Origin of the sequence: Kitasatospora viridis, from assembly GCF_007829815.1 — a bacterium.
In the GTDB taxonomy this organism is placed as follows: domain Bacteria; phylum Actinomycetota; class Actinomycetes; order Streptomycetales; family Streptomycetaceae; genus Kitasatospora; species Kitasatospora viridis.
Window position 1 is genome coordinate 115,344 of the sequence record NZ_VIWT01000004.1, and the last position, 115,343, is coordinate 230,686.

Sequence of the window (115,343 nt, forward strand, 5' to 3'; positions counted from 1 at the left end):
GGCTACGCGCCGGTCAAGGCGCTGCTCTTCGACGCGGCCCACCGCGCGGACGCCCTGGCCGCGCTGGACGCGGCGGGGACAGACTGCCTCGCGGTCGAGTTAGAGGGCGAGTACCCCGCCCTGCTCGCCGAAGGGGGCGACGCCGGCCCCGTGCTGGTGGAGGTCGCCGAGGACGATCCGTGCGTCCTCAACTTCACCTCCGGCTCGACCGGCGCGCTCAAGGCCGCGGTGCAGACCTTCGGCAACCGGCTGGCCAACCTGCGCAAGCAGCTGATGACCGAGCCGCGCCCACGGGCCGGCTCCCGCTACCTGGCCTGCGGCCCGATCACCCATGCCACCGGGATGCCGCTGCTGGCCTGCGCCTTCGCCGGCACCACCGTGCACGTGCTGCCCGCCTGGGACCCGGAGGCGTTCCTGGCCGCCGTCGAGCGCGAGCGGATCGACGCCACCTTCCTGGTCCCGGCCATGCTCACCGCGCTGCTCGCCCACCCGCACCTGGCGGAGCGCGACCTGTCGAGCCTGACCGACCTGCGGGTGGGCGGCGCCCCCGTCTCCCCGCAGCGGCTGCGCGAGGCGGTCGCCGCCTTCGGACCGGTGGTGGGCCAGGGCTACGGGCTGGCCGAGACCACCTCGGTGGTCGCCGGCCTGAGCGCGGCCGAGATCGCCCACGCCGTCGAGGCGGACCCGGAGCTGCTGCAGTCCTGCGGCCGGGCCGGGTACGACACCGAGGTCCGGGTGGTCGACGAGCAGGGGCGGGAGGTCGCGCCGCGCGGGATCGGCGAGATCGTGGTGCGCGGCCAGGACTGCGTGCGGGCCTACTGGCGCGAACCGGAGCTCAGTGCCGAGACCTTCGTGGACGGCTGGGTGCGCACCGGCGACCTGGCCTGGATGCGCGAGGACGGCTACCTGTTCATCGTCGACCGCCGGAAGGACATGATCATCTCGGGCGGCTTCAACATCTACTCGACCGAGGTCGAGGCCGCCCTCGACGAGCACCCCGCCGTCCGCGAGGCGTGCGTGGTCGGCGTGCCGGACGAGCGCTGGGGCGAGGCCGTCAAGGCCGTGGTGGTGCTCCGCGAGGGTGCGCGGGTCGGCGAGCAGGAGCTCATCGACTTCTGCGCGGAGCGCCTGGACCGCCTCAAGAAGCCCCGCTCCGTCGACTTCACCGCCGCCCTCCCGCACAACCGCAACGGCAAGCTCGACCGCAAGGCCGTGCGCGAGACCTACTGGGCCGGCTCCGACCGGCGCGTCAACTGAAGGACCGTCATGCTCTTCTCCCTCCGCCCCGACTACGCCGCCGACCCGCTCCTGGACGAGCTGGTGCGCGCGCTGCGCGACTACCTGGACGGTGAACTCGCCGCCTACGAGGCCGAACACGCCGTCACCCCCGCGACCCCGATCACCCGTGCCCTGCTGGAGCCGGTCTGGCGGCGCAGCCGCGAACTCGGCTTCTACGGCGTCCACCTGCCGCCCGAGCTCGGCGGCCGGGGCCTGACGTACACCCGACTCGCCGCCCTGAAGGAGGAGGTCGCCGCCAGCGGCCGGGTCCTCGGGCACAGCGTGCTCGGCGAGATGGGCGGCCCGCTGCGGGTCGGCGACATCCTGGCCGCCGCCACGCCGCACCAGCTGGAGCGCTACTTCCTGCCCGTGGTGCGCGGCGAACGGGCCTGCTGCTTCTCGCTGACCGAGACCGACGCCGGCTCGGACGTGCGGGCCATGCGCACCACCGCCGTCCGGGACGAATCCTCGGGCGACTACCTGCTGACCGGCCACAAGGTCTTCTCAAGTGCCGGTCCGGTGGCCGACTTCGCCATCGTGATCGCCCGGATGGACGGCACCGCGAAGACCTACTCGGCCTTCCTGGTCGACCTCGACAGCCCCGGCTGCCAGGTGCTGGACGGGGCGACGCCGATGTCCGGCGAGCACATCGAGAGCGACATCGTGCTCTCCGGCTGCCGGGTGCCGGCGGCGAACCTGCTCGGCGGCGAGGGCGACGGGCTGCTGCTCGGGCTCGGCCGGGTCAACGTCAACCGGCTGCTGCACTGCCCCAGCGTGCTCGGGATGGCCCGCCGGGCACTGGAGCTGACCCTGGAGCGGGTCGCCACCCGCACCGTCGGCGGCGCACCGCTGGCCGAACTGCAGTCGATCCAGCACAAGGTGGCCGACATGGCGACCTCCTACTACGCTGCCCGCGCCATGACCTACGCGGCGCTGGCCGCGCTGGACACCGGCACGGTGCCGCGGTTGGAGGCGTTCATGTGCAAGCTGAACGTCGCCGAGAGCGCGTTCCGGATCCTCGACGACGCCGTGCAGATCCACGGCAAGGAGGGGCTCAGCCAGGGGAACGAGGTCGAGTTCCTGTTCCGCAAGGTGCGGATGTTCCGGGTGCTGACCGGCACTTCGGAGATCCAGAAGAACGGCATCGCCAAGTTGCTGCTGCGGCCCGCGCCGTGAGCGCCCCTGACTGGTCGTCACTCGTCGGCACCCGCGTCCTGGACCTGTCCCGGCTGCTGCCGGGCCCGTTCGCCACCTCGCTGCTCGCCGACCTCGGCGCGGACGTGGTGAAGGTGGAGGATCCCGGACGCCCCGACCCCGTCCGGCACGACCGCGAGGCGTTCGCCCGGCTGCACCGCAACAAACGCTCCGTCAGCCTGGACCTGCACGGTGCCGCGGGCCGCCGCGAGCTGCTGCGGCTGGTCGCGGCGGCCGACGCGGTGGTGGAGAACCACCGCCCGGGCGTGCTGGACGCCCTGGGGCTCGGCTACCGGGAGTTGAGCCGCGCCAACCCGCGGATCGTGCTCTGCTCGCTCACCGGCTACGGGCAGACCGGCCCCTACGCCGACAAGCCCGGACACGACCTCAACTTCCTCGGCCTGTCCGGCTTCTTCGCCACACCGGGTGGCCGCGACGGCCGAACGGCCAGGCCCGGTACCCGGGTCGGCGACCTGATCGGCGCGATGTACGCGGCGCTGGCCCTGGCCGTCGCCGTCCCGGGCGCCCGGCGCACCGGGCGGGGCCAGCACCTCGACCTGTCGCTCACCGAGGCCGCCACCGCCTGGTGCGCGCCCTTCGCCCTGGCCGCACGGGACTTGGCCGACCCCACGGACAGCTCCCTGGTGCAGGGCGACAACGACCTGTTCGAGACCGCCGACGGGCGGCTGCTCTCGCTGGCCACCTTCGAGGACAAGTTCTGGCACGCGTTCCGCACCGCGCTCGCCCCCGAGTTCCCCGCCCTGGCCGACGACGCCTGGGACGCGCGGGCGCACCGCACGGCCGCCAGGCACCAGGTCGGGCGGCTCCTCGGCGAGGTGTTCCGGGCCCGCGAACTGGCCTGGTGGCAGCCGCGCCTGGACGCGCTGAACGCCCCGTGGGCCCCGGTCCACACGCACGCCCGGCAGCTGCTGGACGATCCGCACGCGCGCGCCCGCGATCTGTTCGCCGACCCGCCGGACGCCGGGCCGCCGCAGGTCCGCTTCCCGGTGCGGTTCGGGCAGGGCCTGGAGAGTTTCCGCCGACCCGCCCCCGCGCCGGGCGAGCACACCGCCGAAGTCCTGGCACAGTGGCTCGCCGACTGACTCCCGTGCACCACCACCCCCACCCCTCCCCCAGGAGTACCGCATGTCCGTACGCGACGAGGCCCAGGCGATCGCCGCCGAGCTGGCCGCCCTGCGACACGAGCTGCACGCCGACCCCGAACTCGGCCGCCACCTGCCGCGCACCCAGCGGCGCGTGCTGGACGCCCTGGCGCCGCTGCCGCTGGAGATCGGCACCGGGACGTCCCTCTCCTCGGTGACCGCCGTGCTGCGCGGCGAACGGCCGGGCCCCACCGTGCTGTTGCGCGCGGACATGGACGCGCTCCCGGTCACCGAGGCCACCGGCCTGCCGTACGCCTCCCGGGTCCCCGGCGCGATGCACGCGTGCGGCCACGACCTGCACACCGCCATGCTGGTCGGTGCCGCCCGGCTGCTCTGCGCGCGCCGGGCGGAACTGGCCGGGTCGGTGGTGTTCATGTTCCAGCCCGACGAGGAGGGCACCGACGGCGGCGGCGCCCGACCGATGCTGGCGGAAGGCCTGTTGGAGGCCTCCGGGGAGCAGCCCGTGGCCGCCTTCGCCCTGCACGTCGCCTCGAACCGGCTGCCGCTCGGCCTCTTCGCCACCCGCGCCGGCACGGCGGCCGCGGCCTCCGACACGCTGCGGGTGACGGTCCGCGGGAAGGGCGGCCACGGCTCCGCCCCGCACAAGGCAGCCGACCCGATCCCCGTCCTGTGCGAAATGGTGACCGCGCTGCAGACCTTCGTCACCCGCCGCTTCGACGTCCACGACCCGGTGGTGCTGACGGTCGGTCTGATCCGCGGCGGCAGCAAGGCGAACGTGATCCCGGACCACGCCGCCTTCGAGGCGACCGTGCGCACCTACTCCGCCGAGGCGCGCGAGCGGATGCGCGAGGGCACCCGCACGCTGCTGACCGGCATCGCCGGCGCACACGGGCTGACCGCCGAGGTGGACTACCGGGACGGCTACCCCGCACTCGTCAACGACCCCGCAGAGACGGCGCTCGCCGCGCGCACCGTCACCGAACTATTCGGCCCGCACCGCTACCTCGACGCCGCCGCACCCACCCCGGGCGCGGAGGACATGGCGTTCGTGCTGGAGCGGGTGCCGGGCGCCTACCTGATGCTCGGCGCCTGCCCGCCGCACCTCGACCACACCACCGCGGCCTACAACCACTCGCCGCAGGCCGTCTTCGACGACTCGGTGCTGCCCGACGGCGCCGCGCTGCTGGCCGAACTGACGCTGCGCCGGCTGGCCCGCGACGCCCAGGCCCCGACCGGATGACCGCGGTGCTCCGCGCCGACACCGGCAGCGGCCACAGCGCCGCCGAGGGGCGGGCCCTGCGGCGCACGCTCGCCGTGCTGCTCCTGATCGTCCTGTTCAGCGGCTTCCAACAGAGCTACTTCACACCGCTCTTCCAGGCCCTGGGCGACCGGTACCACGCGGGCGTCACCGCCCTGTCCTGGACGGTGACGGGCCCCGCCCTGACGGCGGCGGTGGCCACCCCGCTGCTCGCCGCGCTCGGCGACCGCCACGGACACCTGCGGGTGCTGCGCCTGACCACGGCGGCGGTGGTGGCCGGCGCCGCACTGATCGCGCTCGCCCCCGGCTACCCGCTGCTGGTGGCGGGACGCGTGCTGCAGGGCTGCCTGGCCGGCTTCCTGCCGCTGATGGCCGGCCTGGTCCGGCAGCGGCACGGGATGCGGGACACCCGCCGGGCCATCGCCTACCTCTCGGCGGCCCTGATGCTCGGCGTGCTGCTGGGCAGCGCCTGCTCCTCACTGCTGCTGCGCACGGCGGGCGTCGGCGCGGTGCTGTGGGTCCCGGCCGCCGGCACCGCGGTGGGCCTCGGCCTGCTGTGCGCGGGACACGGTGAGCCGACCGGGCGCCCAGCGGCCGGTGGGCGGGTGGACTGGCCCGGCGCCGGGCTGCTCGCCACGGCCCTGGTGCTCGTGCTGCTCGCGCTGCACGACGGCGCGGCCTGGGGCTGGCGCTCGCCCGGCACGCTCGGCTGCCTCGCCGCCGGCGCGCTGCTGCTCGCCGCCTGGGTGGTGGTCCAACTCCGCACCCCGGCACCGCTGATCGACGTGCGCCGACTGCTCCGGCCGCGCCTGCTGCCGGTCTTCGCGGTCGGCGCCTGCGTCCACGCCATCGTCCTCGGCGGGCAGGTCTCCTACTCCACCTACCTGACCTCGCCCGCCGGGCTCGGCCTGCCGCCGTCCTCGGTCGGCCTGGTCCTGCTGCCCGCCTTCTGCGGCATGACCCTGCTCAGCGCCTGCGCCAACCGGCTCGGGCGGGCCATGGGCTTGCGCCGGGTCATGGTGCTGGGCGCGGCACTCGTCCTGCTCGGCGCGGTGGGGCTGCTGCTGCGGCACTCGACGGCGGCCGACCTCGCGGTCACCCTCGCCTGCTGCGGCGCCGGGACGGGGCTGATCTCGGCGGCGGCCCGCATCCTGGTGGTCGACGGCCTGCGGGCCGAGGAGACGGCGGCCGGCGCGGGCCTGTTCGAACTGCTCGTCAGCCTCGGCACCGCGGTCGGCTCCGCCGTCACCGCCGCGGTGCTGACCACCCACGGCGGCGGCCACCAGGCCTACCTGACGGCGTGGACGGTCGGCACCGGTGTCGCCGTGGTCGGCCTCGCGGCCGCCCTGCTGGTGCGGGTCCCCGGAGGCTCGCGGCGCGGGGTCAGCCCCGGAGCAGGGGCAGCAGCAGCGCGGCGGACCAGCTGAAGTTCGGCGAGTTGCGGGCGGCGCCGGTCAGCGGCTGGTAGTTCTCGTGGATCGGCTCGGACCCGGTGAGCCCGGCCGCGACGGCGAGCAGCCGGGCGGTGAGCTCGCGGGCGTCGGCGGCGAAGCCGTGGCGGCGCAGGCCCTCCAGCGCGAAGTAGGCCTGGTCGAGCCAGACCAGGCCGCGCCAGTAGCCCTCCGGATCGAAGTACGGGGAGCTCTTCGCCACGCTCGGGAAGGGCAGCCGGGTGCCGAACTCGGCGGGGTCGAGCAGCCGGGCGCGGACGGCCCCGGCCTGGGCGGGCGTCGCGGTGCCGGACCAGAGCGGGACGACGCCCTCGATGCCCCGGCCCCGGGCGGTCAGGCGGGCGCCGGTGGCCAGGTCGGTGTCGTGGAACCAGCCGGTGGCCGGGTCGTACATGGTCGCCCGGACGGCCTGGTCCAGCTGGTCGGCCGCGGCGCGCAGCCGGGTCGCGGCGGCGTGGTCGCCGAGGGTCTGCGCGATGGCGGCGAGGTGGCGCCGGTCGGCGGCCAGGTAGGCGTTGAGGTCGACGGAGTGCTGGGTCAGGGAGTAGCCGAGCAGGGTGCCGTCCGCGGCCCGGTTGGGGACCACGGCGGCCCCGAGCGCGGCGTCGAAGCGCGGCGCGTCGTCCATCCCGCTCTCCCAGGCGGCGGCCTGCCGGCAGTCCTCGGGGGTGGCGTTGCCCGGGTCGACGGTGGCGCCGTACTCGGCCAGGCCGTCCCGGGCGTGGTCCCGGTCGCGGTGCCACCAGTCCTGGTAGGCCGTCAGTTTGGGGTAGAGCTCGCGCAGGAAGGCGGTGTCGCCGCCCTGCCGGAAGACCTCCAGGACCGCCCAGGCGGCCAGCGGCGGCTTGGAGTTGCGCTCGTTCCAGTTGCCGCCGCCGGTGCTCGGGTCGTTGTAGAAGATGCAGTCGGGGATCATCCCGGCGTCCTGCGGGCGGGTCGGCGAGTCGGGCCGGACCTGGTGGTCGAACATCGCGCGGATCTGCGCGGCGGCGAGGTCGGGCGCGAACCGGGCCGTGCCCACGGCCTGCTTCCAGGTGTCCCAGGCCCAGACGCCGTTGAACCACTTGTTGGAGAGCGAGGGGGTGATCGCGTCGTGCTGGATCCGGCCGGCCGGGCTGCGCCAGTTGCCGACCAGGGTCTGCACGCACTTGACGGCGAGTCGGCGGCGCTCGGCGGGGACGCCCTCGGTCGCGCGCTCCAGGTAGCCCGCCCAGCGGGCGGCGCCGGCCGCACGGACGGCGTCGGGGTCGGCCAGGGCGCGGGCGACGGTGGCGGCCTCACGGGTGCGCTCGGCGTCGGTGAACGTGTAGCTCTCGACCCAGTGCAGGCTCCGGGCGCCGCCCGGGGCGAGGGTGAGCGGCGCGCCGAGCGCCGAGCGGTAGGAGTCGCCGTCCACCGTGGTCCGGACCTGGCTCGCGTGGACGGTCTCGAAGCGTTCGGTGCCGTCGGTCAGGAAGTCCCAGGTCTCCCGGACCCGGGCGAAGTCCACCCGCACGCCGGTGCCGGTCGCGCCGAGCGCGGGCGCGGCGTGCTGGGGCTGCTGCTCGGGGCGCAGCAGGGTGCCGTGCCAGGAGACGTCGAGGGTGCGCGGCGCGGTGCCGGAGTTGGCCAGCCGGGCGCCGACCAGGGCGCTGCGGTTGCCGGCGAAGCAGAGCTCCAGCCGCAGGCTCAGTCCGGCGCCGAGGTCGTAGGACTGGCGCAGCCGGCCGGGCAGGGCGGTCAGCTCGGGCGGTCCGCCGGCACAGAGGTCGAGCGGCCGGCCGTGCTCGCCGACCTCGATCCGGCTGAACCCGGCGCTCAGCCACCACGGGTACTCCTGGGCGAGGTAGAGCGGGCCGGTGAAGCCGCCGTGCGCGGTGGCGTCCTCGACGGTGGGCAGCGCGTAGGCGTGCCAGGCGCCCAGGTCGGCGAAGACGGTGATGGGGTTGTCGTCGTTCGCGTCCCCGGGGTAGGCGGCGCCGGGGACGCCGTGCAGGTCCAGGACGTCGCGGTACTCCTCGGCCTCGGCCGTGCCCGCCGCAGCGTCGTTCGCGGGTACCGCGGGTGCCGCCTGCGCGGTTCCGGTCGGCGCCGCGGTCGCCGCGAGGGCGGTGGCGGTGGTGGCGGCCAGGAAGTGACGGCGGTTCAGCGGGCTCATGCGCGGTCCTCGGCAGGGTGAGTGCGGACAACGACCCGCCCAACGGTAGGCCACTCGCGCCTGATTGACTGCGCATCATCAAAAACAGCGCGTTCAGGAACCCGGCGCACCCTCCGGTGCGGCCAGCGCCAGCAGTTGGGCGATCCCGCGCCCCGCCTGCCGGAAGGGCTCCTCGGAGCGGGCGAGCCGGGCGAGCGCGTAGGCGCCCTGCCGGATCGCCAGGATGGACACGGCCAGGCTCTCGGTGTCCACGTCGGCGCGCAGTTCGCCGCGGGCCACGCCCTCGTCCAGCACCTGCCGGATCCGCTCCTGGATCCAGGCGTAGGTCTCCACGATCGGCTCGCGCAGTTCCTCGCTGCCGGCGACCTCCTCGTCCTGGATGAGCCGGCCGAGGCGGCAGCCGCGGGTCACGTGCGCGTCCGGGGCGAGGTACGCCTCGATCCGCTGGTGCGTGGTGGCGGCTGCGGCGAAGCGCTGCTCGACCTCCTCGCGCAGGTCCTCGCCCATCCGGCGCTCGGCGGCCAGCGCCAGACCGGCCTTGTTGCGGAAGTGGTGGTACATGCTGCCCTGCCCGGCCCCGGCGCGCTGCTGCACGGCGGCCGGGCTGGTGGCCGTGTAGCCGCGCTCCCAGAGCAGTTCGCGCATGCTGTCGATCAGCCGCTCCCCCGTGTCGCCGCCCTTGCCCGTGTTCGACCTCGCCATGGGTGGCAGCCTAACCGGGGGCCCGGGCGGCCCTGCACGGACGCGTGCCGGTGCGGTACTCGAACACGGTGGCGGGATCATCTGTCGGTGATCCCGCCACCGTCCGTCACGCCGAGGCGTACGGTCCAGCAGGAGCGGCTCGACGAGAACCGCGTCGGCTCCTCAGTGGTTGTCGTACGGGGAGACGATGATCTCGGAGTTGACCGACAGCAGCGTGTTTCCCGCACTGTCGAAGCCGACCAGGCGGGCATACGCCCTGCCGTTCACGTGCAGCTCGGCGAGGTACCGAGCGGTGCCGACCGATCCGGTGGCGCAGGGGATGTTGTCCACGGAATGCACCGCCGTGCCATCGGGGTCAACGACATCGACCCGGAACTTGGCGCAGTTGCCGGGGAATGCCTGGATGTCGCCCAGGCCGAGGAATTCCTGTGGACCCCAGCCGATCCGGTTCACGCAGACGTCGCCCTTGAATCCGTTCTGATCGAACGGCGTGCATTTCTGGAACGGCGGCACCCAGACAGCCGGGGTCTGGGCCTGGGCCGTGCCACCGGACGCGGTGATCATGCCGGCGGCAGCGCTCGCCACGACGACCGCTGCGGAAATGGCGTTGCGGATTCTCATCGGTGTCCCCTCCTACGACAGGTGAACGTTCAAAGTGCCGTCCGCCGATGGAGAGCCAGCTTTTCCCGACGGATCGACAATTCGCCACGGTAGCCGACCTGTTGCGGGGCGTCGACGGCCGCAGTTGAACACCTTCTCCGGGGAATCACCTTCTCCGGGGAATCACCGAAATCCGCCCCGGCGCTCTGCGCGCTCCGGCCTGCGCACGGTCTCGATGCCGTTGCTCCCGAACGGGGTGTACACGTTCCTGCGCAGGTGGCTGATGCAGAGCTCGGCGCGGTTCGGGCGCCCCCGCCGGTCCGCCATCCGGTGTGGGGAGGGAACGCTGCCCGCCGAGTCACGAGACAGCCTTCAGCGAATCGCGGGTACGTTCTGTACTTCGAAGTACAGTGTACTTCGAAGTACAGAACAGCTGGGCGCGCCCGGCACGGGCGGGGCCCCTTGGGGAGGGACGGAAGCATGGGTGTGCTCGTGCGGGAATCCGGGGTCGTCGAGGCGCGGCAGCCGCGCCGAGCGAGGTGGGCGCTACTGTCGGTGTGCCTGGGGTACTTCATGGTGCTGCTCGACGGCAGCGCCCTGAACATCGCGTTACCGGCCGTCCAGGCCGACGTGCACGGGAGCTTCGCCACCCTCCAGTGGCTGGTCACCCTCTACACCGTCCCGCTGGCCGGCCTGCTGCTCTCCGCCGGCGCCCTGGCCGACCGGGCCGGCTCCCGCAGGGTGTTCATGGGCGCGCTGGGCGGCTTCGCCCTCACCTCGCTGATGTGCGCGCTCAGCCCGGACCTCGGGACGCTGATCGTCTGCCGGGCACTCCAGGGCGTGGCCGCCGCCGGGGTGCTGCCCACCACGCTGGCGATCATCGCCCGCAACCACCCGGTGCCGGCCGACCGCGCGAGGGCCATCACCGCCTGGGGCGCGACCGGCGGGATCGCGCTGGTCGTCGGGCCGATCGGCGGCGGGCTGCTGACCCACTACCTGGGCTGGCGGTCCATCTTCCTGGTCAACGTCCCGGTCGGCGCCCTCGCCCTGTGGCTGTCCTGGCGGTTCGCCCGCGAGACCGAGCGCCGGGTGGCCCGCTCGTACGACCTGCCCGGCCAACTCGCCACCACGGCCGGGCTGGCGCTGACCGTCGCCGCGCTCATCGAGGGCGGCGCCCGGGGCTGGACGGACCGGTACACGCTCTCGCTCGGCGCCGCGGGCCTGCTCGCGCTGGCCGTCCTGGTGCTCGTGGAGCGGCGGGCCGCCGCGCCGATGCTGCCCTTCGCGATGTTCCGCCGACCCGCCTTCGTCGCCGCGGTCACCGCGGGGTTCGCCTTCCAGTTCGGCGCCTTCGGGCTGCAGTTCGTCATCGCGGTCTTCGTCGAGACGCAGTGGCACTACTCCCCCGCGCGGGCCGGCGCCTTCCTGCTGCCGTACGCGCTGCTGCTCACCCTCGGCACCTCGCTGCTGAACCGCCGCTGGCAGTCCCGCGGGATGCGCTGGCTGCTGCTGGTCGGCTCGACCGTCGCCGCCCTCGGCACCCTGGTCTGCCTGGCCGCCGGGGCCGAACGCGACTGGCTCCTGCTCACCGCCGGGTTCGCCGTCACCGGGCTGGGCGGCGGCATCCTCGCCCCGAGCATCAACGGCGCCGCGCTCGCCGAGGCCGACAGCCGGTACGCGGGGATCGCCTCCGGCGTGCTCAACACCTTCCGCCAGATGGGCCTCGCCGTCGGCGTGGCCGTGCTCGGCGCCGTGCTGAGCGGGTCCGACGGGGTCACGGGCCTGCGCACCGACCTCGCGATCGGAGTCGGTTGCTTCCTGCTGATCGCGCTGCTCGGCCGCCGGTACATCGGGCGCTGAGCGGTCGGCGCCGTCGCGCCGGGGGCCATGCTCGGGCCCACCACGACCCTTCTCTGTCGATTCTCATCGAACGATGGCCATTGACCCCCGCCGACAGTCTTTCGATATCACTCGAAACATGCCAGCATGCTCGGCAGCGCGGCAGCCGGACGACGCCCGAGGCCCCGCGCGGCCCCTCCGGTGCGGGTCCGCGCGGAGGTCCGGCCCGCAACCCCTTCGATGTCGAGGAGTCAGATGGCCACGTTCAACAAGACGGTGACGTCCTTCGGTGCGGCGGCGCTCCTGGTGCCCGCCCTGCTGGCGTGCGGCCGGGGGAACCCGCCGGCCCACCCGGCCCACCCCGGCCACGGCCGCACCCACCTCACCGCCACGCAGATCCTCCAGGTGGACTACGAGAGCGGCACCCCGGACTCGGGCCTGCCCGGCCTGTCGAGCACCGACGCCACCGCGCCGGACGCCGCCGCCGTGGTGCGGCCCGGGGAGCAGAGCGCGTACGCCATCCAGCACAAGGTGACGCTCGGCGACCCCGGCTACTTCTCCGACGGCGCACCCCGCAGCGAGAGCGCGACCGACCGACTCCCCAACGGGGTCTTCCACATCGGCGACACCCAGCGCTACGAGTTCAGCGTGCTGTTGAAGGACTGGCAGCCCTACCAGCCGGGGGACAGCGACACCGGCGACATCATCTTCCAGGGCAAGTACTCGGGCGGCCAACCACCCGCCTTCTACTTCATGACCAAGCGCAACGCGATCGCGTTCCGCTCTCCGCAGATGAGCCGGCAGACCACCGTGGTCTCCGACTTCCGGCCGTACGTCAACCAGTGGCTGGACTTCCGGGTGGACGCCAAGTGGGCCACCGACCAGACCGGCTACTTCCAGGTCTCGGTGCGGCTGCCCGGGCAGTCCGACTACCAGCAGATGGCCTCGTACACCGACGTGGCCACCTGGCAGCCGAGTTCGGCGGCCGACTACGGCTACCTCAAGTGGGGCCTCTACCGTCCCGCCGAGTCGCTCGCCAACGACGACGTCGCCACCCGGATCGTCCAGCACGACAACATCCGGGTCTTCGACCTGTCCTGACCCGGCGTCGCCCCCACCCCCGGCGCCGCCCCACCCCACCCCGGCGCCGCAACGCACCCCCCGAGGAGTACAGATGACCGACAGTTCCTTCCTGAGCAGACGCCACCTGCTGCGGGCCGGCGGCGCGATCGGGCTGGCGCTGGCCGCCGCGCCCGCGCTGGCCGGCCCGGCACAGGCCGCGGACGGGGCGGCGCCCCGCACGACGGTGACCGACCTGGGGCCGGGGCTGGTGCAGTTCTCGCTGATGAGCGGGGTGCTGGTCGGCGACACCGTCTACATCGGCTCGCGCAACCTCAACCCCGCGCGGGTGGTCGGCTTCCACCTGCCGACCCGCACGGTCGTCTCGCACACCGAGCTCGACGCCGGGCCCGAGCCCTCGATCCAGGCGCTCGCCGCCGACCCCACCGGCCGGTACCTCTACATCGGCGTGCTGCTCAAGGCCGACCAGGGCAAGCCGAACCTCTTCCGGTGGGACCTGACGACGCCGAACGAGCCCGCAGTGGACATCGGCCGGACCGAGGACCGCGACATCCGTGCCCTCGCGGTCGCCCCCGACGGCACGGTGTATGCGGTGGGCGGCCTGCCCGGCAAGGCGCCCGCGCTCTGGGAGTACGACCCCGCCACCGGCGCCGTGACGAACCTCGGCGTGCCCGACCCGAACGCCACCCTGGCCAGGGCGGTCGCGGCCACCGCGGACACCGTGTTCTTCGGGGCCGGCAGCATCCTGGCCGGCGGGGGCGGCGCCAGCAAGGCCTCGCTCTACGCCTACGACCGGGCCCGGCGCACCTTCACCTCCGTGGTGCCCAAGGAGATGGAGCAGGACCCCAGCCTGCGGGACCTCGCGGTGATCGGGGACCGACTGGTCGTCAGCACCTCGGGCGGGGTCCAGCCCGCGAAGTTCGCCGTGCTGGAGCTGGCGGACCTCTCCTCCTACACCCTGCTGAGCACCCAGGGCACGACGGTCAAGTCCTTCACCGCCGACGCGGATTCCATCTACTTCGCCACCGACACCGGGCTCCAGACCTACTCGAAGGCGGCCCGGACGATCTCGCCCGTGCGGTTCACCGGGCCGGACCTCGGCGAGATCTGGGGGCTCGACTACACCGGCGGGAAGCTGGAGGTGGTCTCGGGCTACGGCTTCGTCGCCGAGATCGACCTGGCCGCCGGCACCTCGGTGGTCACCGACCTGGGCACCGCGGGCGCGCAGGCCGACGCGCAGGCCGGCATGGGGATCGCGGCCGGCGACGGCTACGTCTACCTCGGCGGGAACGGCGCGATCGCCCGGCACCGCCTGCGCGACCGGACGGTGCTCAACCTGCGGGCGCCGGGCGAGGCGAAGGACGCCGAGGTGATCCACGGCCGCCTGTTCACCGGCCAGTACGACGCGCAGGGCATCTGGACCTACGACCCCGCCGCGGGCGGGCAGCCGCACCAGGCCGCGCACTTCCCCAGCGCGCAGAACCGCCCGCTGAACACGTCCTGGGACCGGGCCAACGGGCTGCTGCTGGTCGCCGTGCAGTCCGACACCGAGGGCGGCGGCGCCCTGTGGACCTACGACCCCAGGACCGGGAGGTCGGCCTCCTACCTCAACCCGATCGACTCCGTGCAGCTGGTCCGCGCGGTGGCGAACCGGGACGGCGTCGCCTACCTGGGCGGCGACAACGCGACCGGCACGGGCCCGCGCGGCACGGTCGTCGCCGTCGATCCGCGGACCGGCCGGGAGTGCTGGCGCCTGGAGACCCGTCAGCGGGAGGGGGTGGCGGCGCTCGCGGTGCGGGACCGCCACCTCTACGGGCTGAGCCGCGACGGCAAGGCGTTCGTCATCGACCTGCGCACCCGGCAGCTGGTGCACACCGCCGACGTGAGCGCCGTCTGCACGGGCTTCGCCGCCATGGTCACCAACCGCGGCACGGTGTACGGCGTCTCGGACACCACGCTCTTCCGGTTCCACCCGCAGACCTTCGCCGTCAGCACCGTGGTGCCCGCCATCAACGGCATCTGGTACAGCGGCCCGCACGTGAACGCCCACGACGGCAAGCTCTACACGCTGCGCGCCCACAACCTGGTCGAGGTGGACGACCGGCCGGCGCACTGAGCGGCGGTCTGCCTGCCCCGGGTGCGGGATGTCCGCGATCCCAGCCACTGTTGACCTTTGATTGATACCTTTCGGTTGTCGAGTGAAGGAGGACGATTCACTCGCTACCGAGAGGGGACCGAAGGTGTTGGCTGACGAGCGGCGGCAGGCGATCCTGCGCGCGGTGGAGCGCGAAGGCTCGATCACGGTGAAGGAACTGGCGGCGGAGATGGGCGTCTCCGCCGTCACCTTGCGCCAGGACGTCCGGGAGTTGGCCGACCGCGGGCTCTTGAACCGGGTGCACGGCGGCGCCCGGGTGCTGGCCGGGGCCGACACCGCTGCGGCCGAGGCGCCGGGCGCGCGGACGGGCGCCCGGCCCGCCGCGCGTCCGGCCGTCGGCGAGCAGCCCACCGTCGGGCTGGTGGTGCCGCCGGGCGGCTACTACTACGCGCAGGTGATCAGCGGCGTGCAGGACGCGGCCCGCGCCCGTGGCGTGCGGGTCGTGCTGGCGGTCGCCGGGGAGTCGCTGGCCGAGCACGAGGAGCAGGTCCGCCGGCTGGCGGCCGGCGGCGCCGACGGGCTGCTGCTGATGCTGCACCCGGGCCTGCGCCCGCCGGCCCGGACCGAGCAGTGGCTCGGCGGCCTCGACCTGCCGGCCGTCCTGGTCGAGCGGCGGGCCGGGCTGGGAGCCGGTCGGGTGGAGCAGGTGACCTCCGACCACGCCTACGGCGCGGCCCTGGCGGTCCGTCACCTGGCCGGGCTCGGGCACGACCGGGTGGCCCTGGTCGCCCGGGTCGAGAGCCCCAACACGCCGCTGATCAGCGCCGGTTGGACCGAGGCCTCGGCCGCCCTCGGGCTGGCGCCGGGGCCGGAGTACCGCATCACCACCAGCGGGGAGGCGGCCGCCTCCGACGCGCGGTTCGAGGAGGTGGTCCGGGCGGTGCAGGCCGGCGAGGTCCGCGCGGCGCTGGTGCACAACGACATCGACGCCATCGCCCTGCTCGGCGCGCTGCGGGCCAAGGGGCTGCGGGTGCCGGAGGACCTGGCCCTGGTCAGCTACGACGACGAGGTCGCCGAGTTGAGCGAGATCCCGCTCACGGCCGTGGCCCCGCCCAAGCAGGCCGTCGGCGCCTGGGCCCTGGACCTGGTGCTGCGCCGGCTCGCCGACCCCGGCACGCCGCTGGCCGAGATCCTGCTCCGCCCGGAGCTGCGGGTGCGGGCGTCCTGCGGGGCCGAGTGACCGATCAGGTGACGGCGCATCGCTTTCGTTTATAACGAACGAAAGCGAATGTGTTGACTAGCTGTCGTATCTACCGAATGATTGCGGTGACACCCAAGCAAACGATCGGTGGCACGGCATGTTTTCCAGACGCCTGACAGCGCTGGCCTGTTCCGCGGCGGCGTTCGGCCTGCTCGTCGCGGGATGCGCGAGCTCGAACGACCAGCAGCCCGCGGCCGGGCAGAAGACCGGGACGGTCACCTTCTGGTCCTTCGTCAAGGGCTCCGACCAGGTGGCGGCGGCCTTCAACCGGACCCATCCGGACATCAAGGTGAACTTCGAGACGGTGCCCTCGGGCCAGGAGTACTACTCCAAGCTCACCAACGCCGTGAAGGCCGGCACCGCCCCGGACGTCGCCGTGGTCGAGTACCCCCAGCTCCCGGAGTTCGCCACCCTGGGCGAACTGCAGAGCCTGGACGACACCCTCGGCCCCCTGGTGAAGAGTCAGTTCCCGCAGCAGACACAGCAGTTGGTCGAGCTCGGCGGGCACACCTGGGGCGTGCCCCGGGACGCCGCCCCGCTGCTGATGTACTACCGCAACGACTTCTTCACCGCGCACCGGATCGCCGTCCCCCGGACCTGGGACGACTACCGGACCATGACCGAGCAGGTGAAGCAGGCCGACCCGAACGCCCGCGGCGGCGTGCTGTTCACCGACAACCCGGGGCTGCTGACCGCCCTCGCCTGGCAGGCCGGCTCGCACTGGTTCGCCACCCAGGGCGACGCCTGGAAGGTCTCGCTCACCGACGCCCCCTCCCAGAAGGTCGCCGACTACTGGGGCGACCTGGCCCACCAGGACCTCGTCCAGTCGCTGAGCACCCTCGACCCGTTCTGGACCAGCGTCCAGCAGAACCGGACCGTCGCCTTCGTCTGCGCCAGCTGGTGCGCCGGCTCCCTCCAGGCCACCGTCGCCGACCAGGCCGGCAAGTGGTCGGTGGCCCCGGTCCCGAGCTGGGACGGCAAGCCGGCCTCCGCGATGTACGGCGGCTCCTCCTTCGTCATCCCCAAGGGCGCGAAGAACAGCGCCGCCGCAGCCGAGTTCATCAAGTGGATCACCACCGACCCCGACGGCATGAAGGCCTGGGTCTCCTCCGGCACCAGCAGCATGTTCCCCGCCGACCCCCAGCTCGTGCCGGTCGCCAAGGCCGCCTACCCCACGGCCTACTTCGGCGGCCAGGACGTCTACGCGCTGGGCAGCGCCTCCTACGACGCGATCCCGCCCGGCTGGATGTGGGGCCCGGACATGGGCACCACCAACACCGCCATCGTGGACCAGCTGCCCAAGGTCGCGGACGGCGGCGTGCGCCTGTCCGACGTCCTGAACGGCGCGCAGCAGACCACCGTCAAGGACATCCAGCACCGCGGCATGCAGGTCGCGCCGTAGTCCCCGGAACCGCCGTTGTCCTCGCAAGCGCCGCAGTCCCCCAAATCGCCGTAGTCCCCGCAACATTGAGGAAGCCGGTATGGCAAGCCCGTCAGCCCGTGCCCAGCGGCGAACCGCCGCACTGCTCCTGGCACCCTTCTCCGTGCTCTTCGCCGCCGTCACCCTGGCCCCGCTGGGCTACGCCGGCTGGATGAGCCTGTTCACCACCCGCACCTCCGGACTCGGCTTCGGCGGCACCAGGCAGGTCTTCACCGGCCTGGCCAACTACGCGAACGCGCTGTCCGACCCGGCGTTCCGCGACGGGTTCGTCACCATCGCGGTGTACGCCGCGGTCTACGTCCCGGTGATGATCGGCGGCGCGCTCGCGCTCGCCCTGCTGCTCGACTCGGCCCTGGTCAAGGCCCGCTCGTTCTTCCAACTCGCCCTGTTCCTGCCGCACGCGGTGCCCGGCCTGATCGCGGCACTGATCTGGGTATACCTCTACACGCCGGGGCTGAGCCCGGTCGTCGACCTGCTCAACTCCCTCGACCTGCACGTCAGTTTCCTCTCGGCGGACAACGCGGTGTTCTCCGCGGCGAACATCGCCCTGTGGGAGTGGATGGGCTACAACATGGTGATCTTCTACGCCGCGCTCCAGGCCGTGCCGGGCGAGACCTTGGACGCGGCCCGCATCGACGGCGCCGGGGGTCTGCGCACCGCCCTGTCGATCAAGCTGCCGATGATCCGGCCCGCGGTCGCCCTGGCCGTGCTGTTCACCGTCATCGGATCGGTGCAGCTGTTCACCGAGCCGAAGGTCATCTACAGCGCCTCCAGCGCCATCGGCAGCAGTTGGACGCCCAATCTGTACGTCCAGACCGCCGCCTTCACCCGCAACGACTTCGGCCTGGCGGCGGCCGCCTCGCTGCTGATCGCACTGTTCGCCGCGGTGCTCTCCTTCCTCGTCACCCGTATCTCGCGCAGCAGGAGCCAGTCGTGACCGAACCCGCGACGCTCGGTCGCCGCCCCCGCTCCCGGCAGCGGGCCTCCGCCCTGCTGTCCAGGACCGGCGTGACCGCGATGCTCGGCCTGGCCGCCCTCTACACGCTGCTGCCGCTGCTCTGGCTGGTGCTGTCCGCCACGAAGAGCCGTCAGGACCTGTTCGCCACCAACGGCTTCGCGCCGGGCCGGCACTTCGCGCTGCTCGACAACCTGGGCCACCTCTTCCAGGTCGACGACGGCATCTACCTGCGCTGGCTGCTCAACACCGTGCTCTACGCCGGCCTCGGCGCGCTGCTCGCCACCGCGTTCAGCGTGGCCGCCGGGTACGCCTTCGACAAGCTGGCGTTCCCCGGGAAGGAGCGGGTCTTCGGACTGGTGCTGCTGGGCGTGATGGTGCCGGGCACCGCGCTGGCGATCCCGCTGTACCTGATCGCGGCCCAGGTCGGACTGGTGAACACCTTCTGGGGCGTCTTCCTGCCCGGCCTGGTCTACCCGTTCGGCGTCTACCTGGCACGGGTGTTCAGCGCCTCCTACGTGCCCGACGAGGTGCTGGAGGCCGCCCGGATGGACGGGGCCGGCGAGATCCGGACCTTCTGCCGGATCGCCTTCCCGATGCTCACGCCCGCCTTCGTGACCATCTTCCTCTTCCAGTTCACCCAGATCTGGAACAGCTTCTTCCTCCCCCTGGTGATGCTCTCCGACCAGCGCCTCTTCCCCGTCAACCTCGGCCTGTACGAGTGGTACTCGTCCGCCCTCTCGCAGGGGCACCCGCAGGACTACCTGCTGGCGATCGTGGGATCGCTGGTGTCCGTCGCCCCGCTGGTCGTCCTCTTCCTGATGCTCCAACGGTTCTGGAAGTCCGGCCTGACCGCCGGCGCCGTCAAGTAGGCCACTGCCATGAGGATTTCCATGCCCACCACCCCGCTCCGCCCACGCGCCCTGTTCGCCATGGGCCGCTCGCACCGCGACGCGCTCTTCCCGCCCGAGGCGGTGCGGCGGCTGTCGCTCAGCTGCGAGATCGATCCGGAGCTCCTCGTCGAGGACTTCGCCCAGGTGCCGGGGCTAGCGGGCCTCGATGATGTCGAGTTGCTGATCACGTCCTGGGGATGTCCACCATTGGACGCCGCTGTACTGGCCCGGATGCCGCGACTCAAGGCCGTCGTGCATGCCGCCGGCAGCGTCAAGCACCATGTCACACAGGCCTGTTGGGACCGTGGCCTGCTGGTGTCCACGGCGGCGGCGGCCAACGCCGTGCCCGTCGCCGAGTACACCGTCGCCGCCGTCCTGTTCGCCAACAAGCGGGTGCTGGAGATCGCCGGGCACTACCGCGAGCACCACGCGGTCGAGGACTGGACGCTGCGGTTCCCCGGCTTCGGCAACCACCGCCGGACGGTCGGACTGGTGGGCGCCTCCCTGGTCGGGCGCAAGGTGCTGGAGCTGCTCCGGCCCTTCGACTTCGAGCTCCTGCTGGCCGATCCGCTCCTGGACCACGCCACCGCCCGCGCGCTCGGCGCCCGACTCGTCGAGCTCGACGAGCTGCTCGCCGGCTGCGACGTCGTCTCGCTGCACGCCCCCGCGCTGCCCGAGACCCACCACCTGCTGGACGCCCGCAGGCTCGCGCTGCTGCCGGACGGCGCCACCCTGGTGAACACCGCGCGCGGCTCCCTGGTCGACCAACACGCCCTCACCGCCGAGGTCTCGTCCGGACGCATCCACGCCGTCCTCGACGTGACCGAGCCCGAAGTGCTGCCCGCGACCTCGCCGTTGTACACACTGCCGAACGTGCTGCTCACCCCGCACATCGCCGGCTCGCTCGGCGGCGAACTCCGGCGGATCACCATCAGCGCCATCGAGGAGGTCGAACGGTACTGCGCGGGCTCGGAGTTCGCCCATCCCGTGACCCGCGCCGCACTGGCCGTCTCGGCCTGAGAGCGCCTCGCAGCCAGCTAAGGAGTGCCCGTGCCCCCGCCCGGCCGACTGTCGGACGTCCTCCTCTACACCCGCACCACCGCCTACCGCCACGACTCCATCCCCGCCGGGATCGCCGCGATCCGCGAACTCGGCCAGGCGCACGACTTCGCCGTGGAGGCCACGGAGGATCCCGCGGTCTTCACCGACGCCTCCCTCGCGGGCCGCAGCGCGGTGGTCTTCCTCTCCACCAGCGGGACCGTGCTCACCACGAACGGCCGTTCTGCACTGCGTAGTTGGGTCGCGGCGGGCGGCGGCTTCGTGGGCGTCCACTCCGCCGCGTGCACCGAGTACAGCTGGCCGTACTACGGCGAACTGCTCGGCGCGCGCTTCGCCGGCCACCCCGCCTTCCAGCGGGCCACCGTACGGGTGGCGGACGCCGACCACCCCGCCACCGCCCACCTGCCGCCGCACTGGGACTGGCACGACGAGTGGTACGACTTCCGCAGCAACCCGCGCCCCCGCGTCCGCGTGCTCGCCACCGTCGACGAGACCGGCTACCAGGGCGGTGGCATGGGCGCGGACCACCCCGTGGCCTGGTGCCGGGAAGCCGGCGCCGGCCGCTCCTTCTACACCGCGCTGGGCCACGCCGCCGAGGCGTACCAGGCCAACGCCTTCCGCGAGCACCTGCTGGGCGGCCTGCGCTGGGCAGCCCGCGCGTAGCGCAGCGCAGTTCGAGCTCAGTACCCGTGAAGACCCGACCCCGACTCCGAGGAGAGAAGCACCGTATGTCCCGCAAGGTGATCGGCATCGTGATGAACGGTGTCACCGGACGCATGGGCTACCGCCAGCACCTGGTCCGCTCCATCCTGGCCATCCGCGAACAAGGCGGACTGCCGCTCGCCGACGGCCGCACCCTGTGGCCCGAACCCATCCTCGTCGGCCGCAACGCCCACAAGCTCAAGGAGATCGCCGAGCAGCACGGCCTGGAGCACTGGACCACCTCGCTGGACGAGGCGCTGGCCCACCCCCTCGCCGAGATCTACTTCGACGCCCAGGTCACCACCGCCCGCGAGCACGCCATCCGCGCCGCCATCGCCGCCGGCAAGCACGTCTACACCGAGAAGCCCACCGCCGAAACCCTGGACTCCGCCCTGGAGTTGGCGCGGCTGGCGCGCGATGCCGGGGTGTGCAACGGCGCGGTGCAGGACAAGCTGTTCCTGCCCGGCCTGCTCAAGCTCAAGCGCCTGGTCGACAGCGGCTTCTTCGGCCGGATCCTGTCCGTGCGCGGCGAGTTCGGCTACTGGGTCTTCGAAGGCGACTGGCAGGCCGCCCAGCGCCCCTCCTGGAACTACCGCACCCAGGACGGCGGCGGCATGATCCTGGACATGTTCCCGCACTGGCGCTACGTGCTGGACAACCTCATCGCCCCCGTACAGTCGGTCTACGCCCACACCGCCACCCACATCCCCGAACGCGTCGACGAGCAGGGCCGCACCTACCCCGCCACCGCCGACGACGCCGCCTACGGCATCTTCGAGCTGGCGGGCGGTGTCACCGCGCAGATCAACTCCTCCTGGGCCGTACGCGTGGACCGCGACGAACTCGTCGAGTTCCAGATCGACGGCACCCACGGCAGCGCCGTCGCCGGCCTGCGCAACTGCCGCTTCCAGCACCGCGCCGCCACCCCCAAACCCGTCTGGAACCCCGACCTGCCGGCGACCGAGTCGTTCCGCTCGCAGTGGCAGCAGGTGCCGGACAACGGCGAGTTCGACAACGGCTTCAAGGTGCAGTGGGAACTCTTCCTGCACCACGTCGCCAGTGGCACCGCCTACCACTGGGACCTGCTCGAAGGCGCCAAGGGCGTCCAACTCGCCGAACTCGGCCTGCGCTCCGCCGCCGAAGGCCGCCGCCTCGACGTCCCGGAGCTGACCCTGTGACCACCCCAACCAGCCGTACGGTCTTCGCCGCAGCCCACGTCGTCGCCGACCCCCAGCGCGACAACACCCCCGGCACACCCGCCGCCCTCGACTGGGACACCACCCTCGCCTTCCGCCACCACCTGTGGTCCCTCGGCCTCGGCGTCGCCGACGCCATGGACACCGCCCAACGCGGCATGGGCCTGGACTGGCCCACCACCCGCGAACTCATCACCCGCACCGGCACCGAAGCCAAAGCCACAGGCGGACGCCTCGCCTGCGGCACCGGAACCGACCAACTCGACACACCAGAGCCATCGTTGAAGCAGATCCTCGCCGCCTACGAGGAGCAGCTGGAAGTCGTCGAATCGGCCGGTGCGCAGCCGATCCTGATGGCCAGCCGCGCGCTCGCCGCCACCGCCCAGAGCCCCGACGACTACCTGCACGTCTACGGCGAGCTGATCCGCCAGGCCCGACGGCCCGTCATCCTGCACTGGCTCGGCGAGATGTTCGACCCCGCGCTGGCCGGCTACTGGGGCTCCACGGACTTGGACAAGGCCACCGCCACTGTGCTCGCCCTGATCAACGCGCACCCCAAGCTCATCGACGGCATCAAGATCTCCCTGCTCGACGCCGACCGCGAGATCGCCCTGCGCCGCGCCCTACCCGAAGGCGTCAAGCTCTACACCGGCGACGACTTCCACTACCCGCAGCTCATCCGCGGCGACGAACACGGCCACAGCCACGCCCTGTTGGGCATCTTCGACCCCATCGCCGCAACCGCTGCCGCAGCCCTGCACGCACTCGACGCCGGCGACCCGGACCGCTACAACGCGCTCCTCGCCCCCACCGTCCCCCTGGCCCGCCACCTCTTCGCCGCGCCGACCTACCACTACAAGACCGGCATCGTCTTCCTCGCCTGGCTGGCAGGCCATCAGGACCACTTCACCATGGTGGCCGGCGCGCAGAACGGTCGCTCCGTGCCGCACCTGACCGAGCTGTTCCGCCTCGCCGAACAAGCCGGAGCACTGCCCGACCCCGACCTCGCCGCCCACCGCATGCGCCACTACCTGACCGTCGCAGCAGGGGTGACGACATGAACCGCCTGTCCCTCAACCAGATCACCACCAAGAACTGGACCCTCCCCCAGGCCGTCCAAGGCTGCGTGAACGCCGGGATCCCGGCCATCGGCCTGTGGCGCGACAAGGTCGCCGAAACCGGCCTGGCCGAATCGGCCCGCCTCGTCCGCGACGCCGGACTGACCGTCAGCAGCCTGTGCCGCGGCGGATTCCTCACCACCCCCGGCCCCGAAGGCCACCGCACCGCCCTCGCCGAAAACCTGCGCGCCCTCGAAGAAGCCGCCGAACTCGGCACCGACACCCTCGTCATGGTCGTCGGCGGCCTCCCCGACGGCAGCCGGGACCTCACCGCCGCCCGCACCCGAGTCGCCGACCTACTCGCCGAACTCGCACCCCACGCCCAGGACTTCGGCGTCCGCCTGGCGATCGAGCCGCTCCACCCGATGTTCTGCGCCGACCGGGCGGTGGTCTCCACCCTCGCCCAAGCCCTCGACCTCGCCGAACAGTTCCCCACCGAACAGGTCGGCGTGGTCGTGGACAGCTACCACACCTGGTGGGACCCCCAGTTGGCACAGCAGATCGCCCGCGCCGCCGACCGCATCGCCGCCTACCAGGTCTGCGACTGGACCCTCCCCCTCCCCGCCGACGCCCTCCTCGGCCGCGGCCACGTCGGCGACGGCCACATCGACTTCCGCACCCTCACCCACCACCTCACCACCGCCGGCTACACCGGCTGGATCGAAGTCGAGATCTTCAACGAGCAGATCTGGAACACCCCCGGCGAACAAACCCTCCGCACCATGATCGAACGCCACCACACCCACGTGGTCGGCAGCGACCGGTGAGCGAGATTCCGTACGGCTTCGACGTCGCCAAGCTCCGTGCGGCGAGGGCCGCTTGTGGTGCTCCGGTGTCCTGGATCGCCGATCGGTCCGGCCTGTCCCGGCGGGCGATCGGCCTCTACCTCGCCGGGCGCGCCCCTCGTCCCAGCGCCCTGCCATTCCTGGCGGCCGCGCTCGGCGTCGCACCGGCGGACCTGTGCACGGTCGGGTCCGTCCGCCTGGTGCACCTGCGGGTGTGGTCCGGGCGGAACCAGGTCGCGATGGCGCAGGCCCTGGGCCTGTCCGGGGAGACGTACCTGCGGGTGGAGACCACCGGACGGCTGCCCCGGTCCGCCGAGGCCCGCTTCGAGTCCGAGCCGGGCGGCCGGGTGCCGTGGGAGGCGTGGGCCGCCCCGGTGTACGGGGTCACGCCGCACCGGCTGCTCGCCGCCACCGAGGCGACCCGGGACCACTGGTCGATGCTGCGCACCGAGTGGTGGTCCCGGGTCCAGGAGCGCGAACCCGAGTGGGGCGAGCGGCTGGAGCGGATGTTCGGCGCCCCGTGCTGAGCGGGGCACTGCCGGCGCGCAGGGCGGGATCCCGGTGGCCGCTATGCTCCACGTGTGACGAGCAATGATCCCGAGCAGGGCGTGTCGGCCTCCCACCGGGCGCTGGTCCGCCGGGGGTTCGCCCTGGAGTACGCCACGTTGGGCTGGAACGTCGTGGGCATCGTGGTGCTGGCGGTGGCCGCGATCGCGGCCCGGTCGGTGGCGCTGGCCGGGTTCGGGCTGGACTCGCTGATCGAGATCGGTGCGTCGACCGTGGTGATCTGGGAGCTGTCAGGCACCGGCGAGGCCCGCCAGCGGCGGGCGCTGCGGCTGATCGGCGTCGGCTTCGGCCTGCTCGCGCTCTACCTGCTCGCGCAGTCCGCCGTGGTGCTGGCCACCGGGTTTCATCCGCACCACTCCCCGCTGGGCATCGGGTGGACGGCGGTGACCGCGGGGGTGATGTTCGCGCTCGCGGCGGGCAAGGCCAGGACGGGTGCCGCGCTGGACAACCCGGTGCTCAGGACCGAGGGCCGGGTGACGCTCGTCGACGGGCTGCTGGCGGTGGCCGTCCTGATCGGCCTGGTCCTCAACAGCGCGCTCGGCTGGTGGTGGGCGGACCCGGTGGCCTCCCTGGTGCTCGTCCTCTACGCGGTGCGCGAGGTCCGGGAGATCTTCTCCGGGGCGCACTGACTCCCCGTCAGCTCTCCAGCTGCCTGGCGTCGATCTCGGCGATCAGGCCCTCGATCAGCGTCCTGATCTCGTCGCGGATCGGACGGACGGCGGCGACGCCCTGGCCGGCCGGGTCGTCGAGCTGCCAATCCAGGTACGTCTTGCCGGGGAAGAACGGGCAGGCGTCGCCGCACCCCATGGTGATCACGTAGTCGGAGGCCTGGACGGCCTCGGTGGTGAGGACCTTCGGCGTCTGGTCCTTGATGTCGATGCCCAGCTCGGCCATGGCCTCGACGGCGGCCGGGTTGACCCGGTCACCCGGCAGCGAGCCGGCGGAGCGCACCTCGACGCGGTCGCCGGCCAGTCGGCGCAGGAAGCCGGCGGCCATCTGCGAGCGGCCGGCGTTGTGGATGCAGACGAAGAGCACGGAGGCGATCGGGGCGCTAGTCATGGGGGGCGGGGTCCCTTCGGGGCGCGAGTTGCCGGGGCGGAGGGGGCTCGCCAAGCGGGCCCGACACCGGTAACGTATCAGCGCATGGTGATGTCAGTCGATAGTGATGCGACGAAGGCCCTCGCCGACCCGCTGCGGATGCGGATCGTGCGACTGCTGGCCCGCGAGGCCCTGTGCACGACGCACCTGGTCGAGGAGACCGGCGCCAAGCAGACCAACCTGTCGAACCACATGAAGATCCTGCGGGACGCCGGGCTCGTGGACACCGAGCCCTGCGGACGGTTCACCTACTACAAGCTGCGCCCCGAGGCGCTGCGCGCCCTCGCCGAGGAGTTCGCGGCGCTGGCCGACACCGCCCAGGAGAGCGCCGAGGCGAACCGCAAGCGCGCCTGCTGACCCGCCCTCAGACCCCTCACCCCCACCCCGCACCGCCTCTTCGCACCAGGAGTACCCGTGAGCACCATGGCCGAGGCCGGCCCCGACCTCGACGGCGCCGTCACACCCCGGGCGAGCGAGCCGAACGCGATACCGCTGCTGAACCGGGCCGCCGCCGAACTGGTCGGCACGGCCGCACTGGTGGCCATCGTGGTCGGCTCCGGCATCCAGGCCACCGAGCTCTCGCACGACGTGGGCGTGCAACTGCTCGCGAACTCCCTCGCGACCGTCTTCGGCCTGGGCGTGCTGATCCTGCTGCTCGGCCCGGTCTCCGGCGCGCACTTCAACCCGGTCGTCACGCTCGCCCAGTGGTGGACCGGCCGTAAGGACCCGGCGGGGCTCGGCGCGCGCGAGGTCGCCGCCTACCTCCCCGCGCAGATCGCCGGAGCGATCGGCGGCGCGGTGCTGGCCGACGCGATGTTCGGGCAGGCGCTGGTGAAGTGGTCCACCCACGACCGTTCGGCCGGGCACCTGCTGCTCGGCGAGGTCGTCGCCACCGCCGGCCTGGTGCTGCTGATCTTCGGCCTGGCCAGGACCGACCAACTGCGCCTCGCCCCCGCCGCCGTCGCCTCCTACATCGGCGCGGCCTACTGGTTCACCTCCTCCACCTCCTTCGCCAACCCGGCCGTCACCATCGGGCGCGCCTTCACCGACACGTTCGCCGGGATCGCACCCGGCTCGCTGGCCGGGTTCATCGGCATGCAGCTGCTCGGCGGCGCGCTCGGACTGGCCCTGGTGGCGCTGATCTTCGACGGCCGCCGTCGGGCAGTGGCGAAGTGACGACCGCCCGGCGCACCCAGGACCTACTGGCCTGAGGGGAGGCGCGGCGCCGGGCTCACACCGCGCCGCCGCCCGCGAGCAGGCCCGCCATCGCCGCCAGCGCGGTCGGCTCGACGCGGTAGTAGACCCAGGTGCCGCGCCGCTCCGAGGAGAGCAGCCCGGCCTCGCGCAGCTTCTTCAGGTGGTGACTGACCGTCGGCTGCGACACCCCGACGTCCTGGATGTCGCACACGCAGGCCTCCCCGCCCTCGTGCGAGGCGACCCGCGAGAACAGGCGCAGCCGGACCGGGTCGGAGAGCGCCTTGAACATCGCGGCCATCCGCACCGAGTCGGCCTCCGAGAGCGCGGCCGAGGTCACCGGCGGGCAGCAGGGCGCGTCCTCCTGCAGGACGGGCAGCTCCACCACGCTCGAATTCGACATGCGTCTATGTTGACATCCATCGATGTGCGCAGCAAGCTCCTCTATATAGACATCTGTCGAATCAATGACCGTCCTCGACCCCGGAGAGCCCGTCATGAGCGAACACGCCGCCCAGCCGCCCGTCGTCGTGATCGGCGCCGGCCCGATCGGTCTGGCCGCCGCCGCCCACCTGCTGGAGCGCGGCCTCGAACCGCTCGTCCTGGAGGCCGGCCCCGCCGCCGGGGCGGCCGTGCGCCAGTGGAGCCACGTCCGGCTGTTCTCGCCCTGGGCCGAGGTCATCGACCCCGCCGCCGAGCGGCTCCTCGCCCGCACCGGCTGGACCCGACCCGACGGGGCGACCTACCCCTCCGGCGCGGACTGGGTCGAGCAGTACCTCCAGCCGCTCGCCGACGCCCTCGGCGCCCGCGTCCGCTACAGCCGCCAGGTCACCGGCGTCGCGCGCGCCGGGCGCGACCTCGTCGTCGACGCCGGCCGGGCCGAGCAGCCCTTCACCGTCCACGTCGAGCACGCCGACGGCTCCGCGGAGCGCATCCTGGCCCGCTCCGTCCTCGACGCCTCCGGCACCTGGGCCACCCCCAACCCGCTCGGCGCCAACGGCCTGCCCGCCCTCGGCGAGCGCGCCGCCGCAGACCGGATCTCCTACCGCGTCCCCGACCTCACCGACCCGGCCGTGCGCGCCCGCCACGCCGGCCGGCGCACCGCCGTGGTCGGCTCCGGCGCCTCCGCGTTCACCGCGCTCGCCCAGCTCGCCGACCTCGCGGCGGACACCCCCGGCACGCACACCGTGTGGGTGCTGCGCCGCGGCATCACCGGCTCCACCTACGGCGGCGGCCCGGCCGACGAGCTGCCCGCCCGCGGCGCGCTCGGCCTGCGCGCCAAGGCCGCCGTCGAGGACGGCCACGCCACCGCGCTGACCGGCTTCCGCACCGCCGCCGTCGAGCGCGCCGGCGAGCGGCTGGTGCTCGTCTCCGAGGAGGGCCACCGCAGCGACCCCGTCGACCAGGTCGTCGTGCTGACCGGCCTGCGCCCCGACCTGTCCTTCCTCTCCGAGGTCCGCCTCGGCCTCGACGAGCGCCTCCAGGCCCCCGCCGCGCTCGCCCCGCTGATCGACCCCAACCAGCACTCCTGCGGCACCGTCTACCCGCACGGTGCCGCCGAACTCTCCCAGCCCGAGCGGGACTTCTACCTGCTCGGCGCGAAGTCCTACGGCCGCGCGCCGACCTTCCTCGCCATGACCGGCTACGAGCAGGTGCGCTCGGTCGCCGCCGCACTGGCCGGAGACCGCGAGGCGGCCGCCCGGGTCGAGCTCGTCCTCCCGGAAACCGGGGTGTGCGGTGGCGCCGGTCTCTACGACCAGCCCGACGCCGCGCAGGGCGGCGGTGGCGGCTGCTGCTCGATCCCCGCCGCGCCCGAGGTGCTCTCCATCGGCCTCGGCGCACCCGCGACCACGCCCGTCACCGCCACGGGCAGCGGCTGCTGCTGACACCGCCTCAGCTCGGCCCGCCCGATCCGCCGAACGAAGGCATTCCGGCGGGCGAACGGGTGGGCCGAGCCCGTGCCCCGTGACCTTCTCCCCCGGCTCCTCCACACACTGTGGCCAAGTGTGTCCGGACGAGAGGAGCCACCGGTGGTACCCACGAGGCCACGATCGAACCCGCTCGGCCGATCACTCAGCGCGGCGCTGGCGCTCGCGCTCGCCCTGGCCGCCGGCCCGGTGGTGGCGTCCGGGCACACCTGGGCGGCTGACACTCCGTCACCGCGAGCGGTCCAGGGCGGCAGCGACCAGCCCCTCGACCGCTCGCCGCGGGTGCGCCCGAAGGCACCCCGGAAGGTGCACCCGTCGGTCCGGGCCCCGGGGGCTTACGTGGTGGACGTGGACGCGCAGGTCGGGGCGACGTCGGCCGGTGAGGCGTCCGTCGCGGTCAACCCGGCCAATCCGCAGCAGATCGCGATCACCCGGTTCACCTTCCCGTGGAACAACGACGCCGACCTGGTGTACTCGACCGACGGCGGGGTGACCTGGACGGACGAGGCGACGATCCCGCCGCCGCCGGGGGTGGCGAACACCGCCGGCGGGCCGAACGACCAGACCATCGACTTCGGCCGCGACGGCACGCTCTACGGCACGTTCCTGACGGGCGGGAACCAGATCGTCACCGGCTCGACCACCGACCCGACCAAGGCCGCGTCGTGGAAGTGGAACAACCCGACGCCCACCACCACCCAGCTCACCAGCGCCTCCGGCACCAACGCCGACCAGCCCTGGCTGGTCGTCAACCGCGACCCGGGCACGGCGAGCAAGGACGACGTCTACGTCGGCTACCAGGACTTCCGCACCAACGTCCCGCACGACCACGTGGCCGTCTCCCCCGGCAGCGCCAGCCCGGTGGACATCACCCGGGACCACCCGGCCGGCACCGGCGCGCTCAGCGGCGGGGTGATCAACGGCGGGCTGCGGGTGGCGGCCGACCGGCGCAACGGCACCGTGTACGCGCTCTACCAGCAGGGCGGCGGCGGCACCCAGCCGGAGAACGTCACCCTGATGCTCAACCGGTCGACCGACGCCGGGGCCAGCTGGACGCTGGGCGGCAGCACCGACGGGATCGCCGTCTCCACCGACGACACCCGCCAGGGCAACGGCGGCTACAGCTTCGGCAACGTGAACTTCCTCCAGGGCGGCATCGACCACCTCGCCGTCGACCCGACCAACGGCGACGTGTACGTGGCCTACGGCGCCGACGCCTCCGGCAACAACCGGATCCGGATCCGCCGGCTCACCGACAACGGCGCGGGCGGCATGAACGTGGGCGCCGCCGTCAATGTGTCGGCCTCGACCGACACGGCCCTGCCCTCGGTCGCCGTCCTCGACGACGGAACGATCGGCGTCCTCTACCTGAGCAACGACGGCACCAACGCGAGCGGCTTCCCCGAGTTCTCGGCCCACCTCGCCCGCAGCACCGACCACGGCGCGACCTTCACCGACACCGTGCTGCAGTCGTTCACCACCACCGCCGGCAACGCCCAGCACCCCTCGCTGCGGCTCTTCGGCGACTACGAGCAGCTCAAGGCGCTCGGCAACACCTTCTACGGCGCCTTCATCGGCAACCTCAACGGGCTGAACCAGACCGTGGCCCAGCCGACGGACGCGGTCTTCTTCGCCGTGCCGCAGACCACCAAGTCGACGCTCGGCTCCTCCGCCGACCCCTCGGTGTTCGGCCAGCCGGTCGCCTTCACCGCGAGCGTGGTGCCGCCGCCGGACGGCGGCACGGTCACCTTCAAGGTCGACGGCACCCAGCTCGGCGGCCCGGTCGCGGTCGACAGCGCGACCGGCACGGCGACCAGCGCCGCCATCGCCACCCTCGCCCCGGGCCCGCACACCGTGGCCGCCGTCTACGGCGGCGACCCGAACTACGTGGGCGACACGGCGATGACGCTCACTCAGGACGTCGGCAAGGCACCGGTGACCACGACCCTCGCCTCCGCGCCCGATCCCTCGGTCTTCGGCCAGCCGGTCACCGTCACCGACACCGTCTGTCCGACCGGCGCCAGCACCAACGCGACCGTGCCGCCCGCCGGGACGGTCACCCTCTCGGACGGCACCACCGTGCTCGGCACCCCGACGCTGAGCCCCGGCGGCGGGGCCGGCTGTGCCCGGGCCCAGCTGTCCACGGCGGCCCTGGCGGTGGGCCCGCACAGCATCACGGCCGACTACGCCGGCGACACCGACTACACCGGGGCCGCGACCGAGACCCTCGTCCCGGCCCAGCAGGTGAACCGCGCCCCGGTCAGCACCACCCTGGTCTCCTCCGCCAACCCGTCCTCCTTCGGTCACGCCGTGACCTTCACCGACACCGTCTGCCCGGCCTCGCCCAGCACCGGTCCGACCGCGCCGCCCACCGGGACGGTCAGCGTCTCGGACGGCAGCACGCTGCTCGGCACCGGCACCCTCTCCCCCGGCGGCGGCGCCAACTGCGCGCAGGCGCAGGTCGCTTTCGCCCACCTGCTGCCCGGCAGCCACACCGTCACGGCCCGGTACGGCGGTGACGGCGACTACCTGCCGGGCGCCCCGGAGTCGATCACCCAGACGGTGGCCTGCGCCAGGACGATCACCGGCACCACCGGCGGCCTGTTCACCGGTGGCGAGAGCACCTGCATCGTGGGCGCCACCGTCAACGGGAGCGTGCGGGACGCGGGCGACGGCGCCCTCTTCATCAGCGGCTCGACGATCCACGGCGCCGTCCTGTCCACCGACGGCACGCTGTTCGGCCTGTGCGGCAGCACCGTCACGAGCACCGTGAACGTCCACGGCGCCACCGGGTTCGTGGTCGTGGGCGACCCCGGCGACGACGGCTGCGCCGGGAACCGCATCGACGGCTCGCTCATGCTGAGCGGCAATCAGGCCGGCCTGGAGGCGGTCGGCAACCACGTGGGCGGCGAGGTCCAGGTCCAGGGCACCACCGGCGCCGGGCCGTTCCCCGAGGACACCCGCGCCGAGCTCGAAGGCAACACGATCGGCGGGTCGCTCTCCTGCACCGACAACACCCCGCCGCCCGGCGACGACGGCCACCCGAACACGGTGTCCGGCCAGCGGCTGGGACAGTGCTCGGCGCTGTAGCCGCGCGCCGAGCACTGCGAGTCGTCAGGACACGGTGAGCGCCGTGTCGTCGATCACGAAGCTGGTCTGCAGGGACGCGTTCTCGGTGCCGGTGAACTTGAGGGTCACCGTCTGCCCCGCGTAGCCCGACAGGTTGAAGGAGTCCAGCGTGTAGCCGTTGCCCGCGTTGAGGTTGGAGTAGGTGGCCAGCGTGGTGCTGCCGATCTGGACCTTGAGGGTGTCGTTCGCCTTGGTGGTCGTGGTCTCGGCGGTGTCGATGTGGAGGTAGAAGCTCAGGGTCGCGCTGCACCCGGCCGGGACGGTGACGGTCTGGGCGAGCGTGTCGGTGTGGGTGCTGCCGTAGCCGTCCAGCCAGGCGTCCCAACTGCCGGAGTGGGCCCGCTCGCTGACGGTGTCGTTGTTGATCACGCCGGCCGTGGCGGTCCACGGCGAGGCGGTGCCGGTCTCGAAGCCGGGGTTGCCGAGCAGTTGGCCGGGGGCGGTGCAGCCGCCGACGGGGTTGACGGTCCAGGTGAACGAGGCCTGGCCGGAGGCGCCCGTGCCGTCGGTCGCCTTGACGGTCACGTTCGAGGTGCCCGCGGTGGTCGGGGTTCCGGTGATCAGGCCGGCGGCGGAGACGGACAGGCCGGCCGGCAGGCCGGTCGCGGAGTAGCTCAGGCTCTGGCCGGAAGCCGAGTCCGTGCCGGAGAGCTGGAGGGAGACGGCCGTGCCGACGCTTGTGGTCTGATTGCCCGGGCTGGTGACGGTGACCGTGTTGCCGCCCGTGGCCTGACCCACCGGCAGGCCGCCGGTCGGCGAGTACATCGCCACGTCGAAGGTGCTCCCGTTGGGGGCGTGGGCGATCGGGATCACCGGGACGGCGTTGCCGCCGGCGAGCACCGAGGTGGAGATGTAGTCGCCGAACATCCGGCCCTGGCTGGTGTTCGGCAGCCAGGCCAGCGTCATCGGCCCGGCGAGCTGGACGGGGGTGCTCCAGGTGCTGCCGCCGTCGGCGGAGGAGACGAAGCCCGCGTCCAACTGGCAGGTGGTGTCGGTGCAGTTGGCGTTCGGGTAGTAGTAGTACGTCAGGCCGAGCCGGGCGGTGCCGCCGGAGCTGCTCGGGTCGACGCCGATGCCCGCGGTGAAGTGGTCGGCGGTGCTGGTGACCGGGTCGATCGGCACCCGCACCGGTGTGCTCCATGTGGTGCCGTCGGTGGAGGTCGACATGATGATGTCGTTGCTGGCGCAGTTGGCGCGGAAGCTGCAGTCGGACCAGACCGTGTAGACCTTGCCCGAGGCGTCGATCTCGGCGGAGGGCAGCGGACTCTCGCGCAGGGTGTCGTGCGGCAGCTTGGCGATGTCGTTCGCGGCCGCGTCGTTCTCCAGCCCGGCGACGGTGTGGTGCGAGACGGCGGCGATCTGCACGCTGGCGGTCCAGCTGGCGCCGCCGTCGGTGGAGGTGAAGGCGTCCTCGGCGTTCGAACTGCCGGAGGAGAACGGCACGATGACGGTGCCGGAGGGCTGGACGACCGGCTGGCCGCCGAGCCCGCTGGGGCTGTCGGCCGGGCTGCCCTCGGCGCCCCAGGTCAAACCGCCGTCGGCGGAGGTGCGCATGTGCTCGGCGTCGCCGGAGTTGGCGTCGTCGTACTCGGTGTAGCAGTGGCCGTAGTACGGGCTGGCCGCGTGGTCGTCGCAGACCGTCCAGTTCTTGTCGTCGAAGGTGCCGGTGGAGACGACGACCGGACCGCCCCAGGTGTGGCCGCCGTCGGTGGAGCGGCTGACCACCACGTCGACGTCGCTGCCGGAGGTGATGCCCAGCCAGGAGACCAGCCAGACGCCGTCCTTGGCGTCGTAGGCCACCGAGGCGTCGCTGGCGGCGACGTAGGAGCCGCCGGTGTTGGTGGTGGACGAGGGCATGAACCCGTGCGTCCAGGTCTGGCCGCCGTCGGTGGAGGTCGCCCACCCGATGTTGGACGCGCCGCCGCCGGAGACCCGGCCGACCTGGAACGCGGAGACGACGGTGCTGCCGTAGCCGAAGGTGTCCGGCTCGACCTCGGTGGCGTGCTGGGCCTGCGCGTCGGTGTACGGGTCGGTGCTGACCTGGGTGAGGGCGGGAGCGGCGGTGGGATGGGAGGCCGCCCGGGCGGTGGACGCGAGGGCGGGAGCGCTGAACGTGGTCGCGGCGGCCAGTGCGCCGGCGAGCAGGAGGGAGCCTTTTCTAGCCAGTCCGGACATGTCTTCTCCTGACACATCGAGCGGTACCGGGGGTCGTCGGCTGCTGCCGACACGGGGCAGACGGATGGTGACGCTCCCGACGTCCACTGGGAACCCAAGTTGACTGGCGAGAACATGACATGTCGCGTTCGCGCCACACCCACCGGCAACGGCCCACGGCCTGGGCAAGTCCTATGATCTGGGAATGCCCGGCGTCCGCGACTACCCACAAGGCCTCGACCGTCCGATCAGGGACGTCCAGGCGCAGCTGTCCGGCCGGGGCGGCCTGCGCCCCTTCGCCTTCGCCTCGGCCGACTTCGAGCCGCTGCCCGCCGACCGGGACCCGGCGCTGCCGACGTTCGAGTTCGTGAACGAGGTGCCCGAGGCCGAGCTGCCGGCGGAGTTCGGCGCCGCCTTCGGCGAGGGCGTGCACCGTCAACTGCGCTCCTGGTCCTACGGGGAGACCCTGCCCTACGCGGTGCTGGTCCGACTGCGGCACGCCCGCTGGCGGGCCGGGGAGTCGACGGCGGCCGGCTTCACGACGGCCGGGCAGCAGGCGGCCCACGAGTTCTCGGAGTGCTTCCACCACCGGGTGGGCCCGCGCCGGCTGCTCAGCGCGCAGGGGCCCACCACCGACGCACCGGCGGCCGTGCGGGACGTGCACGTGCGGCTGGTCAACCAGACGATGTGCGGGCACTTCGCGATCGCCACCGCCGACTTCGAACCGCTGCCCGCCGACGGGGAGTTGCTCTTCGAGTTCGTGAACGAGGTGCCCGAGGAACAGCTGCCGTTGGACTTCGCCGACGCGTTCGAGCGCGGCCTGCGCGAGGAGCTGTACGCGACGCCGGACGGCCGGCTGCCGCTCCGGGCGTTCCGGGTGCGGCTGCACGACGCCCGGTGGCACGAGGTGGACTCGAACGAGCGGGTCTTCAAGGCCGCCGGGCGCAAGGCGGCGGCCGAGGCGCTCGGGCGCTCGTGAGGCGAGCCGGCCCGGCGGCTACGACGGGGAGACCGGGGCGGGCTTCTTGAAGCCGGCGTCGGTGAGGACCTTCTGCCCCGCCGGCGATTCGACCAGGGCGACGAACGCCTGCGCCCCGGCCGGGTTCGGGCCGTGGGCGAGCGGCGCGATGGGGTAGTTGTTGATGGCCGAGGCGGCCTCGGGGAAGTTCACGCCGTCGACCTTGCTGCCGGCGCCCTTGACGTCCGTCTGGTAGACGATCCCCGCGTCGGCCTCCTTCAGCTCCACCTTGTTGAGCGTGGAGGTGACGTCCTGCTCGTAGCTGGCGGGCGTGAGGGTGACGTGGCCGGCGGTCAGGGCGGTCTGGGCCGCGGCGCCGCACGGCACGGTCTTCGCGCAGAGCACCACCTTCAGCGAGGAGTTGGCGAGGTCCTGGAGCGTGCCGATGTGCTTCGGGTTGCCCGGCTCGACGGCGATCTCCAGCTCGTTGCTGACGAAGGTGACCGGGGCGCCGGCCGCGTCGCCCTTGTCGGTGACGGTCTTCATGGTCGCGGGGCTGGCCGCGGCGAAGACGTCGGCGGGCGCTCCGTTGACGATGCTGGCGGCGAGCGTGTCGCTGCCGCCGAAGTTGAACTGCACCTTGCTGCCCGGGTGGTCGGCCTCGAACATCTTGCCGAGTTCGGTGAACGTGTTCTGCAGCGAGGCGGCGGCGAAGACCGTCACGGTGCCGGTGACGGACGGCGAGGCGGAGGCGGCCGGCTTCGAGCTGCCGGAGGAACAGGCACCGAGCACGAGCAGCGCACCGGCGACGGCGCCGGCGGTGATGGAGCGGCTCACCATGGGGGTCTCCCTGATCGGATCGGACATGATCGGGCGTCAGATCGAGCGGTCGGCACCGAGCATAGGGCGCGCCTGCCAGGAGACCCGGCACCCACGCCTCGCACTAGCCCGACGGAATGACCACTCGACCTGGCATCCGCCAGGGCGGGGCGCATGCCCCGGGCGGAATCGAAACCAGCGGAATCGGGCGGAGTTGCCGAGAACCTCCTGGATTGATCAATTCATTCGAACAGCGGCAGGATCTGACGGACCGCCGCGTCCGGCGCGTCAACCCACCAACCGCCAACTCCCCATCAGCGAGCTTATTTTACGCATCATCGGAGATACCGCGTGAGCACGGCCACCGACCAGTCCACCGAGCATCCCTCCGACCAACCCACCGACCTCGCCGACGAAGAACTCCAGTGGCACGGCGACCAGCGCCGGATCGAGGTCATCGAGGCGATCAGCGTCAGCGCGATGGCCCGCCGCCTCCCGCAACTGGTCGTCAGGGCCGTCAAGCTGGGCTGGCAGGTCGACCGCCTGGCGGTCGCCGCCCTGCTCGGCTGCCTGCTGCTGTCCGCCGCCCTCGGCGCGGCCGGCCTGTACGCGACCACGGGGACGATCGCGGCGGTCTTCGGCCCCGGCCGGGTGGCCGACCGGCTCGCCCACGCCGCCCCGTCGATCGCGGTGATCGCCACCGCGGCCGCGCTGCGGGCGGTGCTCGGCATCGCCATCCGCGCCAGCACCGTCTACCTGTCGCCGCGGATCTCCCGCGAGGCGTCGGCGGCGGTGCTGCGGGCCACCGTGGCCACCGAGCTGACGGCCTACGACCGCGCCGGGTACGCCGACGAGTTGGAGGCCGCCGACCGCGGCGCCGAGGCGGCCGTGGACGTCATCGGGGAGGCCCAGAACCTGGTCTCCTCGGTCGGCTCGCTGGTCGGCGCGGCCGGCGTGCTGACCGTCCTGCACCCGCTGCTGCTCCCGCTGCTGGTGCTCGCCGCGCTGCCGCAGGGCTTCGCCTCGGTGTACGCGGCCCGGGTGCAGTTCCTGGCCAACAAGGCGACCTCCGGCGACCGGCGGATCCTGCTCAACCTGCGCTGGTACATCCACCAGAAGAGCCACGCCGACCAGGTCCGCTCCGACACCATGGGGACGTTCCTGCTCGACAAGTACGAGCTGATCGGGCGCCGCCTCGACGTCACCACCCGCCGCGCCGCGCGCGAGGGCGCCCGGGTGTCGGTGCTCGGCGCGGCCGCCTCGGGCCTGGGCACCGCCGTGGTCTGGCTGGTCATGCTCTACCTGGTGAGCACCGGCCGGATGAGCCTGCCGCGCGGCGGCGCGGCGGTCGTCGCCCTCGGCGCGGTCGGCTCCGCGCTGCGGGGCATCGTCGGCTACGGCGCCGACCTGTTCCGGACCGGCATGTACCTGGACGACTGGAGCGCCTTCCTCGACAAGGCCGGCGGGCACGCGCTGCACCGCGGCCCGGCGCTGCCCGAGCGGCCCACCCGGATCGAGCTCAAGGACGTCAGCTACGGCTACCCGTCCTCCGAGCGCGCCGCGCTGGACGCGGTGAGCCTGCACGTCGAGACCGGCGAGATCCTGGCGCTGGTGGGCGAGAACGGCTCCGGGAAGACCACCATCGCCAAGGCGATCGCCGGCCTCTACCTGCCCGACGACGGCGCTGTGCTGTGGGACGGCCGGGACACCCGCGAGCTGGACCCGCACGCCCTGTGGCAGCACGTCGCCGTGGTGCCGCAGAACTACGCCCGCTGGCCGCTGACCGCCCGGGAGAACATCACCCTCGGCCGGGCCGCGCCGGACGGCGACGAGGCGGTGGTCCGGGCCGCCGCCGCGTCCGGCGCGGACGAGGTGGTCGCCAAGCTGCGCCGGGGCCTGGGCACCCTGCTCGCCGTCGAGTGGATGGGCGGCGAGGAGCTCAGCGGCGGGCAGTGGCAGCGCATCGCGATCGCCCGGGCGTTCTACCGGGACAGCGGCCTGCTCGTGCTCGACGAGCCGACCGCCGCCCTCGATCCGCGCGCCGAGCACAAGATCTTCGCCAACCTGCGCGAGGTGGCCCGCGACCGCGCGGTCGTGCTGGTCACCCACCGGCTCACCAACGTCGCCGTCGCCGACCGGATCGTCGTGCTGGAGGACGGCCGGGTGATCCAACAGGGCAGCTTCGACGAGCTGGTGGCGCAGCGCGGCGGCAAGTTCCGCGAGCTGTGGGACCTCCAGCACGACCGCTCCGGTGTCCCCGCCCAACGGGAGACCCGAGCGGGACAACTGAATTGACGGTCCGTCAGGACGCCGACGCGGCGCGGAGCACCTGCTCGACGAACCCGCTCTTCGCGGCCGAGTAGGCGTCCCGGTCGTCGCGGTGCGCCGCCGCCGCGTCCAGCTTGAGCCGGGCGTAGGCGGCGGCCACCTCCGGGTGGGCGCGCAGGTGGTCACGGAAGCGCAGGTGGCGCGCCAACTCGGGGCTGTCGCGCGGGCAGAGGTACAGGTGGTGGCGCTCACTGCCGGACGGCCAGCGGAACGCCTCGCGGCCGGGGATGCCGAGGTCGCCCTCGTGCTGGTAGCCGAGGCCGGCCAGCCGTTCGACGGCGGCCGGCACGTCCTCGGCGCTCGCGACGACCACGTCCAGGTCGATGACCGGCTTGGCCGGCAGGCCCGGCACGGCGGTGCTGCCCACGTGTTCGACGCCCACGGCGAGGTCGCCGAGGGCATCCAGGACGCGGGCCCGCAGCTGCTCGAACTGCCCCGGCCAGGACGGGTCGTACTCCTGCACGATCACGGGTTGACGCGCTGCGCCCATGCGTTGGCCTCGCTTCCGCCGGGCCACAGGGCCCGCTGACGGTTTCCGGGGGAGCTTGCGAGGATACGCTCGATCAGCGCGATCCCCGGCCTGCTGTCCGCCAAACGGGCGCCCCGGCCGGTCCCCAGTTCCCGGTAGAAGCAGTGGTGCAGGTGGGAGTAGTCGCCGGAGTAGTCGGCGACGGTGCGCCCGCCGATCTCGAAGACCCGGTGCGCGTACCCGCCGGCGGCGCGGACGGTCGCGGGCAGGTCGTCCTCCCGGGCGGAGATCAGCCAGCGCACCTCGCCCCGGGCGAACCGCAGCACGCCCGAGGCGCGGTCGGCGTACGGGCCGTCGACCTCGACGGCGTCCGGCTCCGCGGGCAGCTCGCCGAAGGTCCAGGCCAGGATGTCGAAGAGGTGGATGCCCAGGTTGAAGAGGATGCCGCCGCTGCGCAGCGGGTCGCTCTTCCAGGAGACGTGGTACCAGGGGCCCCGGCGGGTCACGTAGGAGGTGGCGACGCGCACGTACTCGCCCTGGCCGATGCGCTGTTGGATGTCCTCGCGCATCCGCAGCATCGCCTCGTGCAGGCGCACCTGGAGGATCGGGTGGATGGTGCGGCCGGTGCGCGCGGCCACCGCGGCCAGCCGGTCGACCCCGGCCGAGTCGATCACCAGGGGCTTCTCGCAGATCACGTCGACGCCCGCCTGCAGGGCGAGCGTGCAGTGCGCCTCGTGCAGGTGGTTGGGGGTCAGCACGCAGACGTAGTCGAGCTGGTCGCGGTGGGTGCGCAGGTAGGCGGCGAAGGTGGCGCCGTCGGCGAAGAAGCGGGCGTGCGGGAAGTGCTGGTCGAGGATGCCGACGGAGTCCTGCGGGTCGTAGGCGGCGACCACCTGGCCGCCGCTGCGGTGGATGGCTTCGAGGTGGCGACGTGCGACGAACCCCGCCACACCCATGATTGCGAATCGCTTCATCGCGTTCTCCTCCGGTCGGGGATGCTCGGGGCCTGACCCACCGTCAAGAGTCAGGCGACGGGTGCGGTGCGCAGCGCGTCGCGCAGCTCCTGCGCGACGTAGTCGATCCGGTCGTCGCCGAGCCCGGACCAGATCGGCAGGCAGAGCAGCTCGGCGCAGGCCCGTTCGGCGACCGGGCAGGGGCGCGGGTCGGCGAACGGCGCCATCCGGTGCAGCGGCACCGGGTACTGCACGGCGGCGTCGATGCCCCGGGCCCGCAGGCGGGCCAGCACGGTGTCCCGGCGCCCGCCGGCGATCCGCACGGTGTAGGCGTGCCAGGCGTGCCCGGGCGCGTCGGCGGGCAGCCGCAGGCCGGGCACCGAGTCGAGCCGGGCCGCGTACAGCGCGGCGATCTGGGCGCGCCGGCGCCGGCCCTGGTCGACCCGGGCGAGCTTGACCCGCAGCACGGCGGCCTGCAGCGCGTCCAGCCGGGAGTTGAAGCCGACCCGCTCGGTGCGGTACTGCTCCCGGCAACCGTGCCGGGCGATCAGCCGGTACTCGTCGGCGAGTTCGGCGTCGCCGGTGGTGATCAGGCCGCCGTCGCCGAGCGCGCCGAGCGGCTTGGACGGGAAGAAGCTGAACGCGGCGGCGTCCCCCAGCGTGCCGCAGGCGCGGCCCGCGGCGTCGCGGGCGCCGAAGGCCTGGCAGGCGTCCTCCACGATGGGCGTGCCCGGGCCGACGGCCGAGCGCAGCGCGGTGACGTCGACGGCCCGGCCGTAGAGGTGCACCGGCAGCACGGCGGCGGTGCGCGGGCCGGTGGCCTCGGCGGCGAGGTCGGGGCGCAGGGTCAGGGTGTCGGGGTCGACGTCGGCGAACCGCGGGCGCAGGCCCACCCGGACGATGGCCGAGGCGGTGGCGGCGAAGGTCAGCGGTGAGGTGACCACCTCGCCGCCGGGGTGGCGGTCGGCCGCCGGCTGGAGCGCGATGGTCAGCGCGTCGGTGCCGGAGCCGACCGAGACCGCGTGCCGGGCGCCGAGGAAGCCGGCCGCCTCGCGTTCGAAGGCGTCCACCTCCGCGCCGGCGATGAACCGGCCGGAGGCCAGCACGCGGGTGAGGGCGGCACCGATGAGCGGGCCGTCGTGGACCAGCTCGCCGGCGGCGTCGAACCGGGGGACACGCATGGCGACCTCACTTCGCGGGGCGGCGGTAGACGTGGACGAGTTGGCCGCGCACCGCACGTTCGTGCGGGCGGCCGGTGTTGTAGCCGAGGGTGTGGCGGTGCACGGGGCGGAAGCCGGCGCCGGTCATCAGCCGGGTCAGCGACCGGTGGGTGAAGCTGTGGTGGAACCCGGCGAGCCGGCGGCCGTGGTGCCGGGTCGCGTACAGCTTGTCGCCGGGCAGCAGGCGGGGGTCCAGCAGCGAGCGCGCGTAGTCCCAGCCGAGTGCGAGCGGGCCGCGGCGGTAGGCCAGGCCCTCGCCCAGGTGCCAGGTGTTGATCGCGTCGACGAACAGCAGCCCGCCGGGGGCGGTGACCCGGAACAGCTCGGCCGCGGCCCGGCGGCGCTGCCGGTGCGAGGTGGTGTAGCAGAGCACGAAGAACAGGCAGGTGACGACGGAACAGGAGCCGTCCGGGCAGGGCAGTTCGTCGAGGGTGGCGACCCGCACCTCGTCCAGGCCGGCGGCCGCGGCGAGGGCGGCCATCTCCGCGCTGGCGTCCACGCCCCGCACCACGACGCTCCCCAGGCGCTGCTTGAGCGCGCTCCAGCGGGCCCCGGTGCCGCAGCCGGCGTCCAGCACGGTCACGGCGCCGGGCAGGTTCCGCACGGCGGCGTGGACGATCTCGTCGACCGCGTCGTTGTAGGCGCTGCGCCGCTCCCCCACCGTGGCCTGGTAGTCGGCGGCGATGGTGGCGAAGCGGCGGCGGACGATCCGCTCGCGGTAGGCGGCGCCGGGCACGGGGTCACACCGACCGCTCGTAGGCGGCCAGCAGCCGGTCGTCGACGAAGTCCCGCACGTGGTAGTGGAACGGCAGGCCGATGGACTCGCCGCCGATGGTGAGCCGCAGGTCCTCGGAGAACCGGTAGTCGGTGTGGGCCCGCCAGTCGCGCTCGGTGTCGGACACGCCGGGCCAGCCCTGGAGGCAGGCCTTCATGTGCACGAAGGCCGGGTGGCCGCCGGCCGAGGCGCGCACGCAGCCGGCCTCCATCCCGGTGTCGCGCAGCGCCAGCAGCAGGGCGCAGTCGGAGGAGTAGTGGACGTCGGTGCGGCCGAAGTGGCGGCGGCAGGTCTCGGGCCAGCTGCGGGTGTGCGCGGCGATCGTCGCGAACAGCTCGCGCACCGGCTCGCTGCGGCGGAAGTACAGGAACCCGTTGTGCAGGTCGGGCAGGCCGATCTCGTACAGGTTGCGGCGCAGCGGGTTGTGGGCGATCGCCCGGCCGCGGTAGTCGACGGCGGTGGCCGCGACCACCTCCTGCCCGGCGAAGTCGTCCCACCAGCCGGAGACGTCGTCGAAGAAGAGCATGTCGGAGTCGAGGGTGACCGACTCGTCGTACGGCGAGATGCCGTACAGCTCGGCGAAGTTCTCCACCCGCCAGCCGTCCTTGCGGGAGCGGTCCGCCACCGGCAGCTCCACCACCGCGTCGAACACCTCCCGGTAGTGGGCGGGGACGTGCTGGCCGGGTTCGACCAGCACGGTCAGCCGGTCGACGGTGCTCTGGGTCAGGCGCAGGGACAGCGCGAGGCAGTAGGCCATCCGCAGGTAGTCCACGTCGCGCGAATTGAACGCGTGGGTGAGGTAGCCGCGGGTCATGGGCTCAAGGCTCCTTCGGAGGTTTCGGAGGTGAGGCGGTGCAGCCAGTCGGCGGCCTCGCGGGCGGTGGTGAGGTGGACCAGGCGCACCTCGGGAGGTGGATCCGCCGCGAGGCGGTCGGCGACCTGGCGCCGCCGGGCGGCGTGCTCCCGCCAGGCAAGCCGCAGCGGGTGGGCCCGGGAGAGCCAGGCGGCGGGCGTCTCCCGGTTGCCGTTCCAGAGCCGTTCGCGGCCCAGCGCCCGCCGCAGCGAGCGCCGCAGGACCCGCGCCATCACCTGACGGCGCGGCAGGTCCAGCCAGACGACGGTGTCGGCGCGGGACCACAGCAGGTCGGCGACCTGGGGGTAGGAGCTGCTGTCGGCGATCCAGCCGTCGCCGCGGGTGAGCGACTCGACGTCGGCCTCGAACTGCGGGCGGGGCTGCCAGTTCGGGCCGTGGTAGAGGGCGTCGATCTCGACGTGCCGCAGGCCGTGGTGCGCGGCGAGCCGGCGGGCGAGCGTGGTCTTGCCGGCTCCGCAGATGCCGGCCAGCACGATCCGTGCCGTGGCGCAGCTCACCGGGCGCCGTCGGGGTGGTGGAGGTGCACCAGCAGGGTCAGCCGGTCCTGGGGGCAGTCCGCGCTGACCGGCGGGACGCCGTGCCAGGAGCGGTCCGAGCGGATCATGATCAGCGAGGTGCCCAGCGCGGGCCGCACCCGGTCGGCGACGTCCTCGATGTCCGGGCCGTTCAGCACCCGGAAGTCGCCCTGCCAGGCGCTCTGCCAGCCGGTGTTGAAGTAGAAGAGGTGGGTGACCACCTTGTCGGGGCGGTCGGTGTGCGGCTCGATCCAGCAGCCGGGGCCGTAGCGGGTGAGCCGGACCTCCAGGGCGAGGTCGTCGGGCGCCTGCGGCACCAGGGAGGCGAGTGCGGCGCGGTAGCCGGGCGCGCGCAGCTCGGCCACCAACTGCTGCCACAGCGGCGAGAGCGCGGCCAGGTTCGCGGTGTGCGGCCGGTCGTGGCGGACGAGTTGGTGGTCGAAGGTGCGGTAGCGCTTCTGCCCCGGCTCGGCCCGCTCGCGGTCGCTGAGCGCGAAGCCCTCGCGGGGGAACTCCGCGCCGAGGCGCCGGGTGAGCGCCGGGTCGGTGAAGCTGTCGGCGAGGACGGCGTAGCGGTAGGGGGTCCGGCGCAGCGGGGCGGAGCGGATGGCGTGCTCGTCGATGATGCTGCTCACGGCGTCTCCGGGCGTTCGGCGGCGGCTCGGCCGCGCGGGTCAGGGGTAGAGGAAGGGGTCCTTGCGCAGGGCGTGGCGCACCCGCATCCCGGCCGCGCGCAGGGCGCCGGGGGTGCGCATGCCGGTGCGGTCGCCGTCCTTCACGTCGTGGCGCGCCACGGTGGCGTTGCCGCCGAGCTCGGGCAGGCCGGCGGCGGCCAGCGCGGCGGGCTCGGCCCGGGCGCCGTCGAGCGGGCCGAGCGCGTCGTGGATCCGCTGCGCCCAGCGGGCGTGCCCGGCCTCGGAGGGGTGCCGGCCGGACCAGTTGGCCGGGTCGCCGTCCAGCAGCTCGGCCATCGCGGCGCCGGGCCGGCCGAAGCCGAGGTAGTGGTCGGCGAGTTGCCCGCCGTGTTCGAGGCCGTCGGGGGGCGTGTTGGTGCACAGGGCGTCGAAGAACAGGTAGCGGATGCCGTGGTCGCGCAGGAAGGAGCGCAGGGTCAGCGCCTGGACGGCGAACCGCCAGCGGGACTCCTCCTCGTGCCAGGCGGTGGCGCGGTACTGGCGGACCAGCGCGTCCAGCCGCGGGATGTCGTAGCCGTGGTGCGGCACGACCTGGCGGAAGGCGCCGTCGACGAAGAACTCCCGGCGGGCGGGGTGGCTCCAGCCGATCACCACCAGCAGACCGTCGGCGGGCAGGCCCCGGCCCAGCCAGTGCTCCAGCACGAACTGCACGGTGGTGCGCACCACCCGGTCGTTGGAGCCGCTGGGCCAGGCGTCGTTGAAGGCGCCCTGAGCGTCCGTCAGCTGGGCCAGTGAGCCGGGCCAACTGTGCTTCCAGCGGTAGGAGTTGTCGGAGCAGGTCTTGGTGACCGGGTCGTCGCGCAGTTCGGAGCCGTAGGTCATCGAGCACCCGTTGGCGTAGAGGTACATCGGCGCTCACTTCTGAAGGGTCGTCAGGTGTGTGGTCGTCAGGGCGCTTTCGCGCGCGGCGTGCCAGGTGGGCCGGGACAGGCCGTGCTGGGCCAGGTAGCCGCGCACGCTGCCGTGGGTGTGCTCCAGCTCCGCCAGCAGGGTCCGGATCTGGCAGGGAGGGCTGGCGGTGCGCGCGGCGAACTGCGCGGGCGTGAAGCGGGCGGCCCAGTGCGGCTGCGCCGGGACGCCCGGCAGGGTGCGGTAGGCCCGGCCGGTCAGCGCGAAGTCCCCCACCACGTCGGCCAGTCGCACGCCGAGGCCGCGCAGCGCCAGTGCGCACACCACGCCGGTGCGGTCCTTGCCGGCCGTGCAGCACAGGTAGACGGGCAGCGGGCCGCCGCCGGCGATCAGGGCGAGCAGGTCCGCAGCGACGGCCGCCGCCGCGGGCAGCAGCGAGCGGTAGTAGGCGAGGTAGGCGTCGGGGCCGGGCCAGGGGGCGGTGCGCAGCAGCGTGATGTCCCCGTCCAGCGGCCGGCGCAGCACGGGCAGGCCGGGCAGCTCCCGGGCCGGATCGCCGCCGGGCCGCAGCTCGCCGGGCGTGCGCAGGTCCACGACGCCGCGCACGCCCAGGGCGGCGAGGGCGCGCAGCGCGTCGGCGTCCGCCGGTGCGGGGCCGCGCAGCAGCACGCCCGGCCGCACCCGGCGGCCGTCCGGGCCGCGCAGCCCGCCGGTGTCGCGGATGTTCACCATGCCCGGCACGTGCTTCGTGCGTGTCGGCACGCCTCTCCCTCCCGTACTCAGAAGACCGGTCCTCAGAAGACCGGAACGCGGTAGCGCTCGGCGAAGTCCAGCGCGTCCTGCCAGGTGTTGACCAGCGGCATGCCGCGGATGTTCAGGCTGGTGTTCAGCAGCATCGGGCAGCCGGTGAGCCGTTCGAACTCGGTGATCACGGCGTGGATCACCGGGTTCTGGTCCTTGCGGACCGTCTGGACCCGGCTGGTGCCGTCCACGTGGCAGATGGCCGGATAGCTCGCGGGGTCACGGCAGTCGACCACGAACTGCATGTACGGGGTCGCGTCGCAGGGCATCGCGAAGAAGTCGCGGGCCCGCTCCTCCAGCACGATCGGGGCGAACGGCCGGAACCGCTGGCGCCGTTTGATCGCGTTGACGCGCTCCTTGACGGCGGCGCCGCGCGGGTCGGCGAGCAGGCTGCGGTTTCCCAGCGCCCGCGGGCCGTACTCGGCCCGGCCGTTGGCCACGCCGACGACGGTGTGGTCGACGAGGGCGCGGGCCACGGCCGCCGGGTCGAGCGGGCGCCGGATGTCGTGGCCCAGGTAGGGGCCGGTCCAGTCGACGAACTCCCGGCGGCGGGCCAGGGCCGCGCCCAGCGCGGATCCGGCGTCGCCCGGGTTCGGCATGATCCAGATGTCGTCGAACCGGCCGGTCCGCGCCAGCCGGCCGTTGAACAGGCAGTTCAGCGCGACGCCGCCGGAGTAGACCAGGTTGGCGCAGGGCACGGTGCGCCGGACCCAGGCGAACAGCCCGTCCAGGTAGTCCTCGGTGATGGCCTGGACGCTCGCGGCCAGGTCCGGGCCGTCGCGCAACTCGGGTCGCCAGTCGCCGAGTCCGCGGTGCAGGTTGCGGCGCAGCCGGAACCGCGGGGCCCGCTGGTCGGCCAGCACCTCCTGCTCGATCACCCGCCGGTGCCGGGGCTCGCCGTAGGCGGCCATGCCCATGAAGATGTACTCCTCCTCATTGGGCTTGAGGCCGGCCCGCTGGGTGAACGCCGAGTAGAACAGGCCCAGGCTGTGCGGGTAGCGGGTGGTGTGGATCCGGCGCAGCTCGCGGCCGCGGGCGTGCCAGACGGTCAGCGTGTCCCATTCGCCGATGGCGTCGGCGACCACGACGGCGGCCTCGCGGAACGGGGAGGTGAAGTAGCCGCCGGCCGCGTGCGCCAGGTGGTGGCCCACGTAGCGCACCGGCAGCCCGCGCAGCCCCGGCAGGCCGTGCAGCCGGTCGCGGGTGCGCTCCGGGGTGAGGGCCAACCGCAGCTGGCCGGCCCGCAGTTGGCGGGCCCGCTTGAGCACGGGGCGTTCGTAGAAGACCAGTTCGCCGGGGCTGCCCCAGTAGGCGGCGGCGTCGGCGAGCAGCGCGGGGTGCAGCGCGGGGTCGTTCTTGCGGCGGCTGTAGCGCTCGGCGTGCGCGGCGAACGCGACGGTGTCGCCGGTGACCGCGGCGAGCGCGGCGTCGTGGGACAGGCAGCTCACCCCGATCGTCGACGGCTTCACCGGGCGCCCGCCGTCTCCGCGAGGGCGGCCGCCACCCGGGCGATCACCGGTTCGTCGGCGACCGCGATGCGCGCCGCCGCCGGGGTGCCGGGCAGTCCGGACAGGTTGCGGGTGCGGATGTGACGGTCCATCAGACCGCTGTAGGCGGCGTCCGCGGCGGCCCGGTCGACCGCGTCGAAGGCGACGAAGTTGGCGCCGCTGGGCCGGGCCCGCCACCCGGGCAGCGCCTTCACCACCTGCTCGGCCAGCAGCTCCCGCAGCCGCCGGACCTCCGCCCAGGTCGCGGCGAAGAACGCGGGGTCGGCGAGGGCGGCCCGCAGCAGCGCCAGCGCGGTGCCGCTGAGCGGCGACTCGGGGTTGAAGCGGGCCAGGTAGTCGGCGGTCTCGGGGTGGGCGACCAGGGCGGCGACGCGGGCACCGGCCAGGCCGTGGGACTTGGAGAAGCCGTTGACCCGCACCACGTGCGGCTGCCCCAGCAGCGGGCGCACCAGCTCCTCGCCGCCCTCGGTGAACGCCAGGTAGCAGGTGTCCAGGACCAGCAGGCTGCCGTGCTCGGCGACCCCGCGGGCGAGCGCGGTCAGTTCGGCCGCGTCGTGCACCTGCCCGGTGTGCCCGTGCGGGGTGGTCAGCACGACCAGGGCGGGCGCGCCCCGGTGCAGCGCGGCCAGCAGGTCGCCGGTGTCGAAACGGCCGTCCGGGCGGGGCGGGACGGCGTCGGTGGCCAGGCCGTACAGCCGGGCGTAGCGCTCCCAGCCTTCGAAGTTCGGGGTGTGCAGGACCAGTCGGCCCGGCGCGTGGGCGCGGGCCAGCAGGGCGATGGCGGGGTCGCTGCCCGGGGTGAGCAGCAGGGTCTCGGGCGGCACCCGGAAGTGCGCGGCGACCTGCTCGTAGGCGGGTTCGAAGCCGGGGTAGGCCAGCACGTCGGCGGCGTCGAGGGTGCGCAGGGCGGCGGTGTGGAACCGCGCGACACTGGGCAGCAGCAGCTCGCAGGTCTTGAGGTTGACCTCCCCGGGGCGCCGCACCCGGACGTAGCGGGGGACGTCGGCGGCGGCCGCGACGCGCGGCGGGCCGCCGGTCATCGCGGCGGCTCCGCGCCCGCGGCGGTCAGTGGCTCGGCGGCCGCCCCGTCCGCGCCGTCCACCCTGTCCGACGGCGGCCGGCGCTGCGGGATCCGGGTGAACACGGTGGTCTGGTCGGTGGCCGCGCCGAACACCAGGGCGTAGGCCTCACAGAGCTCCTCCGGTGTCAGCGCGTGCGACCCGCCGACGAACAACTGGCGGTTGAACTCGGCGAGTTCGCGGTCGTCCAGACCGGGGTGCAGGCGTTCGACGGGGCAGTACACGGTCGGGCGGGCCCGGCCGCCCAGCTCGTGGACCTTGGCGATGGTGCGGCGGGCGCCGTCGATGCCGGTGCCCGGCAGGCCGACGATGACGAAGCAGTTGAGCTCCACGCCCGCCGCGGCGCACCACCGGGCGAGCTCCTCGACATCCTGCTCGGCCTTGTGCTTGGCGCGCGGCAGCGCGGGGTGCCCGCCGCTGTCCAGCGTCTCCAGGCCGACGCTGATCCGCACGCACCCCGCCTCGCCCATCCGGCGCACCAGCGCCTCGTCGAGGTGGTGCATGGTGGTGGCGCACTTCCAGGGGATCCGGGGGCCCTGCGCGAGCTGCTCGCAGAACCGGAGCACCCAGGGGCGGTCGAGGGTGAACGTGGGCGCGTAGAAGGCGACGTACTCGAACGGCGCGGCCCGGAAGGACTCCCGGATGTAGGCCACGGTGCGCTCGACGGACAGCCGCCGCTCGCGCTTGCCGAACAGCTCGGGCACCTCGCAGTAGGCGCAGCCGACCGGGCAGCCGCGGGCCGCCGGGACGACGAGTTCGCGGCGGTGCGGCACGCCGCAGAACTTGTTGGCGTCGTTGCGGTACATCTCGTCGTAGCGCTCGTACGGGATCTCCTGCGGGGCGGGCAGCACCCAGTCCTGCGGCGGCAGCAGCCGGCCGGGTGCGGCGGGCGGGCGCCACTGCTCCCCGTCCCGGACGCTCACGCCCGCCGGGGCGCCGGCGGCGCCGAGGAAGTGCTGCACCGCCTCCGCCACGCCCGCCTCGAAGTCCCCGGACTCCACGACGGCGTCGAGCCCGAAGTTCCGGAACGCGCCGGGGACCAGGCCGCTGAGCCGGCCGAACGCCACCGTCCGTGCGGCCGGGCTGAGTTGGCCGGCGTAGCGGAGGAAGCGGTGCAGTCCGTCGACGCCGTCGAAGTCGTTCATCACGGCGATCGCGTCGTACTGCCGCTGGTACAGCTCGTCCGCCAGGTCCTTCCAGGTCAGCCGCTCCACCGGGGCGTCGATGACCCGGACTTCGGCGTCCGGCAGTTGGCGGCGCAGGTGCCCGGCGACCTGGTAGAGCGCGAGGTGGTGGCCGGCGTTGAAGTAACTGAGCACCTGGGGCGGCCAGATGACCAGCACACGGGCGGTTGGCGGCATCGGGGGCGTCCTTCCGGGAGCTTCTAGTCTGTGGAGTGGATGCGCGCGCCCGAGCGGCGCAGCTCGCCGGTCAGGTCCTCGTAGCCGCGGGCCAGGTGCTCGACGCCGCGCAGCCGCACCGGCCCCGGGACGGCGAGCGAGGCCAGCAGCAGGGCCGCCGCGGCCCGCAGGTCGCCGGCGACCAGGTCCTGGCCGGGGATGCGCGGCGGCCGCCCTCCGGTGATCCGGGCCTGCGACCCGGTGACCCGGATCTCGGTGCCCAGCCGGTTGAGCTGCGGCGCGAAGGCGAAGCGCCGCTGCCAGACCGTCTCGCGGATGAAGGAGGTGCCCGGGGCGAGGGTCGCGGCCAGCGTGAGGAAGGGGCCGCTGTCGCTGAAGATGCCGTGCGAGACGACCGCCACGTCGACGCTGCGGCGCGGCGGGTCGGGCAGCAGGAGCAGGGCGTCCGGCCCGTCCACGGCCCAGCGCAGCCCCATCGCCCGCCCCACGGCGGTCTCCGGCGCGAGCCCGGCGGGCAGCCGGTCCAGGGTCAGGCCGGTCAGCCGGACGGTGCCCCCGGTCAGCGCCGCCGCCGTGGCCCAAGTGACCACCGTGATCAGGTCGCTGACGAGCGCGTGGCGCACGGGGCGGCCGTGGCCGCCGTCGGGCCGGCCCTCGATCAGCAGGTCGCCGTGCGGGTCGTAGGCCGCGTCGTAGCCCAACTCCTGGAGCACCCGCACCAGTTCGGTGACGTCGGCCTTGGGGTAGGGGCAGCGCAGCCGTGAGGTGCCGTGCGCGGCGGCCGCGGCCAGCACCGCCGTCTTGGTCGCGCCCGAGTAGAGCGGTCCGCTGCGCAGGGTGCGGTCCGCCGTGAAGTCGCGCAGGTCCAGGTCGCAGGCGGTCAGCCGGTCGGCCCGCAGTGTGAGGGAGCCGTCCGGCCCCGCCGTCGCGGTGGCGCCGAACCGCTCCAGCACGCCCACGTACTGGCCCACCGGGCGGCCGCCGCCCGGTTCGTCGCCGATCGGGCAGCCGCCGGCCGCGGGCATGTGCACCTGGCCGAAGCGGGCCAGCAGACCGGGGATCAGGTACAGCGCGCCGTGGATCCGGCCCACCAGGGCGGGGTCGAGCGGCTTGTCGGCGAGGTCGGCGAGGTCGAGGGTCATGCTGCGGTCGCGGCGCTCCACCCGGCCGCCCAGCACGCCGAGCAGCGCGGCGAGCACCCGCGCCTCCTCGATGTCCGGGCAGTTGTCGATGGTGACCGGCGCCCGGGCGAGGACGGCGGCGGCGACCACGGTCACCAGGGCGTGCTTGAACCCGGGCACCCGGACCTCGCCGGACAGCGGGACACCCCCCTCCACCGTCACCTCGTGCACACCGGGGCCGGCCGCGATCCCCTGGGAAAGGCCCGTCATAACGCTCCTCCGCCTAGCCGATGGCGCACGTCGGATTCCGCGAGTCCACGAAAGTCCTCCCATCATGGGGACTTCGGATTGGCCGGGCAAGGGCGCCCCGACCACCCGGTGCCACTGTGCGAAAAGAACACGCCAGTGACGCGGTGTTCGGGATTCGCGTCGCTGTCCGGGCGATGCGCCCTTGCCTGCGGATCCGGGCGGGCGCATAGTTCGTACGGCGCGGACGGGACAGGACTCGGGCGGTTCCCCCAGGAAGGCGTCGCTCCATGTTCATCATCAGCAACACGCCACTCCAAAATTCCACGGCGGAGGGCGAATTCTGGCTGCTCAGCGACGATTCGGCCCGGACGATCCGGCAACCGGACGGCTCCCTGCTGCTGTTCGAGGGAAACCTCTACCCGGACAGCCCGGTGACCACTGCCGATCTCGCACAGCAGTTCGCCGCCGGGCGGCCGGCACAACGGCTCGCCGAGGCGAAGGGCCAGTATTCCGGCGCCCACCTCGACCCCGCCGGCGGCACGGTCCACGCGTTCAACGATCACCTCGGCGTGCACGATGTGTTCATCCGTCAGTCCGGGGATTCCTTCGCCCTCGGGAACGATCTCGGGGCCCTGCTGCGGGCGCTGCCGACCACCGCCGACGAACTGGACGAGACCGCCGTCGAGGACTACTTCGCACTCGAATTCGCGCTGGGCGGACGAACATTCGCGCGATCCGTGCGCCGCGCCTCCCCCGCCGCGTTGATCACCGCCGAGGCCCGCGGCGGCGCGCCCCGCGCCGAGCGCTACTGGCAGTGGCAGCACGAGCCCGCCGTCGAGGGGTTCGACGACGCGGTGGACGCCATGTACGAGCTGCTGCTCGGGGCGACCCGCCGGATCGCCGCCCTCGGCAGCGCCCCGGAGCGCTGGTGCCTGGGGCTGAGCGGCGGGCTGGACTCCCGGGTGGTCGGCGCCCTCGCCCGCACCGCCGGACTGCGCCCGCACGGCTACTTCTTCGGCGAGCGGGAGTCCGACGCGGGCTCGGTCACCGGCCAACTGGCCACCGCACTCGGCATCGAGGTGCGCTTCCCCGGCCGCAACCGGGAATTCCCGGCGCACTTCGCCACCTCGCTCGACCGGTTCCCGATGGCGAACCTGGAATGGTGCAAGTACGTCACCGGCCGGGACCGCCTGCCCGATTACGACGCGCTGCTCTCCGGGCGCCGCGCCGAACTCTTCCTGCGCGGAACGGCGCAGTACTTCCGCAGCGGATTCCCGGAACGGGCCACCCCCGAGGACTTCTACGACGCGTTCGCCGGCACCTCCGCCGACGAGGGCCACCGCAAGCCGGTCTGCGCCCGCCTCGAAGCCGAACTGCGGGACGTGCCCGGATCATCGCTGCGCAAACGGCGCCACCTCGGCCAGCTGCGGATGCACAGCTCCTGGAAGGACTGCGCGCTGTTCCGCGACTTCGCCGGCCGCCCGCACTACTCCCCCTTCGACGACCTCGACGTGATCTCCTACGGGCTGCGCCTGCCGCCCGAGTGGCAGCGCGGCGCCCGGTTCCACCGCGCCTTGCTGGAACGGCACTTCCCGCACGTCGCGGAATCCCGCATTCGCCGCGACGAGGTCGGGAACAACGACAACAAGCCGCTGGAGCGCTGGTTGTCCGGCAACGAGGATTTCCTGCGGGCGGTCCGCGAATGCGTTCCCGACCCGGCCGAACCGGTGCCCGGGGAAAGGTCGCTGGGCAGTTACGAGGAGACCGCGCGCCGGATTTCCGAGGGCCGGCACTCCCGCAACGAGATCCACTACTTCTTCCGCCGGCTGACGGTGGCCGGCTTCCGGAAGGCCTACCTCTGATTGCTGCCACCCTGGCACGCGGCGGACCGCCGCAGGCCGCGACACGCGCGAGGGCCTGCGCCGCTCAGCCGATCGGCGGTCCCGCCCCCGGGCGCACCGCACCCGCGGGGTTCGCCCGTTCGGGGAGTTACCGGGAGGCGGACCCGGCCGCTCGTTGACTTCGGGTGACGCCCGGATGATTCTGCCGCTACAGCGGCCGTGCTCCGCGCCGGCCTTCCGCCCTCCACATCGGAAGCCCCGCCCGACTCCGGCCTCCCGTCGTCTCCGGAAGGTCCGTCATGCGCGGATTTCTCAGACCACCACCCCGCTCCCCTCACCGGTCGGACCGCCCTGTCAGGCGCGCCGGGCGCGCGCTGCTCGTCGCGGCCCTGACGGCGGCCGGGCTGCTCCCGCTCGCCACCCCGGCCTCGTCCCAGGCGCCGGACCTCGAACCGGCGACGCCGGTCGTGGCCACGGCCGGGGACGGCACCACGACGGTCTTCGTCCGCGGCAGCGCCAACGGCCTGTTCCGCCGCGACCGCGACCCGGACACCGGCCAGTGGGGCCAGTGGGCCGACACCGGGGGCCGGACCGACGGCATCCCCAGCGTCGGCCGCCGCCTGGACGGCCGGCTGGAGGTCTTCGCCCGCCGCGCCTCCGGCCACCTGTGGCACCAGGCGCAGGGCGACTGGGGCTGGGGCGCCTGGGACGACATGGGCACCCCGCCCGGCACCACCGTGGCGGGCACGGCGGCCGTGGTGACCGACGACAACACCGCCACCTCCGCCGACTCCGGCGGCCTGGTGCAGGCGAACGCCGACGGCCGGCTGGAGCTCTTCGTCCGCGGCGCGGACAACGCGATCTGGCACCGCGCCCAGGTCGCTCCCAACGGCAAGGCCTGGAGCCCGTGGGAGCAGTTGGGTGGCGGCCCGTGGGCGGGTGCACCCGCCGCCGTCGTCACCGGGTCCGGCCGCATCGCGCTGGTCGCCCGTACCCCGGACGGGCACCTGGAGGCGACCGGCCAGAAGCAGCCGGGCACCCAGCACAACGCGCTGCCTCCCGACAACTGGACCGCCTGGACCGACCTCGGCGGCGGCTACGTCAGCAACCCCGCGCTGGCGACCAGCACCTACGTCGAGGACGCCGCGCATCCCGGCAAGCACCCCACCGGCTCGCTGCTCCAGGCGGTCGCCAACCGCAGCGACCACCACCCGTGGATCGTGGCCCAGTCCAAGCCCGGCAACACCGCCCACCCCGGTGGCACCTGGGACGTCGACCACCCGTTCGACCTCGGGCTGAACCTCACCGGGCCGCCGGTGGTCGCCGCCACCAGCGACGGGCGCCTGTCGGTGTTCGGCCCCGACGCCAACCACGACGTCGTCTCCCGCTCCCAGACCCTCTCACCGGTCCCGGACACCGACCCCACCGGGATCTGGGCCGGCGACTGGGCCCACCTCACCGGTGCGAACGCCAACACGCTCACCGTCACCCGCACCACGAGCGGCGCCTTCACCCTGCTCGCCGTCGACACGGCCTCGAACAAGCTGTTCGCTCGCGACCAGCTCGCCGCCGGCACCTCCACCTCCCCGTCGGGGACCTGGCTCGACTGGAGCGACCTCGCCACGATCGGCTCCGGCCCCTGCGACGGTCCCGGTTCGCTCTCCTGCCTCGACATCACCAGCTACGACCTGGGCCTCGCCCTCGACCTCCCGACCGACGGGACCAATCAACTCGTCCGCACCACAGCTGACGCATCGTCACCGAGCCAGCGCTGGTCCCTCGTTCCGCTGCCCGGCGACACCGGCGGCACGTTCCGGATCGTCAACGGCAACGGCCAGTGCATCGCCGAGCAGACCGAGACCATCGGCCCGTGGCACCTGCGCCTCGGCGACTGCGGCACCGACGGCTACCTCACCTCGTGGTACCTCGAACCGATCGTCACCGGGAACACCGAGAAGCCGCTCGGCTACTACATCCACCAGGCCGGCAAGCCCGCCGGCGACGAGTACTGCCTCACCGCGCTGCAGAACGGCGTGTACGCCCACCCCGCCAGCGAGGTCGAGCGGGTCGACTGCGGTGTCGGCGACCCGAACGAGAAGCAGGCCTGGATGCTGGGCCGCAACGGCGTGGTCGGCGCCCCCGGCATCCTCGAACTCGCCCTCCAGCACGCCGCCGCGGTGTGCGCCTCCGGCGACTCGTCCAGCAGCTGCTCCTTCCAGGACACCAACACTCCGCCCGCCTACAACGGACCCGGCTGCGTGGTCGGCGACATCCTCTACAACGCGAGCCCCGGCAGCGACGCCGACTACACCGCCAAGTGGGAGCACACGACCGGCTCCGAGTGGTCGGTCGGCGGTGAACTGTCCATCCAGCCCTTCGAGAAGCTCGGGGTCACCTTCACCACCGACCACACCTGGGTCGACGAGAGCAGCACCGCCGAGGACGCGACCATCACCGTGCCGCCCGGACAGTTCGGCTGGGTCGAACAGTCCTCCGTGGTCCGCGAGAGCGTCGGCTACTGGAGGATCAGCTTCCGCGGGTACACGTACACCTTCCCCGGCCGCAACCTCACCGGTGCCACGGACACCACCGGGGGCAAGACCCTGGTCGTCGTCACCAAGACCGCGGCCGAGCCGCCCACCGACGCCGTCTGCAACCAGTAGCACCGGCAGCGGTCCACAGCCCCGGCAGCAATCCGCACGACCCCCTAACTCCGGTGTGACACACTCGTTCTGACGGTGTGTCTAGAATTCGGCGATGACCGGATCGGCCGGAGTCAGGGGGACTCATGTCGGACTTCAGCGTGGACACGGACGCGCTGGCCCAGCTCGCGAAGGACCTCCAGGGCTGCGCCGACGACCTGGACCACGGGCTGAAGGCCCTGCACGACGCCGGCGCCACCGGGCTCGGCTTCGACTTCCTGGACAGCTCGTGCCGGCACTTCCAGAGCAAGTGGGAGTACGGGCTGAAACAGGTCCGGGAGTGCGTGAAGACCCTGCACGAGGGCCTCGGCACGGTGCAGCAGAACTACGCCCAGAACGAGCAGGGCCTCGCGGACTCCCTGAAGGCGGGCACCACGTGACGCAGCAGCGGGCCTGGACGGGGCTGGGTTTCAACCCGGCGCCGGGTGACGAGGCCGTGGTCTCGGGTCTCGGCACCGGCCTGCGTTCGGTGGCCGGGCGCCTGATCGACGTGCACTCCACGCTGACGAAGATCGCGGCGGGGCAGGGCGAGTGGACGGGCGAGGCGGCCAAGGCCTTCGCCGACCACCTGGGCAAGCTGCCCGGCTACCTGCAGGACGCCTCCGACTCGATCACCCTGGCCTACCAGGAACTCGACAAGTGGCACGCCTCCCTGACGGCCAACCAACCCCGGGCGGTCGCCCTGGACGACCAGGCGACCGCCGCCCGGCAGGCCCTGGCCGACGCCCAGGCCGGCCACCGCACCGCCGCCGCGGCGCCCGACCTGGGCCTGGCCGGGCAGCAGTTCCCCGACCAGGCCTCCCGGGACGCCGCGCAGGCCCGCTACGACACGGCCAAGGCGCAGCTCGACACCGCGGCCGCCAAGGTCCAGAGCGCCTCCGACACGCTCGACCACTACGTCGGACAGGGCCACGACCTGGCCGGCGCCCACGAGAAGGACGCCCGGTACACGGCGGGCAAGCTCAAGGCCGCGGCCGACAGCAAGGCGCCGCCGGAGCCGGGCCTGTGGCACCGGATCGGCCACTGGCTCAACCAGCACGGCGGCGACCTGCTCACCGTGGCGGCCGCGGTGGCCGGCGTCGCGGCGATCTTCTTCCCCGGCATGGCCATCGTCGCGATCGGGCTCAGCATGGCGGCGGCCGCCGCGCACGCCCGCCAGTACGGCCTGAGCGGGCTCTGGCCGCCGAACGCGGCGAACATCGGCAACGACCTCACCCTGGCCGGCGACCTGCTCGGCGCGATCCCCGGGGTGGGCGTCGCCGCGAAGGGCCTGCAGGTCGGCACGAAGGCCGCGGACGGCGTCCGCGCGGCCGAGGGCGGCATGGCCGCCGTCAAGGTCGGGGTCAAGACGACGGCCAGCGAGATCCGGCTCGGCGCCCGGGGCATCGACCCGGCCACCCCGCTGATCAGCAAGCCGACCGAGTGGGCGGCCATGAAGCTCGGCGCCTCCAAGCTCACTGCGATGGACATCTCCGACGGGGTGCAGGCGACCACCACCCTGGCCCTCACCGCGCCGACGGCCTACTCGCTCACCGTGAACAACCCGGGCCCGGGCCTGACCAGCGGCGTCAACTACACCACCGGGGCGGGCAACCTGTTCGGCGGCACCGGGCTGGCCGGCGGCATCAAGAAGCAGCACGTCCAGGGCACCGCGGGGACGCTGCTGACGCTGGGCAACATGATCGGCGTCGGCGTCTGGGCCTTCGGGTGAACCGGCCGGCCGACGGCCCCGGCCCGTCGCTGTGGTTCGACGCGCCGATCGGCTTCACCGAACTGCCGCTCGACGCGGACCCCGAGGACCGCACGGTCCGGGTCCTGGACGGCCTGGACGCGTTCTACCCGCAGGCCACCGCGGAGCAGAAGCTCAGCGCCGCGCTCAGCGCCGAGGCCGGGCTGCGCGCCCAACTGGCGCAGGGGCTCTGCTACGCGGCCGACTGCCGCTACCTGGCCGAGGACGGCCAGGTGATCCTGGGCACCTTCCAGCTCTTCGCCCGCCCGGAGCCGGTCGGCGAGCCGCTCACCTTCGCCCAGCGCAACGCGCGACAGCTCGCGGCGCAGCGCCCGGACGCCGAGGTGGGCGTCCTCGGGCTGCCCTGCGGCCGGGCCCTGGTCGCCACCGAGGACCGGGTGGTGCCGGTCCCCGCCGGCACCTACGGCACCGAGCGGCACGGCACGGCGACGATCCGTCAACTGGAGGTGCTGCTCGCCCACCCGGACGCCTCCCACCTGCTCGTGCTGGTCTTCGGCACCGAGCACGTGGCGTACTGGGAGGAGTGGCTGCCCGTGCTGGCGCAGGCGCTGGGCGGGCTCTCCTTCTACCCGCCGGCCGCCGGCGGGCCCGGCGCCACTCCTGCCGGTGACCGGATCCGGGCGGCGTTCGGATGAGCGGGCAGCCCCGCAGCGTCCGGCGCCTGGTCATGGGCACCGCGGCCGTGCTGCTGCTCACGCTCGGCGGCGTCCTCGGCCTGATCCTGGCTCAGGTGTACCTCGCCTCCTGGGCGGTGACGCTGCTCTGGATCGGCTACGCGCTGCTGGTGACCGTCGGGATGCTCCGGCTGGCCGGGGTGGAGAGCGGGTGCCAATCGGCGTTCGCGGTGGTCCTGCTGGCCTTCGTCGCCTGGCTGCCCGGGGCCTCCGCCGCCACCCAGCTCCGCCTCGACCTGCACGGCCGGACCACCGAGGCGCTCGTGGTCGACGTCCAGCACAGCGTGGTGGACCGCGACCAGCGCTGGCAGGCGACCCTGCACCTGCCCGACGGCACCCCCGTCCCCGGGCCGCCGCTGCTCGACAGGTCGCAGCTCCTGCACCCGGGCGACACCGTCCGGGTCGTCTTCGACCCGGACGGCACGGTCGCCCCCCGCCGCCCGGCGGACGTCCACCCGTGGCAGGACACCGGCTGGTCCCTCGCCTTCGCCGTGCCGCTGGCCGCGGCCGTCGTCTGGGCCGGCCTGCGGGGGCGCCGGGGGCGCAAGGGCCGCTGACCCGACCGCCGCTGTCGGTGGGTCAGCCCGGCAGCAGACGGGCCACCGCGTCGCGCAGCCCGGTGCGCTCGGTGGAGACGAAGCGGTGCAGGGTCCGCGAGCCGAAGGCGACCCGCTGGGCGCCGCGCCGGCGTTCGCGGTCGTAGGCACGCAGGGCGGCCGGCAGGTCGGCGGGTCCGCGTTCGGCCACGGCGCGGGTGAGGGCCTCCGCGTCCAGGATCGCCGTGCAGGCGCCCTGCCCGAGGTTGGGGGTCATGGCGTGCGCCGCGTCGCCGACCAGTGCGACGTGGCCGGCCTGTCCGCCTCTTCTCCCCTGTCCGCCGTGCACGAAGGTCGGCAGCGCGGGGTACAGGTGCCGCATCTCGTAGCGGAGCCAGCCGGCCGGATCGGTCTCGGTGAGGATCCGCGGGATCGGCTCGTGCCAGCCCTCGAAGAGGCCGCGCAGCTGCTCGGCGGTGGTGGCCCCGGGCACGGCGGCGTACCAGTTGGTGCGGCCCGGCTCGACGGGGGTCAGCCCGAAGAACCGGCCCCTCCCCCAGGTCTCGCCGTACACCTCGGTCTCGAAGTCCGCGATGCCGATCCAGGCGACGGTCCCGACCTGCCGCGGGCCGCTGCGCCCGCCGAAGCAGGCGGTCCGCACGGCGCTGCCGATGCCGTCGGCGCCGACCACCAGGTCGTGTCCTCCCACCAGCGCCGCCACGTCGGTGACGCTCTCGCCGAGCGTGAGCTCCACGTCCCCGTGCGCCACCAGCTCGCCGAGCAGGGCGTCGATCAGGTGCGGCCGGGAGACCAGCAGTTCGGGCCGGCCGAACTTCCGCTCGATCCGCTCCAGCGGCAGGCTCGCCAGCACCCGCCCCTGCGGCGTGCGCACCCGCGCGCCCCGGTAGGGCACGGCCCGCCGGCCGACCGCCGCACCCACCCCGAGCTGGTCGAGCGCGCGCTGCGCGGTGGGGTGCAGGGCGAAGGCGGTGCCGTACCGCTCCGGCTGCGCCCTGCGCTCCAGGACCTTCACCCGCCACCCCGCGCGGCGCAGCCCCAGCGCCGTCGCCAGCCCGCCGACCCCCGCCCCGACGACAACCGCCGTACCGGTCAACCCGGTCATCACGCCTCCCCGGTCTGTGGACCACCACAACTGTGGTACCACGGCTGGGGTAGGGTGGGCAAGGCACCGAGGAACGAGGAGCACTGAGGGTGAATCAGGACCGCCGGGACCTGCTGCGCGACGCGGCCGTCGACGTCCTGGCCGCAGCGGGCGCACGCGGCCTGACGCACCGTGCGGTCGACGCCGCCGCCGACGTGCCGCCGGGCACCGCCAAGAACTACTTCCCGACCCGCGACGGCCTGCTGCGGGCGATCGCCGAACGGTGCGTGGAGCAGTACCACCGGATCACCGCGGAGCTGGCGGCCGCAGGCCCGCCCACCGACCGCGCGGGCCTGGCCACCCTGCTCCGGGCCCTGCTCGCGAACGTCGCCGGCCCGGGCCGCCCCCGCATGCTCGCCTACCTGGAACTACAGTCCGAGGCCGCCCGCAAGCCCTGGCTCTCCGAGATCCTCGACGCGATCGCCGCCGCCGACTTCGCCGGCCTGGAACTGGCCCAGCGCGCCGCCGGACTACCCGTCACCCCCCAGCGCGCCGCCACCGTCACCCTCGCCCTGCACGCCGCCATCCCCCACCTGCTCGCCAACGGCCCGAGCACCCTCCCCGCCGCCGGCCTGGACGACCTCGACCGCTTCGTCGCCGACCTGCTGGACACGGTGTACCCGACCGACGAACGGCAGGCGCCCGGCCTCGGCTGAGCCCGGCACGGTGGTCACGCGCCGGCACGCACTCGCACGCACGAAGGCCGTGCTTTCGGGTCCGGGGATGTGCTTCAGGCTGGAGCGTCCATGGGTTCGGGTGAACTCCGAGGCCGTCGAGCCAGGCGGTGGGCCTCGGACGTGATGTCGGCGTCGAGCTGGGCGGGTGTTCTGCCGCTGTATTCGAGGGTGTCGTACTCGTCGTCGAGTTCGGCGAGCCGTTCAGCCAGCGGAAGCCGATGGCCGAAGCGCTGATGGGCCCGGAGGGCGAGTTCCCTCGGCGTCAGTTCGCCCGACAGCAGTTGGTTGGCGAGAGCTCGCACGGCAGCCTCCTCGCCGGCCCGGCTCCCCGGCGCGTAGTAGGTGAGGCCGAGTTCTTCGAGGGCCGCCGGGAGGATCCCGGGAACCTCGTAGTCGGCTTCGCCTCGTGTGCGTGATGCCAGGGCCAGCAGCGCGGGGCTGTCGAGTCCGGCGACGAGGGCATCGCATGCGGCGGTGACGACCTCGTGCGCGGGGGCCGCGCCGATGCTCCAGAGCACGGCGCGGTCCTGCAGGGCATCGGCTGCTGCTTCGTTCGAGGTCACACCGCCATGATCGCCCGATGCCGCGGTCCGGTCGAACAGTTAAGCCCCTTCACTGGGCCGCTCGGTTCGCAGTCGCTCCGTGTCGGCGCCGAACGGGAGGAAGACGGTGCGGCCGGCGAGCAGCCAGGCGCCGTCGACCTTGCGGAAGGTGTCCTCGTAATGCCCGACATTAGCGGGAAGCCTGGGCTCGATCATTCCGCCCGCGTAGCCGTCGACCCGATACGTCGTCAGGTACGACACGGCCCGCGCCGTCGTCTCGGACTCCACCGTGACCAGGATGTTCGTCATCAGACGACGCGACAGCCGGTCCGCCGGCCGGGAGCCGAAGTACCGCCGCAAGGCCTCGCGCCCCTCGATGCGCCGGTTCCCGTGGGGCCAGTACCAGAAGCCGTCCGCAGTGAACAGCTCCGCCACCGAGCTCGGGTCACCGAGGTCGAGCCGGTGGATGAAGTCCACGATGACGCGCTCGCAGGCGCGTTCCGCGAGCATGCGCTCGACCAGGGGAATGATCTTGTCGTCCATGCCCCGTTCTACCAGCACCAACGGTCGTGAGGGCAACGGGTTTTCCGCATCACCCCTGGCCCACGGGCACCCAGACGGCCAGTTCGTTCCCACCCGGCTCGCGAAAGTGGAAGCGCCGCCCGCCGGGAAAGTCGAACGCCTCGACCGTGACCGTGCCGCCCGCCTCGACCACGGCCTCCCGCGTCGCATCGAGGTCGTCCACCTGGATCACGGCCAACGGCGCGGCCGGCGCCTCCGAACTGTCCTGCTGGAAACCGAGGCTGACGCCACCTCCGCAGTCCACGTCCAGGTACTCGGGGCCGTACGGAGTCGCGGCCCAACCGAAGACCGCGCCGAGGAACCGGGCCGACCGCCCGGCCGAGGACGTCGGGAACTCGACCATCGTGAACTTGTTCATGCGGGACACCGTAGCCCCGCCGACGGGTCAGTGATCCGGGCCGAGCAGCTCCGGCGAAGTGTGCCGGGGGCGCAGCCGCCAAGAGCCGCCGCGCCCCCTACCCCACCACTGGCCGCCGATGCCGGCCCGGTGTGGACCACCGGGCCCGAGAACGGGCCATCGGCCGGACCCCGCCTCCGCCCACCGGATGCGGGCGAGGCAGCGTCCTGTCTCGCAGCTGACGCTATGCGGGGACAGCCGGTGGTCAGCGCCGTCCTGACGCTCTCCTGGCGTGCGCGGTGCGGTCCCTGACGGGTTCCTAGCGGTCGGCCCGGCCCGCCCGCCAGCGATGCGTCAAGATCACCCCCGGGAGCGCGAAGAACGCGTCAGGGACGCGAGGGACCGGATTCCGCCCGCATAGCGTCGACTCCCGAAGGGCCCGGATCGATCCGTGGGGGAATCCGATCGGTGCCGTTCACCGGTGGCGACTTCTGCGAACGACCACCGGCGGCCAGGTGCGGGACTGCGCGGCGGATGAAGGAACGGGGACCGGCCGGCCCGGTCGGACCGGGGAAGACGAACCCGTCTGGGGAGACGGGCTCCGGTTCGGTCGAGCCACCGGCCGTACCCGTGCCGCGCGCCCACCGCACCTCGGTGCGAGGGGGTGGTGTGCGGAGCCCGGCGTGGGGGCCGGGCTCCGCACACTGGTCGACGCCGGCCGGCCTCAGGCGACGACGGCCACCAGCACGACGGCGGCCAGCACCGCGAGGGCGCCCGCGATGACGAACGCGCGCTCGACGGAGCGCCGCTCGCGACCTTCGAGCAGCACCTCGCGCGGGTCCGCGGGGTCGTAGCGCAGCCAGACCTGCCCGCCGTGCACCAGCGGCAGCGCCCGACTGGACAGCACCGGGGAGAACACCTCCACCACCTGCTCGGCCGGGGTGCTGAACTGCAGCAGCGGACGTGCCGACGGCGGGTGGTCGTCAGGACCGAGCACGCGGTAGCGCACCAAGGCCAGGGCGGGCACGCCGACCCGGCGCAGGCGGCGGATCTCGTTGAGCCCGGTGACGCCGGCCAGGTAGGCGACCAGTCCGCCGAGGGCGAGGAAGAGCGCTACGCCGACCATTGGGCCCATCTCCGATCCCGTTGACCTGCTTCCAGTCTCCCCCCGTTCCCGGGGTGGCCACCAGGGCGCGGCACTGAGCTCGACCGCCGGGCGGGGCTCAGGACTCGGGAACCCAGCGGGCTTCGAGCTGACTGGTGCCGTCCGTCGCCGTGACGGTCTGCCAGCTCGCGCGCATCCGGACGGTCCGGCGGACCGGATCGGCGCCACGGGAGGCGGTCGGGCTGCCCAGCGCCTGGAGCACGGCACTGTCGAGCGGGCTGTCGGCCAGCCTCCGCAGGACGGCCGACAGGGCCGCGCAGGCCGGTCCGCGGGCCGGCAGCGCGGGGAGGAGCGGGCGGCGGTGGAAGGCGCCGAGAACGGTCACGGGGACCTCACCTTCGTGAAGCATCGTCATCGTCCGATGCGTTGGAATCGTCGGGCGCGTACGTCCGACGCGACCTCGGGCCGATCGCCCGGGAACGTGATTCCACCGAGCCTAGGCCGGAGCGCCCGCGCGGGAAGCGCTCCTGACGCGTCATTGACTGTGCAGGTGCCATCACTGACGGTGTTTTGACGCCCGCCGGGCTCACCGGCGCTCAGGGGGTGTGCGCGGTCGCCCAGGTGCGGAACAGCGTGAGGGCCTCGGTGAGGTTGCCGGGGCCGCACGCGGCGTGGAAGTCCGGGTGGGACGATGGCGTCCTCAGCGATCCCCGGGAGCCGATCCGCGTGCCCACGCCTGCCGACTACCTTGATCTGGCGCGTGCCTCGACCGACGGTTCCGTCCTGCACCAACTCGCGCGGTGCTGCTACCCCTTCGTCTGGCAGGAGTTGGCCGCCAATCCCCGCACGCCGCCCGTTGCCCTGCTGGAGCTGACGGCGGCCCGCCACAGCACCTGGAACGACAACCGGCTCCTGCACCTCCTGGCCGAGCACCCCGGGGCGGACCGGGTCGTCCTGCGGGCCGTCCTGGACGCCACGGCGTCGAAGCTCGCGGAGGGCGAACGGCCGTATGCCGCCGTGCTGGCGCTGGCGGAGCGGGTCGAACTCGAAGCGGACGAGGTGCGCGAGCTCGGGGCCCTCGCGGGCGCGTCCGCCCGGCTGCGCGGGCTGCTGCACCGACGGCTCGCTGCCCGTGGCTGAGCCGGGTGTGCCACGCTGTCCGTCATGGAGCATCTGACGGGGCAACTGACGGTCCGTGGACTGGCCCTTCCCGCACAGTTGGCGTCCCTGCTTGCCGAGGGGCGGTGGCGGCATCCGGGCGCGGCCACGCTGGCGAAGGTCATTCCGTGGTTCAAGGACCCGCTCGACTTCCTGACCAGTACGAGGGAGATGGAGTTCGAGTGCGGCTCGATGGACATGTTCGCCGATGGCCCGTCCTTCGCCTTCTTCCGGCAGGCGCGGGGCAGTTCCACCGGCGGTGCGCCGGTGGAACTGCCCTGGCTGGACGTCGAGCAGGCGGTGTACATCGCGGTGAACAGCAGGCCTGGGGACGACGTCGCCCTCGCACTGGACTACCGGACCGATCCGTTGGACCCCCGCGTCATCGGCAGTGACTTCTGGACGGACCCGCGTCTGTGCGAGTGGCGCACGGTGGCGCCCGCCTTCTCCGTCTTCGTGGCCGACCTGGGTCTCTAGCCGCCAACTCGGCTCGCCCATTGGGATGTTGCCGGAGCCAGTGCTTCGCACCCCAGCCACCGCCGCAGCACCGCCGGCACCGTCACGGTGCCGTCCGGCTGCTGGTGCTGTTCGAGCAGGGCCGGCACCAGGCGGCTGGTGGCCAGCCCCGACCCGTTGAGCGTGTGCACGTGGGCGGGCTTGCCGTCGGCCGGGCGGTAGCGGATGTTGCCGCGGCGGGCCTGGTAGTCGCGGGCGTTCGACACCGAGCTGACCTCGACGTAGGCGTCGATGCTGGGCAGCCAGACCTCGACGTCGAAGGTCTTGGCCATCGAGGCGCTGGTGTCCTCCGCGGCCAGCCGGGTGATCCGGTGGTGCAGGCCGAGGGCTTCGACCAAAGCGGCTGCCCTGTCCAGTAGTTCCTGGTGGGCGGCGTCGGAGGCGTCTGGGCGGGTGAACTGGAACATCTCGACCTTGTTGAACTGGTGCCCGCGGAGCGTGCCCCGGTCGGCGGCCCGGTGGCTGCCGGCCTCGCGCCGGTAGCAGGGCGAGTAGGCGACGTACTTCCGGGGCAACTCCCGCTCCGCCAGGACCTCGTCACGGTGCAGGTTGACCAGCGCGGTCTCCGAGGTCGGCAGCAGGAACCGCTGCGGCCCGTCCGGCCCCTGTTCGACCGCGAAGACGTCCTCGGCGAACTTCGGGAACTGCCCTGCGGTGTAGCCCGCCTGATACGTCAACAGGTGCGGTGGCAGCACGAGCTCGAAGCCGTCACGCACGTGGGTCTCGACGAAGTAGTTGAGCAGCGCCCATTCGAGGAGCGCGCCGTTGCCGCGGTACACCCAGTTGCCGGTGCCGCCGAGTTTGGCGCCCCGCTCGTAGTCGATCAACGCGAGGCTGCGGGCGAGGTCGGTGTGGCTCTGCGCCTCGAAGTCGAAGGCCGGCCGGGTGCCGTACTCGCGGATGACCTGGTTCTGTTCCTTGCCGCCCGTCGGCACGTCCGCATCCGGCAGGTTGGGCAACTGGTCGAGGAACACCTGGCGTTCGGCGGCCAGCAGGGCGAGCCGCGCTTCGAGCGCGGCCAGCCGGACGCCGAGCTCGGTGGCCTCGGCGCGCCTGGCGGTGGCGTCCGGGTCCGCCCGGTCCTGCCTCGCGATCTCGCGCGAGATCCGCCTCCGCTCGGCCCGCAGCCTCTCGACCTCGGTCGTGCCGCGCCGGTACTTCTCGTCCAGGGCGAGGAAGGGGGCGAGGTCGATGTGCAACGCCCGCTTCGCCAGGGCGCGTTGGACGTGCTGCGGGTGTTCGCGGAGCAGGGTGATGTCCAGCATTCCGGGTCCCATCGATCAGTCGGAGTTCCGACGTGACCCCTTGGGGGCGTGGGCGAGAAGGGAACTCGCGGTGCCACCACGCCTTCGCCGCCACCCGGAGGTGGCGACCTCGACAGCTCGGTAACGGGAGCGAACCGGCGGGGCATTGGGCCGCGAGCGGCCGTTCCTCCCCGCGCTCGGGAGGGGATTCACCACAGGACGCGAGGCCGCCTTCCCAGCAACCGGCAGCTCTCTCTGCTCGCGTGCCCTGCGGATACTTGGCTCCGTCAGCGCGTTGCGGTGAGGATAGACCGGCGGTGCCGGCGCGGGCAACGAGGAATCGCCGCACGGATGTCAGCCGGGCTCGGCGAGGGCTCCGGCTGGACCAGCGGATTGTCATGCATGCAACAGAATGGCCGGTTGGCTGAAACTGATCACCCCGGCGTCCGAGATGCCCGGATGTCAGTGTGCCAACCGCTTGCGCAGTGTGAAATGTCACAGTACAATTTCACCGGGAGGGGGGAGGTGTATCCATTTCCACAAGAAGCACTGGTGCTTTTGCTGGCAGTGCGTAGTCGATCCTCATCGAATCCGGCCATAGTTCACTCCCGGATATATTTCCCGTGCACATCGGCAGGAGCCCCGGCTAGCCTTTCCCAGGCGATCTTGCCAAAAAGGCTGGACGCAACACCTGAGGAGGTTCGAGTGGACACGAATAACCGCATCGCAGCGCAGTCTGCCGGCTGGGTGGCCCGGGCTGCCGCGATCGCCGGCATCGCCGCGATCGCCACCATGGCGCCGGTGGCCGCGGCCAGCGCGGCGACCGTCGGCACCCACGGTGCGGCGCACGCCACCGCATCGACGGCACACCGCCTGGTGGCCGACACCGCACGGCCGAGCGGCATGTACTTCGCCTGATCAACAGCGGTAGCGGTACGGCCCGGAGCACACCGAGAACCCGGCCGTGCCACTGCGGCACGCCCCACCCTGCCCGCTCCGCGGCAGGGTGGGTGCGCAGGGGAAATGTCATCCAGCGCCCGCGCGGATATTTTCGACGAACAGATTTCCAGCCAGAGCCATCCGCTCTCGTTGATGCCACAGAAATGACCGAGGAACAATGGGCCGCTCGGATCTGAGAATTATCGCGTTGGACTCCGGGGTGGCAGCCGCAGAAGTTTTCGGGGGCCTTGAGGGGTTATCGGCGACCGCTGTCCCGACCCTCCGGGAGGTCGGCGAGGCAATACGGGAGTCGACCGGCCCGGTGCTGCTCTCACTCACTTCGGAGATCACCTTCGCGGAGGTCTCGGAACTGCTGCGGGTCGCCCAGGAGAGTGGGACCCAGTGCGGCTTCATCGACTCCTGGCGCGGCTCGGCGGCGGCGCAGCGGCACGCCGGAGCCATCCACTCCTGGACGTCGGAGCGCCCTGCGGGCATCACGTTCTGGAACGGCGAGGCCACCGCCTCCGGCCTGCCCGGACAGTTCGGCGGCCTGGAGATCGTGGCGCACGACGCCGAACGGCCCGGCCCGGCCCTGGCAGCGGCCCGCCGGACCATGGCCTTGCTCACCCACGGCAACGGCGCTGACGCCCCGTTCGGCGACGGTCTGCTCTGCGGCCGGCTCACCATGGCGCCATCCGACGTCCTCGCCGACTACCTGCCCTGCGGACAGGGCGGTCCCTGCGTCCGGAGCCGCCCCGTCGACGGCGAACTCCGCGAACCCGAACTGACCGCCACCCGTGACCTCGGCGGTGACATCGTCTTCTGGGGCACCTGCTACGGCGCGCTCATGGCGGATTCCGTCTTCGATCCGCGGGGCGGCCTGCTGGCCGGCCTGCTGGAGCGCCCCACGGGCGCCCCACAGGTCATCACGACCATCCGAGCTGCCGAGATCGACGACCTGGAGGTGCTCGCGGCCTGCGCCCGGGTCGAGGCCGGCCAGCCGCTCGGCGCGGTCGTGGCAGCCCTGAACGAGGCTTACCTGAGCGGGGCTCCGGCCGGCACCCTGCCGCCGTGGATCCTCTTCGGGGACCCCCGGAAGTCGCTGCCGATGCCCGGCTCGGTGTCGGAGGTCGGCAGTGGCTCGACGGTCTCGGCCGGGCTCCACCTGTACCGGCGCCCGGCGGAGCACGAGAGTGCCCCCGTGGTCGTGGTGGAGCAACGACCCGCCGAGGCGAGCGCACCAGGGGCCGTCGCCGACCTGTGGCTGCGGCCGCTGGCCGGTGGCACGCAGGCGCTCCTGCTGAGGCGCGACGCCGGTGCGGCCGTCCGGGTCGACGACGTGCGCCCCACCGGCAGCGAACTCGCCGTGCTGCTGCGCGAGATCGGCGCGGTCGACCGGCTGACCTTCACCGACATGTTCTTCCAGCTCGCCCAGATGCATCCCGCCAACGCCGCCTTCCGGTACCCGGAGAGCACGACCGAGCGGGTCCGCGCCACCCTGGGGTACCTGAGCACCCTGCAGCTCTCGCTGCGCCCGCTCATCGCCCTCTCGGGTGACCTGGACTCGTACCGGGCGCAGCTGGCGCAGGAGACCGAGAACTGGCGGGTCCTCAATGACGAGCTGTTCGGCTGCCTGAGCGGGGTGCTCCGCCACGTCGGTGGCGTGATCCACCACCACTACGCCTACATGCCGTTGGCGCCCGAGAGGTCGTCGGTGCGGGCCTGCCCGTTGTGCGGCTCTCCGGCGGAGTACGACGTCTACCAGCTGCCGAGCCGGGCGACGGCCCGCGCCGTGGTGCGCTGCGGCCGCTGCACCGTCGTCAGCGACGCGGATGCCGCGTTCGAGTCCGTTCTGCTGTACGGGCCGGACGAGGTGACGGCCGGTCAGTCCGCGGACTTCACCATCCGCTGCGGGGCGCTCCCCGCGGGAGGTGTCCAGCACGCGCGGGCCGGGCTCTTCGTCCAACCGACCCCGTGGCCGTTCGGCGATCAGGGCACGGAAGCGGTCGCGACGGACGTCGACGACGACCTGGCGCTGGCGCTCAGCTGGCGCCCCCCGGCCGACGCCCGCCCGGGCCGCTACTTCCTGCTCGCGCCGATGGTGGCCGACGGAGCGGTGCTGGTCGCCCGGAAGTCGGTGCGGGTCGTGCGGGCAACCGGCTGACCACCGGCGCCTCCCGAACCCGGCACGGCCCGAACCCGGCACGGCCCGAACCACGCCGACCGGTCGTCCGCACGTCGCGACCACCACAGTGAACACCTTGGAGGGAAGTGCGTTGCCCCAGAACCCGTCTCGACTGAGGATCGTCGAAACTCCCGAAGAGCTGCGCCGGGCCCCCGTCGACGCCGCCGAGTTGCGCGAAGGCGCGGTGCTGGTCCGGGCAGCCGCCCTCGAAGCCCCGGACACCCTGCCGGCGGTGCGCCAGGCGGTGCCGTGGATGCGCCTGTGGCGGGACCACCCGTCCTGGGCCGGCGGCTACTGGCGCTGCGTGGTGGATGCCGAGGACGACACCCCGGTGTACACCGCCTACCGTCCGCGCACCCTGCGCTTCCACACCGACATGTCGCGCTACCTGGTCCCACCCGAGTTCACCGTCATCCGGTGCGTCACCCCGGACAGCGCGGGCGGGGAGAACCTCCTGCTGCACATCGACGACGTCTTCGCCCGGCTCCGGGAGCTGGGACGCGACGACATCATCCGGTTCCTGACGGCCCGTCGGACGCTCTCGATGGAGGCCAGGCACCTCGGCCCCTGGGTCGAGGGCAGCGGTCTGGAGGTCGACGCGACCGCGTCGACCCAGCTGGCCGTCGCCGCCGACCCGGCGGCGCCGTGCCGGATCTTCGACCGGCACGGCGCCACGAAGGGCAGCCACCTCGACCTCTCCCCGGCTGACGAGCGGCTGTTCGACGACTTCCTCGACCTCTGCTCCGACGCGACCGATCTGGCACCGCAGGTCCGCCTGGAGTCGGGAGACGTCCTGCTCTTCTCCAACTGGCGCCTGCTGCACGCCCGGCTGGCGTGTGCCGGCTCGGGCCGGGTGACCGAGATCTGCATGGGCGACAGCGCCCCGACCACGGAGGAGCCCGCCGCATGACCGCGACCCCGACCACACCGGCCGCCGACGACTCCGGCTCGCCCCGCGAAGACCGGCAGCCCGCCGGAGCCGACTTCGCCCTGCCCAGCATGGACCTGGCCGCCCTGCGCTGGTTCGACCCGGCGGGCCGCGCCGTCCAGCGGCTGCACGCCTCCGAGCAGTGCGACGTCATCGTCGTCGGCTGGGAGGCCGGCCAGCAGAGCTCGTACCACGACCACGGTGTCTCCGAGTCGGTGGTGATCGTGGTCGAGGGGCGGATCACCGCCGAGAGCGAGGGCGCCACCCGGGTCCTCGGCCCTGCCGAGGTCCTGGTCACGCCGCGCGGAGCGCACCACCGGATGCGCAACGACGGTCCGGAGCGGGCGGTCACCTTCCACGTCTACGCGCCACCCATGTCGGGCGGGGTCTCCGCGCCCTACCGCGACCACACCACGCCGAGCGACTGAACCACGCCCGGCCTCCGATCCAGCCACCACCCGATGTTGTGAAAGGAACGACCTGTGAGCAGCGGCACCGCCCTCGCTGACCTCCGAGAGTTCTCCTACCAGGGCGAGAGCTACGCGTTCGAGCCCAAGTCCCTGAAGTTCCGGCCGACCGGCCGGGACAACCCCCGCCTCGCCCAGCACTTCGAGGAGGTCAGCACGCGCGAGCCGGTGCTGCGCCCGATGCCGGCCGGCGGGATCAGCTTCATCACCCTGAACGTCGCGCACGACTGCAACATGGCCTGCCCGTACTGCTTCGCCAAGCAGGGACTGTACGGCGGCCGTGACCGCAAGCTGATGGACAGCGAGTCCGCCCGGCGCTCCGTCGACTGGCTGTTCGAGCAGGCCGGCCAGAAGCCCGAGGTCTACCTGCGCTTCCTCGGCGGCGAGCCGCTGATGAACGTCCCGGTGATCCGGGAGGCCGCGCTGTACGCCGAGGAGAAGGCCCGGCAGAGCGGCAAGCGGATCTACATGAGCATCAACACCAACGGCACGCTGTTCAACGCCGACATCGCCAAGATGCTGACGGACCACCGGATGACGGTGTCGATCAGCATGGACGGGACGCGTGCGGCCCACAACACCTTCCGGGTGTTCCGCAACGGCACCGGCACCTACGACGCGGTGGTGCGCAACGTCGGACGGTTCCTGGCCGTGGACCCGGACACCATGATCAACGCCACCCTGACGGCGGAGAACCTGGACGTGGACGAGTACGCGGAGCTCTTCCGCAGCCTCGGCGTCAAGATGGTGCGTTTCGCCGTGGTCGGAACGGCCGTTCCGGAGATCGCGGTGGCCAAGGAGGAGAAGCTCGCCCGGCTGCTGGCCGCCTACGACCGGCTGGCCGTCACCTACCGGGACCAGCTGTTGAGCGGCGACGTCTGGTACCTGGCCGACTTCTACAAGTACTTCGGCAACTTCCGCACCCTGGAGAAGCGGCACAACCGGTGCGGCGCCGGCACGGCCTACGTGAACGTCGACGTGGACGGCAACGTCAACCTCTGCCACCGCTTCACGACCGACGGCACGCAGCGGATCGGCAAGGTGACCAGCAAGACCGTCGACGTGCCGCTCGGGATCCGCACCCGGGACCAGCTGCAGGCCACCTCCGCCTCGGTGCCCTCCGGCCCGGAGGTCTCCCAGCTGACCGGTCAGCCCGGGATCCGGGCCCTCAAGCTGGCCGGCGAGGAGCCCAAGATGCGCGGCGCCTCGGTGCCCGCGCACCTGCACCGGCAGCTCGACGGCACCGCGTTCTTCGAGCAGATCGACTCCACCGCCGGTGTCACCAGTGCGAACGTGTGCGCCGGCTGCGACATCCGGCACGTCTGCGGCGGCTCCTGCTTCCACGACGGGGAGATCCTCTACGGCGACCTGTTCGGCGGGCCCGACGGCTTCAAGTGCGAGGTGGACCGCCACCTGGCCAAGATCTCGATGTGGCTGCTCGACTCCATCTTCCAGCACGACCCGACGCTGCTCGACCGCCTGGACGACCTCCACCTCCGTTCGCAGCAGCACCACGCGGAATGACGGACCGGCAGCTCTCCCAGCACCGCCGCCCGCGCCGCGGCAACCGCACCCCCCGGTACTCGACAGGAATCTCATGGACGATCTGACAGGAGTGGAAGTAGCCGTCTGGGGCCTCGGCCTGATCGGCTACTCGTTGGGCGGGGAACTCGCCCGGGTCGGTCAGCGCTGCCTGATCGCGGACATCGACACCGAGCGGGTGGCCCGGCTGAACGCGGGAGAGCTGCCGTTCCAGCACCTGCCCGAACTGCCCCACAGCTACCGCGAGGAGGTCCGGGCGGGCCTCCTGCGGGCGACCTCCGAGCCGGCCGAGCTGCTCGGCGCGGACCACCCGGTGCACGTCCTGTGCATCCCCACCGAGCGCGCCGGACAGATCGACGACAGCGTGCTCCGCGCGGTGGTCGGACGGATCGCCACCGAGAGTGCGGCCCGCCCGCTGCACCTCGTGATCGAGTCGACGATCGCACCCGGCTGGATCGACTCGATCGTCCACCGGACCATGGCCGGGGCCGGCCTGCGGCACGGCACCGACTACCACGTCGGTGCCTCGCCGCGGCGCGACTGGCTCACCGCCCCCGGCCACACGATGGCCTCGCTACCGAAGATCATCGGTGCCGACAGTCCGGCCGGCCTCCAGCTGCTGCGGGCGCTCTACTCCCCGATCTGCACCGAGGTGCTGGAGGCGCCGGACGCCCGGCACGCGTCGCTGGTCAAGGTGGTGGAGAACTACTACCGCTACCGGGGCATCCTGCTCGCCAACGAGCTGGGTTCGGCGCTCCCGGACTACGACGTCGCCTCCGTGCTGCGCCTGGCCGGCACCAAGTGGAACATGCCGGAGTACCACCCCTCGCTCGGCATCGGCGGCTACTGCGTGCCGCTGGCCAAGGACTACCTGGCGGCCGAGAACGGCCTGGAGCCGCTGGCCGCCGAGCTGCACGCGGCGGAGGAGAAGCTGTTCACCGACACCCGGAACGCCCTGCGGGCGCACGGCAGCTTCCGGACCGTCGGGGTGCTGGGGCTGGCCTACGCACCGGGCATGAAGGTCCACACCCGCTCGCCTACCGTCCGGCTGGCCCACGAACTCGCCGGTCAGGGCGCGCGGGTCCTGGTGCACGACCCGCTCTACTCGGACGAGGAGATCGAGTCGATCACCGGCGCGCAGCCGCTGCGCTTCCCCGACGGACTGTCCGACTGCGACGGCGTCGTCCTGATGACCGGCCACCAGGAGTACCTGGACATCACACCGGCCGAGCTGTCGGTCCACCTGGGCACGGCGGAATGCGTGGTCGACAACCTGGGGCTCTGGCGCGGCCGGGTCCCGGCCTCCGGTCCGCAGTACCTGGAGGTCGGCGGTCCGGGCTTCTACGCCGGCGGCCGACCGGGCAGGGCGCCGGGCCAGGGGATCGACCGTGACCGCGAGTTCCTCGCAGCGCTGCCCGTCGAGCAGGTGGCGGCGGCGGTGCGGCGGGTCACCTCGCTGGACCGCCGGCACCTGACGCTGGAGCTGGCGGGGGCGGCCCGAACCATTCCCCAAGTCGCCGATCACGTCGCAGAGTTGCTTGGCCGGCGGGTCGAGTCGTGGTCCACCGCCGACCTCCGACTGGTCTGTGCGCTCTACGCCGTCGGCCGGGCCGGGGTCCGCCTGGAGCAGGTCGGCGTCTCGGCCGAGTTGGAGGTCGTCACGGCCCGGCTCGGGGAGCTCCACGCCGACTACCTGGCCGCCCTCGCCCGGGTGGGCGACTCCGCCGGGCAGACGGGGCCGGGAGCGGCCGACCATCCGTGGTGGGAGGTGGCCGACGCGCTGCCCGCGCTGCGCGACCGGATCGACCGGCACTACTCCCGGATCCTGGAGATCGACGGACAGAGCTACCACCGCAGGGAGTTGCTGCTGCCCGCCGAGGAGTTCGCGGCGGGCGCGCTGCCCGAGGGCCTGGCGAAGGAGCTGACGGACCGCCACCCCGGCACGGTGCTGCCCCCGGCCACGGAGGTGAGCGCGCTGCTGCGTGCGGCCACCCTGGCCGAGCTCGACCGTCACGGGCACCCGATGGGCCTGCTGGAGACGATCATGGCGGCGGCGGTGGCGGACCCGCGGCACCCGTCCGACCACGCGACCCTGATGTGCCCTCGCGGCACCCGGATCGACCGGCCCGGGACCTTCGAGAAGGACGACTTCGGGATCTACGTCGTCTTCAACCCCGCCTTCCGCCCCAGCCAGTACCCGGGCGTCGGCGACCTGCGGTCGATCCGCAAGGCCATGTACGCGCACCACGCGGCGAAGAAGGCCCGGGTCGCCAAGAAGGCCGGCGGTGCGGGCGAGCACGGCGCGCCGCCCGCGGCCCCGGAGGACCTGGGGGCCCGCGGCCTGTACGTCAACGAGCACGCGCACCACCGCGGGCACGTGGTCGCCGGGGTGACCACCGCCCTGCGCTCCCTGATGGACATCGACGTCGCGACGCCCGACGCGGTCACCGAAGTCCGCGGGCTCACCGACTGGCGGCTGTCCCGGGCCGGCACCCGCACCGAGGACCGCTACCGGCTCCACGAGTACCCCTCCTTCCACGCGTACGGCCGATGGATCAAGGTCGTGGTCGAGACGGCGCTCGGCGCGGGGTGCGTGCTTCCCGCCATGCTCGGGGAGTGGTGATGAGCCGCACGGCGCTGGCCTTCACTGCTCATCCGGACGACGCCGAGATCTGCCTGGGCGGCACGCTCGCCGCCCTGGCCGATCACGGGTGGGACGTCCACATCGTGGTGGCCTCCGTGCCCGACCACCGGGACCGGCGGTTGGCGGAGGTCCAGCGGGGCGCCGACGTGCTGGGCGCCCGGGCGCACGTCCTGGAACACGACGGCCACTGGCAGGTGGAGGACTTGACGGCGTACCAGCTCGTCAGGGAGTTCGACCGGCACGTTCGACGGCTGGCACCGCAGCGGGTCTTCACCCACTGGCTCGGTGACACCCACCAGGACCACGTGCTGGTGGCGCGCGCGGCGATCTCCGCGATGCGGGGCAGCCACGCCGACCTGTTCATGTGCGAGCAGCCGAACCAGTACGCGCCGTCGGCCTCCCCGTTCCCGGTCGACACCTACGTCGACGTCTCGGCGCAGTTCGAGCGCCGGCTCCGGGCCGTGGCCTGCCACCTGTCACAGGCAGCCGCGGAGAAGTACACCGAGCAGCTCACGGCCCGCGCGCGCTACCACGGCGACCGGATCGGCTGCCGGTACGCGGAGGCCTTCAGCTGCGTGGTCCAGCGGATGGAGCTCTCGTGACCGGCACGCGCCGGGACGCCGCTGCCCGGCCGGCGGTGGTGGAGGGCCTGGCGGGCGCCTGGCGGCACCGGCTGGGCGGTGCGCGGATCGCGGCCGGCGTCCGCATCGGCCGGGGCAGCCGGATCCGCGCGGCCGAGCTCACCATCGGCGCCGGGGTGGTCCTCGGCCGGGGCGTGCGGATCGAGGCCGACCGGGTGGTGCTGGAGGCGGGGACGGAGATCGGCGACCGGTGCCGCATCTCGGCGCGCGAGGTCGAGTTCGACCGGAACTGCGTCCTCTTCCCGGACGTCGTCGTCCGCGCCCTCACCACGGTGCGGCTGGGTGCGCACACCAAGATCAGCCGGGACGCGGTGCTGAAGGCCGGCAGCATCGAGGTCGGCACCGAGTTCTGGATGAACCGCGGCGCCGAGATCGGCGGCGGCGGTTGGCGCACGGGTGACGGGCGGTTCCAGGCGGGCGACCGCTGCCACGTCGGGCGCGGCTCGCACATCAACACCGCACGGCCCGTCGTGCTGGGCGACGACACGGCCATCGGCATGGACTGCACGATCGCGACGCACGCCCACTGGCAACCGGCCACCGAGGGGTTCCCGTTCAGCTCCGGGCCGGTCACCGTGGGGTCCGGCGTGGCCGTCTTCACCCGCAGCGTCGTCTCGCCCGGTGTGACGGTGGCGGACGGCGCCACCGTCGCGGCCGGCTCGGTGGTGGTGCGTGACGTTGCGCCCCGCGCGTTGGTGGGCGGAGTGCCGGCCCGGACGCTGCGGATCCATCCGCAGCCCGAATCGCCGCTACCGGTCCTGCTCGAAGCGTTGGGCTCCTTCACCGCCCGGCAGTGGCCCACCGCGGCCTGGCGCACCGGTCCCCGTGGTGAGCGGGCCGTCGACGGGCCGGACGGGGCGCACCTGCGGCTGACCCCGGACCACCTGCTGCACCTGGCCGCGCCGGCCTCCCGGGGCGGCGCCGAGTGCGTCTTCGACCTCGGCCGCAGAGTACTGACCGGGACCGGCAGCGAGCTGTCCGAGGCGCTGCGGAACCACCTGTTCTCCATCGGCCTGCGGTTCCGCTACGAGGGGTACCAACGAGCACCGCTGAGTCTGCGGCGCCTGCGCGAATCAGGGATTGAGGAGTGAGCCGGCCATGACGGTGCGAGTGATGATCGGCCCGAGCCTGAAGCGTCCGTTGTCCGTGGGGGCGCTGCGGATGGCGCTGTTCAACTACGCCTTCGCGGTCGGCCGGCGCGGTTCGTTCGGCGTCCGGATCGAGGACACCGACCAGGCCCGGATGAACGCCCAACTGCTCGACGACCTTTACGCGATGCTGGAGTGGACCGGGATCGACTACCACGAGGGCGGGGTCAAGGGCGGTGGCTGCGGCCCGTACGTCCAGTCCGAGCGGCTCGGCCACTACCGGGAGCACGCCGGGGCCCTGCTCCGGTCCGGTGCCGCCTACCGGTGCTTCTGCTCGACCGAGCGGCTGGCCGGCGACCGTGAGCGGCAGCGCGCCCTGGGCGAACGGTCGCGCTACGACGGCAGGTGCGGCGCGCTGAGTCCGGACGAGGCGGCCGAGCGGGCCGCCGGGGGCCAGGCGAACGTCGTGCGGATGCGGGTCCCGCAGGACGGTGCGGGCGAGATCCTGGTGCCGGACGAGATCGCCGGCGACGCGAGGGTCCCGCTCAGCGCACTGGACGACCAGGTCCTGCTGAAGTCCGACGGATTCCCGACCTACCACTTCTCCTCCGTGGTGGACGACCACCTGATGGGCATCTCCCATGTCGTGCGCTCCGACTCGTGGCTGTCGAGCACGCCGAAGCACGTGCTGCTCTACCGGGCGTTCGGGTGGGAGCCACCGGTCTTCGCGCACGTCCCGGCCATCTCCCGCGGCGGCTGGAGCACTCCCGTGCGGGAACTGCGGGACCAAGGCGTCCCGGTCGACGCCGTGGTGAACTACGCCGCCGGCATCGGCTGGCAGCCGTCCGGCGGTGCGGAGCTCTTCACCCTGGCCGATCTCACCGCGGAGTTCGACCTGAAGGCGATCCGACGGTCCGTCAGGACGGCGGACCCCAACCGGCTCCGGTGGTTGAGCGGCCGGCACCTGCGCAGGCAGCCGGCGCAGGACGCGGCCGAGGCCCTGACGCCCCACCTGCGCGCACTCGGGCTCCCGGTGCCCCCCGCCGAGCGGCGCCGGGAGATCGTGGAGCTGTGCCAGCCCTACAGCCGCACGTACCGCGAACTCGCCGAGCAGCACGCCTACTTCTTCCGGGCACCGCAGCACGGTCCGCAGCTGCGTGCGGAACTGCTGGGCCTGGCGGGGCTGCTCGGCACGCTGTCGACGGCCCTGGCGCAGGTCCGGCCCTTCACGGCCGCCGCGCTCCGGCAGCAGGTCCAGGCCGTCACGCAGGACGACGCGGGCGGCACTGCGGCGCTGCGGGCCCTGCGGCTGGCCGTCTGCGGAGACGTCCGCAGCCCCAACATCTTCGCCGTCCTGGCCGTGCTCGGCCGGGCCGAGTGCGGGCGCCGGCTGGCCGCGGCCATCGGCGGGAGCGGCGCGGAACCGGCGGCGGAACCGGCCCTGTCGGGGATCGGGGTGCACGGATGACGGGCGACCCGCTCTTCGACTATCCGCTGCGCCGCGGCGAACGGCTCGACCCGCCACCGGTGTTGGGCGAGCTGCGCGCGGACCGGCCGGTCTGTCCGGTGCGCCTGTGGGACGGCAGCGAGGCCTGGCTGGTGACCCGGCACGCGGACGTGCGCGCGGTGCTGGCCGACCCGCGGGTCAGCGCCGACCCGCGCAGCCCGGGATACCCCTTCCTGAGCGCCGGACGGGCCGCCGCGCCGGACGGGCACGGCTCCTTCAACCACCTGGACCCGCCGGAGCACGGCCGGTTCAGGCGCATGCTCAGCGGTGAGTTCACGGTGGAGCGGATCGCCCGGCTGCGGCCGGTCGTCCAGCGGACCGTGGACCGGGCGATCGACGCGATGGTCTCGGCGGGCAACCGGGCCGAGCTCGTCCGGGCGCTCGCGCTGCCGGTGCCCTCCTTCGTCATCTGCGAGCTGCTCGGCGTCCCGTACGCGGACCACGAGTTCTTCGAAACCCGCACGGCGGCCCGGATGGACCTCACCCGGGCACCGGAACTGGTGCGCGCCGCCAACGCGGAGATCATGGGCTACCTGGAGCAGCTGGTCGCCGAGAAGCGCCGACGGCCCGGGGACGACCTGATCAGCCGACTGATCACGCAGCACGGAGACTCCGGTGAGGCGAGCCCCGGCGAAATCGTCGACATGGTGCGCCTGTTGCTGGTGAACGGGTACGAGACCACGGCCAACATGATCGCCCTGGGTGTCCTCGTCCTGCTCCGCAACCCGGACGAGGCGGCAGTCCTGCGGGACGATCCGGATCCCGAGGCGGTCGAGCGGCTGGTCGAGGAGTTGCTCCGGCACCAGACGATCGTGCACATCGCACCGACCCGGGCGGTCCTCGCCGAACTGACGGTCGGTGGCACCGTCCTGCGACCGGGCGACGGGGTCATCACCTCGCTGAGTTCGGCGAACCGGGACGCGACCGTCTTCGACCGGCCCGACGCACTGGACTGCGGCCGCGACGCCCGCCGCCACCTGTCCTTCGGCCACGGGGTGCACCACTGCCTCGGCCACACCCTGGCCAGGTTGGAGCTGCACGCGGTCTTCGGCACCCTGTTCCGCCGGCTCCCGGCCCTGCGCCTGGCCGTGCCGTACGAGGAGGTCCGGTTCAAGGAGGACGCGGGTCTCTACGGCGTGCACCGACTGGACGTCACCTGGTGACCGCGGGAGCCGAGGCGACCCGGGTGGTCGCCGATCCGGCCCGGTGCATCGGCTCCGGCCAGTGCGTGCTGTCCGCCCCGGCCGTCTTCGCCCAACACCCGGACGACGGACGGGTCCTGATCACCGACCGGAGACCTGCCGGCACGGCGGCCGAGACGGCACGGCAAGCCGCGCAGTTCTGCCCGGTGCAGGCGATCAGGCTGATCGAACCAGAAAGACGAGGATGACAACGACGAACACGGCGACGACGGCCAGCACGTCGCTCCGGAGCACCATCGAGCTGCCCCTGCCCCGCGACGTCCCGGCCGACGTCCGACAAGCGCTGCGCCGGCACCTCTACTGGGTGGCCCCGCAGATCGCGGAGGTGGCCCTGGTCGAACGCGCGGACGGTCCGTGCCTGGTGGTGGACTACCGGGGCCCGCGCCCCCTGGCCGCGATCGAGCGGGACCTGGGCCGCGCCGTCGCCGGCATCCTCGCGGGCACGACGGCCTTCACCGCCCGGGAAGTCGCCCGGCACTCGGCGGGGCCGCTGCGCTCGGCGCCGGCGGCGGATCCGTTCCCGGACCTCGTCAGCCGGCGCTGGGTCCTCCCGGAGGCCCCCGGCGTCTTCGGCTACGCGGGCCTGGTGGCAGGGCTGCTGGAGGGACTCGACGGGTTCCTCCGCCGCCGGCTCGGGCGGTTCCGCCCCGCGGCCGTCCTGCTGCCCTCGCTCACCTCCCCCGGCACCCTGCTGCGCACCGGCGCCCTCCCCGAGGCGGCGCACACCGCCCACTTCGTCTTCCACCTGGACGAGAGCCTGTCGACCACCTCCCGGTTCGCCGCCGAGTGCATCCCCGACGGGGCGGACGCCTTGGACCTGCGGGCGCTCCCGGGCACCTCGGCCGCGCCGGACGCCGTCCTCGCCCCGGCGGCCTGCCAGCCGTTCTACCGCACGCTCTCCGACCAGGTGCTGCGGGAGCCGGTCGTGGTGACCGGACGGGCGTCCTGCTACCGGTACGAGAGCGGTGCGACCGAGACCCTGCGCCGGCTCACCGAGTACCGCGTGCGCGAGCTGATCGTGGTGGGCAGCGCGGCCCAGGTGGCCGCCATCCGCGCCGAACTGCTGGAGTTCACCATCGGCCTGCTGGCCGAACTCTCCCTCGACGGACGGCTGGTGACGGCCAGTGATCCGTTCTTCGTGGACGCGTTCGCCCGGATGCGCAGCTACCAGCTGGCCATGGAGGTCAAGCACGAACTGCTGCTCAGTCTGCCCTTCGACGGCTCCGAGGTGGCGGGCTGCTCGGTCAACCACCACGGCGAGCACTTCGGCCGTGCCTGGAACATCCGTACGGCCGACGGGAATCCGGCGCAGAGCTGCTGCCTGGGATTCGGCCTGGAACGCTGGGCGTACGCGGTACTCGCGCAGTACGGCACCGACCCCGCGGCCTGGCCGGACGAGCTGCGACGGATCAGCGACGGCTCCAGTGCTGCGTGACCGTCTCCCCGCCGTGACCTCGGCGCAGTTGGTGTCGGCGCTGCGCACGGTGGGCGTTGCCCCCGGCCAGACGGTCTACGTGGCGGCAGGACTGGCCGGTCTGGCCACCACGGCCGATCCGGCGAGGCTCGTGCTCGAAGCGCTGCGCACCGTGGTGGGCCCGTCCGGCACGCTGGTGATGCCCAGCTTCCACCCGGGCTTCAGGTACCAGGGCGTCTTCGACGTGACCGGCACGCCGTCCCGGTCGGGCATCCTCTCCGAGCTCTTCCGGACCGGCCCGGACACCCGGCGGACCTGGGCGCCGCCCTTCAACCCCGTCTGCGCCGAAGGGCTCGACGCCGCAGCGATCGCGGGCATCTCGTCGCCGACCGCGTTCGGGCCGGGATCGGTCTTCGACCACCTGGTGGAGATCGGCGCCACGGTCCTGCTGCTCGGCTCCAGCTTCCACGACGGTGTCGCCCACGTGCACTGGCTGGAGGAGCGCCACGACGTTCCCTACCGCACCTGGCAGGAGGTCAGCGGTGAAGTACGGCTGGCGGGCGAGGTGCTGACCCGCAGTTGGCAGTGCCACGTGCGCCGACCGGGCGTCGACCTGCACGCGGGCGTCGTGGGCGAGGTGCTGGAGAGCGCCGGTGCGATCCGTCGGACGGACGTGGGGCTCACCCGGATCTCCGCCTTCACCCTCGACCACTTCAAGGAGGTGCTGGATCCGTGGTTCGCGCGCAACCGGGAGTGCATGGTGCTGCACTGAACCGTGTCGAACCGCCGACGGGCGAGGTGGCTGCGGTCGTCGCGGCCGTGATCGGCGTTCCGCCGGGCCAGTTGGGCGGCGCAGCCGGTCTGACCGACGGCAGCTGGAGCTCGATGCAGCACATCACCATCCTGCTGGACCTGGCCGGCGCCTTCGGCTTCGAGCTCACTCCCCGACTGGTGCAGGAACTCACCACGGTCGCCGCCATGCAGGCGTTCGTCTCCGACCGGCGCGACCGCGCGCCCCTACCCACTTCGAGCGAGGCAGCCATGACACTTGTACTCCAGCAGCTGCGGGAGATCCTGGCCGGACCGAACACGGCGGTGCTGGCCACCGTGCGGCCGGACGGGAAGCCGCAGCAGTTCGTCGTCTGGGCCGTGGCCGACGGCGACGACATCCTGATGTCGACCACTCAGGGGCGCCCGAAGCACCGGAACCTGGCGGCCTTCCCGCACGCCTCGCTGACGGTCTACCCGGCGGGCGACATGTACCGCAGCGTCGAGGTGCGGGGGACGTCGAGCTTCGTCGAGGCGGGGGCCGACGAGGTCATCGAACGCCTCTCCCGGCACTACAAGGGCACTTCCTGGCAGGAGCCGGCCGGCCTCGGCACCCGGGTCACCGTGCGGCTGTCCGGGCTCGTTCCCGGCAAGGACTGACCGGGGTGGGGTGCTGCTGACCCGGGCGGGGTGCTGGGTGCTGGAAAGTGTCCAGCACCCCACCCGGGCCGCTCGCTCAACCCAGCCGGGACAGCGCCGCGCCCAGGCGCGCGAGCGTCCGCTCCCGGCCCAGCACGGCCAGGGACTCGAAGAGCGGCAGACCGACCGTCCGACCCGTGACCGCCACCCGCACGGGGGCCTGTGCCTTCCCGAGCTTGAGGCCCCGGGCGGCGCTGATGCGCTCCAACTCCGCCTTCAGGGCGCCGGCCTCCCAGGCGACGGACTCGAACGAGACGGTCACGTCCTTGAGGAGCTCGGCGGCGCCCTCCTTCATCGCCTTGCCCCAGGCCTGCTGGTCATCCACGGGCTCGTCGAGGAAGAGGAAGTCGACGTTCTGGACGATCTCGCTGAGCAGGGTGATGCGGGTCTGGGCCAGTTCGGCGACCTCCGCGAAGGCGGCGGCGTCGTAGGACGTGCTCGGCCACGGTGCCCGGTCGCCGGTCAGCCAGGGCTGGCAGGCCGCGATGAAGTCCGTCAGGGGCAGCGCCCGGATGTACTCGCCGTTGAACGCACGCAGCTTCTTGACGTCGAAGAAGGCCGGCGCGGGATTGACGTCCTCCAGCCGGAACTCGACCTCCATGTCGGACCAGGGAACAATCTCCCGGTTGTTGGCCGGCGCCCAGCCGAGCAGCATCAGGTAGTTGCGCATCGCTTCGGGAAGGTAGCCCTCGTCCCGGAAATCCTCCAGGGCCACGCGGTCACGACGCTTGGAGAGCTTCCGCCGCTGCTCGTTGACCAGGATCGGGGCGTGCGCCCACTGCGGCACCGGCTTTCCGAGCGCCTCCCAGAGCATCTGCTGCTTCGGGGTGTTGGACAGGTGCTCCTCCGCGCGGATGACGAGGTCGATACCCATCGTCATGTCGTCCACGACATTCGCCAGGAGGAATACCGACGAACCGTCACCACGCGCGATGACGAAGTCCTCGATGGTCGAGTTCTGGAACGTGGGCGTGCCCCGGACGATGTCCGTGACGACGGTCTCGCCCTCGTCCGCCGTGCGGAACCGCACCGCCCGACCGGGAGCCCGCTCCAGGCCGCGCTCCCGGCAGAACCCGTCGTAACCCAGCCGCGAATCACCGTTGCGCTCGGCCAACTGCTCACGCGTGCAGTCGCAGAAGTAGGCCTTCTCCTCGGCCAGCAACTTCTCGACGGCTTCCTGGTGGTGATGGGCGTACTCGGTCTGGAAGTAGGGCCCTTCGTACTCCTCGGCGCCGACGCCGAGCCAAGCCATGGCATCGAGGATGCCCTGGTTCCACTCGGGGCGGCTGCGTGCGGCGTCGGTGTCCTCGATCCTGAGCACGAGGGTGCCACCGGACTGTCGTGCCACCATCCAGTTCAGCAGCAGGGAGCGGGCATTGCCGACGTGGAACATTCCCGTCGGAGACGGCGCGATTCGAACGCGAACGGGGGAATTCGTCACGACGAGGATCCTACCGCGTTCGCGGCCGGCCATTGGAGCGTCATGACACCGGTTCTCCGCACGATTGTTCCCGCACCACACCTTCCAACGAACCGGTCGAGAACCTACACTGATGAGGCGTCATGGATCCTGCTGACCCGCACAGCGGGCGGACTCCCGAAGCGGCCATGGCACGCGGCGCGGGTGAGTGCCGCGAAATCCCGGACCCCGATCGGAATCAGCGCCACGGGTGTCCGAGTTGTTCTTCGACGGCCGGCGGATTGATTCCGCCGCCGTATTGCCCGTGCCATTCGAGCACTCCCACCAGAAGACCCTCCGTAGGAAGGAACTGCGAAGACGTGAATTCCGACCGCCGACACCTCCTGACTTCCGTGCAGATGGCTCGCTTCGTCGCTCAGGGCTTCCTCCAGCTCGACGGCGTGGTTCCCGAGGAGCTCAACGCCGAGGCCCTGGAGGCCCTCCCCGCCGGCATCCCCCGCGCGGCCCACGGCGTCCGCGTCGACGAGGCGTTCCCCAGCGGTTCCCTCGCTCGTCGGCTGCTCGCGGTCGCGCCGGTGGCCGGCGCGCTGCACAGCCTGGTGGGACCGGAGCCGACCTACGACTTCTCCACGGTCATCATCCGCCCGCCGCACCAGGAGCGCGCCCAACTCCTGCACAGCGACGTCCTCGTCGACGTGCGCACGGACGCCTTCGACGTGACCCTCATGTACTTTCCGCACGAGGTCACCCTGGCGATGGGCGGCACGCTGCTGATCCCGGGGAGCCATCTGCGCCGGACCATCGAGACGGACATCGGGCGCTACCAGAACCTTCGCGGCCAGCACCGCATGACCTGCCCGGCCGGGACCGTACTGCTGCTGCACCACGGCATCTGGCACGGCGGCCGTCGCAACGACAGCGACCTCCCGCGCTACATGTTCAAGATCCGCTTCAACCCGACGGTCCGGCAGCTGCGCCTGTGGAACACCGATGACCTGCACGACCCCGCGGTGGCGGCAGAGCTCCGCACGCACTACCCGTGGTACGAAGGCTCCGCCGGGAAGATGGAGTTGTACAACCGGGTGATGCTGTGGCGCGCGCTCACCGGAGACGATTCGTTCGACCCGGACTACTGGGTGACCAGGGTTTCCAACCGACCGCAGCGGGTCGTCGTGACCACCGCTGGCTGACCCGCGCCACGGCGCCGACAAATCCGACGGAACCGACGGAACCGACCCATCGAACCGGAGTGTCCAGTGAGTTCCCCCGCGCAGCAGGCAGTGCGTCAGCAGCTGCTCTTCCTCTACCTCTCCTCGTCAGCCCTCGACTCGGACGTCGTGGCCTGGTCCAGCTACGACGGCACCGCACGGACGACCCCCACCACCGGGGACGGCACCGAGCCGCCCTACCCCACCGGCACCGACGCGCTCGCCGCCGGCTGGCGCATGATCCAGTGCTCCCAACTCATGCCACCGCAGGCGGGAAACGAGTACAGCACCTCGTACCTGCGTCATGAGTTCGTCTTCGAGAAGCTGGTCACGATCGAAGCGTGACTCCGGCCCGATCTGATTCGAGGTGAACGTGGAGACCACACGGGGGCAAGGCGATCCTGCACCGCTCCTCGGCCCGCCCGGCTGGCAGGACACGACCCGCGGAACCGACGTGCGCTTGCGCTGTCTCTCCGCCGTCGACCGGCGGACCGTCTGGGTGGCGGGGGCCGATGGCGTCGTCCTGCGCACGCAGGACGGTGGTGACAGCTGGCAGTCCGTGGGACCGCCGGACGGTCGGGCCCTTCAGTTCCGGTCCATCAAGGCGTTCGACGCCCACCACGCCGTCGTCCTGTCCTTCGGCGCCGGCGATGCGGCTCGCATCCTCAGCACCGACGACGCCGGCGAACACTGGAGCGAGGCCTTCCGCAATCACGACCCGGCCGCCTTCTACAACTGCATGACCTTCGGGGACGACAGCCACGGACTCGCCGTCGCCGATCCGGTCGACGGCCGCTTCAGGATCCTGCGCAGCACCGACAGCGGGCGCAGTTGGCACGAGGTCGACCCCGCCGGACTACCGGCCGCACTCGCGGGCGAGGTGGCCTTCGCCGCCAGCGGAACCTGCCTGATCGGTCGCGCCGGACTCCACTGGCTGGCCACCGGCAGCGCAGCCCGCGCGAGGGTGTTCCGGTCCGACGACGGAGGGCGGACCTGGAGCGCGGCCGACACCCCGGTCCGGTCCGCGCCGGATGCCGGGATCTTCGCCCTCGCCTTCCGCGACGCGGCGATCGGGGTGGCCGTCGGAGGTGACTACCGCGACCAGTCCCGCGGGGGACGGTTGACGGCCACCACCGCGGACGGCGGCATCACTTGGCGAACCGTGGCTGGCAACGCTCCCAACGGCTACCGATCGGGGGCGACTTGGACCGGTCACGAGTTCGTCGTGGTCGGTCCGGGGGGCAGCGACTACTCGGTGGACGACGGCGCCGGCTGGACCCGGTTCGACGATCGGGGCTTGGACACGGTGTCGGTCGCCCAGGACGGTTCGTGCTGGGCGGCCGGGGAGCACGGACGGGTCGCGCTGCTGAGTCACCGGATCCCGGCGGCCAGGTAGCGGTGGATGCCGTCGCGTATCAGCGGCGGGACGTCGAGCCGGGCCAGCTGCTCGGGGTCGAAGAACTGGACCTTGACGCCCTCCGAGAGCGGCAGCGCGGTCTCGTCACCGTCCCAGCGGGCCGCGAAGAACGTGAGGATCTGTCCGGAGTCGTAGGACTCGCAGGAGGCGGTGAGCTCGAAGAGCTCGGACAGCTGCGGGACCACCAGGTCGGCTTCTTCGGCGAGTTCGCGGACGATGGCCTCGCCCGGAGTCTCGCCGGGGTCGCAGCCGCCACCGAGCAGGCTCCAGTGGTTGGGCCAGGCGATCCAGCCGAAGTCGTCGCGCAGGTGCATCAGGAGCTGGCCACGCCGATTGGCGATGATCGCCACCGCACCGCGCGGCCGGACGGCGGCCGGGCCGTCGGGGAGGCTCTGGGAGTCCATCCGCCCACCCTAAACGGCCCGGTCGCGGCCGGCTGAGCCCGGCGCCGGGTTACGCTCCGTCAAATGGCGTCGGCCGCCGGTGTCGCCGGCCGTTCCTCCTGGAGTGCGGATGCGCTGGCTCGATCTCGTGGTCCTGGTCGGGTACCTGGTGGTGGTCGCCGTGACCGGGCTGCGGCTGGCCGGCCGCCAGCGGACGTCGAGCGGCTACTTCGTCGGCGACGGCCACCTGCCCTGGTGGGCCGTGGCGTTCTCGGTGGTGGCCACCGAGACCAGCGTGCTGACCGTGATCAGCGTGCCCGGCGGCGCGTACGGCGGCCAGGGCTTCGGCAACGTCGAACTGGCCCTCGGCTACGTCATCGGCCGGGTCGTCGTGGCGTTCGCGCTGATCCCGCTGTACAAGCGCGGCGGCTTCGTGAGCGCCTACCAGTACCTGGGCAGCAGGTTCGGCCCGGTGCTGCAGGGCCTCGCCTCGGTCGCGTTCCTGACCACCCGTCTGCTGGCCGAGGGCGTACGGCTGTTCGCCTCGGCGATCCCGATCAAGCTGCTGCTGGAGGAGTTCGGCCTGCACACGGGCTTCCGGGCCGTCATCCTCGGGGTCACCCTGGCGACGGTGGCCTACACCTACCTGGGCGGGATCGCGGCGGTCATCTGGACCGACGCCATCCAGATGGGCCTGTACCTGGGCGGCGCCGTCCTCGCCATCGCCGTGCTGTCGGCGCAGGTCGGTGGCGCCGGCTACGCCCGGGCGCTGCGGGCGGGCAAGTTCGCGCTCTTCGACACCGACTTCGGCCTGGCCCACGTCCTCACCAGCCCGTTCGCGCTGCCGACCGCGATCGTCGGCGGCGCCGTGTTCGCCATGGCCAGCCACGGCTGCGACCAGCTGATCGTCCAGCGGATCCTCGCCACCCGTTCCCTGCGGGACGGGCAGAAGGCGATGATCGCCTCCGGACTCTTCGTCACCCTGCAGTTCGCGGCCTTCTCGCTGGCCGGCGCGCTGCTGTGGTCCCGCAACCACGGCAAGTCCTTCAAGGAGCTGGGACTCACCAGTACCGACGGCCTCTACCCGCAGTTCATCCTGCACGGGCTGCCCGTCGTGGTCTCGGGCCTGCTGGTGGCCGGGATCGTCGGCGCCGCGATGGGCTCGCTCTCCGCCGCCCTGAACTCCATGGCGAACTCCACGGTCGCCGACATCGTCCGCGGCTTCTCCCGCCGCACCCCGTCGGACCGGTCCCTGCTCACCCTCGCCCGGGCGACGACCCTGGTGTGGGCGGCGCTGATGGCGCTCTTCGCCTGCGCGTTCAGCACCAGCAGCGGCAACGTCTACCTCACGGCCCTGACGATCACCGGCTACACCTACGGCGCGCTGCTCGGCGCCTTCCTGCTCGGCCGGATCGTCCGGCGGGCCCGTCAGCCCGACGCCGTCGTGGCGTTCCTGGCGACGATCGCCGCGATGGCGTACGCCGTGCACGACGTGCGGATCGACGTGCCCGGCGCAGGTGGTGGTGCGTCCGCTGCCCTGGCGGCCCAGTGGCTGGTGCCGCTCGGCGTCGCGGTCAGCCTGTCCGTCGGCTACCTGGTCAGTCTGCGCCGCCTCCTTCCCGACGCACGGGCCGGGGCCGAGGCCACGCTGGCCCCGGCCCCGGCCCCGGACGCCGCGGCCCGCCACCCCACCGGCGGCTGACCCGGCGAGGTCGGCGGACGGCGCGTCAGCCCACCGTGTAGTGGTAGGGGAACGCGAGGAGTTGGTCTCCCGTCGGTGTGTAGCCGTTCTGGCTGAGCGAGCTGGAGTCGTCGAGGTAGATGTCGCCGGACACCGTGCTGCCGGCCGGACCGCTCGGGACGACGTTCAGGTAGAGCGTGGTGCTCTGGCCCGGCTGGACGACCACCGGGTTGAAGGACGCGGCCGGGTGCACGCCGAGCTCCCACAGGTCGCCCGAGGGCGAGCTGGCCGCCGGGTCGAAGGCGCGGGTGGTCGCGGTGAGGCCCAGGCTCGCCACCGAGGCCGGCGCCGCGCCCGCCCCGAAGGCACCAGACGGCTGTGGCACGATGTCCCAGTCGCCCTGGGTGAGTTCGGGCGCCGCGTAGCTGCCGTAGGCGGCGTTGCCATCGGGCGTCGAGGCGAGGTCGGGGCCGCCGTTCACCGGTGAGAAGTCGAACATCACGGGCGCCGTGGAGTCGGCCGTCGCGACGAGCTGCGAGGTGCCGGTCGGCACGATCCACTGCGGCGCGGGGGCGGTCGCGGCCAGCGGCAGCGCCAGCCCGCTCGACGGGGTGAAGGAGCTGAGCGGCACCGTGGCCCGCTGGTCGAGCCGGGCGTCGAGGAAGTAGGACTCCACGGCGGTCGAGTCGTTGTGCACGGTGACGGCGACCAGGTGGGAGGTGCCGGCGGCCAGCACGCCACCGGTCGGCACCCCGGTCGCGCTCGCCGCGGCCGGCGCGAAGTCGACCGTGCCCTCCAGCCGGGTCGACAGGGCGTTCCCGGTCACCGGGTTGTCGAAGGTCACGATCAGCGTCCAGGAGCCCGCGGCCGGCGTGAGCACGTGCAGCCGCGCGGCCGAGCTTGCGACCACGGCCTGGTTCGCGCCCGGTGCTCCGACCAGCACCTGGTTGCCGGCGCGCGCCGGGTTCCCGCCGTCCGGCGCGACCAGGTAGGCCGTGAACGGGTCGGTCGCCCCGCCGTCCAGGGCCAGTCGCACGTCGAGCGCCGACTGTCCGGCGGGCACGTTCACCTGGTAGAAGAGGGTCTGGGCCGGGACCTGCCCACGGCCGTTGCCGCCGATCACATCCGCGCCGAACCGGCCGACTCCGCCGTGCACCGGGATGACCGAGCGCAGCGTCATCGGCACCGAACTCGCCCCGGACTGCGGCGAGTCGATGACCAGCGAGGCACTCTCGTCGCCCGGCTGCGCGGGCAGCGGCACGCTGAGGCGCACCGTGGTCGAGGCGCCGGGCGCCAGCACGACCCGCGACGGGCTCACCGCCCCGAGGGCGTGGAACGAGGCGACCGTGGCGGCGAAGCCCACCGGGCCGGTGTAGCCCGCCGGACCGGTGACCGGCTTCCCGAGGAAGTCGGTGATCACCGCCGTCCACTCCCCCGGCGCCGGGGCGCGCAGGTCGACGTGTCCGTGGTTGCCGTTGCCCTGGGGCAGGCTGTAGCCGGTGAGCCGCCCGTTCGGGTCGAGCAGGGTCAGGTCCGCCGCCTGCCGGCTGCTGGTGCCCGGGTAGGCGATGTTCGCGTCGAGCCGGTCCGCGCCGGCGGGCACGGTGAAGGTGAAGCGGGCCGTGTTGTGGGTCAGCCCGGACGCGTCCAGGTAGGTGGGCCCGCCGTCGGCCAGCGTCACGGTCCTGCTGTCGACCGGTCGGTTCGGGCCGAGCGTGCGGGCGGTGAGCGAGACCGACTGCGGGTCACGGCCGGTGTTGGTCAGGTTCAGCGAGAACGGCGCGGTGCCGCCGGGGTTGCCGGTCGCGTCGAGCTGGTCGGTGTCGGCCAGCAGCGTGTCGCCGACCGGCTGCGGGGCGCCGTCGGCGGTGCGCACGGAGCGCGCGGCCTCGACCGCCCGGTAGGCGTCGGCCAGGCCGCTGCCCTGCTCCGCGGCGACGACGCCGAGGTCGTCGGCGGTGCCGGTGACGATCCGGTCGACCAGCTGCGGGGTCGGGGTGGCACCGCCGTGCGCGTCCCGGTACGCCTGGATCACCAACGCGGCCACGCCCGCGACCAGCGGTCCCGCCTCGCTGGTGCCGCCGGACTGGTACACCCCGGTCGGCCGGCCTTGGGCGTTCAGGCAGTCCGGCGCGATCGTCTTGTCGGCCGTGCAGATCGCCCAGTCCAGGTCGCCCGGCGCCACCACGTCGATGCTGCGGCCCTGTTCGGTCGCGCCGCCCGAGGAGAGCGAGCTGATGTTGTCGCTGACCCAGCCGCGCGCGCCGATGCCGTCGTAGCCGGCGGAGTCGGCCTGGGCGTAGGAGCGGAACGTGGTGGACGCGCCGACGGAGATCACGCCGGGCTGGGAGGCGGGCGACCAGATGGTGTTCTCCGGACCCGCGTCGTAGGAGGGCACCGTGACGGTCACTCCGGCCGCCATCGCGTCGGCGTTGGCCTGCTTGATCAGGTCGGCGCTGATGTCGGGCATCGGGAACGAGCCGGCCTCCTCGTTCAACACGTCGACGTGGTCGGTGCCGACCGCGTAGTCGATCGCCTCCAGGAAGGCCGAGGTGGTGGTGTAGTCGTTGGCCGCGTACACCTTGTAGGCGTCCAGCGTCACCTGCGGCGCGACGCCTTCGAGCCGGATCCGGCAGGGCTGCGCCAGCGGGTGCGCGGTGTAGTCGGCGAGGTCGTAGACCTGCCGGCCCTGCGCCGCGATCATGCCGTCGTCGAGGAAGGACTCCAGGTCCTCGGACTCCACGGCACCGCCCTCGCCGGTGAAGTCCTTGTAGTCGGCGATGACGTGGGTGCCGTCGGCGCGGACCAGCTCCGGGGTGTTCACGTCGATGCTCCCGGCGATGTCACCGACCGTCACCCCCTTGCCGGTGGCGCCGAGCGAGCGCGCGGTCCGCGCCTGCGGGTCGTCGGAGTCCGCGTGGACCGCCTCGATCGCCTCGGGGTCGAGCTGCACCCCGCCGGCCGGCGCGCAGGCTCCCGGCGGCGGCGCGACCGGTGGCTGGGGACCGCCCGGGGCGCCGCCGGGCGTGGCCGACGGTCCGGGCCCGGCGGGCCGGCCGCGCAGCTTGATCGCGGCGTCGGGAACCACCTCGGCAACGCCCGGGGCGGCGCGCAACGCGGCCTCCTGACGGGCCGACACGGTGGCCGCCACCGCGTTCAGCACGCTCATCGCGTGGACGTCCCTGGCGCCGGCCGCGTGCAGCGCGCCGATCACCGGCGCCTGCGACGCGGCCACCGCCGAGCCACGGGCGGCCGCCGCGGCCCGGGTGTCCGGCAGGTTCTGGTGCTGGTCCGCGAGCACCACGATCACGCGCTGGTCCGCCGCGGCGGGCGACACCGCCGCGCCTGCCACGCCGGCCGCGGCGGCAGCGGCCGGCATCGAGCCCAAGGTCAGCGCGGCGGCTGCCAGGACTCCGCCCCACACTCCGGTCCTTGATTTCACTCGCCTCATGAGTCCCTCCCTCTCCGCGGCACTCGCGTCGCGGACACGCGATTATCTTCGCCATGCACCTGCCAGCGATAGAGGGGCACGCCGGGACCCCCGGGCCGCCACCGAATGGCTGACGGCCCGTCAGGGCGACGGAGGGTCAGCTGGAGAAGTCGGGCACGGTGGTGATCTCGTCGGTCGGGGCGACGTGCTCCAGGACCAGGCCCGCGATGGCGATGTCCAGCGAGCCGAGGCCGAACGGGGAGTACACGGCGAGCCGGTCGCGGTCGGGCTCGGCCTTGCCCTGGAGGTAGTCGCCGACCGGTCGGATGTCGTCGCGCTCGACCAGGCCGGCGTCGACGGCGAGGCCGAGCGAGGTGCGCTCGCGCAGGGCGTGGCCGACCTCGTCGACCACGTGCACGGCGCCGGCCATCGCCTCCGGGGTGAAGTCGCGCAGGGACATGTGCAGGACGACGGCGCCCCGCTTGAACCAGCTCGACTCGGACAGGTGCGGCACGACGGCCGTGGTGGCCAGCAGGACGAGGTCGGCGTCGGCGACGGCCTCCCGCGCGCCCGGCGCCACCTCCACCCGGGCCGCGTGCTCGGCGCAGCGGTCGGCGAACGCCTCGGCGCGGGTCGGGTCCAGGTCGTGGACGGCGATGGTGGCGAACTCCCAGCCGTCGGCGGCCAGGGTGCGCACGGTGGTGTCGGCGATGAAACCCGTGCCGATCACGGCGAGTTTGACCGCGCCGGAGGTGGTGCCGGAGAGCGCCCGGGCGCCGACCGCCGCCGACATGGCCGTGCGGTGGGCGCTGATCCGCGCGCCTTCGAGGACGGCGACGGGGAAGCCCGTGCGCAGGTCGTTGAGCACGATCAGCGCGGAGGCGCGGGGCAGGCCGAGGTCGAGGTTGCCGGGGAAGCTGGAGATCCACTTGATCCCCATCGCGGGGACAGGGCCGCCGGCGACGTACGCGGGCAGGGCGATGATCCGCTCGCGGTGCGCCGGGTCGGGGTCGGGGCGCAGGAACAGGCTGTCGGGGTTGACGAGTTGTCCGTTGGCGGCCTGGATGTAGACCTGCTCGACGACGGTCCTGGACTGCCCGGCCAGGGCGGCGAGGGCGCGGTCCACGGCGGCCTGGGGCACCACGGCAAGGGTGTTCACGTCGGCTCCTTCGAGAGCTCGGGGATGCTCTTATGGCTGTCAGGCGGTCACGGTGGTGACGAACTCGGTGTACGAGTCGGTCAGTTGCTGTGCGAAGTGGTCGGTGACCAGGCCCGCGGGGTAGTGCAGCTCGCCGTCCAGCGCCGGGCCGTGCTCGCGGATCGTGACCAGGACGTCGAACGGGTGGCCGCCCTGGCCCTGGTGGTACGGCTCGGCGCGGACGCCGGGGAGGTCGATCCGGTCGGTGAGCGCGCCGAGGGTCTGGAACCCGGCCTGGGCGATCGGGTTCCGGCCGAGGTCGCGCGGCGCGTTGTGCGCGGCCACCAACTGGTCGAAGGGCACCTGCTGGTGGCGGTAGGCCGCCAGGGCCGTGGTGCGGGTCCGCCGCAGCAGCTCGCCGAACGGGTCGGCGGGCGGGACCCGCAGGCGCAGCGGCAGGGTGTTCACGAACAGGCCGATCAGGTCCTCGACTTCGGCACTGGCCCGGTTCGCGGTGAAGGTGGCCACGACCAGGTCGTCCTGGCCGGTGGCCCGGGCGAGCACGGCGCCGAAGGCGGCCAGCAGCACCATGAAGGGGGTGGCGCCGGCGGCCCGGGCGGTCCGGTGCACCCGCTCGGTGACGGCGGCGGGGAGGGTGAAGGTGGTGTGCGCGTCGAGCGGCCGCTGCTTGGCGTCCCGGGGCCGGGCGGTGGGCAGGGCCAACGCGGGGGGCGGCTGGTGGAGTTCGCGCAGGCAGTGGTCGAGGCCCTCGGCGCGGTCCGGGTCGGCGGCCGTGGCGCGCTGCCAGGCCGCGTAGTCGGCGTACTCGGTGGTCAGCGCGGGCAGTTCGGCGCCACCGCCGGTGGTCCTGGCCCGGTAGTGGGCGGACAGGTCGCGCCACAGCACGCCCATCGACCAGTCGTCGGCGACGATGTGGTGGATGACGGCCAGCAGCACGTGCTGCTCGGGCTCCAGGGTCAACAGCACCATCCGCAGCAGCGGGCCGCGGTCCAGCCGGAACGGCTGCCCGGTGAACTGCTCGATACTCGCCAGCAGTTGGCCCTCCCGCTGGTCGGGCGGGGTGGCGCTGAGGTCGACGAGCTCCAGCGGGACCCGCAGCTCCTCGTCGACCACCTGGTGCGGCACGCCACGGCTGGCCCGGAAGGTGGTGCGCAGGGTGGCGTGGCGGCGGACGCAGTCGTCGAGGGCCCCGCGCAGCGCGGGCAGGTCGAGCCGGCCGCGCAGGCGGTGGGCGTCGTGCATGACGTACTCGGTGGTGCCCGGGGAGAGCTGGTCCAGGAACCAGAGGCGCTGCTGCTCCGAGGAGAGCGGGGCCGGGCCCTCGGGGCGGGCCGGGATCAACGCCCGTGCGGCCGAAGGCTCGACGCCCGACGGCCCGGCGGCGGACCGCCCGTCCAGCAGCGCCGCGAGCTCCTCGACGGTCGGCGAGGCCACCAGGTCGGCGGGCGACAGCCGGGCGCCGGTCAGGGCGCGCAGTCGCGCGCAGATCCGCACGGCGCTGAGCGACTGGCCGCCCAGGTCGAGGAACCGGTCCCGGATCCCGACCGGGCGGACGTCCAGCACCTCCTCCCAGAGGCCGACCAGGGCGGTCTCGGTCCCGGTCCGCGCTGCCAGGTGGGGCGTCGGGAGGTCGGGGCGGTCGCCCCCGGGCGCGGGCAGGGCCTTGCGGTCGAGCTTGCCGCTGGCGGTCAGCGGCAGGGCGGGCAGCCGCACCCAGCCGGTGGGGATCAGGTAGTCCGGCAGCCGGGTGGCCAGCCAGGCCCGCAGCTCGATCAGGTCGGGGTCGCCCACCAGGTAGCCGACCAGCCGCGGCTCGCCGTCGGCGGGCCGGTGGGCGGCCACCGCGGCGGCGCGGACCAGCGGATGCTCCGTCAGGGCCGCCTCGATCTCGCCCGGTTCGATCCGCAGGCCGCGGATCTTGACCTGCTGGTCGATCCGGCCCAGGAAGGCGAGGTTGCCGTCCGTCTCCTGGCGGACCAGGTCGCCGGTCCGGTACAGCCGGGATCCGGGGGCGCCGAACGGGTCGGGGCGGAAGGCCGCCGCGGTCGCGCCCGGCCGGCCGAGGTAGCCGCGGGCGAGCTGGACGCCCGCCAGGCACAGTTCGCCGGGGGTGCCGTCCGGCACCGGCCCGCCGTCCGGATCCAGCACGTGGGTGCGGGTGTTGGCGACCGGCGTGCCGATGGTCACCGGCTCCCCCGGGTCGCACCGGACCGCCGTGACGTCCACCGAGGCCTCGGTGGGGCCGTACAGGTTGTACACCGGGCAGCCCAGCGCCTCGTGCACGGCGGCCACCAGGTCGGCGGGCAGCGCCTCGCCGCTGCAGACGATCCGGCGCAGCGCGGGCAGGGCGGTCGGGACCTCGCGCAGTTCGGCGAGGAAGGCGCGCAGCATGGACGGCACGAAGTGCACGGTGTCCACCCGCTGCTGCGCCAGGACCTCGCGCAGGTAGCCGGGGTCGCGGTGCCCGCCGGGCCGGGCGAGCACCAGGGTCGCGCCGACGGCCAGCGGTGCGAAGAACTCCCAGACCGACACGTCGAAGGTGGCGGGGGTCTTCTGCAGCACCCGCGAGTCGGCGGTCAGGCCGCAGTCGTCGCGCATCCAGAGCAGCCGGTTGACGACGCCGCGGTGCGGCACCACCACGCCCTTCGGCGCCCCGGTCGAGCCGGAGGTGAAGATGACGTAGGCGGGGTTCGCCGGGTCGGCGGCCGGTTCCGGGTCGTGGGTGGGCCGACCGGCCGGGTCGGGTCCGGCCAGCACCGGGGCGATCCCGGTGCCGTCGGCGACGCGCGCGAGCCCGGGGGCGGTCACCAGCAGGGCGGCGCCGCTGCCCGCCAGCAGGGCTCGGGTGCGCGCGACGGGGTGCTCGGGGTCGACGGGCACGTACCCGGCCCCCGACTTGAGGATGCCGAGCAGCGCGACGACCAGCTCCGCGCCGCGCTCCAGGCACACCCCGACCAGCGACTCGGGCCGGGCGCCGCGCGAGCGCAGCAGGTGCGCCAACTGGTTGGCCCGGGCGTTGAGCTGGGCGTACGTCAGTTCCGCCGGGCCGTCGACGAGCGCCACCGCGTCCGGGGTGCGGGCCGCGGTGGCCTCGAAGAGCTGGTGCACGCACAGGTCGGTGGGGTACGGGCGGACGGGCCCGGCGCTCCCACCGACCTGCGCGTGCCCGGGGGGACTCCCGGTCAGCACGGCCCCACCTCGACCTCGGGCTCCTTCCACAGGTGTCCGACGGCGCCGAAGTGCTCCTCCACCCAGCCGTCGTCGTAGATCGTGTCCAGGTAGCGCTCGCCCCGGTCGGGCAGGATCACGGCGCAGGTGGCGCCGGGCGTGATCCGGTCCCGGATGGCGTCCAGGGCGCTGATCACCGCGCCGGAGGAGCCGCCGGCCAGGATCGCCTCGCGCCCGGCCAGCCGGCGGCAGCCGACCAGGCAGTCCAGGTCGCTGACGTGCACCACCTCGTCGGCGAGGCCCGGCTGGAACAGGGCGGGCCGCACCGAGGCGCCGTGCCCGGGGATCAGGCGCCGGCCGCTGGTCGCGCCGAAGATCACGCTGCCGATCGCGTCGACGGCGATGATCCGCACGGGCAGGCCGAGCTCGCGGGCGTACTCCGAGCAGCCCCGCAGGGTGCCGCAGGAGCTGGTGGCGCAGATCAGGTAGTCGAGCCGGCCGTCCAGCCCCTCGACGATCTCGCGCATGGTCTGCCGGTGCACCAGGGCGTTCAGCGGGTTGCCGTACTGGTCGGGGCAGTACGCGAAGGGTGTGGTGGCGACCAGTTCGCGCACCCGCCGGATCCGCACCGGCAGGTACTCGCCGGTGGCCGGGTCTGCGGTGCTGACCATCTCCACCTCGGCGCCGAGCGCGCGCATCACCGCGATGCTCTGCCGGTTGGTCCTGGGGTCGACCACGCAGATCAGCCTGATGCCGAAGTAGCGGCAGACCTGGGCCAGGCCGATCGCGAGGTTGCCGGAGCTGGACTCCACGACCACGGACTTGCCCGGGACCAGTTGCCCGTCGCGGATCCGGTCGATCAGCATGCCGAGCGCGGAGCGGTCCTTGATGCTGCCGCCCGGGTTGTGCCCCTCCAGCTTGGCGAAGGTCCGGAAACGGCTGCCGGGGAAGACCTTGGTGAGTTCGACCAGCGGGGTCGCCCCGACGGCCGACAGCACACCGGCCGGGGCGCCGGGGACCGGCGGGATCACCGGGTGCCCGCGACGTCGCCGCGGGTGGTCTCGGTGCCGGGCACGGGCGCCGCCAGGTCGTCGGTGCGGCCGAGCGGCCGGTTGGCGGCGTCGACCATCAGGACCTTGGGCACCAGGGCCTTGGCCTCGGCGTCGCTGACGGTGGTGTAGCTGATGATGATGACCAGGTCGCCGGTGTGGATGAGCCGGGCGGCCGCGCCGTTGATCCCGATGATCCCGCTGCCGCGCGGGCCGGCGATCACGTAGGTCTCCAGGCGCGCCCCGTTGTCGATGTCGACGATGTGGACGAGTTCGCCTTCCAGCAGGTCGGCACCGTCCATCAGATCCTGATCGATCGTCAGCGAGCCCACGTAGTGCAGGTCGGCCTGGGTCACGGTGGCACGGTGGATCTTGGACTTGAGCATGGTGCGGGTCACGACCGGGGTCCCTTTCCGTCATGGCGGTTGTCATCGTGCGGTGCTGAGTGCGGTGCTGGGGGCTGGGCTGAGTGCGGCGCCGGGCTCGGTGCCGGGTGGTGCGCCGAGTCCGTCGCCTGGAACCGGCGGCCGGCCACCAACCGGGGCAGCTGCTGGGCCGGGCGGGCCGGGTAGTCGGGCAGGGCGGCGGCCAGCGCGGCGACCGTGGAGCGGTCGAACAGCGCCCGGACCGGTACGTCCAGGCCGGTCGCCTCGCGCAGCCGCAGGGCGATCCGGGTGGCCAGCAGGGAGTGGCCGCCGAGGTCGAAGAAGTTGTCGTGCACGCCGACCAGGTCGAGTCCGAGCACCTCGCACCAGGCGCGGGCGACCACCGTCTCCTGCTCGGTGCGCGGCGCCAGCCGGGCGCGGGCCCGGCCGGTCGGCGCGGGGACCGGGAGCCGGCCCCGGTCGACCTTGCCGCTCGGGGTGACCGGCAGGGCTTCCAGGACGACGAAGGCCGCCGGCACCATGTAGTCCGGGACGAGCCGGCCGACCAGGTCGCGCAGCGCGGCGCTGTCGGGCGGCGTGGCGCCGCGGAACGGCTCCAGGTAGGCGACGAGTTCGACCTCCCCGTCGCCGTGCGCCCCGCCGAGGACGGTCGGGTGCACCACGGCCGCGCGCACCTCGGGGCAGCCGAGCAGCACGGCCTCGATCTCGCCGGGCTCGATCCGGTGGCCGCGGATCTTCACCTGGTGGTCGATCCGGCCGAGCAGTTCGACCCGGCCGTCCGGGTGCCGGCAGCCGAGGTCGCCGGTGCGGTAGAGCCTGTCGCCCACGGCGCGGGCGTGCGGGTCGGGCACGAAGGCGCCCGCGGTGACGCCCGGTCGGTTGAGGTAGCCCCTGGCCAGGCCGGCGCCGCCGAGGCAGATCTCGCCGGGCACCCCGACCGGGACGGGCTCCAGGGCGCTGTCCAGGATGTGCAGCCGGGTGCCGGGCACCAGCGACCAGTGCTCCGGGCTGCCGTCCGGGTGCAGGCGGGTCAGCGTGGTCCACACCGTGGTCTCGGTGGGGCCGTACAGGTCGACCACCCGGGCACCGTCGGCGGCGATCCGCCGGGCCAGCTCGGTGGGCAGCCGCTCGCCGCCGCTCAGCACCACCAGCCCGGCGGGGGCGGTCCAGCCGCAGTCCAGCAGCAGCCGCAGGGTGACCGGGGTGGCCTGCACGATCGAGGGTTCGACCGCGGCGAGCAGGGCGGCCATCCGCAGCGGGTCCCTGGTCTCCTCCGCGGTGGCCAGCGCCACCGGCGCGCCGACCAGCAGCGGCAGGTAGAGCTCCAGCACCGAGGGGTCGAAGGAGACCGTGGTCAGCGCGGCCACCGCCACCCCGGGGCGCAGTCCGGGGAGCTCGACGAGCCCGGTGAGGAAGTCGGCGAGGCCGGCGCGAGTGATCATCACGCCCTTGGGGCGGCCGGTGGAGCCGGAGGTGTAGATGACGTAGGCGAGCGCGTCCGGGTCCGGGATCGGTGCGTCGAAGGTCCCGGGGTGCGCGGCGATCAGCTCGCGGTCGGCGTCGAGCAGCACGGTGGCGCGGCCGGTGCCGGCCGCCGGGAGGCCGTCGAGCCGCTCCCGCAGCGCGGTCTGACTGATGATCACCGAGGCGTCGGTGTCGGTCAGCACGAACTCGTTGCGCTGGGCCGGGTGCTCCGGGTCGAGCGGCACGTAGGCGGCGCCCGCGCTGAGCACGGCCAGCAGGGCGACGAGCAGGTCCGGTCCGCGCTCCAGGAAGACCGCGGCCGTGCTGCCCGGCCCGAGCCCGAGCGCGCGCAGGTGGCCGGCCAGCCGGGCGACCCGCTCGGCCAACTGACGGTACGTCAGCTGGCCGCCCGCGCAGAGCACGGCCGGGGCGTCGGGGGTGCGGCCGGCCTGCTCCTCGAACAGGGCGACCAGGTCCCGGGCGGGGGGCAGCGGCTGCGCCGGCCAGCCGGTCAGCGCGGCGTGCCGGTCCGGCTCGGGGAGCACGCTGCGGCGCGGGTCGGCGTGCGGGTCGGCGGCGATGCCGGCCAGCACGTGGCGGTAGGTGCGGGCCAGCAGGTCGAGTTCGGCGCGGCCGATCCGCTCGGCGGAGGCCTCCAGCAGGAGGCCGCCCTGGATGCTGGAGACCGAGAGGCCGAACTCGTTGGGGGTGCGGTCCCCCGGCGCCCCCAGGTCCTCCGGGTGGTTCTCCCCGCCGTCGGGGACCGGCAGGTCCGTGTGGTTGAAGAAGACGTCGACCAGCGGCACGCCCTGCCCCCAGGCCCGCTGCATGGCGGCCAGCGGGTAGTGCCGGTGCGGCCACAGGGCGATCTCCTCGGCGAACACCGCGCGGGCCAGCTCGGTCCAGCTCGGGGCGTCCAGGGCGAGGGCGAAGGGCACGGTGTTGAGGAACATGCCGCACGCCCGGTCACCGTCGACCGTCTCCGGCCGGACGTTGCAGACCAGCCCGGAGGTGAAGGCGACGGGGCTGCCGGTGCTGCCGCTGATCAGGCCGAGCACCGCGAGGTGCGCGGCCAGCAGGACGCTCTTCAGCGGCACTCCCGCCTCGCCCGCCACCGCCCGCAGTCCGGGCAGCAGGTCGCGGAAGTCGACCGCGGCCACCCCGTCGTCACCGGACCGCTCCGGCTTTCCGGCCCAGGCCTGCGGGAGCGTCAACCGGGCGAACCGGCCGACCCGTTCGTGCCAGAACTCCTGGTCGGCCGCGCTGGCCAGCGCCTGCTTCTCCAGCGCGACGGCGTCGGCGAAGCGGGTGGTGGGCGGGGCGGCCGGGGCCGGGTCGCGGCCGCCCCGGAGTGCCCGGTAGTGGTCGAGCAGCTCGGTGGCCAGCGCGGTCTGGCTCCAGCCGTCCAGGATGGCGTGGCAGTGGCTGACCGACAACTGCCACTGCTCGTCGTCCAGTTGGTAGGCGGCCAGGCGCAGCAGCGCGGGTTCGGCCAGGTCGAACGGGGCGAGCCGGTCGCGGGTCAGGCCCGCCGCCAGCTCGGCCCGCCGCCGCTCGGGCGCCAGCCCGCGCAGGTCGTGCTGGGTGATCTCGATCGAGGCCGCGGGGTGCACCAGTTGCAGGGGCTCGGAGTACGCGGACACCTCGATGGAGGTGCGCAGGATCTCGTGGCGCTCCGTCAGGAGTGCTGCGGCGGCGTGCAGGGCGGTCGGCGAGAACCCGCCGTCGTCGCGGACCGGGAGGTCGAGGTTGTTCAGGTAGGCGCCGCGGTCGGCGCCGGCGAGCATCTCGTAGACCATGCCCGCCTGGGAGAGCGAGAGCGGGTAGGCGTCGACGGTCCCCGCCGGGAGGCGCTCCCGGTCGGCGTCGGCGAGCAGCGCGAAGGGCGCCGTCGCGGTGACCGCTTGGACCGCCGTGGCGGCGCCGCCGCGCAGGGCGAGGGCCTCGGCGAGGCGGGCGACCGTCTGGTGCCGGAAGACGTCCTGGACGGTGACGTCCAGCCCGCCCCGGCGCAGCCGGCCGACCGCGCCGATGGCGCGGATGGAGTCGCCGCCGAGCTCGAAGAAGTTGTCGTGCACGCCGATCCGGGCCGCCTCGGTCTTCAGCGCCTCGGCCCAGCTGCGGGCGATCAGGTGCTGGGTCGGGGTGCTCGGCGGGGTGTGGCCGACGGTCGCGGCGCCCTCCGGGGCCGGGGCCGCGGTCAGGTCCGGGGCCGGCAGGGCCTTGCGGTCGGCCTTGCCGCTGAGGGTGAGCGGGATCGCGTCCAGGGCGAGGTAGTGGGTGGGCACCATGTGGGCGGGCAGCAGCCCCGCGAGGTGGGCGCGCAGCTGCGCGGGCGCCGGGGCTCCGCCGTCGGCGGCCACGGTGTAGGCGACGAGCCGCTGCTCCCCGCCCGCCTGGTGGACGATCACCAGCGCCTCGCCGACCCCGGGGTGGCCGCGCAGGGCGGTCTCGATCTCGCCGAGTTCGATCCGGTGCCCGTGCAGCTTGACCTGGTGGTCGGTGCGGCCGTGGTAGGTGAGGGTGCCGTCGGGGCCGAGGTGGACCAGGTCGCCGGTGAGGTAGCGGCGGGTGCCGGGGTGCCGGGCGTCCGGGTCGGGCACGAAGCGCTCGGCGGTCAGGCCCGGCCGGCCCAGGTAGCCGCGGGCCAGCTGCACGCCGGCCAGGGCGAGTTGACCGGGCCGGCGCGGCGGCACCGGGTCGAGGTCGGGGTCGAGCACGTGGACCCGGGTGTTGGCGATCGGCCGCCCGAGGGTGACGGGCCGGCCGGGCGGGCAGGCGGTGGCCGTGACCTCGACGGAGGCCTCGGTGGGGCCGTACAGGTTGTGCAGTTCGGCGTGCCGGGTGGCCGGGTGCCGGTGGAAGGCCTCGGCGAGGTCGTCGGGGAGGGCCTCCCCGCTGCACAGCACCCGGCGCAGGGCCGGGAGTTCGGTGTCGGCGGGCAGCGCGTCGAGGAAGGCGCGCAGCATCGCGGGCACGAAGTGCGTGGTGGTGATCCGCTCGCCGGCGATGGTCGCGGCGAGGTAGTCGGGGTCGCGGTGCCCCTCCGGCCGGGCGACGACCAGGGTGGCGCCGGTGGTCAGCGGCCAGAACAGCTCCCAGACGGAGACGTCGAAGCTGTAGGGGGTCTTGTGCAGCACCCGGTCGCCGGCGTCGATCCGGTAGGTGTCCTGGCCCCAGCGCAGCCGGTTGGCGATCCCCCGGTGGGTGCCGATCACGCCCTTGGGCCGACCGGTCGAGCCGGAGGTGTAGATGACGTAGGCGGCGTTGTCCGGGTCCAGCCGCGCGGGTGCCGGCGGCGGGCCGTCCGGCTGCGGCAGCCGGTCGACCAGCAGGGTGTGCCCGTCGTGCGGGGGCAGGGTGGCGGCCAGCGCGGCGGTGGTGAGCACGGCGGGCGTGCCGGAGTCGGTGATCGTGTGGGCCAGGCGCTGGGCCGGGTAGTCCGGGTCCAGCGGCAGGTAGGCGCCGCCGGCCTTCAGCACGCCCAGCAGTGCGACCGGCAGTTCCGTGCCGCGGCGCAGGCAGACGCCGACGACCGTCTCCGGGCCCACGCCCACGGCCCGCAGCGCGCGGGCGACCCGGTCGGCCTCCGCGTCCAGCCGGGCGTACGTCAGCTCCTGGCCCTCGAAGCGCACCGCGACCGCGTCCGGGGTGCGGCGGGCCTGCTGCTCGACCATGGTGTGCAGCAGGTCGTCGCCGGGGTACTCGACGGCGGTGTCGTTGACGCCCGCCAGCAGCTCCCGCTCGGCCGCCGAGGCCGACGGGATCTGATGGACCCTCAGCTTCGGTTCCTCGCACACCACGTCGAGCAGTGCGACGAAGGACTCGGCCAGCGCCGCCATCCGCTCCGGGTCGAACAGCGCGGTGGCGTACTCCAGTACGCCGTGCAGCGAGCCGTCGGCGTGCTCGGCCAGCTGCACCGTCAGGTCGAACTTGGAGCCCTGCCACGCTGCTTCGAGCTCGGTGGCGCGCAGGCCCGCGCCGCCGAACTCGGCGCTCTCGGTGTTGTTCAGCGCGATCATGGCCTGGAAGAGCGGGTTGCGGGACAGGTCCCGCTGCGGCGCCAGCTCGTCCACCAGGCGCTCGAACGGCACGTCCTGGTGCGCGAAGGCGTCCAGCGCGCTCTCCCGCACCCGGTCGAGGACGGTCAGGAAGCTCGGGTCGCCGGACAGGTCGGTGCGCATCACCAGGGTGTTGACGAAGAAGCCGAGCAGGCCCCGCGTCTCGGCCCTGGACCGGCCGGCCACCGGGGTGCCCACCGCGATGTCGGTCGAGCCGGTCCGCCCGGCCAGCAGCACCTGGAACGCGGCCAGCAGCACCATGAACGGCGTCGCGCCGCGCGAGCGCCCCAACTCGGCCAGCGCGCGCACGGTCCGCGGCGCCACCTGGAGCGGCACAGTGGCGCCGGCCGGGTCGAAGACCGCCGGGCGCGGCCGGTCGGTGGGCAGGGTGGTCGGCGTCGCGCCCGCCAGCCGCTCGCGCCAGTAGGCGAGTTGCCGGTCGACCGGCCCGGTGAGCGCACCGCGCTGCCAGGCGGCGAAGTCGGCGTACTGCACCGGCAGCGGCGGCAGCGGGTTCGCCCGGCCGTCCGCGAACGCCGAGTAGATCGCCCCGAGTTCGCGGGACAGCACGCCGATCGACCAGCCGTCGAAGGCGATGTGGTGCAGCGTCAGCAGCAGCGCGTGGTGCTGCTCGGCGAGCCGCACCAGCCGCGCCCGCAGCGGCCACTGCCGGTCGAGCTCGAACGGCTCGTCGGCCTGGGCCCGCATCAGCTCGGCGAGCAGGACGGCCCGTTCACCGCTCGGCAGGGCGCCGAGATCCAGCTGGTCGAAGTCCGGCGGGCCGGGCGGGTCCACCAGCTGGACGGGCTCGTCGTCCGCCGCCAGGTAGCGGGTGCGCAGCACCTCGTGCCGTGCGACCAGCTCGGCCAGCGCCCGGCGCAGGGCGGTGGCGTCCAGCGGGCCGCGCAGCTCCCAGCCGAGCGGCACCAGGTACTCGGCGGTGCCGGGGCGCAGTTGCTCCAGCGTCCAGATCCGCTGCTGGGCGAAGGAGAGCGGCAGCGGCCGGTCGCGCGGCGCCGGGCTGATCGCCCCGGTGCCGCGCGCGCGGCCGGTGGCGCCGCCCAGCAGGCTGTCCAGCAGCGCCTGCCGCTGGTCCGCGCCACTGGGCTGGTCCGCGGGGTCGGCCGGCGCGGGCCGGTTCGGGGGCAGGCTCATCACTCACGCACCTGCGACAACATCGACTCCACCTCGGTATCGGACAGTTGGGCCACGTGCTCGGTGATCGCGCGGTGCACCTCGACGGCGAGCAGCGCGACGGTCGGGGCGTCGAACACGGCGCGCACCGGCAGGTCCACGGGGTACCGCTCGGCCAGCAGCGCGACCACCTGGGTGGCGAGCAGCGAGTGGCCGCCCAGCGTGAAGAAGTCGTCGTCCGCGCCGATCGGGTCGACCCCGAGCAGCTCGGTCCAGACCTCGGCGACGGCCCGTTCCAGCGGCGAGTGCGGCTGCGGCCCCGCGCCGCCGGTGGTGGTCGGCGCGGGCAGGGCCGCGCGGTCCACCTTGCCGTTCGGGGTGAGCGGCAGTTCGTCGAGCGTCACCCAGGCGGTCGGGACCAGGTGTTCCGGCAGCCGCTCGCGCAGGTACTCCCGCAGCCGCGCGCCGTCGGGCGCCGCTCCGGCACCGGGCACGACGTAGCCCACCAGCTGCTTGTCGCCGGCCGCCGTCGGGCGCACCGCGACGGCGGCCGCGCCGACCTCGGGGTGGTTGCCGAGGGCCGCCTCGACCTCGCCGGGCTCCACCCGGTGGCCGAGGATCTTGACCTGCTGGTCACGGCGACCCAGGAACTGCAGCAGGCCGTCGTCCTGACGCCTGACCAGGTCGCCGGTGCGGTAGAGCCGGGCCCCGGGCACCGGGGCGGACGGGTCGGGCACGAAGCGCTCCGCCGTCAGCGCGGGCCGCCCGAGGTAGCCGCGCCCGACCCCGGGGCCGCCGACCAGCAGCTCGCCCGGCGTGCCGGCGGGGACGGGGCGGTCCTCCTCGTCCACCACGTGGGTGGTGGTGCGGGTGATGGCGGTGCCGATCGGGATGCTGCCGCCGGTCTCGGCGAGCGTGATGCCGCGCCGGACGCAGCTGAAGGTCGTGCACTCGGTGGGCCCGTAGGCGTTGCTGACCTCGACGCCGAGCTCCAGCAGGGTGCGCACCTCGGCGGGCGGCGCCACGTCTCCGGCGACCAGCACGTGCCGCACCCCGGCCAGCGCCTGCGGCCGGGTGCGGACCACGTGCTGGAACAGCCCGCTGGTCAGCATCAGTTGGGTGACGCCGTGCCGCCGCACCGCCTGCTCGATCGCCGCCGCGCTCGGCACGGGCTGCGGGAGCACGGCCAGGGTGGCCCCGTTGGTCAGCGCGCCCCACAGCTCGTAGGTCGAGGCGTCGAAGGAGAGCGAGGCGAGCATCAGCACCACCTGCTCGCGGTCGAGGTCGGCGTAGTCGACCTCGTGGACCAGCCGCAGCACGTTGCGGTGGGTGATGCCGACGCCCTTGGGCCGGCCGGTGGAGCCGGAGGTGTACATCAGGTAGGCGAGGTCGTCGGGGTGGGTGGCCACCGCCGGCGCCGTGCTCGGCTGCCCGGCGGCGACCGGCAGGCCCTTCGCCATCTCCACGGCCCGCAGGCCCGGCACGGCGTCGAACCGGTGCGCGAACTCCGGCTGGACCAGCAGGATCCGGGCCCCGGAGTCGGCGGCCATCAAGGTCAGCCGCTCGGCCGGGTACTCCGGGTCCAGCGGCACGTAGTGGCCGCCCGCCTTGAGCACCGCGAGCAGGGCCACCACCACCTCGGTGTCCCGGCGCGCGCAGACCGCCACCGGGCTGCCCGGGCCGATCCCGTGGCCGCGCAGCAGGTGGGCCAGCCGGTTGGCCCCGGCGTCCAGTTCGGCGTAGGTCAGCCGCTGGTCGTCGCACTCCAGCGCGACGGCGTGCGGCGCGGCGGCCGCGCGGTCGGCGAACCGCTGGTGCACCGATGTGTCGGGCAGCGGCTCCCAGCCGGGTCCGGCGGCCGCGTGGTCAGCCGCGGCGCTCATCCGGAGTGGCTCGCCTGCTCCATGCGGCGGCGCAGGCTGAGCGGACGCATGTCCGTCCACACCGCGTCGATGTGGTCCAGGCAGGCCTGCTTGGGGCCCTCGAAGCCCTCGCGGTACCAGCCGAGCGGCAGTTCCCGGTCGGCGAGCCAGATCGAGTACTGCTCCTCGTCGTTGCGGACCACGCAGTAGGTGCGCTCGTCGGTGTTGTCGTCGGCCATGCCGCTGTCCTCCCGCAGTGCTCGACCGGCCCTGGGCGGCCGGCGCTGTCGGAGGAAGCGTGCCGCGGCCCGGTGCGGGCGCCACAGAGAAGAACCGACAGCGGAGCGCGCAGTCCTGCGGCGCACAGGACTGCCACTCCCTCTCTACTGCCGGGCGCCGTCCGGTCGGCAGGCTGACCGCACGCCGACGTGGCGCTCTGTGGGAGGTGGCAGGTGAACGGTGGTTTCGGCCGGCGGGCCGAGGTGGCGGACGAGGCCGCACGGCAGGAGCCCGGGCCGGACCCGACCGGGGACCCAGGGCCCGATCCGGCGGCGGACTCCGTACACTGCCCGACGTCCTTCGCCCAGGAACGCCTCTGGTTCCTGGACCAGTTGCGGCCGGGGGCGGTCGACTACCTGCTGCCGCTGGCCCTGCGGATCGGCGGTCCGCTGGACCCGGAGGCCCTGGTCCGCGCGGTGCAGGCCGTGCTGGAGCGGCACGAGGTGCTGCGGACCCGGTACCCGGCGGTGCACGGCGCGCCGGTGCAGGAGATCGCCCGGCAGGCCGAACTTCCGTTCGAGCACGTCGATCTGACGCACCTTCCGCCCGAGCAGCGGGAGGCCGGGGCGCGCGAGATCGTCGACCGGGGCACCCGGCGCCCGTTCGACCTCGCCACCGAGCTGCCGCTGCGGCTGACCCTGGTGCGCCTGGCCGAGGACGAGCACCTGCTCTTCCTGCTGGTCCACCACATCGCCATGGACGGCTGGTCCTGGGACGTGCTGGCCCGCGAACTCGACGCGTTCTACGGTGCCTTGAGCGGCAGCGGCGGGCCGGCGCCGGAGCCGCTGCCGGTGCAGTACGCCGACTTCGCGCTCTGGCAGCGCGAGTACCTGTCCGGCGAGCGACTGGAAGGCCAACTCGCCTACTGGCGCGACCGGCTGGCCGGGCTGCAGCCGCTGGTGCTGCCCACCGACCGGCCCCGGCCGGCGGTCTGGGACGCCGCCGGCGACGCCGTCGACTTCGAGCTCGACCCCGAACTGGTCAAGTGGGTGCGGGCATTGGCCCGGGAGCACGGTGCGACGCCGTTCATGGTGCTGCTCGCCGCCTACCAGGCGCTGCTGGCCCGCCACAGCGGCCAGCACGACATCGCGGTCGGCACGCCGGTGGCCGGCCGGCCGCTGGTGGAGGTCGAGGACCTGCTCGGGTTCTTCGCCAACACCCTGGTGCTGCGCGCCGACCTGTCCGGCTCGCCGTCCTTCCTCGACCTGCTGGCCCAGGTGCGGGAGACGGCGCTGGACGCCTTCGCCCACCAGGACCTGCCCTTCGAGCGGCTGGTCGACGAACTCGCCCCCGAGCGGGAGCTCTCCGGCAACCCGCTGTTCCGGGCCTCGTTCGTGCTGCAGAACGCCGCCTCCCGGCCGTTCACCCTCCCCGGCCTGGACGTGCAGCCCTACCCGGCCGGCGGGGCGGGCGCGGCCTTCGACCTGACGCTGCAACTGCTGGAGGACGAGGGCGGCGCGCTGACCGCCTCGCTGCGGTACGCCGACGCGCTGTTCGACCGAACCACCGCGGCCCGGCTCGCCGAGCACTACGTCCGGCTGCTGCGCGGCGTGCTGGCCGACCCCGGCGCGCCGCTGGCCCGGGCCGAGCTGCTCTCGGCCGAGGAGCGGACCCAGCTGGTGGACGGCTGGAACGACACGGCGACGGAGTTCCCCTCGGGGGCCTGCGTGCACGAGCTGTTCGAGCAGCAGGCCGCGCGCACCCCGCAGGCCGTCGCGGTGGCCTCGGAGAGCGGCTCGCTGACCTACGCCGAGCTGGACGCCTGCGCCGACCGGCTGGCGCACCGCCTGCGGGCGAGCGGCGTCGGCCCGGAGGTGCTGGTCGCGCTGCGCCTGCGGCGCGGGCCCGCGCTGGTGGTCGCCGTGCTCGCGGTGCTGAAGGCCGGCGGCGGGTACCTGCCCACCGATCCGGGCCACCCGGCGGCGCGGGTGCTGGAGCTGCTCACCGACTCGGCCGCCGCGGTGCTACTCACCGAGGACGGGCTCGGGCCCGCGCCGGAGGGCTGGCCCGGCCGCACGCTGCTGCTCGGCGAGGACGCGGCGGACCCGACGGCGCAGCCGCTCGTTCCGGCCCCGGCGGCCGGAGCGCCCGCCGCGCCGGACAACACCGCGTACGTGATCTACACCTCGGGCTCGACCGGGCGCCCCAAGGGCGTCGTCATCACGCACCGCAACCTGGTCAACTACGTGACCTGGGCCGCCGCCGCCTACCGGACCGGCGGCTGGGGCACCCCGCTGTACTCCTCGCTCGCCTTCGACCTGCCGGTCACCTCGCTCTTCCCGGCCCTGCTGTCGGGCAGCACCGTGACGCTCACGCCCGACGGCGGCACCGGCCTGGACGAGCTGGCCCGTGCCCTGCGCGAGGACAGCTTCGACCTCGTCAAACTGACGCCCGCCCACCTGGCCGTGCTGGGCGCGGCGCTGCCGCCCGGTGCGCTGAGCGGCACCGCCCGACTGGTGGTCGGCGGCGAGATCCTGACGGGCCGTCAGCTGGACCCGTGGGCCCGGCACGCCCCCGACACGGTGGTGATCAACGAGTACGGGCCCACCGAGGCGACCGTCGGCTGCTGCGTCTTCGAGTGCCGGGCCGCCGACCTGGATCCCGGGGCCGTCCCGATCGGCCGCCCGATCGCCAACACCCGGCTGTTCGTGCTGGACGAGGAGCTGGCGCCGGTGCCGGTCGGCGTGGTCGGCGAGCTGTACATCGGCGGCGCCGGACTGGCCCGCGGCTACCTGGGCCGCCCCGGCCTGACCGCCGACCGGTTCGTGCCGGACCCGTTCTCGGCGGTTCGGGGCGATCGTCTGTACCGGACCGGCGACCTGGTCCGGTACCGCGCCGACGGCGTCCTGGAGTGCCTGGGGCGGGTGGACGACCAGGTCAAGATCCGCGGCTACCGGATCGAGCCCGGCGAGATCGAGGCCGTGCTGAACGAGCACCCGGCCGTGCGCGGGTCCGCCGTCGCGGTCCAGGGCGAGCCGGACGACCGGCGGCTGGTGGCCTACCTGGTCGCCGCCGAGGGTGCCCGGCCGGACCCGGACGAGCTGCGCGACCACCTGGCCCGGCGGCTGCCCGAGCACATGGTCCCGACCGTGTTCACCGCCCTGCCGGCGATCCCGCTGGGCGCCAGCGGGAAGGTCGACCGGGCGGCCCTCCCCCACCACGCGGCCGGCCGACTGGAGTCGGCCCGCGCGCACCTGGCGCCGCGCACGGAGCTGGAGCGCGGCGTCGCCGCCGTGTGGGCCGAGTTCCTGGACGTGCCGCGGATCGGGGTGCACGACGACTTCTTCGCGCTGGGCGGCCACTCGCTGCTCGCCACCCGGGTCGCCTTCCGGCTGCGCGAGGAGTTCGGCGTCGAGCTGGCGCTGAGCGAGGTGTTCGCCGCCCGGACGGTGGCCCGGCTCGCCGAGCTGATCGCGGCCGACGACGGCCGCCGGCACCCCGCCGTGCGCCGCGTGGACCGGGACCTGCCGCTGCCGCTCTCCTTCGCGCAGCAGCGGATGTGGTTCCTCGACCGGCTGGCCCCCGGCGCCACCGACTACCTGGTGCCGGTGCCGCTGCGGCTGGGCGGCCCGCTGGACGAGCGGGCGCTGCGCGCGGCGCTCGACGAACTGCTCTCCCGGCACGAGGTGTTGCGCACCCGCTACGTCGAACAGGGTGACGCACTGGTCGCGCTGGTCGACCCGCCCGGGCCGCTGCCGCTGCACCGGCTCGACGCAGCCGACAGCTCCCCGCAGGACGGCGCGGCCCGGATGCGCGAGATCGTCGAGCAGGACCTGGGCCGGCCCTTCGACCTCGCCCGGCAGCTCCCGGTGCGCGCCACCCTGGCCCGGTTCGCCGACCAGGATCACCTGTTGCTGTTGACCCTGCACCACATCGTCGCGGACGCCTGGTCCCTGGACGTCCTGGCGGGCGAACTGCGCGACCTGTACGCGGCGTTCCGGGCCGGCGACGGCTCGCCGCTGGCCGCGCCCGCACTCCAGTACGCGGACTTCGCCGGCTGGCAGCGGGACTGGGCCGAGGGCCCCGCCCAGGCCGGGCAACTCGCCTTCTGGCGCGAGCGGCTGGCGGGCGCCGCCACCCTGGAGCTGCCCACCGACCGACCCCGGCCGGCCACCCGCGACCCGCGCGGGCACGACCTCCTGCTCACCGTCCCGGCCGAAGTCGCGCGCCCGGTGGTCGAGTTCGGGCGCCGGCACGGCGCCACCCCGTTCATGGTGCTGCTCGCCGCCTTCCAGGCACTGCTCGGCCGCTACACCGGCCAGCAGGACATCGTGGTCGGCACGCCGGTGGCCGGCCGCGGGCACGCCGAGCTGCAGGGGCTGGTCGGACTGTGCGTCAACACCCTGGTGCTGCGCGCCGACCTGTCCGGCGATCCGTCCTTCGCCGGGCTGCTGGCCCGGGTCAGGGACGGCGCGCTGGCCGCCTACGCCCACCAGGACCTGCCGTTCGAGCAGTTGGTGGACGAGCTGGCCCCGCAGCGCGACCTGTCCCGCAACCCGCTCTTCCAGGTCGCCTTCGAGGTGCGCCAGGCCGCCGGCACGCCGTTCGCACTGGCCGGCCTGCGGGTGGAGCCGGTGGAAGTGGCCTGGCCGGTGGCCAAGTTCGACCTCATGCTGTCCGTGGAGGAGCTGCCCGACGGCGCCCTGCGGTGCTGGTTCGAGTACGCCACCGCGCTGTTCGACCAGGAGAGCGTGCAGCGGCTGGCCGACCACTACCTCCGCCTGCTGGCGGGCCTCGCCGCCGATCCCGACCGCCCGCTCAGCCGCCTGGAGCTGCTCGCCGCCCCCGAGCTGCGCCAACTGGAGCAGGCCGCCCGGGGTGCGGTGGTCCGGCGGCCCGACCGGTGCCTGCACGAGCTGGTCGCCGAGCAGGCCGCCGCCACCCCGGGCGCGACCGCCGTGGTCCACGGCACGACCGAGTGGACGTACCGCCGGCTCGACGAACGGGCCGACCGGCTGGCCCGGCACCTGATCTCCCTGGGGGCCGGCCCCGAGGTCCGCGTGGCGGTCGGGCTGCGCCGCGGCCCGGACCTGGTCACGGCGCTGCTGGCGGTCCTGAAGGCGGGCTCGACCTACGTCCCGCTCGACCCCGAGCACCCGGCCGCCCGCCGCGAGCACATGCTGCGCGACAGCGGCGCCGCCCTGCTGATCGGCGACGCCTCGGCGGCCCTGCCCGGGTTCCCGGTCGACGTGCTGCTCGACGGCGGCGACCCGGACTGGTCGACCGCGCGCGACGACACCGCCCTGCCGGCGGTCGACCCGGCCGGCGCCGCGTACGCCGTCTACACCTCCGGTTCGACCGGCCTGCCCAAGGGCGTGCTGGTGACCCACGAGGGCATCCGCAACCGGGTGTTGTGGACGGTCGAGCGGCACGGCCTGTCGGCCGGCGACCGGGTGCTGCAGAAGACCTCGATCGGCTTCGACGCGGCGATGTGGGAGTTCCTGGCCCCGCTGGTGTCCGGCGGCACGATCGTGCTGGCGCCCGACGGCGCGCACCGCGACCCCGCCGCGATGGTCCGGGCGATGACCGAACACGGCGTCACCGTGCTGCAGTTGGTGCCGTCCGTGCTCAGCACCCTGGTGGAGCAGCCGGAGCTGGCCGACTGCACCAGCCTGCGCCTGGTCTGCTGCGCGGGCGAACCGCTGCCGGCCCGGCTGTGCGAGCGCCTGCTGGAGCTGGTGCCGGTCGAGCTGTACAACACCTACGGGCCCACCGAGTGCTCGATCGACGTCACCGCCTGGCGCTACCAGCCGGACCCGGAGGCCCGCACCGTCTCCATCGGGCTGCCGCTGGACAACCTGCGGATCCTGGTGCTCGACGGCGACGACAACCTCGTGCCGGTCGGCGTGCCCGGCGAGTTGACCGTGGCGGGCGTCGCCCTCGCCCGCGGCTACCTCGGCCGCCCGGGGCTGACCGCCGAGCGGTTCACCCCCAACCCGTTCCCGCAGGAACCCGGCGATGGGCCCCTCCTGCCCGGCGGCGGGCAAGGAGGGCGCTTGTACCGCACCGGCGACCGGGTGCGGCGGCACGCCGACGGCCGGCTGGAGTACCTGGGCCGGCTCGACGCCCAGCTCAAGGTCCGGGGCGTGCGCATCGAACCGGGCGAGGTCGAGAGCGCCCTGTGCGCGCACCCGGCCGTCACCGCCGCCGTGGTGGGCGTGCACCGCCGGGACGAGGGCGACCACCGGCTGGTCGCCCACGTGGTGCCCGCACCCGGCGCGGCGCTCGACCCGCAGCGGCTGCGGGCGCACCTGACCGGCCGGCTGCCGGAGGCGATGATCCCCACCGCCTTCGTGCTGCTGGAGCGGCTCCCGCTGACCGCCAGCGGCAAGGTCGACCGCGCCGCGCTGCCCGCGCCGGACCTGGACCGGGCGCAGTCGGCGGGCGAGTACGTCGCCCCGCGCTCCCCCGTGGAGCAGACCCTGGCCGTGCTCTTCGCCGACGTGCTGGGCGTGCGGCGGGTCGGCGCGCACGACGACTTCTTCACCCTGGGCGGCCACTCGCTGCTCGCCACCCGGCTCGCCTTCCGAGTGCGCACCGCGCTCGGCGTCGAGCTGCCGCTCGCCGAGGTCTTCGCGCTGCGCACGCCCGCCCGCCTGGCCGAGCTGATCGAGACGGGGTACCGGGGGGTGGAGCTGCCGCCGATCACCCCGGTCGGCGGGGACGGGCCGCTGCCGCTCTCCTCGGCCCAGCAGCGCCTCTGGTTCCTGGACCGGCTGGAGCCGGGCAGCGCCGAGTACCTGGTGCCGACCGTGCTGCGGCTGACCGGCGAGCTGGACGAGCGGGCGCTCTCCGGGGCCCTGACCGAGGTGGTCGCCCGCCACCGGGTGCTGCGCACCCGGTACACCGAACAGGCGGGCGTGCCGGCCCAGTTGGTGGACCGTCCGGGCCCGGTGGAGCCGGCCGTGGTGGACCTGCGGGGGGCCTGCGAGCGCGACGTGCGCTTCGCGGTCGCCCAGGAGACCGCGCTGCCCTTCGACCTGGAGCGCGAACTCCCGCTGCGGGCCGCACTGCTGCGCACCGGGGACGCCGAGTGGCTGTTCGTCCTGACGCTCCACCACATCGCCACCGACGCCTGGTCCACGGATGTGATCACCCGTGAGCTCTGGTCCTGCTACCAGGCCTTCCGCGCCGACCTGCCGGTGCCGCTGGCCCCGCTGACGGTGCAGTACTCCGACTTCGCCCAGTGGCAGCTGGAGCGGCTCGGCGAGCCGGTGCTGGCCGATCAACTGGCCTACTGGCAGCAGCGGCTGGCCGGGCTGCAACCGCTGGAGCTGCCCACCGACCGGCCCCGGCCGGCGGTGCGCGACCCGCGCGGCGCGCTACTGACGGTCGACGTCCCCGCGGACCTCGGCCCGGCCGTCGCGGCCCTGGCCCGAGCCCGCTCGGCCACCCCGTTCATGGTCCTGCTGGCCGCCTTCCAGGTGCTGCTGGCGCGCTACAGCGGGCAGCAGGACATCGCGGTGGGCACCCCGGTGGCCGGCCGCACCCGGGCCGAGACCGAGGACCTGGTGGGCCTGTTCGTCAACACCGTGGTGCTGCGGGCCGACCTGTCGGCCCAGCCGACCTTCGGCCAGCTGCTGGACCAGGTGCGGGCCGACGCCGTGCAGGCCTACGCCCACCAGGACCTGCCGTTCGAGCGCGTGGTGGACGAACTGCGGCCCGAGCGCGACCTGTCCCGCAATCCGCTCTTCCAGGTGATGTTCGACCTGCTGCACGCGCCGCAGAGCCCGCCGGAGCTCGACGGCCTCGGGATCGAGCAGCTGGGCACCGACTGGCAGGTCGCCAAGTTCGACCTGACGGTCTCCCTCGGCGAGCGGGCCGACGGCAGCCTGGAGTGCCTCTTCGAGTACTCCACCGCGCTGTTCGACCGGTCCACGGTGCGGCGGATGGCGGACCACTACCTGCGGCTGCTGCGCAGCGCCCTCGACGCCCCGGACACCCGGGTCGGCGAGCTGGCAATGGTCACCGACCCGGAGCGCCGGCAGCTGCTGGACGACTGGAGCGGCCGGCCGGCCGAGCGGCCGCGGCGCTGCGTGCCCGAGCTGGTCGCGGCCCGGGCCGCGGCCGCCCCCCACGCGCTCGCCGCGGTGTTCGCCGGGGAGGACGCGAGCAGCAGCCTCAGCTACGGCGAACTCGACGCCCGCGCCAACCAGTTGGCGCACCACCTGGGCACGCTCGGAGTCGGCCCGGAGAGCGTGGTCGGCGTCTGCATGGAACGCGGGACCGACGTGCTGGTCGCGCTGCTCGGCGTGCTCAAGGCCGGCGGCTGCTACGTCCCGTTCGACCCCGCGCACCCCGCCGAACGGCTCTCCTTCATGCTCGACGACGCCGGGGTCCAGGTGGTGCTGACGCACAGCCGCTTCGCCGACCGGGTGGCCGGCGGGCGGGGCCGGGTGGTCCGCCTCGACGGCGACCGGGCGCAGCTCGACCGGCAGCCCGCCACGGCGCCCGAGGTGACCATCGATCCAGGTCAACTCGCCTACGCCATCTACACCTCGGGGTCGACCGGGCAGCCGAAGGGCGTGCTGATCCAGCACGACTCCTACGCCCACCACTGCGAGGTGATCGCCGACGCCTACGGCATCGGCCCGGACGACCGCGTCGTCCTGCTGTCGGCGCTCACCTTCGACGTGGCGATGGACCAGATGGCGGCCACCCTGCTGGCCGGCGCGACCGTGGTGGTGAGCGACCCGCTGTTCTGGAGCCCGGCCGAGCTGCCGGACCGGCTGGCCCAGCACCGCGTCACGATCATGGAGATCACGCCGGCCTACTACCGCGAGCTCGTCGCGGGCCTGGCCCCCGGCGACCAACGGCTCGGCGGGCTGCGGCTGATGAACGTCGGCAGCGACGTGGTCACGGTGGACGACGCGCGGAGCTGGGCCGCCACCGGGCTGCCTGCCAGGTTCCTGTGCAACTACGGGCCGACCGAGGCCACCGTCACCTGCGTGCTGCACCCGGTGGCCGGCGACCCGGCCGGCGCCCGCGGGGAGTCGACGCTGCCCATCGGCCGCCCCGTCCCCGGCACCACGGCGTACATCCTGGACCCGGACCTCAATCCGGTGCCGGTCGGCGTCCCGGGCGAGCTCTACCTCGGCGGGATCCGGCTGGCGCGCGGCTACCACCGCAGGCCGGGGCTGACCGGGGAGCGCTTCGTTCCCGACCCGTTCGGCGGCGAACCGGGCGGGCGCCTCTACCGGACGGGCGACCTGGTCCGCTACGCGGCGGACGGGACGATCGAGTTCCTCGGCCGGATCGACCAGCAGGTCAAGATCCGCGGGTTCCGGATCGAACTCGGCGAGATCGAGGCGGTGCTGGCACAGCACCCGCGCCTGCGGGCGGTGGCGGTGGTGGCCAGGGAGGTCCAGCCGGGCGACCGGCGCCTGGTCGCCTACCTGGTCGGCGAGGACGGCACCGTCCCCGACCCGGCCGAGCTGCGCCTGTTCCTGGGCGACCAGCTCCCGGAGTACATGATCCCCTCGCTCTGGGTGCCGCTGGCCGAACTGCCGCTCACCAGCAGCAAGAAGGTGGACCGGCGGGCCCTGCCGACCCCGGAGCCGGACCGCGCCCAGCTCACCAC

Annotated in this window: 90 protein-coding genes (2 of these 90 cut by a window edge); 53 read left to right on the forward strand and 37 right to left on the reverse strand. The window is 73.4% G+C overall.

Going from position 1 to position 115,343, the window contains the following annotated elements; genetic code table 11:
- The 5 genes in view from FHX73_RS34230 to FHX73_RS34250 are tightly spaced (at most 43 nt apart) and all read left to right on the forward strand, a layout consistent with a single transcriptional unit that may run on beyond the window.
- Positions 1–1,257, forward strand: the 3' portion of a protein-coding gene (locus FHX73_RS34230) for an AMP-binding protein (RefSeq protein ID WP_145909894.1). Its footprint begins 282 nt before the window's first position; only the last 1,257 of its 1,539 coding nucleotides appear in the window; its start codon lies beyond the left edge, outside the window; the stop codon is at positions 1,255–1,257.
- A 9-nt stretch (positions 1,258–1,266) separates the two neighbouring features.
- Positions 1,267–2,454, forward strand: a complete 1,188-nt coding sequence (locus tag FHX73_RS34235; RefSeq protein ID WP_145909895.1) for an acyl-CoA dehydrogenase family protein — start codon at positions 1,267–1,269, stop codon at positions 2,452–2,454.
- Positions 2,451–3,575: a CaiB/BaiF CoA transferase family protein gene (locus FHX73_RS34240; protein ID WP_145909896.1), complete on the forward strand. Its 1,125-nt coding sequence runs from the start codon at positions 2,451–2,453 to the stop codon at positions 3,573–3,575. The genes FHX73_RS34235 and FHX73_RS34240 overlap by 4 nt, the downstream gene beginning before the upstream one ends.
- A 43-nt stretch (positions 3,576–3,618) precedes the next feature.
- Complete coding sequence (locus FHX73_RS34245) at positions 3,619–4,836, forward strand: M20 metallopeptidase family protein (RefSeq protein ID WP_145909897.1); 1,218 nt, start codon at positions 3,619–3,621, stop codon at positions 4,834–4,836.
- Positions 4,833–6,281 carry an MFS transporter gene (locus FHX73_RS34250; protein ID WP_145909898.1) on the forward strand — a complete coding sequence of 483 codons (1,449 nt, stop codon included), beginning with the start codon at positions 4,833–4,835 and terminating at the stop codon, positions 6,279–6,281. Before FHX73_RS34245 ends, FHX73_RS34250 begins: the two co-directional genes overlap by 4 nt.
- On the opposite strand, the gene FHX73_RS34255 is transcribed toward FHX73_RS34250, so the two are convergent.
- The 3 genes from FHX73_RS34255 to FHX73_RS34265 form a co-directional block, all read right to left on the reverse strand.
- A complete protein-coding gene (locus FHX73_RS34255; RefSeq protein ID WP_145909899.1) occupies positions 6,238–8,442 on the reverse strand; it encodes an MGH1-like glycoside hydrolase domain-containing protein in 2,205 nt (734 codons plus the stop codon). The two genes, FHX73_RS34250 and FHX73_RS34255, sit on opposite strands and share 44 nt — an antisense overlap.
- A gap of 93 nt (positions 8,443–8,535) precedes the next feature.
- On the reverse strand, positions 8,536–9,144 hold the full coding sequence (locus FHX73_RS34260) for a TetR/AcrR family transcriptional regulator (RefSeq protein WP_246214067.1): 609 nt from the start codon (positions 9,142–9,144) through the stop codon (positions 8,536–8,538).
- Between the two features lie 162 nt (positions 9,145–9,306).
- Positions 9,307–9,765, reverse strand: a complete 459-nt coding sequence (locus tag FHX73_RS34265) for a hypothetical protein (RefSeq protein ID WP_145909900.1) — start codon at positions 9,763–9,765, stop codon at positions 9,307–9,309.
- 459 nt (positions 9,766–10,224) lie between these two features.
- On the opposite strand from FHX73_RS34265, the gene FHX73_RS34270 reads away from it, so the two are divergent.
- From FHX73_RS34270 to FHX73_RS34335, 14 genes are all read left to right on the forward strand, one after another.
- On the forward strand, positions 10,225–11,604 hold the full coding sequence (locus tag FHX73_RS34270; protein ID WP_246214068.1) for an MFS transporter: 1,380 nt from the start codon (positions 10,225–10,227) through the stop codon (positions 11,602–11,604).
- Between the two features lie 234 nt (positions 11,605–11,838).
- Entirely contained in the window at positions 11,839–12,684 is an 846-nt protein-coding gene (locus FHX73_RS34275) for a heparin lyase I family protein (protein WP_145909901.1), read from the forward strand.
- A 73-nt stretch (positions 12,685–12,757) separates the two neighbouring features.
- Positions 12,758–14,779 (forward strand): outer membrane protein assembly factor BamB family protein, encoded by a 2,022-nt coding sequence (locus tag FHX73_RS34280; RefSeq protein WP_145909902.1) that lies wholly within the window; start codon positions 12,758–12,760, stop codon positions 14,777–14,779.
- A 124-nt stretch (positions 14,780–14,903) separates the two neighbouring features.
- Complete coding sequence (locus FHX73_RS34285; RefSeq protein ID WP_145909903.1) at positions 14,904–15,998, forward strand: substrate-binding domain-containing protein; 1,095 nt, start codon at positions 14,904–14,906, stop codon at positions 15,996–15,998.
- Between the two features lie 118 nt (positions 15,999–16,116).
- The gene (locus FHX73_RS34290; protein ID WP_145909904.1) at positions 16,117–17,421 is read left to right on the forward strand and encodes an ABC transporter substrate-binding protein; all 1,305 of its coding nucleotides are present in this window, start codon (positions 16,117–16,119) and stop codon (positions 17,419–17,421) included.
- Positions 17,422–17,500: 79 nt separating this feature from the next.
- Positions 17,501–18,397: a carbohydrate ABC transporter permease gene (locus FHX73_RS34295; RefSeq protein WP_145909905.1), complete on the forward strand. Its 897-nt coding sequence runs from the start codon at positions 17,501–17,503 to the stop codon at positions 18,395–18,397.
- Positions 18,394–19,287, forward strand: coding sequence for a carbohydrate ABC transporter permease (locus FHX73_RS34300; RefSeq protein ID WP_425461464.1), 894 nt, complete (start codon positions 18,394–18,396; stop codon positions 19,285–19,287). Before FHX73_RS34295 ends, FHX73_RS34300 begins: the two co-directional genes overlap by 4 nt.
- 15 nt (positions 19,288–19,302) lie before the next feature.
- Positions 19,303–20,328 (forward strand): hydroxyacid dehydrogenase, encoded by a 1,026-nt coding sequence (locus FHX73_RS34305; RefSeq protein ID WP_425461473.1) that lies wholly within the window; start codon positions 19,303–19,305, stop codon positions 20,326–20,328.
- A gap of 30 nt (positions 20,329–20,358) precedes the next feature.
- On the forward strand, positions 20,359–21,030 hold the full coding sequence (locus FHX73_RS34310) for a ThuA domain-containing protein (RefSeq protein ID WP_145909907.1): 672 nt from the start codon (positions 20,359–20,361) through the stop codon (positions 21,028–21,030).
- A 65-nt stretch (positions 21,031–21,095) separates the two neighbouring features.
- On the forward strand, positions 21,096–22,247 hold the full coding sequence (locus tag FHX73_RS34315; RefSeq protein ID WP_145909908.1) for a Gfo/Idh/MocA family protein: 1,152 nt from the start codon (positions 21,096–21,098) through the stop codon (positions 22,245–22,247).
- Entirely contained in the window at positions 22,244–23,326 is a 1,083-nt protein-coding gene (locus FHX73_RS34320; protein ID WP_145909909.1) for a dihydrodipicolinate synthase family protein, read from the forward strand. The genes FHX73_RS34315 and FHX73_RS34320 overlap by 4 nt, the downstream gene beginning before the upstream one ends.
- Positions 23,323–24,150, forward strand: coding sequence for a sugar phosphate isomerase/epimerase family protein (locus FHX73_RS34325; RefSeq protein ID WP_145909910.1), 828 nt, complete (start codon positions 23,323–23,325; stop codon positions 24,148–24,150). Before FHX73_RS34320 ends, FHX73_RS34325 begins: the two co-directional genes overlap by 4 nt.
- A complete protein-coding gene (locus FHX73_RS34330; RefSeq protein WP_170305202.1) occupies positions 24,147–24,695 on the forward strand; it encodes a helix-turn-helix domain-containing protein in 549 nt (182 codons plus the stop codon). Before FHX73_RS34325 ends, FHX73_RS34330 begins: the two co-directional genes overlap by 4 nt.
- Positions 24,696–24,749: 54 nt before the next feature.
- Positions 24,750–25,364 carry a cation efflux transmembrane domain-containing protein gene (locus FHX73_RS34335; RefSeq protein WP_246214070.1) on the forward strand — a complete coding sequence of 205 codons (615 nt, stop codon included), beginning with the start codon at positions 24,750–24,752 and terminating at the stop codon, positions 25,362–25,364.
- Positions 25,365–25,371: 7 nt separating this feature from the next.
- Here FHX73_RS34335 and FHX73_RS34340 read toward each other — a convergent pair whose 3' ends face one another.
- Positions 25,372–25,794 (reverse strand): arsenate reductase ArsC, encoded by a 423-nt coding sequence (locus tag FHX73_RS34340; RefSeq protein ID WP_145909912.1) that lies wholly within the window; start codon positions 25,792–25,794, stop codon positions 25,372–25,374.
- A gap of 84 nt (positions 25,795–25,878) precedes the next feature.
- Between FHX73_RS34340 and FHX73_RS34345 the strand changes: the two genes are divergently transcribed.
- Entirely contained in the window at positions 25,879–26,190 is a 312-nt protein-coding gene (locus tag FHX73_RS34345) for an ArsR/SmtB family transcription factor (RefSeq protein WP_145909913.1), read from the forward strand.
- A 66-nt stretch (positions 26,191–26,256) separates the two neighbouring features.
- Positions 26,257–27,009: an aquaporin gene (locus FHX73_RS34350; RefSeq protein ID WP_145910335.1), complete on the forward strand. Its 753-nt coding sequence runs from the start codon at positions 26,257–26,259 to the stop codon at positions 27,007–27,009.
- A gap of 55 nt (positions 27,010–27,064) precedes the next feature.
- Here FHX73_RS34350 and FHX73_RS34355 read toward each other — a convergent pair whose 3' ends face one another.
- Positions 27,065–27,430, reverse strand: a complete 366-nt coding sequence (locus tag FHX73_RS34355) for an ArsR/SmtB family transcription factor (RefSeq protein WP_145909914.1) — start codon at positions 27,428–27,430, stop codon at positions 27,065–27,067.
- Between the two features lie 94 nt (positions 27,431–27,524).
- Here FHX73_RS34355 and FHX73_RS34360 point away from each other — a divergent pair, with 94 nt between their 5' ends.
- Positions 27,525–28,913 carry an FAD-dependent oxidoreductase gene (locus FHX73_RS34360; protein ID WP_145909915.1) on the forward strand — a complete coding sequence of 463 codons (1,389 nt, stop codon included), beginning with the start codon at positions 27,525–27,527 and terminating at the stop codon, positions 28,911–28,913.
- 144 nt (positions 28,914–29,057) lie between these two features.
- On the forward strand, positions 29,058–32,045 hold the full coding sequence (locus tag FHX73_RS47410) for an Ig-like domain repeat protein (protein WP_145909916.1): 2,988 nt from the start codon (positions 29,058–29,060) through the stop codon (positions 32,043–32,045).
- 24 nt (positions 32,046–32,069) lie between these two features.
- On the opposite strand, the gene FHX73_RS34370 is transcribed toward FHX73_RS47410, so the two are convergent.
- Positions 32,070–34,259: a putative Ig domain-containing protein gene (locus FHX73_RS34370; protein ID WP_145909917.1), complete on the reverse strand. Its 2,190-nt coding sequence runs from the start codon at positions 34,257–34,259 to the stop codon at positions 32,070–32,072.
- A gap of 184 nt (positions 34,260–34,443) precedes the next feature.
- Between FHX73_RS34370 and FHX73_RS34375 the strand changes: the two genes are divergently transcribed.
- Positions 34,444–35,217, forward strand: a complete 774-nt coding sequence (locus FHX73_RS34375; protein WP_145909918.1) for a hypothetical protein — start codon at positions 34,444–34,446, stop codon at positions 35,215–35,217.
- 18 nt (positions 35,218–35,235) lie between these two features.
- Here FHX73_RS34375 and modA read toward each other — a convergent pair whose 3' ends face one another.
- The gene (gene modA, locus FHX73_RS34380) at positions 35,236–36,036 is read right to left on the reverse strand and encodes a molybdate ABC transporter substrate-binding protein (protein WP_145909919.1); all 801 of its coding nucleotides are present in this window, start codon (positions 36,034–36,036) and stop codon (positions 35,236–35,238) included.
- Positions 36,037–36,366: 330 nt separating this feature from the next.
- Between modA and FHX73_RS34385 the strand changes: the two genes are divergently transcribed.
- On the forward strand, positions 36,367–38,310 hold the full coding sequence (locus tag FHX73_RS34385; protein WP_246214071.1) for an ABC transporter ATP-binding protein: 1,944 nt from the start codon (positions 36,367–36,369) through the stop codon (positions 38,308–38,310).
- A 7-nt stretch (positions 38,311–38,317) separates the two neighbouring features.
- Here the strand turns inward: FHX73_RS34385 and FHX73_RS34390 are convergent, their stop codons facing one another.
- Genes FHX73_RS34390 through FHX73_RS34450 form a run of 13 tightly spaced genes read right to left on the reverse strand, consistent with a single transcriptional unit; the run spans position 38,318 to position 50,833 of the window.
- Complete coding sequence (locus FHX73_RS34390; RefSeq protein WP_211786424.1) at positions 38,318–38,812, reverse strand: GrpB family protein; 495 nt, start codon at positions 38,810–38,812, stop codon at positions 38,318–38,320.
- Positions 38,809–39,786: a Gfo/Idh/MocA family protein gene (locus tag FHX73_RS34395; RefSeq protein ID WP_145909921.1), complete on the reverse strand. Its 978-nt coding sequence runs from the start codon at positions 39,784–39,786 to the stop codon at positions 38,809–38,811. Before FHX73_RS34395 ends, FHX73_RS34390 begins: the two co-directional genes overlap by 4 nt.
- Positions 39,787–39,836: 50 nt before the next feature.
- Positions 39,837–40,946: a DegT/DnrJ/EryC1/StrS family aminotransferase gene (locus tag FHX73_RS34400; protein WP_145909922.1), complete on the reverse strand. Its 1,110-nt coding sequence runs from the start codon at positions 40,944–40,946 to the stop codon at positions 39,837–39,839.
- Positions 40,947–40,953: 7 nt separating this feature from the next.
- Positions 40,954–41,721, reverse strand: a complete 768-nt coding sequence (locus tag FHX73_RS34405) for a class I SAM-dependent methyltransferase (protein ID WP_145909923.1) — start codon at positions 41,719–41,721, stop codon at positions 40,954–40,956.
- Positions 41,722–41,725: 4 nt separating this feature from the next.
- Entirely contained in the window at positions 41,726–42,574 is an 849-nt protein-coding gene (locus FHX73_RS34410; RefSeq protein ID WP_145909924.1) for a glycosyltransferase family protein, read from the reverse strand.
- Positions 42,571–43,131: a P-loop NTPase family protein gene (locus FHX73_RS34415; RefSeq protein WP_145909925.1), complete on the reverse strand. Its 561-nt coding sequence runs from the start codon at positions 43,129–43,131 to the stop codon at positions 42,571–42,573. The genes FHX73_RS34410 and FHX73_RS34415 overlap by 4 nt, the downstream gene beginning before the upstream one ends.
- Positions 43,128–43,784 (reverse strand): 2OG-Fe(II) oxygenase, encoded by a 657-nt coding sequence (locus FHX73_RS34420; RefSeq protein WP_145909926.1) that lies wholly within the window; start codon positions 43,782–43,784, stop codon positions 43,128–43,130. The genes FHX73_RS34415 and FHX73_RS34420 overlap by 4 nt, the downstream gene beginning before the upstream one ends.
- Before the next feature lie 39 nt (positions 43,785–43,823).
- Positions 43,824–44,693, reverse strand: a complete 870-nt coding sequence (locus FHX73_RS34425; protein ID WP_145909927.1) for a DUF6071 family protein — start codon at positions 44,691–44,693, stop codon at positions 43,824–43,826.
- Between the two features lie 6 nt (positions 44,694–44,699).
- A complete protein-coding gene (locus FHX73_RS34430) occupies positions 44,700–45,455 on the reverse strand; it encodes a tyrosine-protein phosphatase (protein WP_145909928.1) in 756 nt (251 codons plus the stop codon).
- A gap of 32 nt (positions 45,456–45,487) precedes the next feature.
- Positions 45,488–46,963 (reverse strand): carbamoyltransferase family protein, encoded by a 1,476-nt coding sequence (locus tag FHX73_RS34435; protein ID WP_145909929.1) that lies wholly within the window; start codon positions 46,961–46,963, stop codon positions 45,488–45,490.
- Entirely contained in the window at positions 46,960–48,042 is a 1,083-nt protein-coding gene (locus tag FHX73_RS34440) for an aminotransferase class I/II-fold pyridoxal phosphate-dependent enzyme (RefSeq protein WP_145909930.1), read from the reverse strand. The genes FHX73_RS34435 and FHX73_RS34440 overlap by 4 nt, the downstream gene beginning before the upstream one ends.
- A complete protein-coding gene (locus FHX73_RS34445; RefSeq protein WP_145909931.1) occupies positions 48,039–49,442 on the reverse strand; it encodes a B12-binding domain-containing radical SAM protein in 1,404 nt (467 codons plus the stop codon). The genes FHX73_RS34440 and FHX73_RS34445 overlap by 4 nt, the downstream gene beginning before the upstream one ends.
- A 23-nt stretch (positions 49,443–49,465) precedes the next feature.
- The gene (locus FHX73_RS34450; protein ID WP_170305203.1) at positions 49,466–50,833 is read right to left on the reverse strand and encodes a hypothetical protein; all 1,368 of its coding nucleotides are present in this window, start codon (positions 50,831–50,833) and stop codon (positions 49,466–49,468) included.
- A gap of 266 nt (positions 50,834–51,099) precedes the next feature.
- On the opposite strand from FHX73_RS34450, the gene FHX73_RS34455 reads away from it, so the two are divergent.
- From FHX73_RS34455 to FHX73_RS34480, 6 genes are all read left to right on the forward strand, one after another.
- A complete protein-coding gene (locus FHX73_RS34455; RefSeq protein ID WP_145909933.1) occupies positions 51,100–52,674 on the forward strand; it encodes a hypothetical protein in 1,575 nt (524 codons plus the stop codon).
- Between the two features lie 278 nt (positions 52,675–52,952).
- Positions 52,953–55,316 carry a PLL family lectin gene (locus tag FHX73_RS34460; RefSeq protein WP_145909934.1) on the forward strand — a complete coding sequence of 788 codons (2,364 nt, stop codon included), beginning with the start codon at positions 52,953–52,955 and terminating at the stop codon, positions 55,314–55,316.
- 125 nt (positions 55,317–55,441) lie between these two features.
- Positions 55,442–55,735, forward strand: coding sequence for a WXG100 family type VII secretion target (locus FHX73_RS34465; protein ID WP_145909935.1), 294 nt, complete (start codon positions 55,442–55,444; stop codon positions 55,733–55,735).
- Positions 55,732–57,066: a hypothetical protein gene (locus FHX73_RS34470; protein WP_145909936.1), complete on the forward strand. Its 1,335-nt coding sequence runs from the start codon at positions 55,732–55,734 to the stop codon at positions 57,064–57,066. The genes FHX73_RS34465 and FHX73_RS34470 overlap by 4 nt, the downstream gene beginning before the upstream one ends.
- Positions 57,063–57,740: a hypothetical protein gene (locus FHX73_RS34475; protein ID WP_145909937.1), complete on the forward strand. Its 678-nt coding sequence runs from the start codon at positions 57,063–57,065 to the stop codon at positions 57,738–57,740. The genes FHX73_RS34470 and FHX73_RS34475 overlap by 4 nt, the downstream gene beginning before the upstream one ends.
- Positions 57,737–58,336, forward strand: a complete 600-nt coding sequence (locus FHX73_RS34480) for a hypothetical protein (protein WP_145909938.1) — start codon at positions 57,737–57,739, stop codon at positions 58,334–58,336. The genes FHX73_RS34475 and FHX73_RS34480 overlap by 4 nt, the downstream gene beginning before the upstream one ends.
- 22 nt (positions 58,337–58,358) lie before the next feature.
- Here FHX73_RS34480 and FHX73_RS34485 read toward each other — a convergent pair whose 3' ends face one another.
- The gene (locus tag FHX73_RS34485) at positions 58,359–59,438 is read right to left on the reverse strand and encodes an FAD-dependent oxidoreductase (protein WP_145909939.1); all 1,080 of its coding nucleotides are present in this window, start codon (positions 59,436–59,438) and stop codon (positions 58,359–58,361) included.
- A gap of 89 nt (positions 59,439–59,527) precedes the next feature.
- Here FHX73_RS34485 and FHX73_RS34490 point away from each other — a divergent pair, with 89 nt between their 5' ends.
- The gene (locus FHX73_RS34490; protein WP_145909940.1) at positions 59,528–60,133 is read left to right on the forward strand and encodes a TetR/AcrR family transcriptional regulator; all 606 of its coding nucleotides are present in this window, start codon (positions 59,528–59,530) and stop codon (positions 60,131–60,133) included.
- A 74-nt stretch (positions 60,134–60,207) separates the two neighbouring features.
- Here FHX73_RS34490 and FHX73_RS34495 read toward each other — a convergent pair whose 3' ends face one another.
- The 5 genes from FHX73_RS34495 to FHX73_RS34515 all read right to left on the reverse strand — a co-directional run bounded on the left by FHX73_RS34495 (position 60,208) and on the right by FHX73_RS34515 (position 63,105).
- The gene (locus FHX73_RS34495; RefSeq protein ID WP_170305204.1) at positions 60,208–60,717 is read right to left on the reverse strand and encodes a hypothetical protein; all 510 of its coding nucleotides are present in this window, start codon (positions 60,715–60,717) and stop codon (positions 60,208–60,210) included.
- A gap of 39 nt (positions 60,718–60,756) precedes the next feature.
- A complete protein-coding gene (locus FHX73_RS34500; protein ID WP_145909941.1) occupies positions 60,757–61,239 on the reverse strand; it encodes a nuclear transport factor 2 family protein in 483 nt (160 codons plus the stop codon).
- A 49-nt stretch (positions 61,240–61,288) separates the two neighbouring features.
- On the reverse strand, positions 61,289–61,636 hold the full coding sequence (locus tag FHX73_RS34505) for a VOC family protein (protein WP_145909942.1): 348 nt from the start codon (positions 61,634–61,636) through the stop codon (positions 61,289–61,291).
- A 703-nt stretch (positions 61,637–62,339) separates the two neighbouring features.
- Positions 62,340–62,750, reverse strand: a complete 411-nt coding sequence (locus tag FHX73_RS34510) for a DUF3592 domain-containing protein (RefSeq protein ID WP_246214072.1) — start codon at positions 62,748–62,750, stop codon at positions 62,340–62,342.
- 88 nt (positions 62,751–62,838) lie between these two features.
- Positions 62,839–63,105: a hypothetical protein gene (locus FHX73_RS34515; protein ID WP_145909943.1), complete on the reverse strand. Its 267-nt coding sequence runs from the start codon at positions 63,103–63,105 to the stop codon at positions 62,839–62,841.
- Between the two features lie 341 nt (positions 63,106–63,446).
- Here FHX73_RS34515 and FHX73_RS34520 point away from each other — a divergent pair, with 341 nt between their 5' ends.
- Positions 63,447–63,860, forward strand: a complete 414-nt coding sequence (locus FHX73_RS34520) for a hypothetical protein (RefSeq protein WP_145909944.1) — start codon at positions 63,447–63,449, stop codon at positions 63,858–63,860.
- A 24-nt stretch (positions 63,861–63,884) separates the two neighbouring features.
- The gene (locus tag FHX73_RS34525; RefSeq protein WP_145909945.1) at positions 63,885–64,355 is read left to right on the forward strand and encodes a hypothetical protein; all 471 of its coding nucleotides are present in this window, start codon (positions 63,885–63,887) and stop codon (positions 64,353–64,355) included.
- Here FHX73_RS34525 and serS read toward each other — a convergent pair.
- The gene (gene serS / locus FHX73_RS34530; protein WP_145909946.1) at positions 64,352–65,659 is read right to left on the reverse strand and encodes a serine--tRNA ligase; all 1,308 of its coding nucleotides are present in this window, start codon (positions 65,657–65,659) and stop codon (positions 64,352–64,354) included. The genes FHX73_RS34525 and serS overlap by 4 nt on opposite strands.
- A gap of 684 nt (positions 65,660–66,343) precedes the next feature.
- Between serS and FHX73_RS34535 the strand changes: the two genes are divergently transcribed.
- The 14 genes from FHX73_RS34535 (at position 66,344) to FHX73_RS34590 (ending at position 81,623) form a co-directional block, all read left to right on the forward strand.
- On the forward strand, positions 66,344–66,556 hold the full coding sequence (locus FHX73_RS34535) for a hypothetical protein (RefSeq protein WP_145909947.1): 213 nt from the start codon (positions 66,344–66,346) through the stop codon (positions 66,554–66,556).
- 343 nt (positions 66,557–66,899) lie between these two features.
- The gene (locus FHX73_RS45120) at positions 66,900–68,741 is read left to right on the forward strand and encodes a hypothetical protein (protein WP_170305205.1); all 1,842 of its coding nucleotides are present in this window, start codon (positions 66,900–66,902) and stop codon (positions 68,739–68,741) included.
- A 112-nt stretch (positions 68,742–68,853) separates the two neighbouring features.
- Positions 68,854–69,672, forward strand: a complete 819-nt coding sequence (locus tag FHX73_RS34540) for a TauD/TfdA family dioxygenase (RefSeq protein WP_170305206.1) — start codon at positions 68,854–68,856, stop codon at positions 69,670–69,672.
- Complete coding sequence (locus FHX73_RS34545; RefSeq protein ID WP_145909949.1) at positions 69,669–70,118, forward strand: cupin domain-containing protein; 450 nt, start codon at positions 69,669–69,671, stop codon at positions 70,116–70,118. Before FHX73_RS34540 ends, FHX73_RS34545 begins: the two co-directional genes overlap by 4 nt.
- A gap of 54 nt (positions 70,119–70,172) precedes the next feature.
- On the forward strand, positions 70,173–71,681 hold the full coding sequence (locus FHX73_RS34550; RefSeq protein ID WP_145909950.1) for a radical SAM protein: 1,509 nt from the start codon (positions 70,173–70,175) through the stop codon (positions 71,679–71,681).
- A 73-nt stretch (positions 71,682–71,754) separates the two neighbouring features.
- A complete protein-coding gene (locus FHX73_RS34555) occupies positions 71,755–74,322 on the forward strand; it encodes a UDP binding domain-containing protein (RefSeq protein ID WP_145909951.1) in 2,568 nt (855 codons plus the stop codon).
- Positions 74,322–74,945, forward strand: coding sequence for a PIG-L deacetylase family protein (locus FHX73_RS34560; RefSeq protein WP_170305207.1), 624 nt, complete (start codon positions 74,322–74,324; stop codon positions 74,943–74,945). The genes FHX73_RS34555 and FHX73_RS34560 overlap by 1 nt, the downstream gene beginning before the upstream one ends.
- Complete coding sequence (locus FHX73_RS34565) at positions 74,942–76,075, forward strand: DapH/DapD/GlmU-related protein (protein WP_145909953.1); 1,134 nt, start codon at positions 74,942–74,944, stop codon at positions 76,073–76,075. Before FHX73_RS34560 ends, FHX73_RS34565 begins: the two co-directional genes overlap by 4 nt.
- Positions 76,076–76,082: 7 nt before the next feature.
- Entirely contained in the window at positions 76,083–77,540 is a 1,458-nt protein-coding gene (gene gltX / locus FHX73_RS34570; RefSeq protein ID WP_145909954.1) for a glutamate--tRNA ligase, read from the forward strand.
- Positions 77,537–78,742, forward strand: a complete 1,206-nt coding sequence (locus tag FHX73_RS34575) for a cytochrome P450 (RefSeq protein ID WP_145909955.1) — start codon at positions 77,537–77,539, stop codon at positions 78,740–78,742. Before gltX (FHX73_RS34570) ends, FHX73_RS34575 begins: the two co-directional genes overlap by 4 nt.
- Entirely contained in the window at positions 78,739–78,969 is a 231-nt protein-coding gene (locus FHX73_RS34580; RefSeq protein ID WP_145909956.1) for a ferredoxin, read from the forward strand. The genes FHX73_RS34575 and FHX73_RS34580 overlap by 4 nt, the downstream gene beginning before the upstream one ends.
- A complete protein-coding gene (locus FHX73_RS45125) occupies positions 78,966–80,216 on the forward strand; it encodes a class-II aminoacyl-tRNA synthetase family protein (RefSeq protein ID WP_170305208.1) in 1,251 nt (416 codons plus the stop codon). The genes FHX73_RS34580 and FHX73_RS45125 overlap by 4 nt, the downstream gene beginning before the upstream one ends.
- 13 nt (positions 80,217–80,229) lie before the next feature.
- Positions 80,230–80,967: an AAC(3) family N-acetyltransferase gene (locus tag FHX73_RS34585; RefSeq protein ID WP_170305209.1), complete on the forward strand. Its 738-nt coding sequence runs from the start codon at positions 80,230–80,232 to the stop codon at positions 80,965–80,967.
- A gap of 26 nt (positions 80,968–80,993) precedes the next feature.
- Entirely contained in the window at positions 80,994–81,623 is a 630-nt protein-coding gene (locus FHX73_RS34590; RefSeq protein ID WP_145909958.1) for a PPOX class F420-dependent oxidoreductase, read from the forward strand.
- A 76-nt stretch (positions 81,624–81,699) separates the two neighbouring features.
- Here FHX73_RS34590 and gltX (FHX73_RS34595) read toward each other — a convergent pair whose 3' ends face one another.
- Positions 81,700–83,136, reverse strand: a complete 1,437-nt coding sequence (gene gltX, locus FHX73_RS34595) for a glutamate--tRNA ligase (RefSeq protein ID WP_145909959.1) — start codon at positions 83,134–83,136, stop codon at positions 81,700–81,702.
- A 344-nt stretch (positions 83,137–83,480) separates the two neighbouring features.
- Here gltX (FHX73_RS34595) and FHX73_RS34600 point away from each other — a divergent pair, with 344 nt between their 5' ends.
- From FHX73_RS34600 to FHX73_RS34610, 3 genes are all read left to right on the forward strand, one after another.
- Positions 83,481–84,272 (forward strand): phytanoyl-CoA dioxygenase family protein, encoded by a 792-nt coding sequence (locus FHX73_RS34600; RefSeq protein ID WP_145910339.1) that lies wholly within the window; start codon positions 83,481–83,483, stop codon positions 84,270–84,272.
- A 90-nt stretch (positions 84,273–84,362) separates the two neighbouring features.
- Positions 84,363–84,635: a hypothetical protein gene (locus FHX73_RS34605; protein ID WP_145910340.1), complete on the forward strand. Its 273-nt coding sequence runs from the start codon at positions 84,363–84,365 to the stop codon at positions 84,633–84,635.
- Between the two features lie 109 nt (positions 84,636–84,744).
- Positions 84,745–85,686, forward strand: a complete 942-nt coding sequence (locus tag FHX73_RS34610; protein ID WP_145909960.1) for a WD40/YVTN/BNR-like repeat-containing protein — start codon at positions 84,745–84,747, stop codon at positions 85,684–85,686.
- Here the strand turns inward: FHX73_RS34610 and FHX73_RS34615 are convergent.
- The gene (locus FHX73_RS34615; protein ID WP_145909961.1) at positions 85,662–86,111 is read right to left on the reverse strand and encodes an NUDIX hydrolase; all 450 of its coding nucleotides are present in this window, start codon (positions 86,109–86,111) and stop codon (positions 85,662–85,664) included. The two genes, FHX73_RS34610 and FHX73_RS34615, sit on opposite strands and share 25 nt — an antisense overlap.
- Positions 86,112–86,220: 109 nt before the next feature.
- On the opposite strand from FHX73_RS34615, the gene FHX73_RS34620 reads away from it, so the two are divergent.
- Complete coding sequence (locus tag FHX73_RS34620) at positions 86,221–87,792, forward strand: sodium:solute symporter (RefSeq protein ID WP_145909962.1); 1,572 nt, start codon at positions 86,221–86,223, stop codon at positions 87,790–87,792.
- Positions 87,793–87,817: 25 nt separating this feature from the next.
- Here the strand turns inward: FHX73_RS34620 and FHX73_RS34625 are convergent, their stop codons facing one another.
- The 8 genes from FHX73_RS34625 to FHX73_RS34660 form a co-directional block, all read right to left on the reverse strand.
- Entirely contained in the window at positions 87,818–91,195 is a 3,378-nt protein-coding gene (locus FHX73_RS34625; protein ID WP_145909963.1) for a S8 family serine peptidase, read from the reverse strand.
- Positions 91,196–91,358: 163 nt separating this feature from the next.
- A complete protein-coding gene (sbnB, locus tag FHX73_RS34630) occupies positions 91,359–92,360 on the reverse strand; it encodes a 2,3-diaminopropionate biosynthesis protein SbnB (protein ID WP_145909964.1) in 1,002 nt (333 codons plus the stop codon).
- Between the two features lie 39 nt (positions 92,361–92,399).
- Positions 92,400–95,549 (reverse strand): non-ribosomal peptide synthetase, encoded by a 3,150-nt coding sequence (locus FHX73_RS34635; RefSeq protein ID WP_145909965.1) that lies wholly within the window; start codon positions 95,547–95,549, stop codon positions 92,400–92,402.
- Complete coding sequence (gene sbnA, locus FHX73_RS34640; protein WP_246214073.1) at positions 95,543–96,559, reverse strand: 2,3-diaminopropionate biosynthesis protein SbnA; 1,017 nt, start codon at positions 96,557–96,559, stop codon at positions 95,543–95,545. Before sbnA ends, FHX73_RS34635 begins: the two co-directional genes overlap by 7 nt.
- Entirely contained in the window at positions 96,556–96,975 is a 420-nt protein-coding gene (panD, locus tag FHX73_RS34645) for an aspartate 1-decarboxylase (protein ID WP_145909966.1), read from the reverse strand. Before panD ends, sbnA begins: the two co-directional genes overlap by 4 nt.
- A complete protein-coding gene (locus tag FHX73_RS34650) occupies positions 96,972–103,643 on the reverse strand; it encodes a non-ribosomal peptide synthetase (RefSeq protein ID WP_145909967.1) in 6,672 nt (2,223 codons plus the stop codon). The genes panD and FHX73_RS34650 overlap by 4 nt, the downstream gene beginning before the upstream one ends.
- Complete coding sequence (locus FHX73_RS34655; RefSeq protein ID WP_145909968.1) at positions 103,643–105,505, reverse strand: non-ribosomal peptide synthetase; 1,863 nt, start codon at positions 105,503–105,505, stop codon at positions 103,643–103,645. Before FHX73_RS34655 ends, FHX73_RS34650 begins: the two co-directional genes overlap by 1 nt.
- A complete protein-coding gene (locus FHX73_RS34660; protein ID WP_145909969.1) occupies positions 105,502–105,723 on the reverse strand; it encodes an MbtH family protein in 222 nt (73 codons plus the stop codon). The genes FHX73_RS34655 and FHX73_RS34660 overlap by 4 nt, the downstream gene beginning before the upstream one ends.
- A 213-nt stretch (positions 105,724–105,936) precedes the next feature.
- Here FHX73_RS34660 and FHX73_RS34665 point away from each other — a divergent pair, with 213 nt between their 5' ends.
- On the forward strand, positions 105,937–115,343 hold the 5' portion of the coding sequence (locus FHX73_RS34665) for a non-ribosomal peptide synthetase (RefSeq protein ID WP_170305210.1). Its footprint extends 304 nt past the window's final position; 9,407 of the gene's 9,711 nt are visible here — the first part of the coding sequence; the start codon lies at positions 105,937–105,939; its stop codon lies beyond the right edge, outside the window.

Bases quoted from the DNA above. Each gene is read 5' to 3' on its own strand.
- FHX73_RS34235 (WP_145909895.1), top strand. From the start codon at position 1,267: ATGCTCTTCTCCCTCCGCCCCGACTACGCCGCCGACCCGCTCCTGGAC.
- FHX73_RS34245 (WP_145909897.1), top strand. From the start codon at position 3,619: ATGTCCGTACGCGACGAGGCCCAGGCGATCGCCGCCGAGCTGGCCGCC.
- FHX73_RS34250 (WP_145909898.1), top strand. From the start codon at position 4,833: ATGACCGCGGTGCTCCGCGCCGACACCGGCAGCGGCCACAGCGCCGCC.
- FHX73_RS34255 (WP_145909899.1), bottom strand. From the start codon at position 8,442: ATGAGCCCGCTGAACCGCCGTCACTTCCTGGCCGCCACCACCGCCACC.
- FHX73_RS34260 (WP_246214067.1), bottom strand. From the start codon at position 9,144: ATGGCGAGGTCGAACACGGGCAAGGGCGGCGACACGGGGGAGCGGCTG.
- FHX73_RS34265 (WP_145909900.1), bottom strand. From the start codon at position 9,765: ATGAGAATCCGCAACGCCATTTCCGCAGCGGTCGTCGTGGCGAGCGCT.
- FHX73_RS34270 (WP_246214068.1), top strand. From the start codon at position 10,225: ATGGGTGTGCTCGTGCGGGAATCCGGGGTCGTCGAGGCGCGGCAGCCG.
- FHX73_RS34275 (WP_145909901.1), top strand. From the start codon at position 11,839: ATGGCCACGTTCAACAAGACGGTGACGTCCTTCGGTGCGGCGGCGCTC.
- FHX73_RS34280 (WP_145909902.1), top strand. From the start codon at position 12,758: ATGACCGACAGTTCCTTCCTGAGCAGACGCCACCTGCTGCGGGCCGGC.
- FHX73_RS34290 (WP_145909904.1), top strand. From the start codon at position 16,117: ATGTTTTCCAGACGCCTGACAGCGCTGGCCTGTTCCGCGGCGGCGTTC.
- FHX73_RS34295 (WP_145909905.1), top strand. From the start codon at position 17,501: ATGGCAAGCCCGTCAGCCCGTGCCCAGCGGCGAACCGCCGCACTGCTC.
- FHX73_RS34315 (WP_145909908.1), top strand. From the start codon at position 21,096: ATGTCCCGCAAGGTGATCGGCATCGTGATGAACGGTGTCACCGGACGC.
- FHX73_RS34325 (WP_145909910.1), top strand. From the start codon at position 23,323: ATGAACCGCCTGTCCCTCAACCAGATCACCACCAAGAACTGGACCCTC.
- FHX73_RS34340 (WP_145909912.1), bottom strand. From the start codon at position 25,794: ATGACTAGCGCCCCGATCGCCTCCGTGCTCTTCGTCTGCATCCACAAC.
- FHX73_RS34345 (WP_145909913.1), top strand. From the start codon at position 25,879: ATGGTGATGTCAGTCGATAGTGATGCGACGAAGGCCCTCGCCGACCCG.
- FHX73_RS34350 (WP_145910335.1), top strand. From the start codon at position 26,257: ATGGCCGAGGCCGGCCCCGACCTCGACGGCGCCGTCACACCCCGGGCG.
- FHX73_RS34355 (WP_145909914.1), bottom strand. From the start codon at position 27,430: ATGTCGAATTCGAGCGTGGTGGAGCTGCCCGTCCTGCAGGAGGACGCG.
- FHX73_RS34360 (WP_145909915.1), top strand. From the start codon at position 27,525: ATGAGCGAACACGCCGCCCAGCCGCCCGTCGTCGTGATCGGCGCCGGC.
- FHX73_RS34370 (WP_145909917.1), bottom strand. From the start codon at position 34,259: ATGTCCGGACTGGCTAGAAAAGGCTCCCTCCTGCTCGCCGGCGCACTG.
- FHX73_RS34375 (WP_145909918.1), top strand. From the start codon at position 34,444: ATGCCCGGCGTCCGCGACTACCCACAAGGCCTCGACCGTCCGATCAGG.
- modA (WP_145909919.1), bottom strand. From the start codon at position 36,036: ATGGTGAGCCGCTCCATCACCGCCGGCGCCGTCGCCGGTGCGCTGCTC.
- FHX73_RS34395 (WP_145909921.1), bottom strand. From the start codon at position 39,786: ATGAAGCGATTCGCAATCATGGGTGTGGCGGGGTTCGTCGCACGTCGC.
- FHX73_RS34400 (WP_145909922.1), bottom strand. From the start codon at position 40,946: ATGCGTGTCCCCCGGTTCGACGCCGCCGGCGAGCTGGTCCACGACGGC.
- FHX73_RS34410 (WP_145909924.1), bottom strand. From the start codon at position 42,574: ATGACCCGCGGCTACCTCACCCACGCGTTCAATTCGCGCGACGTGGAC.
- FHX73_RS34425 (WP_145909927.1), bottom strand. From the start codon at position 44,693: ATGTACCTCTACGCCAACGGGTGCTCGATGACCTACGGCTCCGAACTG.
- FHX73_RS34440 (WP_145909930.1), bottom strand. From the start codon at position 48,042: ATGACCGGCGGCCCGCCGCGCGTCGCGGCCGCCGCCGACGTCCCCCGC.
- FHX73_RS34445 (WP_145909931.1), bottom strand. From the start codon at position 49,442: ATGCCGCCAACCGCCCGTGTGCTGGTCATCTGGCCGCCCCAGGTGCTC.
- FHX73_RS34450 (WP_170305203.1), bottom strand. From the start codon at position 50,833: ATGACGGGCCTTTCCCAGGGGATCGCGGCCGGCCCCGGTGTGCACGAG.
- FHX73_RS34455 (WP_145909933.1), top strand. From the start codon at position 51,100: ATGTTCATCATCAGCAACACGCCACTCCAAAATTCCACGGCGGAGGGC.
- FHX73_RS34460 (WP_145909934.1), top strand. From the start codon at position 52,953: ATGCGCGGATTTCTCAGACCACCACCCCGCTCCCCTCACCGGTCGGAC.
- FHX73_RS34465 (WP_145909935.1), top strand. From the start codon at position 55,442: ATGTCGGACTTCAGCGTGGACACGGACGCGCTGGCCCAGCTCGCGAAG.
- FHX73_RS34480 (WP_145909938.1), top strand. From the start codon at position 57,737: ATGAGCGGGCAGCCCCGCAGCGTCCGGCGCCTGGTCATGGGCACCGCG.
- FHX73_RS34485 (WP_145909939.1), bottom strand. From the start codon at position 59,438: ATGACCGGGTTGACCGGTACGGCGGTTGTCGTCGGGGCGGGGGTCGGC.
- FHX73_RS34500 (WP_145909941.1), bottom strand. From the start codon at position 61,239: ATGGACGACAAGATCATTCCCCTGGTCGAGCGCATGCTCGCGGAACGC.
- FHX73_RS34505 (WP_145909942.1), bottom strand. From the start codon at position 61,636: ATGAACAAGTTCACGATGGTCGAGTTCCCGACGTCCTCGGCCGGGCGG.
- FHX73_RS34510 (WP_246214072.1), bottom strand. From the start codon at position 62,750: ATGGGCCCAATGGTCGGCGTAGCGCTCTTCCTCGCCCTCGGCGGACTG.
- FHX73_RS34525 (WP_145909945.1), top strand. From the start codon at position 63,885: ATGGAGCATCTGACGGGGCAACTGACGGTCCGTGGACTGGCCCTTCCC.
- serS (WP_145909946.1), bottom strand. From the start codon at position 65,659: ATGCTGGACATCACCCTGCTCCGCGAACACCCGCAGCACGTCCAACGC.
- FHX73_RS34545 (WP_145909949.1), top strand. From the start codon at position 69,669: ATGACCGCGACCCCGACCACACCGGCCGCCGACGACTCCGGCTCGCCC.
- FHX73_RS34555 (WP_145909951.1), top strand. From the start codon at position 71,755: ATGGACGATCTGACAGGAGTGGAAGTAGCCGTCTGGGGCCTCGGCCTG.
- FHX73_RS34560 (WP_170305207.1), top strand. From the start codon at position 74,322: ATGAGCCGCACGGCGCTGGCCTTCACTGCTCATCCGGACGACGCCGAG.
- gltX (WP_145909954.1), top strand. From the start codon at position 76,083: ATGACGGTGCGAGTGATGATCGGCCCGAGCCTGAAGCGTCCGTTGTCC.
- FHX73_RS34575 (WP_145909955.1), top strand. From the start codon at position 77,537: ATGACGGGCGACCCGCTCTTCGACTATCCGCTGCGCCGCGGCGAACGG.
- FHX73_RS45125 (WP_170305208.1), top strand. From the start codon at position 78,966: ATGACAACGACGAACACGGCGACGACGGCCAGCACGTCGCTCCGGAGC.
- gltX (WP_145909959.1), bottom strand. From the start codon at position 83,136: ATGGCCGGCCGCGAACGCGGTAGGATCCTCGTCGTGACGAATTCCCCC.
- FHX73_RS34600 (WP_145910339.1), top strand. From the start codon at position 83,481: ATGGCTCGCTTCGTCGCTCAGGGCTTCCTCCAGCTCGACGGCGTGGTT.
- FHX73_RS34615 (WP_145909961.1), bottom strand. From the start codon at position 86,111: ATGGACTCCCAGAGCCTCCCCGACGGCCCGGCCGCCGTCCGGCCGCGC.
- FHX73_RS34620 (WP_145909962.1), top strand. From the start codon at position 86,221: ATGCGCTGGCTCGATCTCGTGGTCCTGGTCGGGTACCTGGTGGTGGTC.
- FHX73_RS34650 (WP_145909967.1), bottom strand. From the start codon at position 103,643: ATGAGCCTGCCCCCGAACCGGCCCGCGCCGGCCGACCCCGCGGACCAG.
- FHX73_RS34655 (WP_145909968.1), bottom strand. From the start codon at position 105,505: ATGAGCGCCGCGGCTGACCACGCGGCCGCCGGACCCGGCTGGGAGCCG.
- FHX73_RS34660 (WP_145909969.1), bottom strand. From the start codon at position 105,723: ATGGCCGACGACAACACCGACGAGCGCACCTACTGCGTGGTCCGCAAC.